The sequence below is a fragment of the Paraoerskovia marina genome, from assembly GCF_900105445.1.
GTDB classification, from domain to species: Bacteria; Actinomycetota; Actinomycetes; order Actinomycetales; family Cellulomonadaceae; genus Paraoerskovia; species Paraoerskovia marina.
In genome coordinates, this window is sequence record NZ_LT629776.1 from 113,266 (window position 1) to 226,885 (window position 113,620).

At 72.0% G+C, this 113,620-nt stretch carries 104 protein-coding genes and 1 pseudogene (2 of these 105 running past the window's edge); 55 read left to right on the top strand and 50 right to left on the bottom strand.

Annotated elements, in window-relative coordinates:
• A protein-coding gene (locus BLU20_RS00525; protein ID WP_083371169.1) for a phage holin family protein crosses the window boundary here: on the top strand, window positions 1–377 show its 3' portion. The gene continues 13 nt to the left of window position 1, outside the view; only the last 377 of its 390 coding nucleotides appear in the window; its start codon lies off the left edge, out of view; the stop codon is at window positions 375–377.
• A gap of 21 nt (window positions 378–398) precedes the next feature.
• On the opposite strand, the gene BLU20_RS00530 is transcribed toward BLU20_RS00525, so the two are convergent.
• The 3 genes and pseudogenes from BLU20_RS00530 to uvrA form a co-directional block, all read right to left on the bottom strand.
• A complete protein-coding gene (locus BLU20_RS00530; RefSeq protein WP_083371170.1) occupies window positions 399–1,727 on the bottom strand; it encodes a hypothetical protein in 1,329 nt (442 codons plus the stop codon).
• On the bottom strand, window positions 1,724–1,954 hold the full coding sequence (locus BLU20_RS00535) for a hypothetical protein (protein ID WP_083371171.1): 231 nt from the start codon (window positions 1,952–1,954) through the stop codon (window positions 1,724–1,726). Before BLU20_RS00535 ends, BLU20_RS00530 begins: the two co-directional genes overlap by 4 nt.
• 122 nt (window positions 1,955–2,076) lie before the next feature.
• A pseudogene (gene uvrA, locus BLU20_RS00540) lies at window positions 2,077–4,546 on the bottom strand (excinuclease ABC subunit UvrA).
• Between the two features lie 97 nt (window positions 4,547–4,643).
• Here uvrA and purB point away from each other — a divergent pair.
• Together purB and BLU20_RS00550 are read left to right on the top strand one after the other, a co-directional pair.
• Window positions 4,644–6,119: an adenylosuccinate lyase gene (gene purB / locus BLU20_RS00545; RefSeq protein ID WP_083371172.1), complete on the top strand. Its 1,476-nt coding sequence runs from the start codon at window positions 4,644–4,646 to the stop codon at window positions 6,117–6,119.
• Window positions 6,120–6,186: 67 nt separating this feature from the next.
• The gene (locus tag BLU20_RS00550; protein WP_083371173.1) at window positions 6,187–7,776 is read left to right on the top strand and encodes a Na+/H+ antiporter NhaC family protein; all 1,590 of its coding nucleotides are present in this window, start codon (window positions 6,187–6,189) and stop codon (window positions 7,774–7,776) included.
• Between the two features lie 23 nt (window positions 7,777–7,799).
• Here BLU20_RS00550 and BLU20_RS00555 read toward each other — a convergent pair whose 3' ends face one another.
• Together BLU20_RS00555 and BLU20_RS00560 are read right to left on the bottom strand one after the other, a co-directional pair.
• The gene (locus BLU20_RS00555) at window positions 7,800–9,176 is read right to left on the bottom strand and encodes an SH3 domain-containing protein (protein WP_083371174.1); all 1,377 of its coding nucleotides are present in this window, start codon (window positions 9,174–9,176) and stop codon (window positions 7,800–7,802) included.
• 77 nt (window positions 9,177–9,253) lie between these two features.
• Window positions 9,254–10,243 (bottom strand): Ppx/GppA phosphatase family protein, encoded by a 990-nt coding sequence (locus tag BLU20_RS00560; protein WP_083371175.1) that lies wholly within the window; start codon window positions 10,241–10,243, stop codon window positions 9,254–9,256.
• A gap of 25 nt (window positions 10,244–10,268) precedes the next feature.
• Between BLU20_RS00560 and BLU20_RS00565 the strand changes: the two genes are divergently transcribed.
• Both BLU20_RS00565 and BLU20_RS00570 read left to right on the top strand, forming a co-directional pair.
• Window positions 10,269–10,547: a FitA-like ribbon-helix-helix domain-containing protein gene (locus tag BLU20_RS00565; protein WP_052366759.1), complete on the top strand. Its 279-nt coding sequence runs from the start codon at window positions 10,269–10,271 to the stop codon at window positions 10,545–10,547.
• Window positions 10,544–10,945 (top strand): type II toxin-antitoxin system VapC family toxin, encoded by a 402-nt coding sequence (locus BLU20_RS00570; RefSeq protein ID WP_083371176.1) that lies wholly within the window; start codon window positions 10,544–10,546, stop codon window positions 10,943–10,945. The genes BLU20_RS00565 and BLU20_RS00570 overlap by 4 nt, the downstream gene beginning before the upstream one ends.
• 16 nt (window positions 10,946–10,961) lie before the next feature.
• On the opposite strand, the gene BLU20_RS00575 is transcribed toward BLU20_RS00570, so the two are convergent.
• Window positions 10,962–12,290, bottom strand: a complete 1,329-nt coding sequence (locus BLU20_RS00575; protein WP_157270205.1) for a glutamyl-tRNA reductase — start codon at window positions 12,288–12,290, stop codon at window positions 10,962–10,964.
• A gap of 84 nt (window positions 12,291–12,374) precedes the next feature.
• Here BLU20_RS00575 and hemE point away from each other — a divergent pair, with 84 nt between their 5' ends.
• The 7 genes from hemE to BLU20_RS00610 all read left to right on the top strand — a co-directional run bounded on the left by hemE (window position 12,375) and on the right by BLU20_RS00610 (window position 20,026).
• Window positions 12,375–13,409, top strand: a complete 1,035-nt coding sequence (gene hemE / locus BLU20_RS00580; RefSeq protein WP_083371178.1) for a uroporphyrinogen decarboxylase — start codon at window positions 12,375–12,377, stop codon at window positions 13,407–13,409.
• Complete coding sequence (locus BLU20_RS00585) at window positions 13,406–14,869, top strand: protoporphyrinogen/coproporphyrinogen oxidase (RefSeq protein WP_231959244.1); 1,464 nt, start codon at window positions 13,406–13,408, stop codon at window positions 14,867–14,869. Before hemE ends, BLU20_RS00585 begins: the two co-directional genes overlap by 4 nt.
• A gap of 197 nt (window positions 14,870–15,066) precedes the next feature.
• Window positions 15,067–16,029 carry a hydroxymethylbilane synthase gene (gene hemC, locus BLU20_RS00590; RefSeq protein ID WP_231959245.1) on the top strand — a complete coding sequence of 321 codons (963 nt, stop codon included), beginning with the start codon at window positions 15,067–15,069 and terminating at the stop codon, window positions 16,027–16,029.
• 87 nt (window positions 16,030–16,116) lie between these two features.
• Window positions 16,117–17,019 carry a uroporphyrinogen-III synthase gene (locus BLU20_RS00595; RefSeq protein ID WP_083371180.1) on the top strand — a complete coding sequence of 301 codons (903 nt, stop codon included), beginning with the start codon at window positions 16,117–16,119 and terminating at the stop codon, window positions 17,017–17,019.
• Window positions 17,016–18,005 (top strand): porphobilinogen synthase, encoded by a 990-nt coding sequence (gene hemB / locus BLU20_RS00600; protein WP_269457206.1) that lies wholly within the window; start codon window positions 17,016–17,018, stop codon window positions 18,003–18,005. The genes BLU20_RS00595 and hemB overlap by 4 nt, the downstream gene beginning before the upstream one ends.
• An 80-nt stretch (window positions 18,006–18,085) precedes the next feature.
• Window positions 18,086–19,468, top strand: a complete 1,383-nt coding sequence (hemL, locus tag BLU20_RS00605; protein WP_083371181.1) for a glutamate-1-semialdehyde 2,1-aminomutase — start codon at window positions 18,086–18,088, stop codon at window positions 19,466–19,468.
• Window positions 19,469–19,531: 63 nt separating this feature from the next.
• A complete protein-coding gene (locus BLU20_RS00610) occupies window positions 19,532–20,026 on the top strand; it encodes a hypothetical protein (protein WP_083371182.1) in 495 nt (164 codons plus the stop codon).
• A gap of 1 nt (window position 20,027) precedes the next feature.
• Here BLU20_RS00610 and BLU20_RS00615 read toward each other — a convergent pair whose 3' ends face one another.
• A complete protein-coding gene (locus tag BLU20_RS00615; RefSeq protein WP_172828963.1) occupies window positions 20,028–20,663 on the bottom strand; it encodes an HdeD family acid-resistance protein in 636 nt (211 codons plus the stop codon).
• A 168-nt stretch (window positions 20,664–20,831) separates the two neighbouring features.
• On the opposite strand from BLU20_RS00615, the gene BLU20_RS00620 reads away from it, so the two are divergent.
• The 4 genes from BLU20_RS00620 (at window position 20,832) to BLU20_RS00635 (ending at window position 23,670) form a co-directional block, all read left to right on the top strand.
• Window positions 20,832–21,143: a heavy-metal-associated domain-containing protein gene (locus tag BLU20_RS00620; RefSeq protein ID WP_052366756.1), complete on the top strand. Its 312-nt coding sequence runs from the start codon at window positions 20,832–20,834 to the stop codon at window positions 21,141–21,143.
• A gap of 135 nt (window positions 21,144–21,278) precedes the next feature.
• Complete coding sequence (locus BLU20_RS00625; protein ID WP_269457207.1) at window positions 21,279–21,602, top strand: metal-sensitive transcriptional regulator; 324 nt, start codon at window positions 21,279–21,281, stop codon at window positions 21,600–21,602.
• 22 nt (window positions 21,603–21,624) lie between these two features.
• Window positions 21,625–22,011 carry a heavy-metal-associated domain-containing protein gene (locus BLU20_RS00630; protein WP_083371185.1) on the top strand — a complete coding sequence of 129 codons (387 nt, stop codon included), beginning with the start codon at window positions 21,625–21,627 and terminating at the stop codon, window positions 22,009–22,011.
• A gap of 72 nt (window positions 22,012–22,083) precedes the next feature.
• On the top strand, window positions 22,084–23,670 hold the full coding sequence (locus BLU20_RS00635; protein WP_083371186.1) for a SpoIIE family protein phosphatase: 1,587 nt from the start codon (window positions 22,084–22,086) through the stop codon (window positions 23,668–23,670).
• 54 nt (window positions 23,671–23,724) lie between these two features.
• On the opposite strand, the gene BLU20_RS00640 is transcribed toward BLU20_RS00635, so the two are convergent.
• The 10 genes from BLU20_RS00640 to BLU20_RS00685 form a co-directional block, all read right to left on the bottom strand.
• Complete coding sequence (locus BLU20_RS00640; protein WP_083371187.1) at window positions 23,725–26,175, bottom strand: glycoside hydrolase family 10 protein; 2,451 nt, start codon at window positions 26,173–26,175, stop codon at window positions 23,725–23,727.
• Between the two features lie 73 nt (window positions 26,176–26,248).
• Window positions 26,249–28,816: a glycoside hydrolase family 38 N-terminal domain-containing protein gene (locus BLU20_RS00645; protein ID WP_083371188.1), complete on the bottom strand. Its 2,568-nt coding sequence runs from the start codon at window positions 28,814–28,816 to the stop codon at window positions 26,249–26,251.
• Window positions 28,813–29,547 carry an N-acetylmannosamine-6-phosphate 2-epimerase gene (locus tag BLU20_RS00650; protein ID WP_083372853.1) on the bottom strand — a complete coding sequence of 245 codons (735 nt, stop codon included), beginning with the start codon at window positions 29,545–29,547 and terminating at the stop codon, window positions 28,813–28,815. The genes BLU20_RS00645 and BLU20_RS00650 overlap by 4 nt, the downstream gene beginning before the upstream one ends.
• Entirely contained in the window at window positions 29,544–31,277 is a 1,734-nt protein-coding gene (locus tag BLU20_RS00655; protein ID WP_083371189.1) for an FAD-dependent oxidoreductase, read from the bottom strand. Before BLU20_RS00655 ends, BLU20_RS00650 begins: the two co-directional genes overlap by 4 nt.
• A complete protein-coding gene (locus tag BLU20_RS00660; protein ID WP_083371190.1) occupies window positions 31,274–32,782 on the bottom strand; it encodes a DUF4127 family protein in 1,509 nt (502 codons plus the stop codon). Before BLU20_RS00660 ends, BLU20_RS00655 begins: the two co-directional genes overlap by 4 nt.
• A complete protein-coding gene (locus tag BLU20_RS00665; RefSeq protein ID WP_083371191.1) occupies window positions 32,779–33,687 on the bottom strand; it encodes an ROK family protein in 909 nt (302 codons plus the stop codon). The genes BLU20_RS00660 and BLU20_RS00665 overlap by 4 nt, the downstream gene beginning before the upstream one ends.
• On the bottom strand, window positions 33,684–34,409 hold the full coding sequence (locus BLU20_RS00670; RefSeq protein WP_043109116.1) for a GntR family transcriptional regulator: 726 nt from the start codon (window positions 34,407–34,409) through the stop codon (window positions 33,684–33,686). The genes BLU20_RS00665 and BLU20_RS00670 overlap by 4 nt, the downstream gene beginning before the upstream one ends.
• Window positions 34,406–35,299 (bottom strand): carbohydrate ABC transporter permease, encoded by an 894-nt coding sequence (locus tag BLU20_RS00675; RefSeq protein WP_043109114.1) that lies wholly within the window; start codon window positions 35,297–35,299, stop codon window positions 34,406–34,408. Before BLU20_RS00675 ends, BLU20_RS00670 begins: the two co-directional genes overlap by 4 nt.
• Entirely contained in the window at window positions 35,296–36,171 is an 876-nt protein-coding gene (locus tag BLU20_RS00680; RefSeq protein ID WP_231959246.1) for a carbohydrate ABC transporter permease, read from the bottom strand. Before BLU20_RS00680 ends, BLU20_RS00675 begins: the two co-directional genes overlap by 4 nt.
• Window positions 36,172–36,230: 59 nt before the next feature.
• Entirely contained in the window at window positions 36,231–37,550 is a 1,320-nt protein-coding gene (locus tag BLU20_RS00685) for an ABC transporter substrate-binding protein (RefSeq protein ID WP_083371192.1), read from the bottom strand.
• 199 nt (window positions 37,551–37,749) lie between these two features.
• Between BLU20_RS00685 and BLU20_RS00690 the strand changes: the two genes are divergently transcribed.
• Together BLU20_RS00690 and BLU20_RS00695 are read left to right on the top strand one after the other, a co-directional pair.
• A complete protein-coding gene (locus BLU20_RS00690; RefSeq protein WP_157270209.1) occupies window positions 37,750–39,345 on the top strand; it encodes a SpoIIE family protein phosphatase in 1,596 nt (531 codons plus the stop codon).
• An 81-nt stretch (window positions 39,346–39,426) separates the two neighbouring features.
• Window positions 39,427–40,107: a haloacid dehalogenase type II gene (locus tag BLU20_RS00695; RefSeq protein WP_083371194.1), complete on the top strand. Its 681-nt coding sequence runs from the start codon at window positions 39,427–39,429 to the stop codon at window positions 40,105–40,107.
• 21 nt (window positions 40,108–40,128) lie between these two features.
• Here BLU20_RS00695 and BLU20_RS00700 read toward each other — a convergent pair whose 3' ends face one another.
• Window positions 40,129–40,566: a MarR family winged helix-turn-helix transcriptional regulator gene (locus BLU20_RS00700; RefSeq protein ID WP_083371195.1), complete on the bottom strand. Its 438-nt coding sequence runs from the start codon at window positions 40,564–40,566 to the stop codon at window positions 40,129–40,131.
• 52 nt (window positions 40,567–40,618) lie between these two features.
• Between BLU20_RS00700 and BLU20_RS00705 the strand changes: the two genes are divergently transcribed.
• Genes BLU20_RS00705 through BLU20_RS00720 form a run of 4 tightly spaced genes read left to right on the top strand, consistent with a single transcriptional unit; the run spans window position 40,619 to window position 43,465 of the window.
• Entirely contained in the window at window positions 40,619–41,446 is an 828-nt protein-coding gene (locus tag BLU20_RS00705) for an NmrA family NAD(P)-binding protein (protein WP_083371196.1), read from the top strand.
• A complete protein-coding gene (locus BLU20_RS00710) occupies window positions 41,443–42,081 on the top strand; it encodes an NAD(P)-dependent oxidoreductase (protein ID WP_083371197.1) in 639 nt (212 codons plus the stop codon). The genes BLU20_RS00705 and BLU20_RS00710 overlap by 4 nt, the downstream gene beginning before the upstream one ends.
• A gap of 33 nt (window positions 42,082–42,114) precedes the next feature.
• The gene (locus BLU20_RS00715; RefSeq protein ID WP_083371198.1) at window positions 42,115–42,681 is read left to right on the top strand and encodes a sugar O-acetyltransferase; all 567 of its coding nucleotides are present in this window, start codon (window positions 42,115–42,117) and stop codon (window positions 42,679–42,681) included.
• Window positions 42,674–43,465: a CPBP family intramembrane glutamic endopeptidase gene (locus BLU20_RS00720; RefSeq protein ID WP_083371199.1), complete on the top strand. Its 792-nt coding sequence runs from the start codon at window positions 42,674–42,676 to the stop codon at window positions 43,463–43,465. The genes BLU20_RS00715 and BLU20_RS00720 overlap by 8 nt, the downstream gene beginning before the upstream one ends.
• Window positions 43,466–43,490: 25 nt before the next feature.
• On the opposite strand, the gene BLU20_RS00725 is transcribed toward BLU20_RS00720, so the two are convergent.
• On the bottom strand, window positions 43,491–44,501 hold the full coding sequence (locus BLU20_RS00725; protein WP_083371200.1) for a DUF308 domain-containing protein: 1,011 nt from the start codon (window positions 44,499–44,501) through the stop codon (window positions 43,491–43,493).
• Between the two features lie 98 nt (window positions 44,502–44,599).
• Here BLU20_RS00725 and BLU20_RS00730 point away from each other — a divergent pair, with 98 nt between their 5' ends.
• Window positions 44,600–47,266, top strand: coding sequence for a lysylphosphatidylglycerol synthase transmembrane domain-containing protein (locus BLU20_RS00730; RefSeq protein ID WP_083371201.1), 2,667 nt, complete (start codon window positions 44,600–44,602; stop codon window positions 47,264–47,266).
• Between the two features lie 72 nt (window positions 47,267–47,338).
• Window positions 47,339–48,361 (top strand): NADP-dependent oxidoreductase, encoded by a 1,023-nt coding sequence (locus BLU20_RS00735; protein WP_083371202.1) that lies wholly within the window; start codon window positions 47,339–47,341, stop codon window positions 48,359–48,361.
• Between the two features lie 126 nt (window positions 48,362–48,487).
• Here the strand turns inward: BLU20_RS00735 and BLU20_RS00740 are convergent, their stop codons facing one another.
• The gene (locus BLU20_RS00740; protein ID WP_029251783.1) at window positions 48,488–48,769 is read right to left on the bottom strand and encodes an HU family DNA-binding protein; all 282 of its coding nucleotides are present in this window, start codon (window positions 48,767–48,769) and stop codon (window positions 48,488–48,490) included.
• Window positions 48,770–48,955: 186 nt separating this feature from the next.
• A complete protein-coding gene (locus tag BLU20_RS00745; RefSeq protein ID WP_083371203.1) occupies window positions 48,956–49,609 on the bottom strand; it encodes a copper resistance CopC family protein in 654 nt (217 codons plus the stop codon).
• 56 nt (window positions 49,610–49,665) lie between these two features.
• Between BLU20_RS00745 and BLU20_RS00750 the strand changes: the two genes are divergently transcribed.
• Entirely contained in the window at window positions 49,666–50,556 is an 891-nt protein-coding gene (locus BLU20_RS00750) for an NADP-dependent oxidoreductase (protein WP_083371204.1), read from the top strand.
• 201 nt (window positions 50,557–50,757) lie between these two features.
• On the opposite strand, the gene BLU20_RS00755 is transcribed toward BLU20_RS00750, so the two are convergent.
• From BLU20_RS00755 to BLU20_RS00770, 4 genes are all read right to left on the bottom strand, one after another.
• Window positions 50,758–51,597: an SGNH/GDSL hydrolase family protein gene (locus BLU20_RS00755; RefSeq protein ID WP_083371205.1), complete on the bottom strand. Its 840-nt coding sequence runs from the start codon at window positions 51,595–51,597 to the stop codon at window positions 50,758–50,760.
• 31 nt (window positions 51,598–51,628) lie between these two features.
• Complete coding sequence (locus tag BLU20_RS00760) at window positions 51,629–52,981, bottom strand: MFS transporter (protein ID WP_172828965.1); 1,353 nt, start codon at window positions 52,979–52,981, stop codon at window positions 51,629–51,631.
• Window positions 52,978–53,640 (bottom strand): ArsR/SmtB family transcription factor, encoded by a 663-nt coding sequence (locus BLU20_RS00765; RefSeq protein ID WP_083371207.1) that lies wholly within the window; start codon window positions 53,638–53,640, stop codon window positions 52,978–52,980. Before BLU20_RS00765 ends, BLU20_RS00760 begins: the two co-directional genes overlap by 4 nt.
• Before the next feature lie 283 nt (window positions 53,641–53,923).
• Complete coding sequence (locus tag BLU20_RS00770) at window positions 53,924–55,399, bottom strand: dicarboxylate/amino acid:cation symporter (RefSeq protein ID WP_083371208.1); 1,476 nt, start codon at window positions 55,397–55,399, stop codon at window positions 53,924–53,926.
• Window positions 55,400–55,819: 420 nt separating this feature from the next.
• Between BLU20_RS00770 and BLU20_RS00775 the strand changes: the two genes are divergently transcribed.
• Together BLU20_RS00775 and BLU20_RS00780 are read left to right on the top strand one after the other, a co-directional pair.
• Window positions 55,820–56,446, top strand: coding sequence for an SAM-dependent methyltransferase (locus BLU20_RS00775; protein ID WP_083371209.1), 627 nt, complete (start codon window positions 55,820–55,822; stop codon window positions 56,444–56,446).
• A gap of 47 nt (window positions 56,447–56,493) precedes the next feature.
• The gene (locus tag BLU20_RS00780; protein WP_083371210.1) at window positions 56,494–57,546 is read left to right on the top strand and encodes a magnesium and cobalt transport protein CorA; all 1,053 of its coding nucleotides are present in this window, start codon (window positions 56,494–56,496) and stop codon (window positions 57,544–57,546) included.
• Between the two features lie 12 nt (window positions 57,547–57,558).
• Here the strand turns inward: BLU20_RS00780 and BLU20_RS00785 are convergent, their stop codons facing one another.
• Window positions 57,559–58,770, bottom strand: coding sequence for a MalY/PatB family protein (locus BLU20_RS00785; protein WP_083371211.1), 1,212 nt, complete (start codon window positions 58,768–58,770; stop codon window positions 57,559–57,561).
• 279 nt (window positions 58,771–59,049) lie between these two features.
• Between BLU20_RS00785 and BLU20_RS00790 the strand changes: the two genes are divergently transcribed.
• The 3 genes from BLU20_RS00790 to BLU20_RS00800 all read left to right on the top strand — a co-directional run bounded on the left by BLU20_RS00790 (window position 59,050) and on the right by BLU20_RS00800 (window position 62,848).
• Window positions 59,050–60,351 (top strand): TrkH family potassium uptake protein, encoded by a 1,302-nt coding sequence (locus tag BLU20_RS00790; protein WP_083371212.1) that lies wholly within the window; start codon window positions 59,050–59,052, stop codon window positions 60,349–60,351.
• Between the two features lie 31 nt (window positions 60,352–60,382).
• Window positions 60,383–61,051, top strand: a complete 669-nt coding sequence (locus BLU20_RS00795) for a potassium channel family protein (protein WP_157270211.1) — start codon at window positions 60,383–60,385, stop codon at window positions 61,049–61,051.
• 66 nt (window positions 61,052–61,117) lie between these two features.
• Window positions 61,118–62,848, top strand: a complete 1,731-nt coding sequence (locus BLU20_RS00800) for an AMP-binding protein (protein WP_083371214.1) — start codon at window positions 61,118–61,120, stop codon at window positions 62,846–62,848.
• Here the strand turns inward: BLU20_RS00800 and BLU20_RS00805 are convergent.
• Window positions 62,845–63,552: a hypothetical protein gene (locus BLU20_RS00805; protein ID WP_231959247.1), complete on the bottom strand. Its 708-nt coding sequence runs from the start codon at window positions 63,550–63,552 to the stop codon at window positions 62,845–62,847. The two genes, BLU20_RS00800 and BLU20_RS00805, sit on opposite strands and share 4 nt — an antisense overlap.
• Before the next feature lie 147 nt (window positions 63,553–63,699).
• Here BLU20_RS00805 and BLU20_RS00810 point away from each other — a divergent pair, with 147 nt between their 5' ends.
• From BLU20_RS00810 to BLU20_RS00830, 5 genes are read left to right on the top strand one after another with little or no spacing between them, the layout of a single operon-like run.
• Window positions 63,700–65,892: a SpoIIE family protein phosphatase gene (locus tag BLU20_RS00810; protein WP_172828966.1), complete on the top strand. Its 2,193-nt coding sequence runs from the start codon at window positions 63,700–63,702 to the stop codon at window positions 65,890–65,892.
• Between the two features lie 9 nt (window positions 65,893–65,901).
• Window positions 65,902–66,408 (top strand): universal stress protein, encoded by a 507-nt coding sequence (locus BLU20_RS00815; protein WP_083371216.1) that lies wholly within the window; start codon window positions 65,902–65,904, stop codon window positions 66,406–66,408.
• Window positions 66,405–66,833: a fluoride efflux transporter FluC gene (locus BLU20_RS00820; RefSeq protein ID WP_083371217.1), complete on the top strand. Its 429-nt coding sequence runs from the start codon at window positions 66,405–66,407 to the stop codon at window positions 66,831–66,833. Before BLU20_RS00815 ends, BLU20_RS00820 begins: the two co-directional genes overlap by 4 nt.
• A complete protein-coding gene (crcB, locus tag BLU20_RS00825) occupies window positions 66,830–67,198 on the top strand; it encodes a fluoride efflux transporter CrcB (RefSeq protein ID WP_083371218.1) in 369 nt (122 codons plus the stop codon). The genes BLU20_RS00820 and crcB overlap by 4 nt, the downstream gene beginning before the upstream one ends.
• Window positions 67,198–67,488: a hypothetical protein gene (locus BLU20_RS00830; protein WP_029251765.1), complete on the top strand. Its 291-nt coding sequence runs from the start codon at window positions 67,198–67,200 to the stop codon at window positions 67,486–67,488. Before crcB ends, BLU20_RS00830 begins: the two co-directional genes overlap by 1 nt.
• An 11-nt stretch (window positions 67,489–67,499) precedes the next feature.
• Here the strand turns inward: BLU20_RS00830 and BLU20_RS13975 are convergent, their stop codons facing one another.
• A complete protein-coding gene (locus tag BLU20_RS13975; RefSeq protein WP_083371219.1) occupies window positions 67,500–67,982 on the bottom strand; it encodes a WhiB family transcriptional regulator in 483 nt (160 codons plus the stop codon).
• A gap of 112 nt (window positions 67,983–68,094) precedes the next feature.
• Between BLU20_RS13975 and BLU20_RS00840 the strand changes: the two genes are divergently transcribed.
• The 7 genes from BLU20_RS00840 (at window position 68,095) to BLU20_RS00870 (ending at window position 73,784) form a co-directional block, all read left to right on the top strand.
• Window positions 68,095–68,844, top strand: a complete 750-nt coding sequence (locus BLU20_RS00840) for an ABC transporter ATP-binding protein (protein WP_172828967.1) — start codon at window positions 68,095–68,097, stop codon at window positions 68,842–68,844.
• Window positions 68,841–70,082, top strand: coding sequence for a hypothetical protein (locus BLU20_RS00845; protein ID WP_083371221.1), 1,242 nt, complete (start codon window positions 68,841–68,843; stop codon window positions 70,080–70,082). Before BLU20_RS00840 ends, BLU20_RS00845 begins: the two co-directional genes overlap by 4 nt.
• The gene (locus BLU20_RS00850; protein ID WP_083371222.1) at window positions 70,079–70,639 is read left to right on the top strand and encodes a hypothetical protein; all 561 of its coding nucleotides are present in this window, start codon (window positions 70,079–70,081) and stop codon (window positions 70,637–70,639) included. The genes BLU20_RS00845 and BLU20_RS00850 overlap by 4 nt, the downstream gene beginning before the upstream one ends.
• Before the next feature lie 257 nt (window positions 70,640–70,896).
• On the top strand, window positions 70,897–71,874 hold the full coding sequence (locus BLU20_RS00855) for a 5'-3' exonuclease (RefSeq protein WP_083371223.1): 978 nt from the start codon (window positions 70,897–70,899) through the stop codon (window positions 71,872–71,874).
• A complete protein-coding gene (locus BLU20_RS00860) occupies window positions 71,871–72,893 on the top strand; it encodes a S66 family peptidase (protein WP_083371224.1) in 1,023 nt (340 codons plus the stop codon). Before BLU20_RS00855 ends, BLU20_RS00860 begins: the two co-directional genes overlap by 4 nt.
• 50 nt (window positions 72,894–72,943) lie before the next feature.
• A complete protein-coding gene (locus BLU20_RS00865; protein WP_083371225.1) occupies window positions 72,944–73,303 on the top strand; it encodes a VOC family protein in 360 nt (119 codons plus the stop codon).
• Window positions 73,304–73,316: 13 nt separating this feature from the next.
• The gene (locus BLU20_RS00870) at window positions 73,317–73,784 is read left to right on the top strand and encodes a VOC family protein (protein ID WP_083371226.1); all 468 of its coding nucleotides are present in this window, start codon (window positions 73,317–73,319) and stop codon (window positions 73,782–73,784) included.
• A gap of 27 nt (window positions 73,785–73,811) precedes the next feature.
• Here BLU20_RS00870 and BLU20_RS00875 read toward each other — a convergent pair whose 3' ends face one another.
• The 4 genes from BLU20_RS00875 to BLU20_RS00890 form a co-directional block, all read right to left on the bottom strand.
• Window positions 73,812–76,232, bottom strand: a complete 2,421-nt coding sequence (locus BLU20_RS00875; RefSeq protein ID WP_083371227.1) for an immune inhibitor A domain-containing protein — start codon at window positions 76,230–76,232, stop codon at window positions 73,812–73,814.
• A 317-nt stretch (window positions 76,233–76,549) separates the two neighbouring features.
• Window positions 76,550–77,653 (bottom strand): ferredoxin reductase domain-containing protein, encoded by a 1,104-nt coding sequence (locus BLU20_RS00880; protein ID WP_083371228.1) that lies wholly within the window; start codon window positions 77,651–77,653, stop codon window positions 76,550–76,552.
• Window positions 77,650–79,056: an MATE family efflux transporter gene (locus BLU20_RS00885; RefSeq protein WP_083371229.1), complete on the bottom strand. Its 1,407-nt coding sequence runs from the start codon at window positions 79,054–79,056 to the stop codon at window positions 77,650–77,652. The genes BLU20_RS00880 and BLU20_RS00885 overlap by 4 nt, the downstream gene beginning before the upstream one ends.
• Window positions 79,057–79,113: 57 nt before the next feature.
• Window positions 79,114–80,583, bottom strand: coding sequence for an NAD-dependent succinate-semialdehyde dehydrogenase (locus tag BLU20_RS00890; RefSeq protein ID WP_083371230.1), 1,470 nt, complete (start codon window positions 80,581–80,583; stop codon window positions 79,114–79,116).
• Window positions 80,584–80,691: 108 nt separating this feature from the next.
• On the opposite strand from BLU20_RS00890, the gene BLU20_RS00895 reads away from it, so the two are divergent.
• On the top strand, window positions 80,692–81,474 hold the full coding sequence (locus BLU20_RS00895; protein WP_083371231.1) for a VOC family protein: 783 nt from the start codon (window positions 80,692–80,694) through the stop codon (window positions 81,472–81,474).
• Between the two features lie 88 nt (window positions 81,475–81,562).
• Here the strand turns inward: BLU20_RS00895 and BLU20_RS00900 are convergent, their stop codons facing one another.
• Window positions 81,563–84,259 (bottom strand): phosphoenolpyruvate carboxylase, encoded by a 2,697-nt coding sequence (locus BLU20_RS00900; RefSeq protein WP_083371232.1) that lies wholly within the window; start codon window positions 84,257–84,259, stop codon window positions 81,563–81,565.
• 205 nt (window positions 84,260–84,464) lie between these two features.
• On the opposite strand from BLU20_RS00900, the gene BLU20_RS00905 reads away from it, so the two are divergent.
• Window positions 84,465–85,250 carry a deoxyribonuclease IV gene (locus BLU20_RS00905; RefSeq protein ID WP_083371233.1) on the top strand — a complete coding sequence of 262 codons (786 nt, stop codon included), beginning with the start codon at window positions 84,465–84,467 and terminating at the stop codon, window positions 85,248–85,250.
• Here the strand turns inward: BLU20_RS00905 and BLU20_RS00910 are convergent.
• Both BLU20_RS00910 and BLU20_RS00915 read right to left on the bottom strand, forming a co-directional pair.
• Window positions 85,247–85,759 carry an SRPBCC family protein gene (locus BLU20_RS00910; protein WP_081829536.1) on the bottom strand — a complete coding sequence of 171 codons (513 nt, stop codon included), beginning with the start codon at window positions 85,757–85,759 and terminating at the stop codon, window positions 85,247–85,249. The two genes, BLU20_RS00905 and BLU20_RS00910, sit on opposite strands and share 4 nt — an antisense overlap.
• A gap of 52 nt (window positions 85,760–85,811) precedes the next feature.
• A complete protein-coding gene (locus BLU20_RS00915) occupies window positions 85,812–87,173 on the bottom strand; it encodes an MFS transporter (RefSeq protein ID WP_083371234.1) in 1,362 nt (453 codons plus the stop codon).
• Between the two features lie 46 nt (window positions 87,174–87,219).
• Between BLU20_RS00915 and BLU20_RS00920 the strand changes: the two genes are divergently transcribed.
• From BLU20_RS00920 to BLU20_RS00940, 5 genes are all read left to right on the top strand, one after another.
• Complete coding sequence (locus tag BLU20_RS00920) at window positions 87,220–87,885, top strand: TetR/AcrR family transcriptional regulator (RefSeq protein ID WP_157270213.1); 666 nt, start codon at window positions 87,220–87,222, stop codon at window positions 87,883–87,885.
• A 37-nt stretch (window positions 87,886–87,922) separates the two neighbouring features.
• Window positions 87,923–89,317 (top strand): flavin-containing monooxygenase, encoded by a 1,395-nt coding sequence (locus tag BLU20_RS00925; RefSeq protein WP_083371236.1) that lies wholly within the window; start codon window positions 87,923–87,925, stop codon window positions 89,315–89,317.
• Window positions 89,317–90,156: an SDR family NAD(P)-dependent oxidoreductase gene (locus tag BLU20_RS00930; protein ID WP_197675400.1), complete on the top strand. Its 840-nt coding sequence runs from the start codon at window positions 89,317–89,319 to the stop codon at window positions 90,154–90,156. The genes BLU20_RS00925 and BLU20_RS00930 overlap by 1 nt, the downstream gene beginning before the upstream one ends.
• A gap of 122 nt (window positions 90,157–90,278) precedes the next feature.
• Entirely contained in the window at window positions 90,279–90,722 is a 444-nt protein-coding gene (locus BLU20_RS00935; protein ID WP_052366738.1) for an ATP-binding protein, read from the top strand.
• 141 nt (window positions 90,723–90,863) lie between these two features.
• Window positions 90,864–91,949, top strand: a complete 1,086-nt coding sequence (locus tag BLU20_RS00940; protein ID WP_083371237.1) for a fatty acid desaturase family protein — start codon at window positions 90,864–90,866, stop codon at window positions 91,947–91,949.
• Window positions 91,950–92,186: 237 nt separating this feature from the next.
• Here BLU20_RS00940 and manD read toward each other — a convergent pair whose 3' ends face one another.
• From manD to uidB (BLU20_RS00965), 4 genes are all read right to left on the bottom strand, one after another.
• The gene (gene manD, locus BLU20_RS00950; protein ID WP_029251742.1) at window positions 92,187–93,413 is read right to left on the bottom strand and encodes a D-mannonate dehydratase ManD; all 1,227 of its coding nucleotides are present in this window, start codon (window positions 93,411–93,413) and stop codon (window positions 92,187–92,189) included.
• 61 nt (window positions 93,414–93,474) lie between these two features.
• The gene (gene uidB, locus BLU20_RS00955) at window positions 93,475–94,884 is read right to left on the bottom strand and encodes a glucuronide transporter (RefSeq protein ID WP_083371239.1); all 1,410 of its coding nucleotides are present in this window, start codon (window positions 94,882–94,884) and stop codon (window positions 93,475–93,477) included.
• A gap of 126 nt (window positions 94,885–95,010) precedes the next feature.
• The gene (gene uidA / locus BLU20_RS00960) at window positions 95,011–96,831 is read right to left on the bottom strand and encodes a beta-glucuronidase (protein WP_083371240.1); all 1,821 of its coding nucleotides are present in this window, start codon (window positions 96,829–96,831) and stop codon (window positions 95,011–95,013) included.
• 232 nt (window positions 96,832–97,063) lie between these two features.
• Window positions 97,064–98,506, bottom strand: coding sequence for a glucuronide transporter (gene uidB / locus BLU20_RS00965; RefSeq protein ID WP_083371241.1), 1,443 nt, complete (start codon window positions 98,504–98,506; stop codon window positions 97,064–97,066).
• 210 nt (window positions 98,507–98,716) lie between these two features.
• Between uidB (BLU20_RS00965) and BLU20_RS00970 the strand changes: the two genes are divergently transcribed.
• The gene (locus BLU20_RS00970) at window positions 98,717–99,760 is read left to right on the top strand and encodes a LacI family DNA-binding transcriptional regulator (protein ID WP_083371242.1); all 1,044 of its coding nucleotides are present in this window, start codon (window positions 98,717–98,719) and stop codon (window positions 99,758–99,760) included.
• Here BLU20_RS00970 and BLU20_RS00975 read toward each other — a convergent pair.
• The 3 genes from BLU20_RS00975 to BLU20_RS00985 form a co-directional block, all read right to left on the bottom strand.
• A complete protein-coding gene (locus BLU20_RS00975; RefSeq protein ID WP_083371243.1) occupies window positions 99,720–101,087 on the bottom strand; it encodes a mannitol dehydrogenase family protein in 1,368 nt (455 codons plus the stop codon). The genes BLU20_RS00970 and BLU20_RS00975 overlap by 41 nt on opposite strands.
• A complete protein-coding gene (uxaC, locus tag BLU20_RS00980) occupies window positions 101,084–102,505 on the bottom strand; it encodes a glucuronate isomerase (RefSeq protein ID WP_083372855.1) in 1,422 nt (473 codons plus the stop codon). Before uxaC ends, BLU20_RS00975 begins: the two co-directional genes overlap by 4 nt.
• 159 nt (window positions 102,506–102,664) lie before the next feature.
• Window positions 102,665–103,087, bottom strand: a complete 423-nt coding sequence (locus BLU20_RS00985; protein WP_083371244.1) for an organic hydroperoxide resistance protein — start codon at window positions 103,085–103,087, stop codon at window positions 102,665–102,667.
• A 97-nt stretch (window positions 103,088–103,184) separates the two neighbouring features.
• Between BLU20_RS00985 and BLU20_RS00990 the strand changes: the two genes are divergently transcribed.
• Window positions 103,185–103,808, top strand: coding sequence for a TetR/AcrR family transcriptional regulator (locus BLU20_RS00990; RefSeq protein ID WP_083371245.1), 624 nt, complete (start codon window positions 103,185–103,187; stop codon window positions 103,806–103,808).
• Window positions 103,809–103,893: 85 nt separating this feature from the next.
• Window positions 103,894–104,517 (top strand): CDP-alcohol phosphatidyltransferase family protein, encoded by a 624-nt coding sequence (locus BLU20_RS00995; RefSeq protein ID WP_157270217.1) that lies wholly within the window; start codon window positions 103,894–103,896, stop codon window positions 104,515–104,517.
• Here the strand turns inward: BLU20_RS00995 and BLU20_RS01000 are convergent, their stop codons facing one another.
• Window positions 104,518–105,588: a TIGR00341 family protein gene (locus BLU20_RS01000; RefSeq protein ID WP_083371247.1), complete on the bottom strand. Its 1,071-nt coding sequence runs from the start codon at window positions 105,586–105,588 to the stop codon at window positions 104,518–104,520. It lies immediately after the preceding gene.
• A 136-nt stretch (window positions 105,589–105,724) separates the two neighbouring features.
• Between BLU20_RS01000 and BLU20_RS01005 the strand changes: the two genes are divergently transcribed.
• Window positions 105,725–107,005, top strand: coding sequence for a hemolysin family protein (locus BLU20_RS01005; protein WP_083371248.1), 1,281 nt, complete (start codon window positions 105,725–105,727; stop codon window positions 107,003–107,005).
• A gap of 33 nt (window positions 107,006–107,038) precedes the next feature.
• Here the strand turns inward: BLU20_RS01005 and BLU20_RS01010 are convergent, their stop codons facing one another.
• From BLU20_RS01010 to BLU20_RS01030, 5 genes are all read right to left on the bottom strand, one after another.
• The gene (locus BLU20_RS01010) at window positions 107,039–108,274 is read right to left on the bottom strand and encodes a bifunctional alpha/beta hydrolase/OsmC family protein (RefSeq protein ID WP_083371249.1); all 1,236 of its coding nucleotides are present in this window, start codon (window positions 108,272–108,274) and stop codon (window positions 107,039–107,041) included.
• A 74-nt stretch (window positions 108,275–108,348) separates the two neighbouring features.
• Complete coding sequence (locus BLU20_RS01015; protein WP_083371250.1) at window positions 108,349–109,374, bottom strand: NAD-dependent epimerase/dehydratase family protein; 1,026 nt, start codon at window positions 109,372–109,374, stop codon at window positions 108,349–108,351.
• 59 nt (window positions 109,375–109,433) lie between these two features.
• Window positions 109,434–110,360: a cation diffusion facilitator family transporter gene (locus tag BLU20_RS01020; RefSeq protein WP_083371251.1), complete on the bottom strand. Its 927-nt coding sequence runs from the start codon at window positions 110,358–110,360 to the stop codon at window positions 109,434–109,436.
• Window positions 110,357–110,716 (bottom strand): ArsR/SmtB family transcription factor, encoded by a 360-nt coding sequence (locus BLU20_RS01025; RefSeq protein WP_083371252.1) that lies wholly within the window; start codon window positions 110,714–110,716, stop codon window positions 110,357–110,359. Before BLU20_RS01025 ends, BLU20_RS01020 begins: the two co-directional genes overlap by 4 nt.
• Window positions 110,717–110,756: 40 nt before the next feature.
• The gene (locus tag BLU20_RS01030; RefSeq protein ID WP_083371253.1) at window positions 110,757–111,146 is read right to left on the bottom strand and encodes a hypothetical protein; all 390 of its coding nucleotides are present in this window, start codon (window positions 111,144–111,146) and stop codon (window positions 110,757–110,759) included.
• A 132-nt stretch (window positions 111,147–111,278) separates the two neighbouring features.
• Between BLU20_RS01030 and BLU20_RS01035 the strand changes: the two genes are divergently transcribed.
• Together BLU20_RS01035 and BLU20_RS01040 are read left to right on the top strand one after the other, a co-directional pair.
• Window positions 111,279–111,623, top strand: coding sequence for an ArsR/SmtB family transcription factor (locus BLU20_RS01035; RefSeq protein ID WP_043109362.1), 345 nt, complete (start codon window positions 111,279–111,281; stop codon window positions 111,621–111,623).
• A complete protein-coding gene (locus BLU20_RS01040) occupies window positions 111,620–112,102 on the top strand; it encodes an SRPBCC family protein (RefSeq protein WP_029251723.1) in 483 nt (160 codons plus the stop codon). Before BLU20_RS01035 ends, BLU20_RS01040 begins: the two co-directional genes overlap by 4 nt.
• Before the next feature lie 104 nt (window positions 112,103–112,206).
• Here BLU20_RS01040 and BLU20_RS01045 read toward each other — a convergent pair whose 3' ends face one another.
• Window positions 112,207–112,932: a sulfite exporter TauE/SafE family protein gene (locus BLU20_RS01045; RefSeq protein WP_172828968.1), complete on the bottom strand. Its 726-nt coding sequence runs from the start codon at window positions 112,930–112,932 to the stop codon at window positions 112,207–112,209.
• 8 nt (window positions 112,933–112,940) lie between these two features.
• Window positions 112,941–113,620: the 3' portion of an SDR family NAD(P)-dependent oxidoreductase gene (locus BLU20_RS01050; protein ID WP_331713060.1), read on the bottom strand. 121 nt of this gene lie beyond the right edge of the window; 680 of the gene's 801 nt are visible here — the last part of the coding sequence; its start codon lies beyond the right edge, outside the window; the stop codon is at window positions 112,941–112,943.

Below are 113,620 nucleotides of genomic sequence, written 5' to 3' on the forward strand. Positions count from 1 at the left end.
TCCGCGTCCTCGTCACGGCGCTCGCGCTGTGGCTGACGAGCCTGGTCCTCGACGACCACCTCTTCATCGTCGGCGGCGACTCGGCAGGCGCCACCATCGTGATCCTGCTCGCCGTCTCCCTGCTGTTCACCCTGGTCAACTCGATCGTCAAGCCGCTCCTGCAGTTCATCTCGATCCCGCTGTACATCCTCACGCTCGGGCTCTTCCACCTCGTGATCAACGCCCTGATGCTGATGCTGACGGCCTGGATCACCGAGGCGACGCAGTGGGGAATCCGGCTCGAGGGCGGGTTCTGGTGGGCCGTGTGGATCGCGCTGATCCTCGCCGTCGTCAACGCGGTCATCAACGCCGTGGTCCCGGGCGACCAGAGCCGCTGACCCCGTTCCTCCCGCGACCCGTCACGGAGCCGTCCCCGGCTCCCGTGGCGGGTCGCGTGGTTCGTCCGTGGGCTCGACGGGATGCTGCTCCGGGACAAGTCGGCTCTCGATCACGGCCTGGCCCACGAGTTCGGCGTCGAGGAAGTCCTCGATCTCGGCGTCGACCGTCCTGAGCGCGGCGCTCGTCTCGTCGTCCCGCCGCCTGTCGGCCAGGGCCGCCTCGAGCGCTGCCGCGTGATACCCGACGCCGTGGGGAATGACGTCCGACGCCGCACCCACCGTCAGGTCGGCGGCGCCACCCACCGTCACCCGCCCCGGGGTCGCCGGGTTCCGTCTCCCGTCCAGCGCGGTGACGATCTCGCCCGGCACCTCGACGTGGAGGGACCGCACCCGCTCCGGGAGCCGGTGCCCGGCCACCGGCGACCCCGCGGTCACCAGCCGCGTCACGCGCGGGTCGGACGCCGCGACGACGGCGGCCGCGAGCCCTCCCTGGGAGTGCCCGACGAGCATCACGTCGTCCTGCGGGCCGACCCCGGCACGATCCATCGCCTCACGGATCACGACCACACTGTCGGCTGACTCTCGCTCCGCCGCGTCGGCCGACATGAGCTCGAAGTTCTGGTGCCACCCGAAGGTGGACGCGGAGTACGTGTTGGTGCCGGGCACCGAGACGAGCCACCGCGACGACCCGCCGGCCGCGCGCAGCTCCTGGACCGCGACCAGCGACGCACCGTGCTGCTCCTCCGAGACCCGCTGGACACCGTGCAGCGCCTCCACGGCCGTGCGGGGCGCCGGCAGCACGTCACGCTCGACGACCTCGACCCGAGGGTCGTCCGCGTAGGCGCGGCGGCGGAGCCCGGTCAGGCGTGCGAGCGAGTCCGCGACCGAACCGACGGCGCCACCGACCGAGCCGCCCGCGCCGAAGAGCGCGGCGAGCCCGCCCGGCAGCCCCGGGACGTGCGGACCGGCGACGGTGAGCGCCAGGCTGCCGACGAACGGCTCGTGCACGGGCGCCGTCCAGACCATCACCGAGCGCAGGTCGACCGCGAGCCCGGCGTCGGCGGCCTCGAACTCGCCGGCAGCCGCGTCGGCGTCACCCGCCAACGCGGCGAGGTCACCCGCGAGGAGTCGCACCAGGCCCGTCGCGGCCTCGACCTCACCGGCAACCTGGGCGGCGCGGACGGCGAGGAAGGGTTCGTCCCAGGCGCCCAGCCCGCCCCACGGCGTCGACCGGAGGCTCACGGCGGCGGTGACGAGCGGCGCGACCATGCCGTCGACCGTCGCCGCCAGGTCTCGCACACGGTCGGCGTCGGAACGGATGCGGCACGTGTCGACGAGCAGGTCGCTCACCCGACCTCCAGGCCCCGTGCCCGGGCGGCCAGCGCGTCGACGGCGGCGGCGAGCGCTCGCGCCCGGGCCGCGAGCGCCGTCGTCTCGTCACGGCACGCCGTGCCCGACCGCCCCTCCCAGCCGCCGGCGCCACCGACGCCGTCGAGACTCGATGCGACGTCGGCGAGGCCGAGCGCGACGGCGGCCAGTGCCGCGGAGGGGGCCGCGGCCCCCGAGAAGTCGTCCATGCCCGCCGACGCTAGGACCTCCGTCGCCCGCCCGACGCCCCCGGGTCACGGGTCGGTGGACACGTCCCGCGGCGGGGTGGCTGTGGACGGAGGGAGCGCCCGAGGATCCCGACGAGCGCCGGTCAGGTGCGCGTCGGTCGGCGCGCGGCGAGGTACGGCCCGGTGACGCTGCGGGGATCGGCGGCGACCTGCGCAGGCGTCCCCGTCGCGACCACCGAGCCCCCGTGGTCGCCGCCCCCGGGACCGAGGTCGATCACGCGGTCGGCCGAGGCGATCGCGTCGAGGTCGTGCTCGACCACCACGACGGTGTTGCCGGCGTCGACGAGCGCGTGGAGCTGGCGCATCAGGAGGTCGACGTCGGCCGGGTGCAACCCGGAGGTCGGCTCGTCGAGGAGGTAGAGCGTGTGGCCGCGCCGGGCGCGCTGCAGCTCGGTGGCTATCTTGATGCGCTGTGCCTCCCCCGCCGCTGAGCTCCGTGGCGGGCTGTCCCAGACGCAGGTATCCGAGACCCACGTCCCGGAGGGTCTGGAGGCTGCGCGCGGCTCCGGGAACGCCGGCGAAGAACTCCGCGGCGTCGTCCACCGAGAGGGCGAGGACCTCGGCGACGTTCTTGCCGTTCCACGACACCTCCAGCGTCTGGGCGTTGTAGCGGGCGCCGTCGCAGGTGGGGCACGGGCCGTAGGTGCCGGGCAGGAAGAGCAGCTCGACCTCGACGAACCCCTCGCCCTGGCACGTGGGGCACCGCCCGGCCTCGACGTTGAAGGAGAACCGGCCGGGCGCCCAGCCGCGCGCCCTCGCCTCGTCGGTGTCCGCGAAGAGGCGGCGGACGACGTCGAACATCCCCGTGTACGTGGCGAGGGTCGAGCGCGGGGTACGCCCGATGGGACGCTGGTCGACACGGACCAGGCGGCTGAACGCCTCCAGCCCGCCGACGTCCGCGACCTGCACCTCGAGCGAGTCCTCGTCGTCCTGCAGGCTCGCACCGAGGGCACGACGCACGACCTCGGCGAGCACCTGGCTGACCAGCGTCGACTTCCCGGAGCCGGAGACGCCCGTGACCGCGGTCAGGACGCCAAGCGGTACGTCGACCGACAGGTCGTGCAGGTTGTGCCGCGAGACACCGGTGAGCCGGAGCCAGTCGTCGGGCCTCCGCGGCTCACGCGCGGGTGCCTCCGCACGCCCGAACAGGTGCCGGCCGGTGAGCGACTCCTCGACCTGCTCCAGACCCGCCACCGGGCCGCTGTAGAGGACGCGCCCGCCACCGGCCCCCGCGCCCGGGCCGATGTCGACGACCCAGTCGGCCCGGCGCACCACGTCCATGTCGTGCTCGACGACGAAGAGGGAGTTGCCGGACGCCTTGAGCCGGTCCAGGACGTCGAGGAGCGGCGCGGCGTCGGCGGGGTGCAGGCCGGCGGACGGCTCGTCGAGGACGTAGACGACGCCGAAGAGACCGGACCTCAGCTGCGTGGCGATCCTGAGTCGCTGCGCCTCCCCCGGCGAGAGGGTGGTCGAGCGCCGACCGAGGCTCAGGTACCCGAGCCCGAGGCCGAGCAGCACGTCGATCCGCGCGAGCAGGTCGGCCGAGATCCGGACGGCCACCTCGGTCGTCTCGCCGGACGACGCCGCGGAGACACCCGAGGTGACGGCGGTCTGCTCGGCAAGCGGGCGCAGGACGTCGGCGACCTCGGAGAGGGCCATCGCGTTGACGGCGGCGATCGTCCGACCCGCGACCGTCACGTCCAGCGCGTCGGCCCGCAGACCGCTCCCGCCACAGGCGGTGCACGCCGCGCTCTCGGTGAACCGGAGCGCCTTGTCGCGCATCGTCTGGCTCTTCGAGTCCGTCAGCACGTGCATGACGTGCCTGCGAGCGCTCGTGAACCTCCCCTTGTACCCGCGGTCGAGCCGGTCGTTCTTCGACTCGACGAAGACCGTCGGCTGCTCCTCGGTGAACAGGATCCACTCACGGTCCTCGGGGCTCAGGGTGTGCCACGGCACGTCGACGTCGACGCCCAGGCCCGTCAGGACGCGTCGCAGGTTCGACCCCTGCCAGGCTCCGGGCCACGCCGCGACGGCCCCCTCACGGATGCTCAGGGTCGGGTCCGGGACCATCAGGTCGACCGTGACGTCGTGCACCGTGCCCAGCCCGTCGCACCGGGGACAGGCCCCGACGGCGGTGTTGGGCGAGAACGCCTCGGCGCCCAGACGTACCGCCCCCGCGGGGTACGTGCCGGCACGGGAGTAGAGCATCCGCACGAGGTTCGAGAGCGTCGTGATGGTGCCGACGGTCGAGCGCGAGCTCGGCGCCCCGCGCCGCTGCTGGAGAGCGACCGCGGGCGGCAGCCCCGTGATCTCGGTGACGTGCGGGGCACCGACCTGCTGCAGCAGACGGCGGGCGTACGGCGCGACCGACTCGAAGTACCGACGCTGCGCCTCCGCGTACAGCGTGCCGAACGCCAGCGACGACTTGCCGGAGCCCGAGACCCCCGTGAACGCGACGAGCGCGTCACGCGGGACGTCCACGTCCACGCCGCGCAGGTTGTTCTCCGTCGCGCCTCGTACCTGAACGAACCCTGGTCTTCCGGCGTCTACCACCGCTCCAACGTAACCGACGCCGTCCGCGGCCCACCCCGGCACCACGTCCGGCAGACGGACTGCCGAAGGACCGCGCCGTCGTGGGAGAATCGGCGCCGTGGCCGACAACACTGCGCAGACACCGACCGCCCGCACGTCCCTCGCCGACGTCTCCCCCGCGATCGCCCTGGGGCCGCTCGACGGCCGCTATCGCGGCGCCGTCGCGCCTCTCGTGGACCACCTCAGCGAGGCCGCGCTCAACCGCGAGCGCCTGCACGTCGAGGTCGAGTGGCTGATCACGCTGTGCGACGGCGTCGAGGGCGTCACGGACGGGCCCGTCGTCCCCGGCGCTCCCGGGCTGAGCGACGCCGAGCGCGCTTACCTGCGTGCGATCGTCACGGACTTCGACGCCGACGGGATCGCCGAGCTCAAGGAGATCGAGCGCACGACGGTGCACGACGTCAAGGCCGTCGAGTACTTCATCAAGCGCCGCCTGGTCGCCGCGCCCGACGCCCTCGGCGAGACGGTGCTGCCCGGGGTGGGCGAGCTCGTCCACTTCGCCTGCACGAGCGAGGACGTCAACAACCTCAGCTATGCGCTGATGGTCCGGGGCGCCGTCGTGAACGTCTGGCTGCCCGCCGCCACGGCGCTCGCCGACCAGGTCGCGGACATGGGGCGCGAGCACGCCGCCGTCCCGCTGCTCAGCCGCACGCACGGCCAGCCCGCGACGCCGTCGACCATCGGCAAGGAGCTGGCCGTCCTCGCGCACCGCCTGCGCCGCCAGCTGCGCCGGATCGCCGGCGCCGAGTACCTGGGCAAGCTCAACGGCGCGACCGGGACCTACGGCGCCCACGTCGTCGCCGTCCCGGGCGTGGACTGGCCCGCGGTCTCGCGGGCGTTCGTCGAGGGCCTCGGCCTGACGTGGAACCCGCTGACCACCCAGATCGAGTCCCACGACTGGCAGGCAGAGGTCTACTCCGACGTCGCGCGCTTCAACCGGATCCTGCACAACCTCGCCACCGACGTGTGGACCTACATCTCCCTCGGGTTCTTCACGCAGATCCCCGTCGCGGGCGCCACCGGTTCGTCGACCATGCCGCACAAGGTCAACCCGATCCGGTTCGAGAACGCCGAGGCCAACCTCGAGATCAGCTGCTCGCTGCTCGACACCCTCGCCGCGACGCTCGTCACCAGCCGCCTGCAGCGCGACCTCACCGACTCGACCACGCAGCGCAACATCGGCCCCGCGTTCGGGCACTCCCAGCTCGCGATCGACAACGTCTCGCGCGGCCTGACGGCGCTCGCGGTCAACGAGGCCCTGCTCGCCGAGGACCTCGACGCCAACTGGGAGGTGCTCGGCGAGCCGATCCAGTCGGCGATGCGCGCGGCCTCCGTCGCGGGCGTCCCGGGCATGGAGAACCCGTACGAGCGCCTCAAGGACCTCACCCGCGGGCACCGTCTGACCGGCGCCGAGATGCGGGAGTTCGTCGGGGGCCTCGGGCTGCCCGACGACGTCACCGCGCGCCTGCAGGCACTCACCCCCGGTGCGTACACCGGGATCGCGGCCCGGCTCGTCGAGGAGTACCTCGACTGACCTGCTTCGTGATGCCGGGTGTGCCAGCGCCCTCTAGCGTCGTCCTCACCCCAGCCGAAGGTGCGCCATGATCGAGTCCTACCCCGTCCTGACGCTGCTGCCCCCCGTGGTGGCGATCGTCCTGGTCGTGCTCACCAAGAAGGTCCTCGTCAGCCTCGGCGCAGGCGTGGTCACGGCGGCGTTCCTCGTCGCCGACGGGAACGTCCTGGAGACGCTGCGGCTGATCTGGGAGTCGTTCGCCGCGATCTTCTGGGCCGACGGCGCCGTCAACACCTGGTACGTGTACATCCTCGCGTTCGTCCTGATGCTCGGCGTCATCGCCGCGTTCATCATGATGTCGGGCGGCACGACGGCGTTCGCGGACTGGGCCGTCAAGCGCATCCACACCCGGCGCGGGGCACAGTTCCTGCCCGCGATCATGGGCATCGTCATCTTCATCGACGACTACTTCAACGCGCTCGCCGTCGGACAGGTGTCCAAGCCGGTGACGGACCGGCACAACGTCTCGCGGGCCAAGCTCGCCTACATCATCGACTCGACGTCGGCCCCGGTCGCCGTGCTCGCACCGTTCTCCAGCTGGGGTGCGTACATCATGGGGCTCCTCGCCCCGATCATCGCCGCCTCGACCCTGACCATGTCGAGCGTCCAGGCGTTCCTCGGCGCCGCGGCGTCGAACTACTACGCGATCGCGGCGGCCCTGACGGTCTGGATCGTCATCGTGTTCCGCATCGACCTGCCGCCCATGCGGCGCGAGGAGGAGCGGGCCGTCACCGAGGGACGGCCGTTCGCCGAGTCCGCCGAGATCCCCGGCGAGCTCTCCGAGGACCTGCCGGTCCACCGGCCCGGGGCCAAGCGCGCGCTCGTCGTGCCGTTCCTGCTGCTGGTGGTCGGCGTGATCGGCGGCATCGTCTGGACGGGCCACACGGCCTCTGGCTCCTGGTCGGCGGTCGACATCCTGGCCGAGACCGACACCACCGCCGCCCTGATGGTCGGCGGGATCCTCGGGCTCGGAGCCTCGATCTTCTACTTCGTGCGGTACACCCGACCCAACCCGTCGTTCTCCGGCGGAGAGTTCGGGCGGGGCTGGGCCGAGGGCATCCGGTCCATGGCCCCCGCCGTCGGCATCCTCGTCTCCGCCTGGATGCTCACCGGCCTGATCGAACAGCTCGGCACCGGCGAGTACCTCGGCGGGCTCGTCGAGGACTCCTCGGTCGGCGCCGGCTGGCTCGTCCCCCTCACGTTCGTGATCGCCGCCGTGATGGCCTTCGCCACCGGGACGTCCTGGGGCTCGTTCGCCCTGCTCCTGCCCCTGGTCGGCGGGATCATGAACACCGTCGGCGAGCCCGACCTGCTCATCCCGGCCCTCGGCGCCGTCCTCGCCGGCGCGGTGCTCGGCGACCACGCCTCCCCGATCTCGGACACCACGATCCTGTCGTCCACCGGGGCGAGCTGTCACGTGATCACGCACGTCCTGACGCAGATCCCCTACGCCGTCGGGGCGGCGCTCGCGGCGCTGTCCGGATACGTCGCGATCGCGCTCGGGGCGAACGTCGGCGTCGGGCTCGTCGTGGTGCTCGTCGTCCTGGCGGCGCTCGCGGTGGTCGCCCGGCTCGTCAGCCCGCCGATCGACGAGGCGGTCGGCGCGGCAGCCGAATGACCTGGCGTTCGCGCACGACGTCGCTACGGCCGTGACGACGACAGGTACTTGGTGTAGAGATACCCCGACTTCCCCGAGGCCTCGGCCCTGATCCAGCCGTTCGACGCCGTGCCGATCGGCCGCACCGCCTTCGCGTACGGCAGGGTGATCACCGGTGAGTACCGGGTCGACGGGCCCGAGCGCATCGGCATCTGGTCGAGGGTGACGTACGCGTACTCAGGGCTTCGTCGGAGGTAGTTCCGGTAGAGGTAGCCGGTCTTCCCACCGGCGGTCACCTTGACCCACGAGCCGCTCCCCGGCGCCTCGACGAGCCGGACGGTCGTGTTCTCGGCGAGCCGCGCGAGCACCGCCGTCGACGTGGACGGACCCGCCCGGAAGTTGAGGTTGTCGACGGCGACGAAGCGGTACGGCGACCCCGTGATCGACGTCGACGTCGACAGGTAGGTGGCATACACGTAGCCGGTCTTTCCTGCGGCTCGTACCTTGACCCAGCCGTCGCTCACCGTGCCGAGCAGGGCGACCGACGTGTTCTTGCTCAACGACCCGATGATCGCCGAGGACGTGCTCGGCCCCGCCCGAAAGTTCAACGACGAGATCCGCACGTACCGCGTCCCGATCGGCGTCTCGGAGGGAGACACGTAGTCCTTGTGGATCCACCCGGTCCGACCGTTCGCCGTGACCTTGCGCCAGGACCCGGATCCGTCGCCCGGCTTCGCGGTCAGCCGGGTGTTCGTCCCCAGCGTCGCGATGACGGCGTACGCGGTGCTCGGTCCGGTCCGGAAGTTCACCTTCGTCGTCGTGTAGTACGTGCACGACGACGGAACCGTCCGCGCGTAGTTGCGCGACGACAGGGTCGTCAGGTCGATCCCGCGCGCCTTGAGGAACGGCAGCGGGTCGGTGACCGTACCGCCGCTCCCATACCGCCCCTTCCAGATCTCGAGGTGCAGGTGCGGTGCGGTCGACGTCCCCGAGCTACCGACGTCCGCGATGTGCTGGCCCTTGGAGACCTTCTGGCCCACGCGGACCCGGGAGTCGCCGTCGATCACGTGACCGTAGACCGAGGAGAACTTCACGCCGTCGACCGTGTGGTCGATCACCACCCACTGCCCGAACCCGGCGATCGCGCCTGCGCGTGTCACCGTCCCTGCGGCCACCGCCCGCACGTCCGTCCCCGACGCAGCACCCATGTCCTGGCCGGCGTGGGACGTCGAGGCACCCTTGACCGGCATGCACCGCGGCCCGTAGTAGGACGAGAGCACGTAGGTCTTGTTCGGGAGGGGAGCCGCGACGGTGGTTGCCGCCGCGGCGGGGCCTGCCAGCGCCACGCCCACCACGTTGGGGACGAGCGCCAGGGCCACAGCCAGCAAAAGAGCGACGAGTCGGCGACGGGGAACACTCATGACGGAAACCTCAAGACGTGGATGCGGAGCGACACTGCTCCCTCGGCAGGCTAAGCCGCGACCGCGTCCGTCGCGCGTCAGAGCCGGTCGATGCGGCGCAGGATCGCGCCCTCCCGGAGCGCCCACGGGCAGATCTCGACCTCGTCGACGCCGAGCGCCTTCATCGTCTCGACCGCGACGACGGCGCCCCCGACGATCTGATACGTGCGCTCGGGGGTGATCCCGGGGAGCATCGCGCGGCCGTCCGGGTCGAGCCGTGCCAGCCGCGGCACCCAGTCGGCGAGCTGCGAGCGCCGCATCCGCCACCTCTCGTCGGGCCCGACCGCGTCGACGAGCATGCCCGAGAGCCGCGCGAGGGAGCGGAACGTCTTTGACGTCGCCACGACGTGGTCCGGGGGCGGGCAGGCCGCGAACTCCGCGACGACCGGGGCCAGCACGTCGCGGACGTGCTGCTTGAGGCCTTTGAGCTGGTCGCCCGTCGGTGGGTCGTCGTGCAGGAAGTCCATCGTCGTCCGGCCGGCGCCCAGCTGGACGGAGTGCACAAGGTCTGGCTCCTCGTCGACGCCGCAGGCGATCTCCAGCGACCCGCCGCCGATGTCGAGCACGAGGATGCGTCCCGCGCCCCAGCCGTGCCACCGGCGCGCGGCCAGGAACGTCAGGCGCGCCTCCTCGGTGCCGGCCAGCACCTGGACGGGCACCCCGGTGAGGTTCCCGACGGCGGCCAGCACCTCGGGGCCGTTCGCCGCCTCGCGCAGCGCCGAGGTCGCCATCGGCATCAGCTCGTCGACGCCTGCGGCCCGGGCCTGTGCGACCGAGTGCTCGACCGCGGAGAGCAGCGCGTCCACCCCCTCGTCGGAGATCGACCCGTCGGGCTGGAGATAGCGCATCAGGCGCACGACGGCGCGCTCCCCGCCGAACGGCACGGGGCGGGCACCCGGCGCGACGTCCATGACCGCCAGGTGCACGGTGTTGGAGCCGATGTCGAGGACGCCGAGGCGGAGGTGGTCTGCACTGATCACGCCGTCACCGTACGCGACGCGCAGTGCCGCCGCGGTAGCGTCGTGCATGTGCTGAGCATGCTACTTTCATGAGATGAGCATGCTCCAGGTGCGGAACCTCCCTCCGGACCTCCACGAGGCCCTGGCCGAACGGGCGCGCGCCGAGGGCGTCTCGATGTCCGAGTACGTGACACGCCTGCTGCGGCGGGACCTCGCGCGCCCGACGATGCGCGAGTGGGCCGCGCGCGTGGCAGCGGCTCCCGCGACGGTGCCGGCGTTCGACCTGCACCGCACGCTGGACGACGTCCGGGTCGAGTACAGCCCGGCCGCGGCACCGGACCAGGCACCGGCCGACACGGCTCCGTCGGCATGAGGCGTGCCGTCGTCGACGCAAGCGTCGCCGTGGACGCGCTCCTCCCCTCACCGCACCAGGCCGGGGCTCTGGCGCACCTCACGGAGACGGACCCGCTCGCCCCGGCGCTGATCGACACCGAGGTGCTCTCCGCGGTCGCCCGGCTCGAACGCGCGGGGATGCTGCACGGCTCACAGGCGGATGCCGCGGTCGCGGCCTGGACCGACGCGCCCGTCGAGCGGGTCCCGACGGAACAGCTCACCGGGCGAATCTGGGCGCTGCGTCACGCCGTCCGGGTCGCCGACGCCCACTACGTGGCGCTCGCACTCGCACTCGACGTCCCGCTCCTCACCAGCGACGGCCGGCTCGCGCGGGCCCCTGTCCCGGGACTGGCGGTGCTGTACGTGCCGCGGGCCTGACCTCCGCACCCTACGGTCAGCGCGCGAGGTCCTCGAGCACCCGCTCGACGGTGATCTGCTCGGGCGGCACGCCGTCGCGGACCGACGTCCGCACGCGGACGATCGCCCGGTGCAGGAGAGTCGCGGCGAACCGCCGCAGGGAGCGCTCGTGCGCGGCGCGGTCGGCGTCCGAGCTGAAGGTCGCGGCGCTGCGCCGGATCTCCGCCTCGAGGTCGGCGTCGATCCGCTCACGCAGGCGGACGATCACGCCATCGGCACCGCGGACGGCCTCCCGCGCGGCGAAGTCCTCCACGGCGGCACCGACGATCCGGTGCGCGGACCGCACCCGCGCGCTCGCCTCGCTCGGCGCGTGCGCGCGGACCGCGGCGAGGTCGAGCAGGAGCACGTCGGCCTCGTCGGCGATGGCCGGGTCGACGTCGCGGTGCAGCGCCAGGTCGAGGACCACGAGCCCGCGGGCGTCGGCGTCGTCACCGGCGACGGCTGCCGCCCGGGTCCGGGCCTGCACGACGGCGGCCGCGTGGACGAGGTAGCTGACCGACGCGCCGGCGTCGCCCGGGCCGGGGCCGCGGCGCGAGGTCCCGGAGCAGGAGATCACCACGTCGGCGTCCGCGAGCGCCGAGACGAGGTCGGTGGCGGCCTCGACACCGCGTGCGGCCGCGAACTCGGGGGCACGTCCGGAGGCCGACCAGACCCGCACGTCCGCGCACCCGCGTGCTCGGAGCGCCGCGACGGACGCCCCGGCATACGCACCGGTGCCGACGATCACGGCACGGGCCACGCGCCACGGCGGCACGGACGGCTCGGCGAGATCGAGCGCGACGGACACGACGGAGCGCCCGTCGGCGCCGAGGTGGGTCTGGGCGGCGACGTCCTTCGACGCGCGGCTGGCCGACTGGAAGAGGCGTTCGAGCGGGCCCGAGGTGGTTCCGGCGTCGTGCGCGACGGCGAGGGCCCGGCGCACCTGGCCGGCGATCTCCCGCTCCCCCAGGACCATCGAGTCGAGGCCAGAGGCCACGTCGAAGAGGTGGGTGACGACGTCGCGTCCGGTCCGCACGGTGAACGCGCCGACGGTCTCGTCGAGCGTGACGCCGGACGCCTCGGCCACGAGCTGCGCGACCTCGCGGGCAGCATGTTCTGCGGCGAGGTCGGTGATCCGCCCGCCACCGGCCAGGTGCTGGCCGGTCAGGTCCAGGTACACCTCGAACCGGTTGCAGGTCGAGATCACGACCGCACCGGAGATCGCTTCGCACGAGCGGACCGCCGACCCTGCCACGCGATGCCCTCCGGACGAGAGGAGTTCGAGGGCGTCGAGATCGAGGTCGTGGTGGCTCGCCGTCATCGACATCAGCACCACAGTGCTTCGATTACACCATTCGCCACGATCAACGGCAGAATCGCTTGTGTGAGTCTTCCCGAGCGCCACCCCCTGATGTCCGGCACGACGACGCGTTCCCCACTGGTCCGTGCGATCCACGGCGACAGGCCTGGAACGACGCCGATCTGGTTCATGCGACAGGCCGGACGGTCCCTGCCCGAGTACCGCGAGCTGCGCTCCGGGACCAAGATGCTCGACGCCTGCCTGGACCCGGAGATGGCGTCGGAGATCACACTGCAGCCGGTCCGCCGGCACGGTGTGGACGCGGGCATCTTCTTCTCGGACATCGTCGTGCCGCTGCGACTGGCCGGGGTCGAGGTCGAGATCGAGCCGGGCGTCGGCCCGGTCATGGGCCAGGCGTGGCGCACGGCCGACGACGTCGCGCGCCTCGTGGACCGCGAGCTCACCCCGGAGTCCCTCGCCCCGATCACGGAAGCCGTCGAGCGGACGGTCGACGCGCTCGGCGAGACTCCCCTGATCGGCTTCGCCGGTGCGCCGTTCACGCTGGCCGCCTATCTCGTCGAGGGACGCCCGTCGCGCGACCACCTCGCGGCACGCGCGCTGATGCACGCCGACCCCGAGACCTGGGAGCGGCTGACGACGTGGGCTGCCGACGTCACCGGCGCCTTCCTGCGCGCCCAGGTGCGGGCCGGGGCCAGCGCCGCGCAGCTCTTCGACTCCTGGGCCGGCTCCCTCTCGCGCGCCGACTACGAGGCGGGCGCAGCGCCGTCGTCGGCCCGTGCGCTCGAGCACGTGCACGACCAGGGCGTGCAGGTCATCCACTTCGGCACCGGCACCGAGCACCTGCTGCGGTCGATGCACGCGGTCGGCGCCGACGTCATCGGAGTCGACCACCGCACGCCGCTCGACGAGGCCGAGGAGATCCTCGGCGGCGACGTCCCGCTGCAGGGGAACATCAACCCCGCGCTGCTGACCGCCCCGTGGCCCGTGCTCGAGGCCCACGTCCGCGACGTCGTCGAACGCGGCCGGGCCGCGCCCGCACACGTGGTGAACCTCGGGCACGGCGTCCCCCCGACGACCGACCCGACCGTCCTGACGCGCGTCGTCGAGCTCGTCCACTCGCTGTGAACCACGTCCCCTCGCCGCGCCCGCCCGCCGAGACCGTGTGGGACGCCGTCGTGGTGGGCGCGGGGGTCGCGGGGCTCACGACCGCGTTGCGACTGACGCAGCGCGGGCTGCGGGTGCTCGTCGTCGAGGCGGAGAGCCGGTGCGGCGGCCCGGTGGCGGGTGGGACGCTGACGAGGCCGGCCGCACGACGGCGCCCGGAGGCCGGCACCGAGATCGACGTGGGCGCGGAGTCGTTCGCCGTGCGGGGACGGGCGATCGGCGCACTGGTGTCCGAGCTCGGGCTAGAGGTCGTCGAACCCGCCGGCGGGACGGCCTGGATCCACACGCCCGAGACCGACTTCCCCCTCCCGGCCGCCGGGATCCTCGGTATCCCCGCCAACCCGGGGGCCGACGACGTACGGCGCGCCATCGGCTGGCGGGGCACCGTCCGGGCGGCTCGCGACCGCACCATGCCGGCCGAGGTCGTCGACACCCGGAGTCTCGACGCGTTCGTCCGCTCGCGCTACGGCGACCGCGTGACCGACCGGCTCGTGGCCCCGGTCGCCACCGGCGTGCACTCCGCACCGTTGTCCGCTCTCGACGTCGACGCGGTCGCACCAGGGTTGCTCGAGGCCTACTGGCGCGAGGAGTCGCTCGGCAAGGCCGTGGCGTCGCTGCGGGCCGCCGCCCCGGCAGGGTCCGCAGTCCGCGGCGTCGTCGGTGGGATGCACCTGCTCGTCAGGGCGCTCGTCGACGCGATCACCGCCGCCGGGGGCACCATCCAGACCGACGCCGACGTCATCGACGTCTCCCGGGACCACCACGAGCGGTGGGTGCTGAGCCTCGCCGGTGCGGGAAGGATCCGCACCCCGCGGCTCGTCGTGACGACCCCGGGTGTCGCCGAGCGTGTGCTCGGAGCGGGCCCGCAACGGCCGAAGGGCACCGACATCCGGCTGGTCAGCCTGCTCGTCAACGCTCCGGCTCTCGACGACGCACCGCGCGGCACCGGCGTGCTCGTCGCCCCACCCGCAGGAGGCCTGCCGGAGACGGCCAGCACCGCGGCACTCGGCTCCGGCGAGCCCCGTGCGAAGGCGCTCACGCACGCGACCGCGAAGTGGCCGTGGCTCGCCGAGCGGGTCCGCGAGACGTTCGGCGAAGGCCGCCACGTCGTCCGACTCTCCTACGGCCGGCTGGGCACCCGCACGCCCAAGGTGACCGTCGAGGAGGCAGCCTCCGACGCCTCGATCCTGCTCGGCACCGACCTGACCAAGCACGACGTCGTCGAGGGACGGCTCAAGACCCGGTGGAAGGGCACCCTGCCGCCGCCCACCCCGGGATACCGGGAGGCTGTCTCGGCGTACGCGGGTCGCGTCGACGCGATCAGCGGGCTCGTCGTGACCGGGTCGTGGCTCGCTGGCACCGGGCTGGCGAACGTCGTGGCGCACGCGGACGAGGCGGCGGACCGGCTGCTCGCCGAGTGACGGCCCGGGGGCTGCGCGGTCGGTACGCAGATCGGCACGTCCTGGCCCTCGCGGCGCCCCGAGTGGCACGTCCTGGTCGTGAACCGGAGCCCATGAGGACCACAACGTGCCGCTCGGCAGCGGGACCGCGACAGAACGTGACGCTCGGCACCGGCCAGCGGGTCGACGCGCCCCGGACCGCGCGAGATACTGACACCGTGACTCTGCGCGTCGGAACCCGAGGCTCGACCCTCGCCATCACCCAGTCCGGGCACGTCGCCGAGCGACTCCGCGAGCTCACCGGCCGCGAGGTCGCGCTGGAGCGGATCCGCACCGACGGTGACGTGCTGACCGGCCCCCTGGCGCAGATGGGCGGCACCGGCGTGTTCGTCACGGCGATCCGTGCCGCGCTGCTCGACGGCCGGGTCGAGGTCGCCGTGCACTCCCTGAAGGACCTGCCCACCCAGGGCGTCGACGGGCTGCACGTCGTCACTCCGCCGCGCGAGGACCATCGCGATGCCCTCTGCGCCCGGGACGGGCTCGACCTCGCCACGCTCCCTGACGGCGCCCGGGTCGGCACCGGCTCACCCCGCCGCGCCGCGCAGCTGCTCGCGCTGCGGCCCGACCTCACGATCGTCGACATCCGCGGCAACATCGAGACGCGGCTCGCCCGCGCGCAGGGGCCGGACGCCGACCTCGACGCCGTGGTGCTCGCCGCCGCGGGTCTGCGCCGCACGGGACGCGCGGACGTCGTCACCGAGTTCCTCGACGCCCCGGACGTCCTGCCCGCCCCGGGCCAGGGGGCGCTCGCGGTCGAGGTCCGCACCGACGTGCTGGCCGACGCCGGACTCGCCACCGCGCTCGAGGCTCTCGACGACCGCGCCACGAAGCTCGCGGTGACCGCCGAGCGTGCCCTGCTCGGCACGCTGGAGGCAGGCTGCGCCGCGCCGGTCGGCGCGCTCGGCACCCTCGACGGCGACACCCTGCACCTCGCCTCGGCCGTGGTGCGCACGGACGGCACGCAGCGCCTCGCGCGCTCGGCCTCCGTGACCCTGCCGACGGACACCACGGCGCATCGCACCGCCGCGCACGACGCCGCGGCCCGCCTCGGCGCCGACCTCGCCCGGGAGCTCCTCGCCGCGGGAGCGGCGGAGCTCGCCGAGCTCGGTCCCCGAGGCTGACGTGCACGCCTCCGGACGTCGCGAGACGACGCGCCCACGGTGTGAGCGCCCGCGACGTCGGCACCGGGCGCACGGAAGAGTGGCCGCGTGACCGAGCTGAGCCCCGACCGTCTCGACGGCGTGACCGTACTGATCCCGCGCTCGCCGTCCCGGGCCGCGGCGCTCACGGACCGGCTGCAGGCCCGCGGGGCCCGCGTGATCGTCAGTGCCGTGATCTCCCGGGCTCCGATCGAGGACACCGCGCCGGTCGACGACGCCGTCACGCGTCTCCGCGAGGGCGGGTTCCGGTGGGTGGCGGTGACGTCGGTCAACGCGATCGACGAGCTCGTGGCGGCCGCCGCCCGGCAGGCGACGACCCTGGCGGAGATACCCGTCCGGTGGGCGGCGGTGGGCCGCGCGACCGCCCGCGCGCTGGAGGCGACCGGGGTCGAGGTGGCGTTCCGGCCGACGGAGGCGTCGGGAGCGGCGCTCGCGGCCGAACTGCCCGGCGAGCCGGGCGACCACGCGGACCAGGCAGACGCGACGGTGGCGCCGAGCGTCCTTCTCCCGCTCGGAGACCTCGCGACGCCGACGGCCGCCGTCGGGCTGCGCGAGCGAGGCTTCGACCCGCACGTCGTCACGGTCTACCGCACCGTCGCGCACCCGGTCTCGCGGGAGGCCGCCGAGGCCTGGCAAGCCGGGGACGTCGACGTCGTGGTGCTGACGTCGGGCTCGGTCGCCCGCGAGGTGGCCTCCCAGCTGGGACCCCACGCCTGCGTGGCCGGGGTGACAATAGGAGAGCCGACGGCACGCGCCGCCCGCGACGTCCACGTGCGTGTGGACGAGGTGGCGGCGAGCGCCGACGACGACGGACTGGAGGCCGCCGTGCTCGACGTGATCGCGGCACGGCTCGCGGCCGACACCCCGGAGCACGGCGACACCGCCCTCGCGCCGGAGGACGAGGTCCTTCCGGTCCGCACGCCGCACCTGACACCGCAGGAGGAACTGTGATCGATCGCCCGCGCCGTCTGCGCACCACCCCCGCGATGCGCCGGATGGTGGCCGAGACCCGGCTGCACCCGGCCGACCTCGTGCTCCCGCTCTTCGTCCGCGAGGACCTCGACGCGCCGCAGCCGATCACGTCGATGCCCGGCCAGGTGCAGCACACCGAGGCGACGCTGGCCGACGCCGTCCGCGCCGCGTGCGCCGCGGGAATCGCGGGGGTCATGCTCTTCGGCATCCCGGCCCACAAGGACGCGACGGGCAGCGCGGGCGACGACCCGGACGGCATCCTCAACCGCGGTGTCCGCATCGCGCGCCGCGTCTCCGACGAGGCCGTCGCCGCCGGCGGGACGGGCGTCGTCGTCATGGCCGACACCTGCCTGGACGAGTTCACCGACCACGGCCACTGCGGCGTGCTCGACGACGCGGGCCGGGTCGACAACGACGCCACCCTCGACCGGTACGCCGCACTGGCCGTCGCCCAGACGCGAGCCGGTGCCGACGTCGTCGCGCCGTCGGGAATGATGGACGGTCAGGTCGCCGTGATCCGCGAGGCGCTCGACGCCGCCGGGTTCACGGACGTCAGCATCCTCGCCTACTCCGCGAAGTACGCCAGCGCCTTCTACGGCCCGTTCCGCGAGGCGGTCGACTCGTCGCTGACGGGTGACCGGCGCACCTACCAGATGGACGCGGGCAACGGCCGTGAAGGGCTGCGCGAGGCGGATCTCGACCTGGCCGAGGGCGCGGACCTCGTCATGGTCAAACCCGCGGGCTCGTACCTGGACGTGCTCGCCGACGTCGCGGCACGCTCGGACGTCCCCGTCGCCGCGTATCAGGTCTCGGGCGAGTACGCGATGATCGAGGCGGCGGCGGCGCACGGGTGGATCGACCGTCGGAGCGCCGTCCTGGAGTCGCTGGTGGGCATTCGACGCGCCGGCGCGTCGATCGTGCTGACCTACTGGGCTCTCGAGGCCGCGGACTGGATCCGCGCGTAGGCGACGGCTGCGGGTCGACGCCGGACCGGCCCGGAGTCACCGCTTCGACAACGACGCCCCACCGGACGGACAATGGCCCCATGACCGAACCCACCGCTGCACTGGCTGCCGCGACCGCGGCGGCGATGTCCTCCTCCGACAACCACTCGGCGTTCACGCGCGCGCAGGCGGTGCTCCCGGGCGGGGTGAACTCCCCGGTCCGCGCCTACGGCTCCGTCGGCGGCGACCCCCGGTTCCTCGTCTCGGCGAGCGGTCCCTGGGTGACGGACGTGGAGGGGCGCGACTACGCGGACCTGGTGTGCTCGTGGGGCCCCGCGCTGCTGGGGCACGCGCACCCCGAGGTCGTCGCTGCCGTCCAGGAGGCGGCGGCGCGCGGGCTCTCGTTCGGTGCACCGACGGTGGCCGAGGCCGAGCTCGGGGAGGAGATCCGTCGCCGGGTCCCCGCCGCCGAGCGCGTGCGCCTCGTCTCGACGGGCACCGAGGCGACCATGACGGCGGTGCGTCTCGCCCGCGGGTACACGGGCCGCTCGCTGATCATCAAGTTCGCCGGCTGCTACCACGGGCACGTGGACTCGCTGCTCGCCGAGGCCGGTTCGGGCGTCGCGACCCTCGCGCTCCCCGGGTCGGCGGGCGTCACCGCGGCCAGCGCTGCCGAGACGCTCGTGCTGCCGTACAACGACCTGGCCGCCGTCGAGGAGGCCTTCGCCACGCGTGGTCACGAGATCGCCGCGGTCATCACCGAGGCGAGCCCCGCGAACATGGGGGTCGTCCCACCCGAGCCGGGCTTCAACGAGGGGCTCCGCCGGATCACGGCCGAGCACGGCGCCCTGATGATCATGGACGAGGTGCTCACGGGGTTCCGCGTGGGGCCGTCGGGCTGGTGGGGCTACGAGAACTCGATCTCCCCGTCACCGGCGGGCGGCCCGGCGTACACCCCGGACATCTTCACGTTCGGCAAGGTCGTCGGCGGCGGTATGCCGATCGCCGCCCTGGGCGGCTCCGCCGCGGTGATGGACCACCTGGCCCCCACGGGGCCGGTGTACCAGGCGGGCACGCTCTCCGGGAACCCGGTGGCCGTCGCCGCGGGCCTGGCGACCCTCCGGCTCGCCGACGACGCCGTCTACGCCCGCGTCGAGGAGGTCTCCTCGATCCTCGCCCGCGCGCTCGGCGAGGCGTTGGCCGCCGAGGGCGTCCCGCACGTGATCCAGCGGGCGGGATCGCTCTTCTCCGCGTTCTACGGCCCGACCGTCGTCGACGGTGTCCGCGACTACGCAACCGCCCAGTCGCAGGAGACGTTCCGCTACCGCGCCCTGTTCCACGCGATGCTGGACGCCGGGGTGAACCTCCCGCCGTCGGTCTTCGAGGCGTGGTTCGTCAGCGCGGCGCACGACGACGCGGCGATCGACCGGATCCTGGCGGCCCTGCCGGGTGCCGCCCGGGCCGCCGCGGAGGCCAAAGCCTGAAGTTGTCTCACAGTGCTGACAGGGGGCTGACACGCACCCTGCCTGCGTGGCATTCTGATCGGCGTGACAGCGCCGACGCCGCACGACCTCGCCAGGACGATCCTCGCCCAGCCGCCCTACGGCCGCCCCACGTACCGGGCGCTGACGGCCGAGGACGGGCCTCCTGCGCCCGGGTTCATGATCACGGCCGCGACGCCGACGACGTCGGACCCCCAGCTGGTCGCGGCCGTTCCGGGCATCCGATGGCTCGTCGCGTTCATGAACTACACGGCACGTGACATCTCCGGGCTGACGGGGGACCTCACCGGCTCGGAGGTCGCGGTGCTTCCGGGTGCGGTGTTCGGCGCCGTGGGCTCGTTCCGCCCCGAAGGCGCGCCGTTCGACGTCCTCGTCGCCGCCGAGATGGTGCGCGAGCCGATGCCCGACCCCGTCTGGCCCGCGGACAACGCCGGGATGGAGCGGATGGTGCTCGAGGCGCTATTCGCGCCGAGCCTTCCCAGCACGGAGGACCCGGCCAAGTACACCGGGCCCTTCGCGTGGGAGACACCGCAGGGCTGACTCAGCCCTCGATGATCTCGCCCTCGATCACTTCACCCGGGCCGGACTTCGCCGCAGGCCCCTGAGGGCCGTCGTCCCCGAGCTTCCGCATCCGGAAGCCGAGCGCGATCATCGCGATGCCGACCGCGACGGCGAACGCGCCGATGATCAGCGTCATCACGGCCAGCGTCGTCTCGGGGTTCACCACGCACACGATCGCGAGCGCGATGAGCAGGATGCCGCTGATCGTCCCCCAGACCCACGACGCCCCGGCGCGGCGGCGCATCCCCAGGCTGGCGATCAGCTGGAAGACGCCGATGATGAAGGCCCAGAGGGCGATGAGGATCAGGACGATGCCGAGCGTGATCTCGGGGAGGAACAGCAATACGAGGCCGAACCCGATCGCGACGACCCCCATCCCCGTGTTGAGGCTCCCGACGCCGGTCCCGCGGCGCCGGATCCCGTCGATCAGGCTCGCGATCCCGTCGACGATCACGAAGATCCCGAAGACCTGGACAAGCGCGGGCGGTGTTTCGAGCGGCGCGAAGAGCGCGACGAGACCGAAGAGCACCATGATGACGCCACGAATGACCGGCCAGTACCAGATCTGCCGTGCGAGGCCCGCGAAGTTGGTCCCGCCTGCCGCCATGTACGTCATGCCTTCTCCTTCAGCTCCGAGCGGCCGACCCGGCCGCCGTCCCATCATGGCGGATCGTGCCGGTCCCGCGCCTGCGCGGCGCGCGCCGAGCGTCGGACGGGGTGGAGTAATACGGTGGTTCGGTGCGGCAGGTCCCGCCGCACGGCACTGAGGAAGGGTGTGGGGTCGATGTCCACCGTGACGGAGCTGCGGGTCGAGGGAATCACCGGTGTCGACGAGGTGGCGCGCGTCCAGGCGGCACTGCGCGAGCACCCCGAGGTGAGAGACGTCATGGTCGAGCTCGTCCCTGACGCTCCCGCCCGGGTCAGCGTCGTCACCCTGGAGATGCTCAACGTGGCCAAGCTGCGGCACGCCGCGCGCGACGCCGGGTTCACCGTGGTCGAGGCGTCCGTGACGCGGGACGCCGAGGCCGCCGCCTTCGCCGCACAGGCCCACGCCCGGCAGACCGCGCACTCCCGGGCGGCGCACGTCGCCGACTAGCGGCGCGCCTGGTTCCCGGATTCCGCACGTTCTCAACAGAACGCCACCACGGGAGAATACCCCTCATGGGTATCTTTTCCCGATCGCGAGCGGTATCGTGGGAGGCGCACAGCACCCCTGCCCACGAAGGACATCGTGACCACGCCCGAGACCTCTCAGCCGACCGCTCCCGAGCCGCCGCACGGGTACACGTCCGACAAGGACGCGTACCTGCGTCGCATGCGCCGCATCGAGGGCCAGGTGCGCGGCATCGCCCGGATGATCGAGGACGACACCTACTGCATCGACATCCTCACCCAGGTCTCGGCGGTGACCAAGGCGCTTCAGGCGGTGAGCATCGGTCTCGTCGGCGACCACCTCGGCCACTGCGTCGTCGAGGCCGCCCGGTCCTCCGACGACGAGGGCGCCGCCAAGGTCGCCGAGGCCTCCGAGGCCATCGCGCGCCTCGTCCGCAGCTGACACACCCACCGAAGGAGCCCTCATGACCACTGTCACCACGCTCGGTATCAACGGCATGACCTGCGGATCCTGCGTCGAAGGCATCACCTCCGACATCACCCAGGTCCGCGGCGTCGAGAACGTCCTCGTCCAGCTCCGCTCCGGGGCGACGTCGAGCGTGACCGTGACCTCGGACGACCCGCTCGACGAGGCCGAGCTGCGCGGCGCGATCGACGAGTCGGGGTACCAGCTTGCGTCGTTCGCCGTCCAGGAGAACGCCGAGGCCGCCCAGTCGGCGGAGCACGCGGCGAGCCGCGAGGCCCAGCGCCTCTTCGGCGGCGGCGCCGCCACCGCCACCCTCCCGCTCGTCGCGGCCGCCGCCGCAGCGAACGCCGACGGCGGTTGCTGCGGCGGCGGATGCTGCAGCTGAAGACTCCCTCACAGCGTTGCGATTCCAGGCATCCTGGCGCCTGCACGCCCTCGGGGAACCTATTCTGAGCACATGACATCTTGGTTCGACGCCGTCGCCGCAGGCAGCGACACGGGTGACCTCGCCTGCGCGACCGACTGGGCCGCCACTCCGCTCGGCCCGCCGGACACCTGGCCGGCCGGGCTGCGCGCCGCCGTCGAGATCTGCTTCACCACCCGCTTCGCGGTCCTCGTCACGTGGGGCCCCGAGCTGACGATGATCTACAACGACGGCTATCGGCCCATGCTCGGCTCGGACCTGCACCCGCGCGCGATGGGCGCTCCTGCCGCCGAGCTCTGGGGCGGGGTCTGGAACGAGATCGGGCCGCTCTTCGAGACGGTGATGCGCTCCGGGCAGCCCACCTGGGACGAGGACTTCCCCCTGCTGATGAACCGGTCCGGGTACCCGGAGGAGACAACCTTCACGTTCTCCTACAGCCCGCTCCGTGACGAGACGGGCACCGTCCGCGGGGTGCTGGACATTGCGACCGAGACGACGGAGCACGTCGTCGACAGTCGGCGGCTCCAGACGCTGCACGCCCTGTCGACGACGATGCACCAGCACGGGACGGAGGCGCTCGAGTCGCTCGCCAAGGCCGCCGTCGACGTCCTCGCCGGGTCGGCCGACGTCGGGGGTGTCAGCATCCACGTCGGCGAGGTACTGATCGCCGGGATCCCCGGGCACGACGAGGAGGCGACGTCCGCCGCACGCGACTTCGTCCGCCGCTTCGCCGCCCCGCAGCGCGTGGGCTACACGGCCGTCCACCCGCTCTCGACGACCGGTGACAACCGCCTGGTCGGCAGCGTGACGATCACCGGGAACGAGCGACGGCCGTTCGACGCCGGGCAGTGGGAGTTCCTCGCGCTCCTCGCCCGCACCACGGGCACGGCGCTCGTCCGCGCCGACGCCCTGCAGCGCGAGCTGACCCGCGCGCTCTCCGTCGGCAACGCCCTCCAGGATGCGATGGCCCCGACCCCGCTGGCGTCGCCGCGCTGGCAGACCCGCTACCGTCCGGCCGACCGCCGGCTGTCGGTCGGCGGCGACTGGTTCGACGTCGTCGAGCGTGAGGACGGCACCTCGGCGCTCGTCGTGGGCGACTGCGTGGGGCAGGGCCTGGACGCCGCCACCCGGATGGGCCGGCTCTCCAGCGCCGGGAGCGCCGCGCTCCACAACGCCACGGCCCCTGCCCGGACGCTCACGATCCTCGACCGCTACGCCGCGTCGCTCGCCGGCGCCGAGTACGCCACGGTGTTCTGCGGCGTTGTGGACCCGGCGGCGCGCACGCTCGTCTACTCGAGCGCGGGCCACCCGCCCGCGCTTCTCGTCCGTCCCGACGGCACCTTCCGCTGGCTCGACGAGGCCCGCGGCATGCCGCTGACGCTCGGCGGCGAGCGCACGGAGGCCCAGGTCGGGCTGGGCCCGGGCGACACGGTGATCCTCTACACGGACGGACTCGTCGAACGCCGGGACGAGTCGCTGGTCGCGGGACTCGAACGCCTCGCAGCCGCCGCGGTGCCAATCTGCTCGGGACCCGTCGAGACGATTCCCGACCGGCTCCTGGCGGCCCTGCTGCCCGACGGCGCGCACGACGACGTCGCGATCGTCGCCTACCGCGCATAGCCGGCCGCGCCGGGGGTCCCGGTGCGGCCGGCCGTGTCGAACGCGTCGGTCGGGTCAGCCGACCTGGTCGAGCCAGCGACCGTACATCGCGAGGTCACGCTCGACGTCGTCGACGAAGACCGCCGCGCCTGGCTCTGACACGTCGGCCCGGCCGATCCGGTCAGCCGCCTTGTCGAGCGCTCGCTGCGCGTGCGAGACCTTGCCCGAGTCGAGGAACTTCGCCGCGTTCTTGAGCTGGGCGTCGACCGACGACGACGTGCCCTTGTCGACGCAGGCGTCCCGCGCCCCCGCGACTCGCTCCCGCAGCGCGTCGAGGCCGACGACCGTGGCACCGACCCGGTCGGCGTGCGGCACGACGGCATCGGTGCGGAACGGCCCGTCGGCCAGCGCCGCCGCCTGCTCGTCGGTGAGCTGGTTGTAGGCGAACAGCGCCGCCCCGTCCGAGCCCGCGTCGACCACCGACGCGACCTGGTCCAGCATCGTCTGCGGCGTCGAGCCCCGGAACGGGCCGTACGTCGCGGTGTAGAGCAGGTTCTCGTTGGTGACCCGCTCCCGCATGGCGAGGGTGTCCGCGCCGACGGAGTCCGCCGACGTCCCGAACGTCATCCCGGTGAGGAAGTCGACGAGCCCCTCGTCGGCCCACGCGCCCCAGTTCTGGAACTTCTTCTCCAGCCCGTCCGAGGGGTTCGCGAAGACGGCGGCCGAGAGCTGGACGTCCGGAGCCTCGGACTGCTGCAGCTCACGCACGCCGCGCACGAACGACGTGACGTTCTCCTCGCGCCAGGCGTTCCAGTCTGCCCACGCGTCGTCGTCGGGCGAGAGCTCGTACGGGTCGACGCCGAACTCGGCCTCGAACGCCGAGCGCGAGTAGTCGCTGTACGAGAATCCGGCCGTCTCCCACGGGAGGGAGACCGGGTAGCGGATGTAGTCGAGGTGCACACCGTCGACGTCGTAGATCCCCATCAGCTCGGCCAGGAGGTCCGTGACGTACTGCCGGGCCTCGGGGATCGCGGCGTCGAGGAAGTAGTAGCCCGGCTCCCGCGACGACGGCATCGGGCTCGTGGCACCCACGTCCTCACGTTCGACCGCGGCCCACTCGGGGTGGACGCTGAGCACCGGTCCGGGCCCGTCGGTGGCCGCGTCGGACCCGACGTAGAAGCTGTGGACCCACGGGTGCAGCTCGATCCCGCGGGCGTGCGCCTCCTCGATCCACACCTGCAGCGGGTCGAACCCGACCATCGAGGGCCGCTGCGCAGCGACCCCCGCCTCGGCGGCGACGGCGGACGGGTAGATCGTGGTCCCCTGGAAGATCGACTCGAGGAACACGATGTTGAAGCCCGAGGCGTCGATCCGGTCGAGCGTCGTCCGGATCTGCGCGGGCGTCGTCTCCTCCGGTCGCACCCAGACCCCGCGCCCCTCGGCCGCGCGGGACTCCGCGGTGCGGTACCGCGCGGTCGCGGCGCTCGACGACGCACGGTCGGCGAGCTCGGTGGCGGCTGCGGCGTCCGATGCTGCCGCGGCCTCCCGGGCGTCCGCGAGCAGCGTCTCGGCGTCGGCGAGATCCGCTGCGGCCTCCGCCTCGGAGAACATGACGCAGGACGCGTTCGCGTCGTCGATCGCCGTGCCTGCGGCGAGAACCGCCTGCTCGGCACCGTAGATCGCGGCACGCTCGTCCACGGTGACCGTCAGCTCGTCCCCGTCGAGGACGACCGCCGCGCCGACCGGAGCGTTCGCCTGGAGCCAGGTGCCGCGTGACCCGTGGCCGGAGAGGACCGTCCCGTCGGCCGGGATCTCGCTGTCGTTGCCCCCGGCACCGACGACGATCCCGTCGACGACGCGCACCTCGAAGCCGTAGTCGTTGGTCCCGGTCTGCGTCCGACCCGAGCCGCCCGTGTAGACGACGAGCTGCTCGGCACCGCGGCAGCCCGGGTAGCACTCACCGCTGGCCGGGTCGACCCCGGGTGGGTTGTTCTCCGCGCTGGGGTCGACGACGTCGACCGTCGTCGTGGCGCTGCGGCTGACCACCTCCTCGAAGCGGACGACGTCGCCCGCGCTCACCTCGTCGCGCAGGATCGCCCGGACGTCGGGCGAGCCACCCGGCGAGACGGACAGGACGAGACCGTCGGCCGGGATCTCGTTGCCCCCCGCACGCCAGGACGGGTCCGCGCAGGTCGAGAGCGCCGTGCACACGCTGCTCACCTCCCACGCCCCGACCTCGTCCGTGGGCACGAGGACGGCCTCTGCGCCCCACGGGTTCGTGTTGGTCGCGGTCCCGAACGCCGGGGTGTACACCGCGACGGCGCCCGAGGTCCTGCTCGGCGGGTCGACGGCGCTCACGGCGAGCTCGGTCCCGCCGGCCGTGACGGCGACGTCGCCGACCTCCGGCGTGCCGTCAGAGGTCACCGCGCCCGCAGGGAGCGCCACCACGCCCGCGGCGAGGAGGCTGCCCAGGAGGGCAGAGACCACCCCCGTGCGGGCGCGCCACAGTCGTCGACTCTCGGTCATCGTTGATCCTCTCGTCATCGAGGGCCTCTCCCCCGGAAGGTGACCGCGACGGACACCGTCGTCCGCCGCGGCGTCAGTGCCCGAGGTGCCAGGAGCGGACCTCGGAGGGACGCAGGACGACCGCGATGCGGCCGTCCTCGACCTGGACCGGATCGGCGAGCGCCGACTCGTCCAGGCGGACGTCGCGGGTCGTGCGGACCCAGGACGGAAGGTCGATCCGCACGTCGGCGTCGACGTCGAGCGGGTTGGCGACACGCAGGACCGCGCCGTCGCCGGACTCCGCGCGCTTGAAGGCGGAGACGAGCGCCCCGGCGACCCGCGGCATCGTTCGCTCCGGGGTGCGCCGCCAGGCGACCGCCGTCCGCACCTGCTCGGCGCGGAACGGGACGTGGTGCCGGGCGGCGTGGACGGCGAGGTCCACCGCCGCGTCGTCGCCCAGGCGGAGGGCGAGTCGGACCTCGCGCGGCCCGTGGCTCTGCGCCTCGGCGACCTCGAACGCGGGGCCGGCCCCGGTCGTGCGGGACCGGAGGTCGAACCGGGAGAGCCAGCCGACCGACCGCAGCAGGGTCACCGCGAGCGAGGACCCACCCTCGACGACCCCTTGGACCTCGGGCAGCGCGTCGAGGAGCACGGCGACGCGTCCGGGGCCGTCCCCTGCTGTGGCGAACGTGTGCGCGGGCGAGGTCCCGCACGCCGCCTCCAGACCGGGCTCCGACGGGAGCTCGCCGAGGACCGGCGTGAAGGGACGGGTCTGGACCGACCAGTGCGTGTCCGCGGACCAGGACGTCGGGCTCCCGGCCACCGGGACGTGCCACCGCAGCCGGTGGTCGTCCGCCCGGTTGTCCAGGCGGACCGTCCACCGCAGGGTCTGCTCGTGCGCCCACGCCTCGATCCGGACGCGCAGGGGGGTCTCGACGACGGTCGCCGAGCGGGCGTCCCGGTCCGGCGTGAGGCCCTGGGGCGTCGCCAGGGCGGCGTCGATCTCCAGGACGGTGCGCACGGCCGACTCGTGGACCCGGACGTCGATGACGCGCGGCACGACCTCAAGGTCTTCGAGCGGCGGGTCGTAGTTGTACGAGTCGCCGCGGTCGCCGCCGTCCCGCAGGAGGCCGAGCCCGGACACGGTATGCCCGTCGGCGTCGGTCAGCGTCAGGGACGCGTCGTCCGCGACGGTGAGCACACGCCCACCGACCGTGGCCGTCCGCCCCGACGACGTCGACGGCGCGCACGTGGCGCGGTCGCCGAGGACGACGGTGTACACGGCCGACCCGAGGGCCGGCACCGCCTGCGCGACGAAGGCGAGGCGGTGGCGGGCACCGCGCAACGTGTCGGGCATCAGGTCGAGGTCCGCCTCGAACCACTGGTCGGGACCGAGCTCGACGGCCTCGACGGCGACCGGTCGGCCGTCGGGGTCCAGCAGGCCGGTCACGACCCGTTCCGGGGCGGTCGTGACGTCGACCTCCACGATCCCGTCGGCGTCGTCGCCGTCGCCCGACGTGACAAGGACGTCCACGGTGTCGTGCGCGAGCTTTCCTCGGCCACGGAGGTCGGCGCCGTCGTGCAGCCCGACCCTCCGCACCAGCTGGTCGCCGATCTCCAGCACCCGCTCGGCGCGCACCGTCGTCTCCCTGTGCACCTCGTCCACGGAGCAGCCGCAGATGGAGTCGTGCGGTGCGTTCTTCACCAGGAGGTCCCACGCGTGGGCGAGCAGGTCGTGGTGCGCAGCCTCCGAGGACCGCACCAGGGCGGGTTCGACGAAGCGCTCGAGCAGCACCTGCGCGCGGTCGTTGAGCGCCTTGACGTAGCCACGCGCGGACAGGGTGCCCGGCAGCAGGAACGTCAGGCGGTCGCCGAGGTGCCGCAGCTCCCCGTCGACCACCGGCAGATCGGCGACGGCCCGGCGCGCCTCGCTGAAGAAGTCGGACAGGGTCGACTCCACCACGGCGGTTCCTGTCGCCGACTCGGCGGCCGCGAGCGCGTCGGACCGACGGCTCGGGGGCACCGGCGCAAGGTGGTCCCCGCCGTTGAGCAGCAGCCACGGCCCGTCGGGCAGTCGGCGTCGCTCGTTCTCGACGAACGTGCCCACCGCCTGCGCCGCGGTCTCGGCGTCCCAGAGCACCTCGGCCTGGTGGTACGCCTGGTTGACGGTGAAGACCTCGGCGCCGTCCGGGCCGGTCCATCGGAACCGTGCGTGCTCCGGCGGGGCGCCGCGCCACACGAGGGCGGTGTCGATGCCAAAGCCGTTGAGGATCCGCGGCAGGTCGGCGGGGTGGCCGAACGCGTCCGGCGAGTAGCCGATCGAGCTCGTGCGGCCGCACGCCCGGCGCGCGAGAAGCAGGTTGCGGACGAGGTTCTCCGCCGAGACCAGCTGGTTGTCCGCCAGCACGTGCCACGGACCGATCGTCACGCGGCCGTCCTCGACCAGGCAGCGGAGCCGGTCCGCCACGTCCGGTCGGACGGCGGCGACGTCGTCGAGCGTCACGGTCTGCCCGTCGAGGTGGAACGACGCGAGCGTCCCCGACCCGACGTCGTCGCAGATGCGCTCGGCAAGCTCGACGAGCCTGGACCGGTAGCCCTCGAAGGGTCGGTACCACTCCCGGTCCCAGTGCACGTGGGTCACGACGTGGGTGCGGGGGGTCATCGGGCTACCTCCGAGGTGTCGGTCGTGGCGGGACGGGCGTCGAGCGCGGCGACGAACCGTTCGGTGATGGCAGCAGGGCGGGTGATGGCACCCCCGACGACGACGGTCGTCGCACCGAGCGCGAGCGCCTCCCGGGCGTGCTCCGGCGTGGAGATCCGCCCCTCGGCGACCACGGGGACCGAGAGCGCGGACGCCAGCGCGCCCACGAGCGGGAGGTCCGGGCCGACCGGGGGTGCGTCGTCGCCGACGTACCCGGAGAGCGTCGACCCGACGAGGTCGGCCCCGGCCTCCTGGGCCGCGACACCCTGGTCGACCGAGGCGACGTCTGCCATCACGAGGACCCCGATCTGGTGCATCTCGCGGACGACGTCCGCGAGGGTGCTGCCGTCGGGCCGGGCACGGCCGGTCCCGTCCACCGCGACCACGTCGGCCCCGGCCGAGGCGACGGCGCGTACGGACTCCATCGTGGGGGTGATGTACGCCCCTTCGCTGCCGATCTTCCACAGTCCGATCACGGGCACCGTGGTCACGGCACGGACGGCGGCGACGTCGTCCGGCCCCTCGAGCCGCAGGCCGGACGCGCCGCCGGCCAGCGCCGAGAGCGCCATCGCGCGCATGTGCAGCGGGCCGTGCAGCGGCTCGCCGTCCCGTGCCTGGCAGGAGACGACGAGGCGGCCCCGGAGCGCGTCGAGCACGCGCAGGCGCCGCTCGTCGAGGGCTGGGCGGTTCATCGGGTCTCCTGAAGCATGGTCGGGACCGCTGCGTCGGCAGCGAGGACGGACTCGGCCCACGTGCGGCCGAGGGGAAGGTCGTCGAGCCCGAACGCGAGCGCGATCGCAGCGCGCTCCTCGTCGTCGACGGGTTCGTCGGGGCGGACGGCGAGCGTCGACGCCCGGTCGCCGCGCAGGGCACCGCCGAGGATCGCACGCTGGCCCGCCCGGAACGCCGGGTGGTCGACGGGCAGGTCCTCGGCCCACGCCAGGGCCGTCCCCCGGTCGAGCAGGGTCGACTGGACCGTACGAATCCCGGCGCTCCTCCCCAGAAGGGCGCCGGGACTCGTCCCGGTCCGCACCGCGTGCGCAGCGATCACGCCGGCCGCCTCTCCGACGGACCACTCCCCGGGGTGGACCCGGTACGCGGCAGCGGCGACCTGGGTCGCCGCCAGGTTCTTGGCGCCCGCCAGGAGGTTCACCGGCCCGCGCCCTGGTTCGGGCACGAGCGCGCGTGCGGGCACCTGGAAGGGTGCGGTCGGCGCGTAGACGGGCTCCGGGTGGCCGACGCGCGGGTGGAGGTCGGCGTGGTACCAGGCCGTGCCGACCGAGTCCTCGTACCGCGTCGAGCGCGCGGCGCCGTCCCGCGGTGCGATGTCGTTCTCCGTCACCGGGCGGCTCGAGGCGAGCCGTCGGGACTCGCGCACGTACGGCGCCGTCGCCAGACCGTCGTCGGTCCCCGTGACGTCGGGCGCGAGGACGAGCTCGGGATAGCCGTGCCCCCCGCCGTCCCGCGGCGCGGCGGTCTGCAGCCAGTGCACGAACGCCAGGGTCAGCTCGCGCGCCTCGCGGGCGGCCGTCTCGGGGTCAGCGACGACGCCCGCCCCGGCGTAGTCGTTGGAGGCCCAGTTCAGGACGATCGCGTCGTCGCCACCGAGCACCGACGCGTCGTGGACGCGGCGGTAGGTCCAGAACGGCGGGTTCCCCGTCGGGCCGTCCTCGAACATGCGGTAGCGGTGCGTGGTCCCGTCCCACCCGGGGATGTCGAGCCCGAACGCACCGCGCGCCTCCAGCTCGGCGTACGACGCCGGCGCCGCCACGGGTTCCGCCGGCGTGTCCGTCAGCCGCAGACCGGCCACCCACGTGACCGACTGCTCCGCGCGCGGGTCACCCGCCCCGGGCAGGGCGTGCGGCTCGCCGAAGGCGTCCTGCCCCTCCGACCCGACGACGACGTCGGCCCCGGCGAGGGCGAGCACGTCGCCCAGCTCGGTCGCGTCGACCACCACGTCCGCCCGGACCTCCAGGTCCTCGCCGGCGACGTCGAGGCAGACGGCGACGACCTGCTCCGCGCCGTCGTCCCCCGTCCGGGTGCGCACGGCGACGGGCCGCGCGCCGAGGTGGATCCGGATCCGCCCGGCGTCGACGTGCGGCGCGAGCATCCCCTCGAGGACCTCGCGGCCGACCTGCGGCGGGAAGCAGAGCCGAGAGACCCAGCCTCCGCCCGGGTTCGCGCGGCCGTCGTACCGTGCCCGGACACGACGTCGGAACTCCAGGTACGCACCCGGCGCACCCGTGGTCTCGATCAGCGGGTGCTCGTCGAGCGGGCTCGTGGCCTGCGCGGTCACCTGGCCGCCGACGACGGGTTCTTCTGCCGTCAGGACGACGGTCGCGCCGGTCTCGGCGGCGGCGAGCGCGGCGGCGACGCCACCCAGCCCGCCGCCGACGACCGCCACGTCAGCGGTGTGGATCATGCCGGGTCTCCGTCCGGTCGGTCGCGGGTCGTGAGGTCGATCTCGAACGTCCTGCCCCACGGCAGGTGCAGGCTCCCCGGGACGATCTCGACGTCGTCGAGCCCCCCGCAGGCCTGCACGGCGGCGGTCAGGCGCCCCTCCCACCGGGCGCGTGTCGCGTCGTCGAGATCGACGGCGTCGTGCCGGGTGGGGTCGGACCCGAGCTCGGCCCGGACCTGGGCACGCACCACGCTCATCCAGCCGAGGTCCTCGACGACGCGACGGGTGATCGCCCGACGGTGGGCCCGTGCGTCGAACGCACCGACCGAGCGCGCCGCGGCCGTGACCACGACCTGCGCGGCGACGGTCCCCAGGGTGTTGCCCGCGGTGTTCCATGCGGCGTAGCCGTCGAGGCGGGCCCAGTCGTCAGCCGTCCCGATCGCGGCCGCGAGCGCCGGGTCGGCGCCGTTCGGCTGTGCGACGTCCGCGAGGGCCACGCGTCGGCCGTCGGCGAGATGCCGTCGGACGAGTCCGGCGGTCGCCGAGGCGGCGGCGTGGTCCAGGCGCGCGGGCGGGGCGACCGCCCAGTCGCCGCGGAACGCGGTGTCGCCGGGCGGGTGCACCACGACGACGACGTCGGCGACGGCGGGGTCCGGGACGACGCGCGCGCCGGCCGCCTCGAGCTGGCGTCGTGCGGTCAGGTGCACCGGGCCCGTCTCGTAGGCGGCCGTGCGCTCGAGACCGTCCGGGACGGCACAGTCGATCGCGACGCGCGGCGCCGGGGCCCCGAGGGCGTCTACCGCGCACCGCGCGACGAGAACCGCGCCGGTCTCGTCGGCGCCAGGGTGCACGAGCACGTCGTCACGCAGGCCGACGACGTCGACCCAACGGTCGAGGTCCGCCTGGGCCCGCGCGGAGAGCGACGTCCCGGTCGCGTCGTCCACGCCGATCACGAGACCGGTCAGGAGGTCGCGGCGGCGCAGGTCGAGCGCGGCGAGGGCGAGGGCGTGCTGACGCAGCCGTCGACCGGCCCAGTCCGCCGCGACGCCCCGCGGGACCTGCGGGGCGACGCGCTCGCGCGCGCCGTCGAGGTCGTCGACGCCCTCGGCGAGCGCGCCCGAGAGCCGGTGCAAGGAGGGCCCGGCGGTGCTCCAGTACTCGGGCTCCTCCATCGCGTCGTCGCTGTCCGGCGTCCGGGGCACGACGATCGCCGCGTAGGCGGGCGGCCCCGGACGCTCCAGGGGTACCCATGCCTCGAGCGCCTCGCGGACGGTCTGCGACCCGATACGGGAGCGGATGAGCGAGCCGAACGAGAGCGCGTCGAGCGAGAGGACCGAGGCGTCGGTGCGGGGCCGGACGTCGGCGTACCAGCGCGCGACGGCCGTGGCGTCGGGGATCTCCCGGACCGACGGTGTCGCGTCCGCGGGCGGTACGGCCACCGCGATGCCGGCGATCGCCGCGATCTCGCCGGGCAGCGCGCGGCTGACGGGTCGGTCGTCGAGCGGGACCAGCGCGATCCGGGTCATGCGGGCACGCCCAGGAGAGCGGCACCGACGGCCGCGGAGGCGTCGAGCTCGGCACGGCGCAGCGGCACGGTGGCCAGCGACGGCATCGCGGTCTCGCGCAGGGACTCCTCGGCCGCCTCGCGCAGGCCCGGGATGGCGGCGGCACCGCCCCCCAGGACGACGACCTCGGGGTCGAGCACGTTGACGAGCGAGCCCAGGGCGGTGCCCAGGGCGCGACCCGCGCGACGGACCGCGTCCGCGGCACGCCGGTCACCGGTGACGAGGGCGCGTGCGACGCCGCGGGCGTCGTCCGCGACCCCGCCCAGCGCCCGGTAGGTCTGGAGGATCCCAGGCCCCGAGGCCACGGCCTCGAGGTGTCCGAGCCGTCCGCACGGGCACGGGACGCCGTCGGCCCCCGGCACGGTCATGTGCCCGAGATGGCCGGCGACGTCGTGCGCGCCGTGGACGAGCCGCCCGTCGACGACGACGGCTCCGCCCACGCCCGTCCCGACGGTCACGGCGAGATAGTTCCGGGCGGAGCGCGCGGCCCCGGCACGCCCCTCGCCGAGGGCGAAGGCGTGCACGTCGTTCACGACGGCGACGTCGGCGTCGTCCAGAAGAGCGGAAAGCCCCCCGACGACGTCCGTGCCCGCCCATCCCGGCAGTGCGTCGGTCGCCGACAGGATGCGACCGGTGAGGTGGTCGACGACCCCGGCCGTCCCGACGCCGACCCGCTCGACCGGACGAGACCCGCACGCGGCGCGCACGAGGTCGGCCGCCCGGGCGAGGATCGCGTCAGGTCCCTGGGTGGCGGGGGTCGGCGACTGCCAGGACTCGACGACACGACCGTCGGCGGTCACCGTCGCGACGCAGGTCTTGGTACCCCCGATGTCGATCCCGAGGTACGTGGTGCCTGAGGGGCTCACGGGCGGCGCCTCCGTTGGACCGACAGGCGGAAGTCGTAGCGGTCCGCCCGGTAGATGCTTCGCCCGCGCTCGATCGCACGGGCGTCCGCGGTGTAGGTCACGCGGGACACGACGAAGGCAGGCGAGTGCGGGGGGACGTCGAGCAGCGCCGCCTGGGCGGCGTCGACGACGGTCGCACGGATGGTCTGCTCGGCGACGTCGGGCTCGATGCCGAGCGCCTCGAAGGTCTGGTAGATCGAGGTGACGCTCTGCGTCCCGAAGTCGGCGGGGACGAGCTCGGCCGGCAGCCAGACGTTCTCGATGCACATCGGCGAGCCGTCGGCGGTCCGCACGCGCTCGACGTGGATCACCTCGACTCCTGGCGAGATGCCGAGGTCCTGGGCGACCTCCGCCTCGGCCTCGACCCGCTCGATCTGCTGCGAGCTCGAGCCCGGCTCCATCCCGCGGGCACGGATGTCCTCGCTGAAGGACGTCAGCGAGAGCGACTTGCTGATCATCGTCGGGTCGGCGACGAAGGTGCCCGACCCCTGCACCCGGTAGACGAGGCCGTCCTCGGCGAGCAGTCCGATCGCCTGCCGGACGGTCATCCGCGAGACCCCGTACGTCGACATGAGCCGACGCTCCGAGGGCAGCGGGTCGTGCGGGGCGAGCCCGGCACGGATGTCGCTCTCGAGCTGGGCGCGGAGCGCCGCGTACTTGGGTTCCTGAACGTCGGTGGTCATCCCTTGACCCCTCCTTCTCCGACACCCATGAAGAACCATCGTTGGAGGGAGAAGAACAGGGCGAGCAACGGGATGACCGCGATCATCGTGCCGGCCGCGATCACCCGTTGGTTGGCGCTGAACGTTCCCGACAGGTACTGGATGCCGACCGTGAGCGTGTAATTATCAGGATTCTTCAGGATAACGAGCGGCCAGAGGAAGTCGTCCCACGCGAAGACGAACGCGAAGATCGCGACGACGGAGATCGAGCCCTTCACCGACGGCAGGGCGATGGTGCGGAAACGTTGCCAGGAGTTCGCGCCGTCGAGCATCGCGGCCTCCTCGATCTCCCGCGGCAGCCCGAGGAACGCGGTCCGCATCAGGATGATCGAGAGCCCGGTGGCGGCGGTCGGCAGGATCACCCCGGCCAGCGAGTCGACGAGTCCGATCGAGCGCATGGTGAGGAAGACGGAGACCATGATGACCTCGAACGGGATGATGATCGTCGCCAGGAACATGACGTCGGCGACGGTGCGGCCGCGGAACCTCAACCGGGCGAGGGCGTAGCCCGCCATCGAGCCGAAGATCACGTTCAGCAGGGCCGACGACGTCGCGACGATCAGCGAGTTCCCGATGTATCGGAACACGGGGATCGTCTCCGCGACGGTGCGGTAGTTCTCCATCGTCGGGTTCTGCGGGATCGGGTTCGGCGTGTAGATCGACTCCGAGCTGTCCTTGAGCGAGGTCAGGAACTGCCACAGGAACGGGCCGACGAGGAGCGCGAAGACGAGCGCGAGCAGCGTGTACCGCAGGACGAGCCCGCCGCGGGTGTGCCGGGCGCGGTCGGGCCGGAGCTGCTGCGGCTCCTGGGGGGCGACGTGCGCGGCGGGCGCGCTGAGCGAGGTGGTCATGGGGTCTCCGCCTTCTGTGCTCGCAGGTATCCGACCGAGAACCCGATCGTGAGGACGAAGAGCGCGAGGCTCATCGCGGAGGCGTACCCGACCTCGCCGCCGAGCCCGAGCCCGACCTCGCGGATCGTGTAGACGAGGGTCCGCGCCTGTCCGCCGGGGCCGGCGGTGCCGTAGCTCATGACGAAGACCTCGGCGAAGACCTTCATCGCGGCGATCGCGCCCAGGAGGCCGACCAGGAACATCGTCGGGCGGACACCGGGGACGGTGACGGACCAGAAGCGACGGACAGGCCCCGCGCCGTCGACCTGGGCGGCCTCGTGGCAGTCCTTCGAGACGTTCCCCAGGGCGGCCAGGTACACCACCATGTAGTAGCCGAGACCCTTCCAGACGGTCACGAGCATGCAGCAGAACAGCAGGAGCGAGGCGTCCGTGAGGAACGGCAGCGGCTCCTGGACGATGCGCAGCGCCTTCAGGAGCTGGTTGACCATCCCGTCGCTGGCGAGCAGCCACGTCCAGATCAGGCCGACGACCACCATCGAGGCGACGACCGGCGAGTAGTAGACGGAACGGAAGAACCCGATCGCGGGGAGCTTCGGCTGCACCAGCACCGCGAGCAGGAGCGGGAGGACCACCAGGAGCGGCACGACGACCACCATGTAGAGCACGGTGTTGCGCGTGGCGAGCCAGAAGTTCGGGTCCTCCAGCAGACGCCCGTAGTTCTCGAGGCCGACGAACGACCCGCCCCCGAGCGCACGTGCGTCGGTGAACGACAGGACGAGGGTGTTGATGAATGGCCACAGGTGGAAGAGCACCGCGATGATGAGCGCGGGTGCGAGGAACATCCACGGCGAAAGGCGTTGCGGAAGTCTCACGGGAGGTCCGTCCGTCGGGGCGGGGGCAGGCCGGGGCCCGCCCCCGCCGGGGGGTGTGACTAGTTGCCGCTGACCGCGTTGGCCTCCTCGACCGCCTGGTCGAGCGCCTCCTGCGCGGAGAGGTCACCGGTCATCGCGAGCTGGACCTTGCCGACCACGATCGCCTTGACCCGGTCGTCGTACTGCACGGGCAGCAGGTTCTGCGCCCCGTCGAGCTGCTCGGCCGAGACGCGCCGAGCCTTGGACTCGACGGTTCCGTCCGAGTCGTCCGTGAAGTACGGGTCGGCCAGGGCGTCCTTGACGGACGGGAAGATGGTCACGATCTTCGAGAACGCCAGCTGGTTCTCGGCGTTGGTCATGAACTCGGCGAACTTCAGCGCGGTCGCCTGGTTCTCGCTCGACGTCGGCACCATCAGGCCCATGACGGACATGTTGGCCGCGTCGGACGCACCCGTGATCTGCGGGCCGACGCCCGTCGCCTCGGCGATCTCCGGCGCGTTCTCCTCGATGATGGTGAGGAAGTTCGGGCCCGAGGGGAAGAGTGCGACCTGACCGGCCTGGTACGCCTCGGTCTCCTTGGCGTGGTCCTCGGTCAGCGAGTCGGGCGGGAACACGCCGTCCTGGTAGAGCTCGGCGAGCTTCTCGACGTGCTCGACGGCCTCGGGCGTGTTGAACGTCCAGGTCGTCCCGTCGTCGGCGAGGACGGGCACGCCCTCCTTCGCGAGGTCGAGCATGAAGCGGTTCTCGAGCGCGGGGTGCATGCCGTACACCTCGCCGTCGGAGGTCTCGCTGATCGTCGTCGCCGAGGCGTAGAGCTCGTCGAACGTCGCCGGAGGTGTCTCGGGGTCGAGGCCCGCGGCCTCGAACTCGTCCGTGTTGTACATCGTGACCTCGGAGGTGAGGTACCAGGGGAAGCCGAACGACCCCTCCTGGCTAGGCACCTGGAACGCGTCCCACGCACCGGCGACGTAGTCCTCGCGGAGCTCGGGGACGGCGGTGTCGAGGTCGACGAACAGGCCCTCGGACTCGAGAGGCTGGGCGAAGTTCGGGTTGAGGTTGATGACGTCGGGGAGGGTCCCGGCCGAGGCGTCGGTGGCGATCTTCTCCTGCGCACCCTGGAACGGGATGTCGATCCACTCGACCTCGGTCCCCGGGTACTCGGCCTCGAAGTCGTCGATGACTCCGTCGATGTACTCCGTGAACGTCGGCTTGAGCTGCAGGGTCGAGAACGTGATCTTCCCCGTGATCTCCTCCGCGGCGGCGGACTCCGCGGGTTCCGCAGTGTCGTCCGACTCCCCCGAGTCGAGACCGCAGGCGGTCAGTGTGAGCGTGGTGACGGCAAGCAGGGCGAGCCCGCTGCGCCAGGAACGAGTAGTCATGTCACTCCATCGTTGACGTGGCGCCTCAACTTCGAGGCGAAAGTGGTCCGTACCAGTGATGAGGACACTAGGGAAAGCCGCGGTTGAGGTCAACAGGTCGGAGAATATTGGTCCGTACCAGTTTGGTAACGACTCCAGAGTCCCGTGCGCGACGACCCGCGCCCGGGAAGAATTCGGCCCCGCGGCTAGACTCACCAAGGTGGCAGACTGGTTCGAACGCGCTATCGCCGAGAGCGAGTCGAACGAGGCCGCGCGCGATCTCGACTGGGCCCGCACGCCGATCGGCGATCCCTCGACCTGGCCGCCCGCCCTGCGCAGCGCGGTGCAGATGTGCTTCGGCACGCAGTTCCCCGTCCTCGTGGCCTGGGGCGACGAGCTCACGATGATCTACAACGACGCGTTCCGGATGATGCTCGGGCGTGACCTGCACCCCCGGGCGATGGGTGCCCGGCTCGCCGACATCTGGGGCGGCATCTGGCCGACGATGGGCCCGCGGGTCCGCGACGTCCTCAAGACGGGACGCGCGAGCTGGGACGTCGACCTGCCCCTGCGCATCCGCCGGTCCGGATTCGTCGAGGAGACGCGCTTCACCTTCTCGCTCAGCCCGCTGCGCGACGCAGACGGCTCGGTCAGCGGGATCATCGACATCGCGTGGGAGACGACCGACGTCGTGGTGGACCGGCGCCGGCTGCGGACGCTGCGCACCCTGTCGACGGCGCTCGGCAGCATCGGGGACGACACGCGGTCGATCCCGGCCGTGACCAGCGAGGTCCTGACGGCCAGCAGCGACCTCGAGGGCGCACAGGTCTACCTGCGCGAGCCCGACGGGACGTTCCCCGCCGCGCACCCGCGCTACACGGGCCTCGTCGCCGACGCCGTCCGCGAGGTCGCCGAGGTGGCCCTGCCACGCTGGGTCGGCACCACCCTGGTCGCACCGCTGTCCGCCACCCCCGTCCCGGCGGGCGTGATCGTGCTCGACGGGAGCTCGAGCTATCCGTTCAACGACACCCAGCGGTCGTTCCTGGCGCTGATCGCCCACTCCGTCGACTCCGCGTTGAGCCACGGCCTCACGCACCAGCGCGAGGTGGCGACCGTCCAGGGCGTCTCGGACGCCCTCCAGGAGGCGATCGCGCCGGGGACCCCGGACTCGCCCCGGTGGGCCGTGCGCTACCGACCGGCCGACCACCACCTGTCGATCGGGGGCGACTGGTACGACGTCGTCACGCTCGACAACGCGACCTACGGCGTCGTGGTCGGCGACTGCGTCGGGCACGGGCTCGAGGCTGCGGTGCTGATGGGCCAGCTCCGCAGCGCCGGGCGCGCCCTGTTCCTCGCCGACCTCGGACCCGCGCACACCCTCACGGACCTCGACGCGTTCGCGAGCACGGTCCCCGGCGCCGAGTGCACGAGCGTGTTCTGCGGGATCGTGGACACGGACGCGGGCACGGTGACGTATTCGTCAGCCGGCCACCCTCCGGGCCTCGTGGTCGGCGCCGACGGCACGGCACGCTGGCTCGAGGACGCGCGCGGGGCACCGCTGACGATCGCCACCCGCCGGCGCACAGAGGCCGTCGCCGCACTGTCCCCCGGCGACACCGTCATCCTCTACAGCGACGGCCTGGTCGAACGCCGGGGTGAGTCGCTGCGGGAGGGGTTCGCGCGGCTCGAGCGGTACGCGCTCGAGCTCGTGCCGCAGCACGACCTCGCGTCGCTGCCGGACGCGCTCCTGGCCGCCCTGGTCCCGGGGGTGGCCAAGGACGACGTCGCGATCGTCGTGTACCGCGCCGGGTCCTGATTCGGCCGGCCGCCCGCCGCGTCGGTCGCGCGAGGTCGGCGGGCCGGGTCTACGGTCGAGTCCCGACGAACGGAGGCCCTCATGGCGCAGTCTGCCCCACGCTTGATCGTGCTCGACGTGAACGAGACGCTGAGCGACCTCTCCAGGATGCCGGACCGCTTCGAGGAGGTCGGCGCCCCGCGACACCTCGCCCCGCTGTGGTTCGCCTCCGTCCTGCGCGACGGTTTCGCGCTCGCCACGGCCGAGACGCATGCGACGTTCGCCGAGCTGGCCGAGCAGAACCTCCGCGGCCTGCTCGCACCTCTTGGCCTGGAGGATCCCGCCGAGGCCGTCGACACGGTCATGGCTGGTTTCGGCGAGATGGACGTCCACCCGGACGTCGGCCCGGGGCTGGAGGCCCTGCGCGCGCTGCGGATCCAGCTGGTGACGCTGAGCAACGGGTCGGCCGCCGTCGCCCACGGCCTGCTGGACCGCGCGGGCCTCGCGGACGCGGTCGACGACGTCCTGAGCGTCGAGGGTCAGAGCTGGTGGAAGCCCGCCCGCGAGGCCTACTCCCAGCCTCTCGCGGTGCGCGACGTCGCGGCCGAGGACGCCATGCTCGTGGCGGTCCACCCGTGGGACGTCGACGGGGCGGCACGCGCCGGGCTGCGCACGGCGTGGATCGACCGCGCCGGGGGCACGCCGTGGCCCGACGCGTTCACGCCGCCGGAGATCACGGCGTCGTCGCTGATGGACCTGGCCGAGCAGCTCGAGTCGCCCTGACCCCGAGCGGCCTGTGACCCGCTACCGCCAGGTCGCCCGGTCCGCGAACCGCTCCGTCGAGCCGGCGAACGCCGCGACCTCCTCGGGCGTCCAGCCGTCGAGGATCCCTTCGAGGCGGGCGAGACGGAACTCGACGGCGCGCTGCAGCATCGCGAGTCCGCGGGCGGTCGGCTCGACGAGCATCGTGCGCCGGTCGGCCTGCGAGGGTGCCCGCACGACGGCGCCGGCGTCCACGGCGGTGCTGACGAGCCGGCTCGCGGTCGAGTGCGTGACGACGAGGGCCTCGGCGACGTCCTTGACGCTCGCGGGCGCGGCGCGGACGGCCGCGTCGACCACGAGGAGGGTCGAGAGCTCGACCCGGTCGTTACCGTCGGGCAGCACCGGGGGCGCGGTGAGGAACCGTCGGAGCCGCAGGAGGGCCCGGTCGAGGCGCTCGACGTCCTTCTCAGAACTGCTCATAGATGTATACTACATACAAGTTTCCACCCCGAGGAAGAAGGCGGACCACGCCATGACCATTCTTGTGACCGGTGCCAGCGGCAACGTGGGCGGAGCGGTGACGCGCGCGCTCGACGCCGCGGGTGTCACCTACGCCGTCGCCGAGCGGCCCGGCTTCGACTTCACGGACTCCTCCACGTGGGCCTCCACGTTCGACGGCGTCGAGTCGATGTTCCTGGTCCGCCCGCCCGCGATCGGCAACGTCAAGCGCGACCTGCTGCCCTCGCTCGCCGCCGCCCGCGACGCCGGCGTGAAGCACGTCGTGTTCCTCTCGCTCCAGGGCGCGGAGAAGAACAAGGTGGTCCCGCACGCCGCGGTGGAGGCCTGGCTCCGCGAGTCGGGGCTCTCGTGGACGTTCGTCCGCGCCTCCTTCTTCCACCAGAACCTCACGACGACGCACGTCACCGACGTCCGTGACCGTGACGACATCTTCGTCCCCGCCGGCAAGGGCGCGACGGCGTTCGTCGATGCCGAGGACGTCGGCGCGGTCGCGGCCGCGGCCCTGATCGACCCGGCGGCGCACCGCGACAAGGCGTGGACGGTCACCGGCCCCCGCGCGCTGACGTACACCGAGATCGCCGAGATCCTGACGCAGGAGCTCGGCCGCCCGATCACGTACGACCGCCCCGGCATCTGGCGGTACGTCCGGCACGCGCGCAAGGTCCTCGGCATGCCGCGCGGCATGGTCGCCGTGACCACCGCGATCTACACGACGGCGCGCCTCGGCATGGCCGCGGGGCTCACCACCGAGGTCCGCGAGGTCCTCGGCCGCGAGCCGATCGACTTCGTCGAGTTCGCGCACCGGGAGCGCGACGCCTGGATCCCGGAGGGTGACCGATGAGGATCGCACTGATCGGCGCCACCGGCCGGACCGGGCGGCTCGTCCTCGAGGACGCGCTGCGTCGCGGGCACGACGTCAGCGTGCTGGTCCGCGACAGTGCACGCCTGGCCCCGACCTCGCGGGAGGTCCGGGTCGTCGATGGTTCCGTCACCGACGCGGAGTCCGTCGCGCGCCTCCTCGAGGGCTCCGACGCCGTCGTCTCCGCCCTGGGACCGACCGCCAAGGAGAGCGACCTGCACGCCGTGGCCGCACGGAACCTGGTCGCGGCGATGTCCGAGCACGGACCGCGCCGGTTCGTCGGCGTCTCCGGGGCGGGGATCGACGTCCCGGGCGACCAGAAGTCGGCGTCCGCCACGGCGATCAGCTGGCTGATCCAGCGTCTCGGTGGCGACGTCGTCAAGGACAAGCCCGCCGAGTACGCCGTGTGGGCGGCCAGCGGCCTGGACTGGACGCTCGTGCGACCACCGCGGCTCGTGAACGGGACCGCCGGGACCGGAGAGCTGGAGCACGACGCGCACCGGTCCACCCGGTCCACCAAGGTGGTGCGGGCCGACCTCGCGCGGTTCGTCCTCGACGTCGTCGAGCAGGGCCTCTACGTCGGCACCGCACCGTTCGTCGCCACGCCGAAGGGCTGAGCCGTCCTGCGCGAGCCGGTCTAGGCTCGACGCATGAGTGACGACCGAACGATGAAGGAGCGGATGCTCGCCGGCGACCTCTACCGGGTCGACGAGGAGCTCGCCGAAGAGCTCGCGCACGGCGCGCGCACCGTCCAGGCCTACAACGCGACGGACCCGACCGACGCCGTCGCGCGGCGCGAGATCCTCGTGGGGTTCCTGGGCGCCGTCGGGGAGGACACGGAGCTCCGGTCCCCCTTCTACTGCGAGTACGGCTACAACACGACGGTCGGGGCGCGCACGTTCTCGAACTTCGGCCTGATGTGTCTCGACGTCGCGCCCGTCAAGATCGGCGACGACGTCAACATCGGCCCGAACGTCCAGCTCCTGACACCGACGCACCCGACCGAGCCCGGGCCACGCCGGGACAAGTGGGAGGGCGGCCGGCCCATCACGATCGGCGACAACGTGTGGCTCGGGGGCGGCGTCGTCGTCTGCCCCGGCGTGACGATCGGCGAGAACACCGTCGTCGGTGCGGGCGCCGTCGTCGTGAACGACCTCCCGGCCGACGTCGTGGCCGTCGGCAACCCGGCACGGATCGTCCGCCACCTCGGTGAGTAGCGACCCCACCCCCGCAGTGCCGCAGTCCCGGCGGCGCGTGACGGCCGAGATCTGGATCGTCCTGGGGCTGAGCCTCGGCCAGTCGGCGGTCTACGCCGTCGTGAACATCGTCGCGCGGCTGACCGCCGACACGGCTCTCGCCGACCAGACGACCCAGCTCAACCCGACACGCTCCGTGCGGCCGTACCTCGACCTGACGTACCAGCTGCTCGGGATCGCGTTCGCCCTCGTTCCCGTCGCGCTGGCGCTCTACCTGCTCTCGGCGCGGGGCCGCTCGGTGCGAGACGCGCTCGGGATCGACGGCAGCCGTCCCGGCCGCGACGTCGGCTGGGGGTTCGCCCTCGCCGCGGCCGTCGGCATCCCCGGGCTCGCGTTCTACGTCCTCGGACGTGCGATCGGCATCACCGTGGAGGTGCAGGCCTCTGGGCTCGACGCCTACTGGTGGACGGTGCCGGTGCTGATCCTCGCGGCGCTCAAGAACGCGATCCTCGAGGAGGTGATCGTCGTCGGATACCTGCGCGAGCGGCTCACCGACCTCGGGTGGGGCCGCTGGCAGTTCATCGCCACCAGCTCGCTGCTGCGCGGCAGCTATCACCTGTACCAGGGCATCGGCCCGGCGATCGGAAACGTCGCGATGGGAGTCCTGTTCTCCTGGTTCTACACCTCACGGTGGGGACGGCACCGCGTCGGCCCGCTGATCGTCGCCCACGCCCTGCTCGACGTCGTCGCGTTCGTCGGGTACGCGGCGTTGCCCGCGGAGTGGCGGGACGCGCTCGGGATCTGACCGCACACGGCGGGCCCGCCGTCGGTCAGACGTCTCGCCGCGGCTCCTCCGGGGGATCCTCGAGCGTCGAGTGCTCGTCGTCGTGGCGGTGGATCCGCGCGCTGTCCGGGTCGGGCCGGGTCGAGGCCGGGTCCTGTCCGGTCGCGGCCGGGTCGGGCCGGGTCGCGGACGGGTCGTCTCCGGTCGAGGCCGGGTCGCCGGAGAGCTCGCCCTCGGGGAGCGTCGCCGGAGCCTGCGTGCTGGCCTCCCGCGCGTCGATTCCGACGGGCCGCGTGTCGGGCCGGTCGTCCACCACCGCGACCGGCTCGTCCTCCTCGACGACGACGGCGTCGACCTCGGGCCGCAGCTCGGCCTGCGAGACGGTGGAGACCGCACCCGACGCGCCGAGGACAAATCCTCCGGTCAGCTCGATACCGAGATTTTCTGCCTGTTTGCGAAGATTGTCGATCTCCCGCGCGACGGCGCGCGTCGCAAAACCGGAGACCATCAGGATCGCGCCGGAGACGAACGCGAAGAGCCCGAGCACCACGCACGTAAACGAGACGACCTGGAGATCGCCCAGGTCCTGCGTGATCAGCGTGATTCCGAAAAGCGCCGAGACGATACCGAAGACCGCCATCCACGAGCTGCCGAGATCACGGTTTCGCGACAGATACATCGCACCCACGATCGACGCGATGCCGAGCACCAGCACCCAGACGACGAGCAGCCAGTACTGGCCGACGGCAGTGATGTCCCAGAACTGCCCCCAGAGCAGGATCGCCGCACCGAAGGCCACGTTGACCACGGCCTGGACCAGCCACCACTGGGCCCCGAGCTGCCGACGGTGCGAGAACCACTGCAGGATCAGCACCACACCGTCCACGGCGAGAAAGACGCCGAACAGCCACGGCGTGACGGAGATGTCCTGCAGCGGCGGGACGAGGAGAAGGACACCGAGGACGATGTACAGCAGCCCCCGGAGCACGGGTATCCACCAGACGCGTCGAAATTGCCGTGGCTTCTTCTCGGAGGTGGTTTCTTTCGAGCGTGCCATTCGATGCCTCGATACGTCGATGGAATTCTTGTTCGCATCGTCCCAGAACGGCCGCGTCGTCGCGCGGTGGCACGCGCCCCGCGTCTAGAATCGCCCGTATGCCCACGCATGACTACGCCTCCGGGGCACCCGGGTCACAGGTCGTCGGGGCAGCAAAATCCTCCGCAGAGGACGAGACGGTCCGGATCGTCGACACCACCACGCACCGGGTCAGGAACCCGCGCGACCTGCTGTCGATGATCGTCTCGGCCGTCGCCGTCGTCCTCGTCCTCTTCATGGCGGTCTACGCGCACGGCACGACCTCGGGCGTCACCGAGGACGTGCGCGGGTTCAGCGACCTGCTCGCCACGCTCCTCGACATCCCCGTCGCCGTCCTCGAGCTGATCGTGACCCTGCTCGCCCCCGCCGCCGTGCTCGTCGAGCTCGCGGTCCGGCGCCTCGGACGTCAGGTGGTCGAGTCGATCGTCGCCGCGTTGTCCGGGTACGTCCTCGGCGCGCTCCTCATCGCCGGCCTGTCCGCGTGGGCGACGCCGTCGCTGCTGCAGGGGCTCTCGGTCGGGTACGTCGTCTCCGACACCCCCGCCATCCCCATCTACGCCGTCTCCCTCGGCGCGATGCTCACCGTCGCGGGCCCCCGGACCCGGCGCCGCACCGTCGCGTGGGCGTGGAACCTGCTCTTCTTCACGCTCGCCATCCTCGTGATCACCAACCTGGTGTCCCTGCCGGGCGTGCTCGTCGCCCTGGCGCTCGGCCGTCTCGTCGGCTTCGCGGTCCGGTACGCCTCGGGGGTGCGCAGCGAGCGGGCGTACGACGGCGAGCTCGCAACCGCCGTACGCCGCGCCGGGTTCACGCCCGCCGCACTCGTCCGCGTGCACGACGTGACGACGCCCGCGGGCCGGCTCGAGGCGTCGACCGACCCGATGACGACCGTCACGGACGACGGCGAGAACCAGGAGCCCGTCCACATCGGGCCCGTCGTGCGTCCCGACGTCGAGCACCCGGTCACGCTGACCGAGGACGCTACGCTCGCCCCGGACCTGCTGCCCGGCGACCAGACCGTCGACCCCGCGTCGTCGGACCCCGCCGCCATCGCCCTGAGCCGGATCGGCGACCACCGCGTCTACGCCCTGTTCACCCCGCTCGGGTCCCGCCGCGACGTCGTCGTCCTCGACGGCGACCGACAGGTCGTCGGGTTCCTCACCCGCCTGTGGCGGATGCTGCGCCTGCGCGGGGTCGAGGGGCGCGCCGCGATCTCCCTGCGCGCCGTCGCCGAGCGCTATGCCCTGCTCAGCTATGCCGCGACCGCCGCCGGGGTGCGGACACCCAGGCTCGTCGGGATCGGAGAGGCCGCCGACTCGATCGTCCTCGTGCAGCAGCACCCCGCGGGCGCCGTCTCGCTGCGGGACGTCAACGACGCCCAGCTCACCGACGACGTCCTGACGGAGACGTGGCGCCAGCTGCGGACCGCGCACTCCGCCGGGCTCGCCCACCGCGCCCTCAACGCCGACGGCATCCTGCTCGGTCACGGGACGGACGCCCGGCCCGAGGTCTGGCTGACGGGCTGGGAACAGGGAGACGTCGCCTCCACCGAGCTCGCCCGCCGGATGGACCTGACGCAGATGATCGCGCTCCTCGCGCTCCGCGTCGGCGCCGAGCGCGCCGTCGCGTCCGCGGCCCGCGTGCTGCCCGAGGACGACATCACCGCGATCGGGCCGCTGCTGCAGCCCGTCGCGCTCCCCCGCTCCACCCGTGAGGACCTGCGCCGCAACAAGGACCTGCTCAAGCAGCTGCGCGCCGCACTGGTGGAGCGACTGCCGAAGACCGACGTCGAGCCGATCCAGCTGACCCGGTTCGGCACGCGCACGATCGTCACGCTGACCCTGACGATCGTGGTGGCGACCGTCGTCATCACCCAGATCAACATCGAGCAGATCTCGAGCGCCGTCGCGGACGCCAACCCCTGGTGGGCCGTCGCGTCGTTCCTGCTCGGCCTGCTGACGTGGATCGGCTCCGCCCTCGCGTTCGTCGCCTTCTCCCCCGTCAAGCTCTCGATGCTGCGGGCGACGGCGGTGCAGGCCGCGGGCTCGTTCGTCGCACTCGCGGCCCCCGCGGGCGTCGGCGCCGCAGCGCTGAACCTGCGCATGATCACGCGGCGCGGGGTCGAGACCCCGTTGGCCGTGGCGACCGTCGCCGTCGTGCAGGTCTCCCAGTTCGTGGTCACGATCGCGCTGCTGCTCGTCCTGAGCGTCTTCACCGGCGAGGGTGGCCTGGTCCAGACCCCGTCGACGACGGTGCTGATCGCGATCGGCGGGGTGGCCGTCGCGATCATCGCCGTGCTCCTGGTCCCTGCCGTGCGCACCTGGCTGTGGAAGAAGATCCGGCCCACCCTGCAGCAGGTCTGGCCCCGGCTCAGCGACATCCTCGGTCAGCCCTGGCGCCTGACGATGGGCATCATCGGCAACCTGACGCTGACCATGAGCTACGTGCTCGCGTTCGACGCCGCGCTGGCCGCCTTTGGCCAGGACCTCAGCCTGATCGACGCCGCGATCATCTACCTCGTCGGCAACGCGGCCGGGGCGGCCGTCCCGACGCCCGGCGGCCTGGGGACCATCGAGCTCGCCCTGACCGCCGGCCTCACGGCGGCCGGCATCCCGCCGGCCATCGCGGCCTCCGTGACCGTGCTGTTCCGGCTCGCGACGTACTGGGCCCGGATCCCCTTCGGCTGGGTCGCGATGCGGGTGCTGCAGCGGACCGGTGACCTGTAAGCGTTCTCGGCCCTGCGCGAAATCACTCCCCCTCCGCACCCGGAAGAGGCCCCCGGGTGCGACGGTGGAAGCATGAGCACACCCACGAGCACCCAGATCACCCTCGCGTCCCGCCCGACCGGCTGGCCGACGCACGAGAACTTCGCGGTCGCCACCATCGAGCTGCCCGAGCTCGTCGCGGGCGAGGTCCGCGTCGCCAACGAGTTCCTCTCCGTCGACCCGTACATGCGCGGGCGGATGAACGACGTGAAGTCCTACGTCCCACCCTTCGCGATCGGAGCGCCGCTCGAGGGCGGAGCGGTCGGCCGCGTCGTCGAGTCCGCCTCCGACGACCTCGCCGTCGGCGACGTCGTCCTGCACCAGCGCGGCTGGCGCGACGTCGCCCAGGGCGACGCGTCCGAGTTCCGGCGCGTCGACGAGATCCCCGGCGTCCCGCTCTCCGCCTACCTCGGCGTCCTCGGCCTGACCGGCCTGACCGCCTACGTCGGCCTGACGGTGATCGCGCCGGTCCAGGAGGGTGACACGGTCTTCATCTCCGGCGCCGCCGGAGCCGTCGGGAGCGCCGCGGGGCAGATCGCCCGCCTCAAGGGCGCGAGCCGCGTCGTCGGGAGCGCGGGCTCGGCCGAGAAGGTCGACCTCCTGACGAGCCGCTACGGGTTCGACGCCGCGCTGAACTACAAGGACGCACCGGTGCGCGAGCAGCTCCCCGCGCTCGTCCCCGACGGTGTCGACGTCTACTTCGACAACGTCGGCGGCGATCACCTCGAGGCCGCGCTCGACGTGATGAGCACCAACGGCCGCGTCGCGCTGTGCGGGGCGATCTCGCAGTACAACTCCACGGAGCGGGCCGCCGGCCCCGACAACATGTCCAACGTCGTCACACGGAGCCTGAGGCTGCAGGGATTCACCCTGGCCGCCTACTTCCACCACATGCCCGAGTTCGTGGCGGAGATGGGCCCGTGGCTGGCCAACGGCGACGTCGTCTTCGACGAGACCGTCGTGGACGCCCGCGACGACGTGTCGGGCACCATCGACGCGTTCCTCGGTCTCCTGCGCGGCGAGAACACCGGCAAGATGGTCGTTCGCACCGCCTGAGGGCGCCGGCGCGGTCACACGCCGCCCGAGACGGCACAGGGCTCGGCTCCCCGGTGGGGAGCCGAGCCCTGACGCGTGTACCGGGGTGTCCCCGGTGGTGCGGCGCGCCTCAGCGCGCCGCGGACGTCACTTCTGGACGGCCTTCTTCAGCACGGAGCCCGCGCTGACCTTCACGCCGTAACCGGCCGGGATCGAGATCTCCTCGCCCGTGCGGGGGTTGCGGCCGGTGCGAGCGGCACGCTCGACACGCTCGACCGACAGCAGGCCGGTGACCTTGACCGCCTCGCCGGCTTCGAGCGACTCGACCAGGACAGCCTGGAGGGCGTCGACGGCCGCGCCGGCGTCGGCCTTCGTCAGGTTGGCCTTCTCGGCAATGGCAGAAACCAGATCAGACTTGTTGAGCGCCATGGGGTTCCTCTCTCGGATGACTCTGGGCTGACACGATCCCGGGTGATCCCGTGATGCGTCGCGCCCTACTGTGCCACCGATTCCGCCGACTTTCCGCACGGAACCGCGAATTTCCGCGTGTCGGAGGGCGATAAACGTCACGTATCGCCCCGCAGCGCCGTCGCGGAGGCGTCGTATCGGTGCAGGTCAGTGCTGTCCGGCAGGCCCGTTGGGGTCGCGCGCCCGACGCACGGCGAGCACCACGACGGCGACGATCAGCGCCACGAGCCCCGCCGCACCGGCAATCAGGCCCCACGGCGTGCCGTCGTCCGAGCCGTCCTCGCCGTCGACGGCCGTGATCGACGCGCTCGCCGTGTCGGTCTCCGTGGCCTCGGCGTCCGACGTCGCGGCGTCGTCGGCCTCCGTCGTCGCCTCGGCAGACTCGTCCGTCGTCCCCTCGACCTCCGGGACGTCGAGGTCGAACGAGAAGGACCCGTCGATCGGGTGGCCGTCGCTCGAGACGACCCGCCACGCGACGTCGTACGTCCCGCTCGTCAGGTCCTCCGGCAGCGGCTGCAGCACGTCGAACCCGTCGACCGTCGGGGTCGTGTCGGTCACGACCGCTCCCGACTCGTCCGTCACGACGACCTCCGGAGAGACCTCGAGAGGCTCTGAGCTGAACGTCAGGGCGATCTCGCTCGGCACCTCGGTCAGCGTGGCGCCGTCCTCGGGGCTCGTCCCGGTGATCGTGTCGTGCGCGGCGGCCGGTGCTGCGAGCAGCACCGCGGCGGCGAGCGCCGTGGCGATCGCGGCGAAGGGGCGGAGGGCGCGACGAGAACGCGCGGAACGTGAAGCAGACATGCGCCCAGACTAGCGTTCGGCTGTCGCCGCCCGGCCCACGGTGCAAGAGTGGCCGGATGAGCACCGTGATCACGTTCGACACCTTCGGCGGACCCGAGGTCCTGCAGGTGTCCGAGACCGAGATCCCCGAGCCGGGCCCGGGGCAGCTGGTCGTCGCGAACCGCGTGGTGGGGATCAACCCCGCCGACGCAAAGATGCTCGCCGGGCTCTTCGGCCCGCAACGATTTCCCGCGACTCCGGGATTCGAGGCCGCGGGCACGGTGCACGCCGTCGGTCCCGACGTCACGGGCTTCTCGGTCGGCGACGAGGTTCTCTGGCACGGCAGCGGCGCACAGCGCGAGCACGCGCTCGTGCAGGCCGCCCACGCGCTCGTGCTCCCCGAGTCCGTGAGCCACGAGCAGGGGGCCGTCCTCCCGGTCGCCGCGGCCACGGCGTTCTCCGCCCTCGCCCAGGTCGACCTCCGGCCCGAGCAGACGGTGCTGATCCACGGAGCCTCGGGCGGGGTCGGCACTGCGGCCGTCCAGATCGCGCTCGCCCTCGGGGCACGCGTCGTCGGTACCGCCTCACCCCGCAACCACGACTACCTCCGCGAGCTCGGGGCCGAGCCTGTCACGTACGGGGACGGGCTCGTGGACGCGGTCCGCGACCTCGGTGGCGTCGACGCCGTCGTCGACCTCGCCGGGACCCCTGACGCCGTGGCCGCCACGGTCGAGCTCCTCGACGACCTCCAGCGTTCCGTGACGACCGTGGGCGGACCGAAGGCCGACGCCGCCGGGATCCCGATGAAGGTCGATGCCAAGGGGGCGCTCGCCGAGGTGCTGGCGCTCGCCGAGAGCGGTCGTCTGCGGACCGAGATCGAGGCGCGCTACCCGCTGACCGCCGCCGCCGAGGCGCTGCGCGCGGTGATGGACGGACACGTGCGCGGCAAGGTTGTGCTCACCGCCTGACCGCGCGGCGGCGAGACGCGGTTTCGACAAGCTCAACCCCCGTCGATCGAGCCTGTCGAGACCCCGTTCCGACGAGCTCAACAACCGCCGGTCGAGCCTGTCGAGACCCCGTTCCGACGAGCCCAACCCCCGCCGGTCGAGCCAGTCGAGACCCCTCCGTCTCGACAGGCTCGACGAGCGACAGGCTCGACGAGAGCCCGGTCAGCCGAACATCCCCTGGGCGGCCGCGGCGTCGTACACCGTCTGCGCGATCAGGGCCTGCCCGCTCACCGACGGGTGGAACCCGTCGAGGGTGGAGAGGTTCCCGAGCGAGAACGACGTCGCATGGACGGCGCCGCGATCGCTCCAGACCTGCGGGTCCGCGGCAGCGATGGCCTCGAGCTCTGCGTTGAGCCCGTCGATGCTCTCGCCGACGGCCGCGAGACGGTCCTGCGTGGCCGCCGAGCTGCTGCGCGGGTCGCCGAGGACGATCGAGCAGTGGTCCCACGCGGCCCAGCGGACGCGCGTGCGCCAGTCGCCCTTGCCCACGTCGCGCAGTCGCTCGAGGTCGGGGACGGAGACGAGGAGGACGTCGACGTCGGGAGCGGTGGACCGTACGACGTCGATCGCGTCCTGGACGTCGGCCGCGTACGCCGCGGGGTCCGGGAGGTCGTCGACCCCGGAGGCCCCGCAGACGTCGTTGGCACCGATCATGACGGTCGCGACGTCGGGGCGGACCCACCGGGCGAGGGCCGCCTGGTCGTGGAGGTCGCCGGCGGTCGCGCCGAGCTCCGCGAACGTCAGCGCGTAGACGTCACCGCCGTCCGGCCGCAGGCGCTCGGCGAGCGGGTTCACCGACGCACTGGTCCCGGTGGCCCACGAGTACGTGGACCGCAGGCGGAGCGAACCGTCGGCGCCGAACCCACGAGAGATCGAGTCACCGAGGGAGACGACGACGTCGGGCGGGTCGGACGCCTCGGCGGCGTTTGCCGGAACGGCGGCGACGGTGAGCGTCGCCGCGGCGGCGGCGATCAGCGCGATGGTTCGACGGACGGGGTTCATGGCACTCCTCGACGGTGAGTTGTGACGCGGGTCACTTCGAGGATGGCACCGGTGCCGACTCGTCGCCCGTCCGGCGCGGCACACGGATCCCGACGAGGGCAAGCGCGCCCAGGCACAGCGCGGCGGCTGTGACCGCGAACCCCCAGGCGAGCGACGTCGCACCGGCCAGCGCACCGATCGCGAGGCTCGCCACCACTCCCCCGCTCTGCAGCGCCATCGAGCTGACCGACAGGATCGTCGCCCGCTCCGCGGAGCTCACCGACCGGTGCGTCAGGTTCTCGACGAGGGGACCACCGATGCCGAGGAAGACGTAGAAGACGACGAACGCCGTCGCCGCCACCCCGAGCACCGGAACGGCCACGGCCGCGAGCGCCACCGAGCCGAGCACCGCCGCGACCACCACGCCGCGCGAGTCGGACCGCGTCACCCGGCGCACGGCGGGCGCGAGCGCGGACCCGAGGGCCGACCCGCCGAACCCGAGCGTCACCAGCACCGCGTACGGCGCCGCGGCCGCCGCCTCGCCGCCGAGGAGCTCGGCGAACGCGTTCGGTGCGAGCAGCTCGATGCCGGCCAAGGCGACCCCGAGGCCCACCGTGAACGTCATGATGCGCCGCAACGTCCGGTGGTGCACCGCCAGCCGCAGACCCCGCGCGACCGTCGCCGGGACGTCAGCGACGATGTCCCGCAACGTCGCACGCCGCTCCCGGGGCACGTCCCGGACCCAGACCGCCACCATCACCAGATGCACGAGGCCCAGGGCCGCAGCCAGCAGGAAGGGGGTCGAGAGCGCGATCAGCACGGCATCGTCGGTCGGGAACGGGGAGACGGCGACGACGCCACCACCCACGAGCGCACCGACACCCAGGCCGAGGGACTCCGCCACCCCGGCGCGGGAGAGTCCCGGCGTCAGATCTGCGTCCCGGTCGACGGCGTGAACGGAATCGACGTACCAGGCCTGCAGCGGGCCCGAGTCGAGCGCCCGCGCCGCACCGAAGACGGCGTAGGCGATACCGAGGGCCAGGGCGGAGGTCCCGGTCGCGAGCAGGAGCAGCGCGACGAACGTCATCGCGGACGAGATCACCAGCACCGGTCGGCGTCCGACCACGTCTGCGAGACCACCCGTCGGGAGCTCGAGGGCGAGGGTCACGACGCTGTACACCGCACCGAGCAGCCCGATGGTCGCCAGGTCCAGTCCGCGCTCGCGCATCAGGAGCACGAGCACCGGGATGACGACGCCGGTCGGGAACCACCGCAGTGCGGTGAGCACGACGAAGCGCCGCCGGGCCCGCAGGAGCCCGCCGCCGGTTGAGCCTGTCGCCCCGCCGGTTGAGCCTGTCGAAACCGGGATCTCGCCCGGCTCCCCACGCCCCTCGGCCCGACTCACTCGCCACGCTCCTCGGCCCGACGTCCGGCGAACCCCGCATAGGCGTAGGCGAAGAACCGGACGAGTCGCGCGGCGTCGGGACGCGCGGTCGCGTCGTCCTCGCGGTGCTCGTACTCCCCGAAGATGTCGTAGATCCGCTGCGTGACGTCGCGGAGCTCGTCCGGGGTGAGCCACGCGAGCATGTCCGTCGAGAGGGCGGCGTCGCGCCACTCGGCGGGCTCGGCGGCGTCGTTGTCGCGGTAGCGGCGCCAGGAGTCGAAGCGGAACTCGTCGACGGTCTGCGCCAGCAGTCGCCCGGCCGAGCGCCCGGCGGCCGTCGACTCGTCCCACCGGATGCCGCCGTCACGGGACTTCCACGGGCGCTCGCGGCCGTGGCCGCCGCCCGCGGGCTCGACGTGCCCGTACCGGGCGAGCTGGCGCAGGTGGTACGAGCAGGACGCCGGGGACTCGCCCAGCTTCTCGGCGCACTGGCTCGCGGTCAGCGGCCCCTCGGCAAGCAGGTCGATGAGGGCGAACCGCAGCGGGTGCGCGAGGGCGCGGAGCTCGCGGGGGTCGGTGATGTCGCGGACGGGCCACGCCGGCGTCGGCCGTGCCGCTTCCCCGCCGGGGGTCGGCTCGCCGTCCTGCGGGACGTCGTCGGGAGTCTGTGGTGCAGTCATGCATTGAAAGTACTCTTTCGAAAGAACTCTGTCAATACCGGTGAGAGAACTGCCGACCACGTGGTTGCGGCCACCAACAGAGTCAGATGGGGTCGACAACCACGTGGTCGGCAGAGTTGAGGTAGGGCTGGCGTCTCGACAGGCTCGACGGACGGAACGACAGGCCCGCGTCTCGACAGGCTCGACGGACGGAACGACAGGCCCGCGTCTCGACAGGCTCGACGAACGAACCGACAGACCCGCGTCTCGACAGGCTCGACGGACGGGCCTGTCGAGACCGAGGTCAGCGCGCCGGCTCGAGCTCCCGGTCCTCGGACGTCCCGGCGATGCCGTCCGTACCGTCCGCACCGTCCGACGCGCCCTCGACCTCGGGCTCGTCGTCGGCGAACAGGTCCTCGGTGTTGACCGAGTCGTACTGCTCGAGGTCGAGGATGCCCTCGCGCTTGGCGACGACGGTCGGCACGAGCGCCTGGCCCGCGACGTTGACCGCGGTGCGGCCCATGTCGAGGATCGGGTCGATCGCGATCAGGAGGCCGACGCCCGCGAGGGGCAGGCCCAGGGTGGAGAGCGTCAGCGTGAGCATCACGAGCGCGCCGGTGAGCCCCGCGGTCGCCGCGGACCCGACGACGGAGACGAACGCGATGAGGATGTAGTCCGTGATCGAGAGGTCGATCCCGAAGATCTGCGCGACGAAGATCGCCGAGATCGCCGGGTAGATCGAGGCGCAACCGTCCATCTTGGTGGTCGCGGCGAGCGGCACGGCGAACGACGCGTACTCACGCGGCACACCGAGGTTCCGCTCGACGACGCGCTCGGTGACGGGCAGCGTGCCGATCGAGGAGCGTGAGACGAACGCGAGCTGGATCGCGGGCCACGCACCCTTGAAGTACGACGAGATCTTCAGGCCGTTGGACCGCAGCACGATCGGGTAGACGACGAACAGGACGATCGCCAGGCCGACGTAGATCGCGACGGCGAACGTGGCGAGCGGCTGCAGCAGGTCCCAGCCGTAGGTCGCGATGGCACGGCCGATCAGGCCGAGCGTGCCGAGCGGCGCGAGGCGGATGACCCACCACAGCACCTTCTGGATCACGGCGAGCGCCGAGCGGTTGAACTCGACGAACGGCTCGGCCGCCTTGCCGGACTTCAGTGCGGCGATCCCGACGACGAGCGCGATCACGACGATCTGGAGGACGTTGAAGGAGATCGACGTCTCGGCACCGGTGACGACGCCGTCGGCGCCGGTCTCGAGCGAGGTCCCGGCGTCGAGTCCGAGGTAGTTGCCCGGGATCAGGCCGTTGAGGAAGTCGAGCCACGACCCCTGGCTGCTGGGCTCGGCGGCCGCGTCGGTGGACAGCGAGGAGTCGTTGCCCGGCTGGAACAGCAGGCCGAGGCCGATGCCGACGGCGACGGAGATCAGCGCGGTGATCGCGAACCAGAGCAGCGTCTGACCGGCGAGGCGTGCGGCGTTGGTGACCTTCCGCAGGTTGGCGATCGAGGCGACGATCGCGGTGAAGACCAGCGGCGGGACGATCGCCTTCAGCAGCGTGATGAACGAGCCGCCGATGGTGGAGAGCGTCACGGTCAGCCAGTTCTCCTCGCCGTCCGCGGCGGGGCCCATGGAGAGCGCGAGCCACCCGAGGAGCACGCCGAAGACCAGCCCGAGCACGATCTGGGTGGAGAACGAGGGGAGCCTCAGCCGGCGTCGAGGCTTCTCGACGGCGGACTCGGCCGGTGGTGCGGTGGTGGATGAAGACACAGAGGTACCTCTCGACGGACACGCAGCGGACGGCGGCCGCAGGGGTGAGCGGCAGCCACGGGTGCGTGGGGATACGGGGGGAAGTGCCGTGGTGGACGGCGGCCGGTCGCGGTCTCGGAGGGCCGCGACGGCGGGCGCTGGCTCGGGAGGCCCCGGAGCGTCAGGCGCGAGGGGTCAGCAACAGAGCGCGCTGGCGACCCGGCGAAGGTCGACGGCGCGTCGTTCGATCAAGTTCCACGTGGTCACGTGGTGTGCTCCCTCAGTCTGTCGACGACCGGAGTGGCCCGGTCGACGGACACAACATCTACACGCTGCCGATCTATTCCACCAACTCACGAACCGGTGCTGAGACTTTGTGACAACGTCGTCAGAGAGCGCTTCCAGCCGGTGCCAAGACCTCACGTGGTGCAGTCTGGTGCCATGGAGAACCCGCCGCACGACGCCGAATTCTGGGACGAGCGCTATCGTTCCGCGCCCGCCGTCTGGAGCGGGCGTCCCAACCCGCGCCTCGTCGAGCACGCGGGCGACCTGGCCCCGGGCCGCGCCCTCGACGTCGGATGCGGGGAGGGCGCGGACGTGCTCTGGCTCGCCGAGCGAGGCTGGCAGGTCACCGGCGTCGATCTCTCGCAGGTCGCGCTGGACCGGGCCGCAGGGCACGTCGCCCAGGCGGGTCCCGACGTCGCGGCTCGTGCGACGTGGGAGCGGGTGGACCTGCTGGAGTGGTCGCCGTCCGAGACCTACGACCTCGTCAACGTCCAGTTCATGCACCTGCCGACTCCGACGCTCCGGTCCGTGCACCGTCGACTCGCTGCGGCCGTGCGACCGGGCGGGACATTGCTGATCGTGGGCCACCACCCCTCCGACCGCGAGGTCGGGTTCGAGCGGCCACGGATCGCGGAGATGCTCTTCATGCCCGCGGCGGTCGCGGAGTCCCTGGGCACCGGGTGGGAGATCATGACGGCGGCCGCCGCGCCGCGAGAGGCGACCAACCCCGACGGCGAGGTCGTCACCATCCACGACACCGTGGTCCGCGCCGTCCGACGGTAGCGTCACACCCCGCCACCGTCCCCGCACCCCTGCAGACAGGAGTACCGATGTCGCCCCGCTTCGGCCCCCACCGTTTCGGCTCCGGCCGGGTCCGCACGTCACGTGCGATCCCGCCCCGTCCGACGTCGGAGGGCATGGTCACGCTGTACCGGCGCGGCGTCGCGGATGAGCCGAGCGACGACATCCCGGCCGCGGTCACGCGCGCCCGTGCCGACGAGCAGGGCGACCTGATCGCGACGATCACCTACGACCGTCCGACACCCGCCGACGTCGCGCGGGTCGCCTCGCTCCTGGACCTGCCGCCGCTGCTCGCGGAGGACCTGGAGCACGCCCGCCAGCGCCCCAAGGTCGAGCGCCACGGCGACGCGCTGTTCGTGGTGATGAAGGCCGCCGACTACGTCGAGTCCGCGGAGGACGTCGTCCTGACCGAGCTGCACGTCGTCGTGCTCGGGAACGTGGTGCTCGTCGCCCGGCACGGCGGTGTCCACAGCCCCATGAAGCTGGACCGGGAGATCCCTCAGGAGGTTCTGGCGCTCGGCCCCGAAGCCACGCTCTACGCGGTGCTCGACCAGATCGTCGACGGGTACTTTCCGGTGCTGCAGGAGATCGAGACCGACGTCGACGAGATCGAGCGGCAGGTGTTCACCGGCGACGACGCCGCCCCCGAGCGCATCTACCGGCTCAGCGGCGAGGTGATCGACCTCAAGCACGCCGTCATCCCGCTGCGCGAGGTCGTCGCCCGTCTGCGCCGCGGCGCCCCCGACCACGACGTGCCGCCCGCCCTGGAGGCGTATCTGCAGGACGTCGAGGACCACCTGCGCCGCGCGACGGACCGCGTCGTCGAGATCAGCAGCAGCCTCGACCGCATCATGACGGTCAACGCGACGCTCGTCGGGCAGCGGCAGAACGAGGACATGAAGCGGATCTCGTCCTGGGCCGCCATCCTGTTCACCCCGACGCTCGTCGCCGCGATCTACGGCATGAACTTCGCGTTCATGCCCGAGCTCCAGTGGCGGTGGGGGTACCCGGCGTCGATGGTCCTGATGCTCGGGCTCGGGCTCGGGCTCTACTGGGCGTTCAAGCGCCGCGGCTGGCTCTGACGCCCCTGACCCTCAGAGGGCTCGGACCGCGCGTCCCATCCGCTCGACCGCCTCGGTGAGGACGGCGGGTGACGTCGCGAGGTTGACGCGCACGTGCCCGGCCCCGCCGGTCGCAAAGCTGGGGCCAGGGTTCACGGCCACACGGGCGTGGTCGAGGAAGAATCGCGACGGGTCCGTCCCGGCCTGCCCCGGCAGCGTGCGTGCGTCGAGCCACGCGAAGTACGTCGCCTCCGTGGGTGTGTACCCGAGCTCGGGGAGGTGCTCGCCGAGCAGGTCGCCGAACAGGCGCTTGTTGCGGTCGATGCCGGCGAGCACGGAGTCGAGCCAGTCCACACCGTCGGTCAGCGCCGCGGAGTGCGCGATCACCGCGAGGTGCGAGACGGCGTGGTTGGCAACCTCGGGGATGCGCCGCAGGTCGTCGGCCGCAGCCGGCCCGCCGACGGCGATCGCGGCCTTGAGACCGGCCAGGTTCCAGGCCTTCGACGCCGAGAGCACGGCGACGGCGTCGTCGGAGCCCGGGACGGACAGCAGCGGGGTGTACGTCGGACCGGACGCACCGACGGGCCGGGTGATCGGCGCGTGGATCTCGTCCGCGACGACGCGCACGCCGTGCTCGGCCGCGAGCGCCAGCAGCGCCTCCAGCTCGGCCGGGGTGTGGGCGACCCCCGTGGGGTTGTGCGGGTTGCACAGCAGATAGACGGCGCGCTGACCGCTGCCCGGGCCGGTGCCGAACGCCGCACGACCCGTCGCCTCCGCGAACGCCGCGTCGAGTGCGGCGAGGTCGAGGCGGTCGTCCGCACCGAGCGGCGCCTCGACGATCCGGCGTCCCTCGGCGCGCGGGAACGTGTAGAACGGCGGATAGACGGGCGGGCTGACGACGACGGCGTCCCCCGGCCCCGTGAGGACCTTGATCACCTCGGTCAGCCCGACCATGACGTCGGCCAGGGTGCGCGTGCGCGCGACGTCGAGGTCCCACCCCCAGCGGTCGTGCGCGAACGCGGCGAACGCCTCGGCGTAGACGGGACCGAAGTCGTACCCCGTGTCGCCGGTCTGCAGGGCACGGCCCACGGCGTCCGACACCGCCGGAGCGATGCTGACGTCCATCTCCGCCACCCAGAGCGGGAGGACGTCGGGCGCGTACGCCCTCCACTTCACGGAGGTCCGACGGCGCAGCTCGTCGAGGGTGTAGGTGTCCAGCGGGGTGGTGGGGTCGTCGGCAGTCACACGGGGAACGCTACCCGGCGAGGTGGTCCGGGTCTCGACAGGCTCGACCCACGGCGGTTGAGCCCGGCGGTCGACCCACGGTGGTTGAGCCCGGCACTCGGCCCACGGTGGTTGAGCCCGTCGAAACCCGGCGAGGTGGTCCGGGTCTCGACAGGCTCGACCCACGGTGGTTGAGCCCGTCGAAACCCGGCGAGCCGCCGAACGACGACAGGTCTACGATCGTGCGTCGTGGCCCTGACTCGGGTAGGACGCCGGTTCCGCCGGTTGCACCCTGCACAGATGATCGTGCTCGGATTCTTCAGCGCGCTCGTGCTCGGGACGCTCGCCCTGATGCTGCCCGTCGCGACGGCGGGCGACGAGCCGGCCGACTTCATGGTCTCCCTGTTCACCGCGGCCTCCGCGGTCTGCGTGACGGGCCTGACCGTCGTCGACACCCCGACGCACTGGAGCGGGTTCGGGCAGGTGGTGATCCTGCTGCTGATCCAGGTCGGCGGGCTCGGGATCATGACGTTCGCGACCACGCTGGGGCTGCTCGTGACGCGGCGGATGCGGATGCGCTCGCGCCTCTCGGCGGCCGCCGAGACCAAGACCGGCTCGATCGGCGGAGTGCGGGGGCTCCTGATCGGCGTGGTGCGGACGGCCCTGCTGATCGAGCTCGCGGTGGCGTTCGTGCTCTGGCTGCGGTGGTGGATCGGGTACGGCGAGCACCCGCTGCAGGCTGCGTGGCTGGCCGTCTTCCACTCGGTCTCGGCGTTCAACAACGCCGGGTTCGCGCTGTGGTCGGACAGTCTGAGCCGGTACGTCGCGGATCCGTGGATCTGCCTGCCGATCATCGGCGCCGTGGTGCTCGGCGGGCTCGGGTTCCCCGTACTGCACCAGCTTCGGCGGTACCACGGTCGCGTGCTGCACTGGTCGATGAACACCCGGATCGTCCTGCTGATGACGGGCGTGCTGCTCGCGCTCGGCAGCGTGCTGTTCCTCGCGACGGAGTGGGCGAACCCGGCGACGCTGGGTCGCCTCGACCTCGGCGGCAAGGTGCTGGCGGCGTTCACGCACTCGGCGATGACGCGGACCGCGGGGTTCAACACGATCGACACGTCGGCGATGACGTCGACGAGCTGGTTCGGCACGGACATCCTCATGTTCATCGGCGCCGGCCCGGCCGGGACGGCCGGAGGCATCAAGGTCACGACGTTCGCGGTGCTGTTCTTCATCATCCTGACCGAGGTGCGTGGCGAGGCGGCGGTCAACGTCCTCGGCAAGCGCCTGCCCCGCACCACCCACCGCCAGGCGATCAGCGTCGCGCTCCTGGCGATGGCCGCCGTCGTGGGGTCGACGATGATCCTGCTGGCGATGGAGGACTTCGGGCTCGACCGCACGCTGTTCGAGGTCATCTCCGCGTTCGCGACCGTCGGGCTGTCGACGGGCATCACGCCCGACCTCCCGACGGCGGCCCAGCTCATCCTCGTCGCCCTGATGTTCATGGGACGGCTCGGGCCCATCACGCTCGCCACCGCCCTGGTGCTGCGCCGCCGGCGCCGCATGTACGAGCTCCCCAAGGAAAGGCCGATCATTGGCTAGGTCATCGAAGTCGTCATGGCTCCCGCAGCGCGTGCCGCAGAGCCTCGCGGACGCCGACTCGGTCGTCGTCATCGGGCTCGGCCGGTTCGGCCGCTCCCTCGCGCTCGAGCTGATGAAGTCCGGCATCGAGGTGCTGGGGATCGACGCCCGCGAGGACGTGGTCCAGGCGCTCGACGGGCACCTGACCCACGTCGTGCGCGCCGACTCGACCAAGGACGAGGCGCTGCGTCAGCTCGGCGTGCCCGAGTACGACCGCGCGGTGGTCGGCATCGGGTCGCACCTGGAGTCGTCGATCCTGACCACGTCGCTCCTGCTGCGCTACGGCGGGATCGAGGTGTGGGCCAAGGCGATCAGCGACGAGCACGGCCAGATCCTCGACCAGCTGGGCGTGCCGCACGTGGTCTACCCGGAGCACGACATGGGCAAGCGGGTCGCACACCTGGTGCGCGGATCGGTGCAGGACTACGTCGAGTTCGAGGACGGGTTCGCGATGGTCAAGACGACGCCGCCCGCACGGTACGTCGGGACGCCGATCGCGCAGACCGACATCCGTTCCCGGCACCGCGTGACCGTGGTCGCGCGGCGCCCGCAGGGCAGGTCGTGGAGCTACGCCAGCAACGACACGTGCCTCGAGGCCGACGACACGATTATCGTCGCCGGACAGGTCAAGGACGCGGAGGCGTTCAGCCGGATGCGGTGACGGCCCCGGGCCCGCCCGCGGGCGGGCCTGCACCGAACCTACGCAACCGTAGGTTACGGTAGCGTAGTGACCACTTCACCGGACCGCCCCTGGCTCGCGCACTACCCCGCCGGAGTCCCCGCGGAGGTCGAGGTGCCGGACGAGGACGTCCACGCGGGCCTGCGCGACGCCGCGGCTCGCTGGCCCGAGCACGTCGCCCTCGACTTCTTCGGGAAGGCGACGACCTACGCCGAGCTCGACGCCGCCGTCGACCGCGCCGCGAGCGCCCTCCTGGAGCTCGGCGTGCGGCCCGGGGACCGTGTCTCCCTCGTCCTGCCGAACTGCACGGCGCACGTCGTCGCGTTCTACGCCACGCTTCGCGTCGGAGCGGTCGCGGTCGAGCACAACCCGACGCACACGGCCGAGCAGCTCGGCGACCAGATGGTCACGACCGGTTCCACCGTGGCGCTCGTGTGGACCGTCGCGCTCGACGCGGTCCTGGGGGTCCGGCACCGGACGGACGTCGCCCACGTCGTGGCCGTCGACATGGCCCAGGACCTTCCGCTCGCCAAGCGCCTCGCGCTACGCCTGCCCGTCGCCCGTGCGCGCAGGCTCCGTGCCGCGATGCAGGCCACCGTGCCGGCCGGGACGCCGCGGTGGGAGACGCTGACCCGCGCGGCCGCCCCGCTCCCGGCCGACCACCCCCGGCCCGCGGCGTCGGACACCGCCCTCCTGCTCTTCACGGGTGGCACCACCGGCACCCCGAAGGCCGCCGAGCTGACGCACCGCAACCTGGTCGCCAACTCGACGCAGGGCATCGCCTGGGCGGGCTTCGCCCCGGGGGCCGAGGTCGTCTACGGCGCGCTCCCGTTCTTCCACGCGTTCGGCCTGACCCTGTGCCTGACGCTCACGGCCCGGATCGGTGCGACGCTCGTCATCTTCCCGACCTTCGACGTCGACGCGGTCGTCGACGCGCAGCGACGCCGTCCCGCGACGTTCGTCCCCGGCGTCGCGACGATGTTCGACCGCCTCGCGACGGCCGCCGAGCAGCAGCCGCCCCGCGCCGACGGGACGCCGTTCTTCTCCACCGCCCGCATCTCGATCGGTGGCGCGATGCCGATCTCCCCCACGACGGCGGCCCGCTGGGAGTCGGCCACCGGCGGCCTGCTGATCGAGGGGTACGGGATGACGGAGACCTCCCCGATCAGCATCGGCAACCCCTGCTCCGCCGAGCGCCGGCCCGGCACGCTCGGGCTGCCCTTCCCGTCGACCGAGATCCGGATCGTCCCGCAGGGTGCCGCCGGCACGGACGACGAGGTCGCACCGGACGAGACCGGCGTCCGACGCGGCGAGCTCCTCGTCCGCGGCCCCCAGGTCTTCGCGGGCTACTGGGAGAACCCGGAGGAGACCGCGCAGGTGCTGACCTCCGACGGCTGGATCCGCACGGGCGACGTGGTGACCATGAGCCCCGAGGGGGTCGTGACGCTCGTCGACCGGGTCAAGGAGATGATCGTGACCAACGGCTTCAAGGTCTTCCCGTCCCAGGTCGAGGACGTGCTCCGTGCGTTCCCGGGCGTGCGGGAGGCCGCCGTCGTCGGCCTGCCCGACCAACGGTCCGGCGAGCACGTCGCCGCAGCGCTCGTCGTCGACGGCGGCACGCTGCCGACGCTCGAGGCCATCCGGGCACACTGCGAGGCGGTGCTCGCCCGCTACGCCCTGCCGCGGGAGATCGTGATCGTGCCCGAGCTGCCTCGCTCGCAGATCGGCAAGGTGCTGCGCCGCGTGCTGCGGGACGACCTGATGGCCCGCGCGAACTAGGCCGCGCTGGTCGGGCCTGCCGGACGGACGCGCTCGACCCAGTCCTCGGGGACCAGGCTCGGCACGGGCAGATCTGCCGACCCGTCCCACACCCGGCACTCGTCGATCGTGTCGGAGAGCAGGTCGTGCATCACCTGGTCGGCGTCGAAGGTCGCCGACTCGGCGATCGCCTGGACGGAGACCGCCACGATGCTGGGGGCGGCGTCACGCAGGAACCGCGCCCTGCGGATCCGCGCGTCGCCGGCGAACTCTCGGGCCCACGCCGCCGTGCGGGGCGCGGCGTCGAGCGCCTCGACGGACCGCGGGGTGAGCGTCCCGGCCGGGCGCCCCTCCAGGTCGTCGAGCATCCGCTCTGCGCCGACGATGGCCACGGCCAGGGTCTGCTGACGGTCGTCGGCGGCGATGGGCATCGCCGTCGTCGCCGCGCGGAGCGCGATCCGGACGGTCCACGACGGGTCGGTGCTGTTGAGACCGATCACCGACGGCACCAGGACGGCGAGTCGGGGCCGGGCGGCGTTGGTGGTCAGGTCGTTGATCGCGCGGGCCATCAGCGCGAGCGTCGGGTGCGTGCAGGCGGGGTGGTCGGACCACTTCTCCCCCGCCAGGTAGGACGCGAGCTCCATGAAGCACGCGCCCCGGCGCGGGTTTCGATGGCGCCCGCGGCCGAGCAGGGGAAGCGAGTCGTAGGTTCCAGCAGTGTTCACAGGGAACACCCCCTCGATGGGCAGTCAGGTCCCTCTCAGTGTGCGACTGTGACCTACGCCACGCAACGGGGGGTGAAATTACAACGCGCCATATCCCGATCGGCGGGATTACCGGCATTCGTGCCGGATCGTGGCGATACTGGGTCGATGGGCACGACGGAATCGGTGCGCGAGCTCGTCGAGGCAGGACTCGGCGACGCCATACCCGACCCGTCGTTCGACCGGCTCGCGTCGCTCGTCCGCCGCGAGCTCGACGTCACGGGTGCCGCGGTCAGCATCCTCCTGCCGGACCACCAGGTGCTGCCCGGTGCCGACGGTCTGCCCGAGCCCGCCCAGACCGCGCGCAGGATCCCGCTGGACAGGTCCATGTGCCACGTCGTCGTCGAGACGGACACCCCGTACGTCGTCGCGGACCTGGGTGCGGCGATGCCAGCCGGGGACGCCGAGGTGCTCGCCGAGTACGGCATCGTCGCCTTCGCGGGGTTCCCGGTCCGCGACATGCGCGACCGTGCGGTCGGCGCGCTCTGCGCGTACTCGTCGGTCCCGCGGGAATGGTCCGAGACGGATCTCGCCGTCCTGGCCGACGTCGCCGCGGCCTGCTCCGCGGAGGTTCGGCTTCGCGCCGAGCGGGAGCGCGCCCGTCGGATCCAGCACGTCGCGGTCCGCGCCAACCGGCACAGCCGGGCTCTGCTGATGCTGAGCGAGGCGTTCTCGGACGCCCAGTCCGTCGCCGACGTCGAGGAGACCCTGGCGCGGGTCGCGAGCGCCGGACTCGGTGCCCGGTGGACCCGCCTCGCGCTGGCGGACCACGACGGGCGCAGTCTCACGCGGGTCTCGAACCGGTTCGTGCCGCCCGACGAGGCCGGCGCCGGCACCGTCACACCGCTCGACAGCGACACCCCCTGCGCCGCGGTCTGCCGCACCCGCATCCGCAGGTTCTTCGCGAGCCCGGCCGAGGTGATGGCCGAGTTCCCCGACGAGGCCGTCGACCTGGCGACGGGAGCTCGGGTGCTGATCCCGCTCGTCACCCGGCGCCGGCTCGCGGGGGTGATCACGCTCGTGTGGGACGGGCCGCACGCGCCGGACCACCACGAGGAGGAGATCACCGAGGCGCTCGGTCGGTACACCTCCCAGGCGCTCGAGCGCGTGCGGATCGTCGAGGACCGGCGGGAGGTCGCCAAGACCCTCCAGAGCGCGATGCTCACGGACCTGCCGGCGGTGCGCGGGCTCGAGCTGGCGTCGACGTACGCCCCGGCCAAGCAGTTCGACCAGGTCGGGGGCGACTGGTACGACGCCGTCGTGCTCGACGAGAACACCGTCGTGCTGATGATCGGCGACGTCACCGGCCACGACATGCACGCCGCCGCGCTGATGGGTCAGCTGCGCTCGATGCTCCGGACGTTCGCGTGGAGCCAGGACGAGTCGCCCGCGATCCTTCTCGGTCTCCTGGACCGGGCGAACGCCGGCCTCGGCCTCGGCGCGACGGGCACCGCGATCGTCGCCCGGCTCGAGCGGCGCCCGGGGCAGGAGGGGTACGAGCTCACGTGGTCGAGCGCCGGCCACCTCCCGCCGCTCGTGCGCCGCGGGGAGGATGCCGCGGAGCTCCTGTCCGGGCAGTCGGACATGATGCTGGGCATCCGGCCGGAGTCGCGGCGGGTCGACCACACGGCGCACCTCGACCCGGGCGACACCCTCCTGCTCTACACCGACGGACTCGTCGAGCAGCGGACCGCGACCACCGGCATGGACTTCGGTTCGGTGCTCGACGCGCTCCACGCCTACGGCGACGGGCCGACCGGCGGGCTGCCGTCGTCGCTCGTGCGCCAGGTCCTGTCCCACCAGCAGGACGACGTCGCGGTCCTCGCCGTGCGCGTGCGGCACGGCATCGCCTCGCCCTCGGCGACGGACGCACGCCCCCTCCGCGCCGAGCGGGACCTGCCCGACCGTCTCGACTCCGCCGGGCGTGCGCGCCGATGGGTGGACGACCTGCTCGACAGCTGCGAGGTCCCGCACAGCCGACGCCGCGACGTCATGCTCCTGACCAGCGAGGTCGTGACCAACGCCCTGCAGCACGGGTCGCCCCCCGTGCACCTGCGCATCCGGATCGACGACCACATGATCCGCCTCGAGGTCGAGGACAGCTCGACCGACAACCCCGTGATCCGCGAACCCGGGCTGTACGACGCCGGGGGGCGCGGCATGCAGCTCGTCGACCGGTTCGCGACGTCGTGGGGCGTGGACCTCCACGAGAACGGCAAGCAGGTGTGGTTCGAGATCCCCCGCGAGGCCGAGCGCCGCGGGCGGCTGTCCAGCAACGCGCAGGTCGGTACGCGGCGATAGCGTGACGTCATGACGACCACCCCCGCACCCGGCAGTCCTGGCGACGGCCCCGTCGTCGTGGGCGTGCATCCTGGGCTGAGCGAGGACGTCGCCCGCCGGGCCGGGCAGCTCGCCGCACGGCTGGGCGTCGACCTGGTGGCCGTCTGGGTGGACCCGGCACAGGCGCTGGTCCACGAGGGCGGCAGGACCGAGGTCGTGCCGATCGACCCCGACGGTGCCGCCGACACGGCGAGCGCGGTCGCGTCCCTGCGACAGGAGCTGTCCGACGAGCTCACCCCTCTCGCCGTGCCGTGGACGCTGGAGACGACGGCCGGGGACGTCGCGGACCGTCTTGCGGCCGTCGCGGAGCGGCTCGACGCCACGCTGATCGTCGTCGGCACGCACCGGGCCGGACTCGGCCGCTGGGCCGAGACCGTCGTCGGGCACGCCCTGGGCGGGCGGCTGTCGCACTCGCAGCACCGCCCCGTCGTCGTGCTCCCGAACCTCCACCACGACAAGCGCGCCGAGAGCCCGTGAGCACGGCGTCCTCCCCCCGCCCCCCGTACGCCACCGGCTCGTTGATCGCGCTCGTCGCGCTCGGCGGTGCCGTCGGGACCGCCGGCCGGTACGGCCTGGCGCTCGCCCTCCCCGTGGTGGGTGGCTGGCCGATCGCGACCCTGACGGCGAACCTCCTCGGCGCGTTCCTTCTCGGACTGCTGACCGAGGCGCTCGTGCGCCGCGGTCCGGAGACGACCGGGCTGCGGCGGCTGCGGCTCGGGCTCGGCACGGGCGTGCTCGGTGGGTTCACCACGTTCTCGAGCCTCGCGTTCGAGATCGAGCGCCTCGTCTCCGGCGGCACGGCCGGCGTCGCGACGGCGTACGCCGCGGTCACGCTCCTCGGCGGGTTCCTCGCCTGCTTCGCCGGGATCTGGTGGGCGGCACGACGGCAGGCCGCGGCATGAACTTCGTCCTCGTCTGCCTCGCGGGCGGCCTCGGCGCGGCGGCCCGGTTCGTCACCGACGGTGTGATCCGTGCCCGGCGGCGCACCGCCTTCCCCTGGGCGACGTTCGCCGTCAACGTCGCCGGCTCCTTCCTGATCGGGATCTTCATGGGGATCGTGCTCTTCCACGACGGCGCCGATGCCTGGCACCTGTACGCCGCCACCGGATTCTGCGGCGGCTTCACCACCTTCTCGACGGCGATGGTCGAGACGGTGCGACTCGTCCAGTCCGACCGCGCCCCGCTGGCCGTCGCCAACGCCGTCGGGACGCTCGTCGCCGCAGTGGCGGCCGCCGCCGTCGGGCTCGCGATCGTCGGAGCACTCTGATGCCCTCCTACCGCGTGGTGCTCGCCGTCGGCGTCCTGGAGCGCGGCGTCGACCCGGCGCGCGTGCTCCCCACGGCGGCCGACGCCGTCGCCGAGCTCGCGACCGTCGAGGCGAACGAGATCGGCGTCGTCCGCGGCCAGGCACGCATCACGGTCCGCTTCATGGCCGACACCGACGTCGACGCCGCCCGTGTCGGCCAGCACGTCTACCACCGCATCGACGGCCTGGCCGAGACCTCCCCGCCGCGCATCACGCGCCGCTGGGGAAACCGGTGGCATCCGCTTCGCTGACCGCGTCGGCCTCAGCCGGAGTCCCTCCCCCCGTCAACCCGTGTTGACGACGCCCAACGCTTGTGGGCGGCCTGCCGGCTCAGGCCGAACGCACGTCCGACGACCTCCCAGGAATGCCCCGCGGCCCGCGCCGTCGCGACCGCCTGGGCGACGACGGACTCCGAGAGCGCAGCGGCTCGCACCGCGTCATCGAGCGCCGAGAGAGAGGCGTCCCGCGTCGAGACCTCGCTGCTCCAACGGCGACGGACGGCGCGGCGCTCGGCGTCGACGCGCGCCCGTTCGTGCGGCAGGAGACCGCCCCAGATGCCGTGCACCTCACTCATCCCGACCGTCCGGCACTCCTCGATGACCGGACAGACGACGCAGATCGCCAGCGCCTGAACACGGCTCGCCTGCGCGTCGCGGAAGAACAGCCCGACGTCGACTCCGGCGCATGCCGCCCGGCCCCACCATTCGCGCGCGCCGAGCGCGGATCCAGCCTCTATCGCCCCCATGCCGCCAGTATCGACCCGGGTGCGGGTCCGTGACCTGCTGTTTTGCTCCAAGGTTCCGTGCGGATGGGCTGCGACTCGGCACAAACGCTCCCGGTGGACCCTCGGAGGACCCATGCTCGTCGCAGAACAGGTGCACCGTGCCTATGGCGCGCGATCGGTGTTGAACGACATCTCGATCACGATCAACACCGGCGTGACCGCGCTCCTCGGCGTGAACGGCGCCGGCAAGACGACTCTTCTGTCGATTCTTGCCGGCGCCCTGCGCCCCGACAGCGGGTCCGTCCGCATTGACGACGAGGAGGTCTTCGGGAGTTCCGCGAGCAGGCGTCGGGCGCTGGGGAAGGTGGCGCTCATGCCGCAGAGCGCCACCTTCCCTCCGCACATGACTGCGCTCGAGGTCGTGGAGTACCTGACGTGGATGCGCGGTGCGAGCGCGCGCCACGCCCGGATCGTCGCGAAGGACGCCCTGCGACGGGTCCTGCTCGACGATCGTGCGTCGTCCAAGATCAAGACACTCTCGGGCGGAATGGTCCGACGGGTGTGTCTCGCACAGGCGATCGCCTCGGGGGCCGAGCATCTCTGCCTCGACGAACCCAGCACAGGGCTGGATCCTCAACAACGACGCGCGATGGTGGGCCTTCTCGCGGAGCTGGAAGGGACGGTGCTGCTCAGCAGCCACGTCATGGAGGACGTCGCCGACCTTGCTCAGAACGTCCTCGTGCTCGACGCCGGTGCGATCATCTTCGCCGGCGGACTTGCCGACCTGGCGGATCTCGCACCCGACGGCGTCGACGAGCGCCGGGCCGAGGCGGGCTTCCTGTCGGTCCTGACATCCTCCGTCGACACGACTCCCCGACAGTGACCGCGATCCGCGCCTGGGCGCTGAGGTCTTCGGCGGGATGGCTGTTCGGCGGCCTCTGCGTCATCGTCGCCGCGGTGATCGTCTCCCGGAGCGGTTGGCAGTGGCAGGGCCAGTGGGCCGTCAGCTGGGGAGCCGGGACGTCGATCGTCCTCTCGCCGCTCCTGGCGGGTGTGGTCGCGTTCGACGTCCATCGCTTCCTGACGCCCGGTCTTCGGCTCCTCACCGCCAGCGCGCAACGCGGTGCCCGAAGTGTCGTCGCGCTCGTCGTCGTCCTCACCGTGGCCGCGGCGGTCCCGTGGTTCGCGGGAATGTCGACGACCTCCGTTCGCGCGGCAGCGACGGGTGCTCCACCGCTCATGACGACATGGCTCGTCTACGTGGCACTGGGTGTCGCGGTCCTCGGGGCGGCGGCATCCGTCGGTCTCCTCGTCGGCACCCTCGTTCCTCATCTGCTGGCGGGGCCCGCTGCTGCGGCACTCGTGTACGTCGGGCCGATTCTCGTGCTCCCGCTCGGGCTCCAGGGGATCCTGAGCGTCGGGGGCGCGACCGGCCCGACCTATGGCATGGTCCCCAACCCGACCGTCGTCGCTGCCACAATCGCCGTCAACCTCTCGCTCATGGTGCTCTGCAGCGTTGCGGCGCTGGGTCGGCTCGGACTTCGACCGAGCTCCGGCAAGGCGCTGCCGATCGCGCTGGTCATCGTGCTGGCCGTGTCGCTCGTGGCGCTCGTCGGTTCCGACCCGCGCACACATTCCCTGACGGGGACGACGGACGTCGTGTGCACCGGCACGTCCCCCGAGACCTGCGGGCCGACGGACGCCTCGGCCGTCCTGGAGGTCGCGTCGCGAGACCTCGAGGACGCGAGCTCGAGGCTGACCGCGGCCGGGTTCACGTTTCCCGATGAATACGCGCTGGACGCTCCGACGATGCCGGCTGACGAGACCCGTGGGCTCCTCTTCGTCGACCCGACGACCCTGCAGGGCGACCACATGAGTGAGTGGGATCGTGGGCTCACTCTCGCGACGCCCGCTGCATGTCCCGAGTTCTACGGCGACGCCGTGCCTGTCGAGCTGCTGGATGCTCAGGCAGCCCTGAGCCTGTGGTTCGTGGCGGCTCTCTCGACGTCGGAAGACATCGCACCGACAGACCCCGACACCGTGGCCGCGGTCTCGACCCTCGACGCGTTGCGTGCATGCGACTCGAGCGCGCTGCCGGACTGGGACTACGCGACTCGATGATCGCACTACGCCCGGGACGATGGCTGACGACGTCGGCCGTTCTTGCGCTGCTCGCGGTCACCGGATGGCTGAGCCGCACGACGTTCGTCACTGTCCCGCTCCTCCAGGAGCGACTACCCGCTCCGCTGCTGATCGCGATCGCCGTGGCGGCGGTCGCGACGACCCCGCTCCACGAGACGTTCCCCGATCTCGTCCGCACGCTCCCCCGCGCGCGGACGGTGCACGCCCTCGGCGTCGGCGCGGTGCTCGTTCTCGCGTGCGCCAGCATGTATCCGGCCCTGGCCACGTCGACGCGAGGCACGGTGGACCAACAGGTCGCACTCCCACTGTTCCTGCTCCTCCTCGGCATGGCTCTCGTCGGCGTCGCGCACTTCGGGCGAGCCACACCCTTGATCGTGCTTGCCCTCGGGCTGACGACACTTCCCGTGATGACCGCCCCGGGAAACCCGGTCACTGCGACGCTCGCTGCGCTGCCCGACGTCGTCGCGGCGACCATGACGCTCGGCGCGGCGGCCCTCCTCCTCGTCCGTGGACCACGTCGCGAGCACGCCCGGTAGGTACACCTGAAGGCTCACGACGCCCCGATTACCACACTGCTATCAGCACCTCTGGTGAGGTGATCCCCGTGCACCACTGTCCTGGATCTATCGCGCCGTCGGACGGGCGAGGCGAGCCGGTCCGAGCCAATACCCCTCACGCGTGCGGTCGAGCCGCACTCCGGGGGCGTACGACTGGAACGCATTGACGGTCACCGCGTGCAGGACCAGCACTTCGTGCCTGGGATCGTCGAGCCGCCACCCGCTACCGTGGGCAGATGAGCCGCCTGCTGCTTCTGGACACCGCAAGCCTGTACTTCCGCGCGTTCTACGGCGTGCCCGATTCCCTGCGATCGCCGCAGGGCGAGCCGGTGAACGCGGTGCGCGGGCTGCTGGACATGATCGCGACGCTCGTCACGGACCACGAGCCGACGCGCCTCGTGGCGTGCTGGGACGACGAGTGGCGGCCGGCGTTCCGGGTCGCCGCCATCGGCTCGTACAAGGAGCACCGCGTGGCCGAGGGCGGCGTCGGCGCGCGGGCGGACGGCGGCGACGTCGAGGAGGTCCCCGACGCCCTGACGCCGCAGATCCCCGTGATCGCCGAGGTGCTTGCCGCCCTCGGAATTCCGCGGGTCGGCAGCCCGGGCTTCGAGGCCGACGACATCATCGGCACGCTCGTCGCCCGGGAGGTCGCCGCAGGCTCCGACCGCACGACGGCGGAGCGGACTTCGGTCGACGTCGTCACCGGGGACCGGGACCTGTTCCAGCTGGTCGACGACGACGCGGCCGTCCGCATCCTGTACCCGGCGCGTGGCGTCAAGAACCTCGAGGTGGTCGACCAGGCCCGGTTGGCCGAGAAGTACGGCGTGCCGACCGGCCAGGCGTACGCGGAGATGGCGACCCTGCGGGGGGACCCGTCGGACGGCCTGCCCGGCGTGCGCGGCATCGGCGAGAAGACGGCGGCGACGCTGCTCGACCGGTTCGGTGACCTCGACGGGATCCTGCGCGCCCGGGACGACGCCGAGGAGCGGGGCCTGACGGCCACGCAGCGCACCCGTCTCACGGAGACCGCCGACTACCTCGACGCGGCACCGACGGTCGTCCAGGTCGTCCGGGACGTTCCCGTCGGCGACCTCGACGACGCTCTGCCGGCCGCACCCGCCGACCCCGCGGCGCTGGAGCGCCTGAGCGACCGCTGGGGGCTCGGCACGAGCGTCCGCCGGGTGCTCGCAGCGCTGGAGTCCGCTGACCGATGATCCGCTACCCGCGCCCGCTCGCACCGGGTGACACCGTCGGCGTCACCTCACCGTCGGCGGGCGTGCCGGACGAGCTCTCAGCCCGGCTCGCGGTGGCCGTCACCGCCGTGGAGGACCGAGGCTTCACGGTCCGCGTCGGCGACCTGATGGACGGGTCGGGCCTGACGAGCGGCACTGCGGACGCGCGCGGCGAGGAGCTCACCGCGCTCATGACGAACGGTGACGTCCGTGCCGTCGTCCCGCCGTGGGGCGGCGCGACGGCCATCGACCTCCTGCCCCGACTCGACTGGGACGCGCTCGCCGCCGACCCGACGTGGCTGGTCGGGTACTCCGACGTCTCGACGATCCTCCTCCCGCTCACGCTGCGCACCGGGGTGGCGACGCTCTACGGCCAGAACCTCATGGACACCCCCTACCGGGTGCCGAGCCCGCTCCTCTCGTGGCTCGACGTCGCGACCGCCCCGGCCGGCTCGGTGCTGACTCAGGGGTCGGCACCGTTCCACCGCCTCTCCGGGTTCGACGACTACGCGACCCACCCGGCCGTCGCCGAGTACACGCTCGAGACACCGGGTGGCTGGCGGCGGCTGGACGGGTCGGGCGAGGTCGACGTCGAAGGTCGCCTGGTCGGCGGATGCCTGGAGACCGTCTCGCCCCTCACGGGAACGCCGTTCGGGGACGTCTCTGCCTTTGCCGAGCAGCATGCGCCGGAGGGACTCGTCGTCTACCTCGAGTCGTCCCGGTCGGACGCGTCCGACGTCTCCCGGATGCTCCTCGGCCTGCGGTACGCCGGGTGGTTCGACCACGCGAACGCCGTGCTCCTGGGCACGACGCGGGGCGAGGAGCTCCCTGACCTCACGCACGACGACGCAGCACGGCACGCGCTCGGAGACCTCGGCATCCCGCTGATCGGCGGGGTCGACTGCGGCCACGTCCCGCCGCACCTGGCCCTGGTCAACGGTAGTCTCGCCCGCGTCGTGCACTCGTCAGAGCGCTCGACGATCGAGCAGCGCCTGGTCTGACGCGCCGCGTTCGGCGCGCGGTCGTCCGGGGCCGGTGCGATCCTGACGAGATGGAGCACGTCCTCGGCCTCGGCGGGTACTTCCTTCGTGCTGCGGACCCCGATGCGCTGATCGCCTGGTACCGCGACGTGCTCGGGGTCGACGTCGACGGCCACGGGCTCTGGCAGCAGGAGTCCGGGCCCACCGTGCTCGCGACGTTCGCGGCCGACACCGACTACTTCGGCGACCCCGCGCAGCAGACGATGGTCAACTTCCGGGTCCGCGACCTGGACGCGATGCTCGCCCAGCTCCGTCGCCACGGCGCCGCGGTGGACGAGGACGTGCAGGATCTCGACGGGGTGGGGCGGTTCGGCTGGGTGTCCGACCCCGAGGGCAATCGGATCGAGCTCTGGCAGCCCCCGGCCGGCTGAGACGAGGACGACGATGCAGACCATCACCCCCAGCCTGTGGTTCGATGACGACTTCGAGGAGGCGGCGGCCTTCTACGCCTCGATCTTCCCCGACAGCGAGCTGGGCCCCGTCGTCCGCAACCCCGACGGTTCGGTGCTCGCCGGGGACTTCACGCTCATGGGGCGCCCGTTCAACGGCATCAACGGTGGTTCGCACTTCCGGTTCACCGAGGCGGTGTCGTTCCTCCTTCCGTGCGACTCGCAGGAGGAGGCCGACCACTACTGGGAGGTCCTCACCGCCGACGGCGGCCAGGAGAGTCAGTGTGGGTGGCTCAAGGACCGGTTCGGACTGTCCTGGCAGGTGGTCCCGACGGAGCTCTACTCGCTGATGTCGGGCCCCGACCCCGCCGCGAACGCGCGGGTCACCGAGGCGATGATGCAGATGAACCGCATTGACCTCACCGTCCTGCGCGCCGCACGCGACGGCGGCGACACCCCCTGAGGGATGCCGCCGCCGACGTGACGAGGATCAGCTGATCTTGATCTTCATCGTCGATCCGTTCTCGTTCTGCACCTTGATCTTGACCCCGACGCCGGGCAGCTTGACGCCGTGGTTCGGCAGCTCCTCGTAGAAGTACTTGTCGGTGTCGTCGAAGACCGGGTTGCCGGCCTGACCGCGGATGTAGTTCGCCTCACCGTTCTGGTGCAGGGTGAACGAGTCCGCCTTCGTCTTGCTGAACGGAGCGTCGTAGACCTGCACGCGGGCCCGCCACGGCTGACCCGTGGTGAGCTGGTAGATCGGGCGCGGGTGCGCGTCGATGATGAGGTTTCGGCCCTGGCCCGGGTGGGCGAAGGTGTCGTTGTCGGCGAACGACGTGTCCCAGTAGGAGATCAGCAGACCCTCCTGGTACGCGTAGTGGTCGACGAAGTCGGGCTTGTCGGTCCCGGTGTAGCCGAAGTAGTACGGCCCGGTCTCGAGGTACTGGTCGTACGAGGTGTACGACCGCTGCCCGGCGATGTAGTAGTGCGAGAAGTCCTCGGTCGACTCGGCCCCGACGGCGAGGAAGCCGTCGGAGTCCCAGCCGGCGAGGCCGTCCTCCGCACCGTCGCTGAGGTCGCCCAGCGTGATGTCGTCGACGAACAGGCCGGACGGCACGTCGCCGCCGTTGCCCGCGACGGCACCGTCGGTCACGTACCGGAAGCGGAGCGTGACCGTCTGGCCGGCGTACTCGGAGAGGTCGGCCGTCGCGTCGGTCCACGCCTGGCTCGTCCCGTCGATGCCGTTGGTGGTGGCGTCGGTGGAGATGCTGGTGTCGACCGCCGCGAAGCCGGAGCCGTCGTTCACCTCGACGAACGCGTAGTCGTACCCGACCTCGATGTCGTAGCGCGCCTTGAACGACAGGGTGGCGTCGTCGGCGGGCACGGTGACCTCGCGACTCATCGAGTTGTCGAGGTCGTCGCCAGTGTCGCTGTAGAACTGCTGCTCACCGGAGGCCGGGGCACCGAGTTCGGCGGTGATCTCCTTCTTCGGAAGGACGACGACGGCCGCCTGTGCGTCCTTCGAGTTGTACTCCTGCGGCCCGAGGACGAGGTTGCGCTTCTGCCCGGCCGGGACGACCTCGTAGTCGAGCCATCCGAGCTGGAGCTTGTTCCAGGCCCCGAGGTCGCCGCCACGCTCGCCGAGGGCCTCACCCTCGTCGTTGAGGCGGCTCTGAGCCATCAGGGTCCAGTGCTCGTTGTTGTTGTCGCCGCCGGAGAGGACGTTGTAGTCGTCCGGCAGGCCGAGGTCGTGCCCGTACTCGTGGTAGAACACGGACCGTCCGCCGTTCTCCGGCTGGATCGTGTAGTCACCGATGTAGATCCCGGTCTTGCCGACCTGGAACCCGCCGAGCGGGTTCGTCTCCGGGCCGACCGTCCCGTTGAACACCTGGTTGGCGTACCAGCGGTGGCTCCAGATCGCGTCCTCACCCTGCTGCGGGTCGCCGTCGGCCTGGTCGCCGCCGGCGTGCACGATCTGGAAGTGGTCGATGTAGCCGTCCGGCTCGTTGAAGTCGCCGTCGCCGTCAAAGTCGTAGCGGTCCCACTGGTCGAAGGACTGCATCTCCTTCTTGATCTGCCGGTTGGTCATCCCGGCCGCCTTCTGGTCGGCCACCCACTGCTGCGCGGCGTCGTCGACCAGGGCCCAGACGTTGGAGCACGTGGTGGAGGCGCACGGGAAGCCGTTCGAGCGCCCGTAGCGCGCCTCGTTGTACTTGACCTTCACCCAGTCCGTCACGGTGCCCTCGACGCTGTAGCGCCCGGAGGACTGGGTCTCGTAGTAGGTCCGCAGCGACTCGTCGTCGCCGAAGTACAGGTCGTCGAAGTGCTCCTGGCTGAAGTCCTCCTGCCAGATCGTCGAGTTGTCCTTCGAGCGGTCCGGCTCGGGGATCTGGTTGACCTGGGGGCCGTCGAAGACCAGGGGTCCGGGCGTCGTCGGGTCCGTGTCCTGGTCGGGGTAGTCGGGGTGACGCTCGTCGCCGAACTCGGCCAGGATCACGAAGATCCGGTCGGTCGCCTCGCGCTCGAGCTCGACGTACTGCGACTGCTTCTTCTGCTTGTCGGAGGCCTTGGCCTCGCCCTTGGCGGAGCCGGCGGCCTGCGGGCTGATCTTTGGCCCGTCCTTGCCGAGCGAGTCGTCTCCCTCGACGGACTCACCGACCTTGACCACCTTGCTGCCGTTGACCACCTCGGGAGTGAGCTCGCCGTCGAGCACCCCCGTGATGGCGGTCTCCCGCAGCTCGTTCCGCTTCTCCGCCAACGGGTTGGGCAGGTCGTCCGACGGCGGTGCGGTGTCCGGCGAGGAGACGCCGGGCTGTTCGGCGGCCGGAGCGCCGAACGCGGCACCTGCGGCTAGCGCAGACGTGCCCACGAGGGAGAGCCCGATCAGGCCTCCGATGAATCTTCTCTGCACAGCAGTACCTCCATGTTGAGGAATCCGGCAGCCCTCCTGGTAGGGAGCAGCCGGCCTGGCAGCCCCGTGCGGGGCACCTCACGGTAGGCACGTGCGACCTGGATCACATAGCGATCTACACAGGTTTTACACATTTTTTACTGATAGCAATAGTTTGGGCGATATGTCGGATCACACCAAGGATCCGACGGGCCCCCTGCTCACGTCGGCCGAGGCATCGACCGATGCCCCTCAGAGAGGATGCCGACCGTTCGCGGTCCTCGCCACTCGAGATTCACCCGCTCGGCCGGACGCCACGCCGCGCGGCGGGTCGCGATCTACGCCGACTCGACGTAGTGGAGCCGTGCGGCTCCCGCATCGACCGCGGCGTCCCCGGCGACCCGCCGCACCAGGGCGTCGACCGACGCCGCCATCTCGCGGTGCCCGCTCACGTAGACCCAGCCGTCCGTGACGCACGCGCGGACCTCGTCGGCACATGTTCCGAGGACGTCCGTCACGCGTCGGCGGTCTGCCCCCCTGCCGCCGACGACGTCGAGACGTCCGAGCACCCCGGTGTCGACATACCCGCGCAGCTCGTCCAGCAGCCATTGCGCCGGAGCCGCCCGGGAGCCCCAGACGAGCCGGCCGACCGCCGGCTCGGCGCACGGACCGAGGAGCGCGTGCTCGCGCAGGGTGGCGAGGACACCCGCCAGGCCCGAGCCGGTCGCCACCGCGAGTCCCGGCCCGGTCGCACCGCGCAGCACCGGCGTGCGGTGCGGATGCGGCAGTGCCCACGCGCGGACGACGTCGCCGGTGCCGAGGCCCGTCAGGTGCGCGGCCGACCGCGCCGGCCAGTGAGCACGGCGGGTGACGAGCAGCCGGACCTCGCGTTCGCCGTCCTCCAGGTCACGGACCCCGGCGACGGTGTAGAGCCGGGGCTCGATCCGGGGCCGCACGGCCAGCAGGCCGGCCGCGCCACCGTGCACGGCGTCGTCGTCGGCCCGTGTCCCGGCAAGGTCCACCACCGAGGTGAGGACGTGCTCGGCACTCGCGCGACGTCGTCGTGCCGGCCGACCGGGCACGGGTGTGGACCAGTACGCGACGTCGGCCGCCGGGCCTGCGTGGCACCCACGGACGGCGTCGGCCGAGTTGGACCACCACGCGTAGAGCATGTCCCCCGTCCGGGCGTCCGACGGGCCGCGCAACGCGATCTCCACGATGGAACCGACGGCGTCCTCGGCGACGACCCGGCGTCCGACGACGCGCAGACTCGTGGGTGCTGACGCCGTCCGACGACGCACCTCGCGCGCATAGGCGTGGAAGGCACGGTCACGGGGCGGACCACCGCGGGGAGCGACCAGCAGCGCCCGCCGCGCCGCGTGGCGCAGGTGCGAGGCGACGGCGGCTCCGAGACCGACGGCCCCGGCCGGGACGTCGCTCACGCCTCCGCCAGCCGGATCTCACGCGGCCGGTCCGCCCACTGCCCGCGCATCCACCGCAGGCCCAGAGCACCGGCCTTGCAGGCCTCCGCGGCGATCAGCGCCCACCAGGCCCCCGCGAGGCCGAGACCGAGGCCGTCGATCAGCAGCCACGACACGGGAAGGAGGACGACGAACGTCGCGCCGAGCGAGTACGCCATCGGCGCCACGACGTCCCCGGTCGACCGCAGTGCCGAGAACAGCACGATGGACGTCGCGGAGAGGGGCAGCAGCACGATGCTCAGGGCCAGCAGGCCCGTCGCCTCGGTCACCACGACGTCGTTCGCACCGAAGATCGAGAGGACCGGGCCGGCCACGGACCACAGCGCGGCGGCGAGCAGTGCGGCCACGAGCGCGGCGGTGACCACCGATCGCAGGGTCGTCCGCCGCGCGTGCTCGATCGACCGGTCGCCCTTGTCCCAGCCGACGATCGTCTCGTTGCCCTGGGCGAGCGCACCGACCACGCCGGTGACCAGTGCGGTCAGGGTCAGCACGTACGAGCGGGCGTTGATCGCGTCGGAGCCCAGGGTGTTGATCAGGGCGACGATGCCGAGCACGGCGACGTTGAAGAGCCCGTTCTCGAGGACCGTCGGGACCGACAGCCGCAGCATCCGGAGCACGCCGCCGGTGGTGCTGTCCCGCGGGACCGAGCTCGCCAGGTGGATCCCGGTCCGACGGCGCACGAGCCAGGCGATGACGAGCACGCCGACGCCGCGGACGAGAAGGGTCGACAGCGCAGCCCCGGCGGCGCCCATGTCGAGGACGAGGACGAACAGCACCTGCAGCGCGAGATACGCGACGTTGACGAGCAGCCCCAGCACGAGGATCGAGACCGTCCGGCCGTACGCCCGCAGCACCGCGGTGGCGACGACGATGAACGCGTTGAACGCGAGCGCCCCGGCGACCGTCCACAGGTAGGCGAGGGTCTCGTCCACGAGCTCGGGCGGGGTGTTGATCGCCGAGACCACGACGGGCCCGAGGAGCGCGACGGCAGCCGCGATCGCGATGCCGAGAACCGTCGTCGCGCGGAGAGCGACGACGGTGGCGCGCCGGGCGGCACCGTACCGTCCGGCACCGAGCATCTGTGAGATCACGACGAGCGCACCGATGCTGAAGAGAACGGTGAGGTCGTACGGGATCCCCAGGATCTGGTTCGCGGTGGCCACCGCGGCGTTGAGCTCAGGGGAGGCCAGGCTGAGGATCACCGTGTCGGCGACCCCGCTGAGAAGCGTCAGAAGACTGACGAGCAGCAGGGGCCAGCTCAGTCGGAACAGCCCGCTGCGACGGAACTGCTCGCCATCTGCCGGTGCTGCCGGTTCCTCCTGAGCGACGTCGACGCCGGAGACGGGGTGGGAGAGGTCGCTCAACGAAGACTCCAGACGAGAGGTTAGGTTCGCCCAACCTTACCTTCCGCGGAACCGTGGCTACGCACCCGTAGCGAGCGCCACGTACTTCGTCTCGAGGTACTCCTCGATCCCCTCCGCGCCGCCCTCGCGGCCGAACCCGCTCGCCTTGATCCCCCCGAAGGGCGCGGCCGGGTTGGAGACGATGCCCTGGTTCAGGCCGACCATGCCCGTCTCCAGGCGTTCCGCGACACGGATCGCGCGGTCCAGGTCGCGGGTGAAGACGTAGGCGGTGAGCCCGAGCTCGGTGTCGTTGGCGGCACGCACAGCCTCGTCGTCCTCGTCGAACGTCACGATCGGCGCGACCGGGCCGAACACCTCCTCCCGGAGGATCCGTGCGTCGTCGGGCACGTCGGCGATCACGGTCGGGCGGTAGAAGTACCCCGGCCCGTCGACCGGCTCGCCGCCCGTCCGGACGACTCCCCCGCGCTCGGCGGCGTCCCCGACCAGGTCGGCCACCTTGTCCCGGGTGGAGGCGTCGACCAGCGGCCCGACGTCGGCCCCGGACGTCCCGTGGCCCAGCTGCAGCTCGTCGAAGCGCTCGGTGAGCCGCGCCGTGAACTCCTCCACGACGTCGCGGTGCACGTAGAAGCGGTTCGCGGCCGTGCACGCCTCCCCGACGTTGCGCATCTTGGCGAGCATGGCGCCGTCGACGGCCTTCTCGACGTCCGCGTCCGCGAAGACGAGGAACGGGGCGTTGCCGCCCAGCTCCATCGAGACGCGCAGCAAATTGGCCGCCGACTGCTCGACGAGCGAGCGCCCGACCTCGGTCGAACCCGTGAAGGAGAGCTTCCGCAGGCGCGAGTCCTGGAGCAGGGTGCCGACGACCTCGCCCGTCGACCGCGTCGTGACGACGTTCAGCACGCCGTCGGGCAGTCCGGCCTCGGCCAGGATCTCGGCGAGCAGGAGCATGCTCAGCGGTGTCGCCGACGCGGGCTTGACCACCATCGTGCACCCGGCCGCGATCGCCGGGCCGATCTTGCGCGTGCCCATCGCGAGCGGAAAGTTCCACGGGGTGACGAACAGGCACGGCCCCACCGGCTGCTTCATGGTGAGCATCCGACCCGCACCGTTCGGCGTCACGCCGTACGAGCCGGTGACGCGGACAGCCTCCTCGGAGAACCAGCGGAAGAACTCTGCGGCATACGTGATCTCGGCACGCGACTCGTCGAGCGACTTGCCCATCTCGAGCGTCATCACGGTCGCGAGGTCGTCGATCCGGTCGGTGATGAGCTCGAAGCCGCGTCGCAGGATCTCGCCGCGGTCGCGGGGCGGGGTCGCGGCCCACGCCGCCTGCGCGTCCACGGCGGCGTCCAGTGCGGCGACGGCGTCCTCCGACGTCGCGTCGGCCACGCGGGCGAGCTCGCTCCCGTTGGCCGGGTCGTCGACGCCGAACGTGCCGCCGCCGGACGCCGTGCGCCATGCGCCGCCGATCCACAGGCGGTCAGGTACGGGGGGAAGGGGACGGTGCGAGATCCTGTCGAAGCTCATGCCCCCACTCTGGAACGAGATCGCCCGACTCGCAGGCGGTGCCCACGATTCCGCGCGACGAGATTCACCCGGCGGAGTAGCGTCAGAATCCCGGCACGAGGAGAAGCCATGCCCGCCACACCAGACCTGCCCGTCGGTGCGCCCTGCTGGAACGACCTGGGAACGCCCGACCTCGACACGACCGTCGCCTTCTACACCGACCTGTTCGGCTGGGGGCACCTCGACTACGGCGAGGAGTACGGCCACTACGGAGCCTTCACGCTCGACGACGTCCCGATCGCGGGTGTCGGACCCAACGCCGCGGACGACGCCGTCAGCGCCTGGAACGTCTACCTCAAGGTCGCCGACGTCAAGGACGCCGTCGAGCGGTCGGCCCAGGCCGGCGCGACGGTCCTCGTCCCCCCGATGGAGGTCCCGGCGTTCGGTGCCAACGCGTTCGTCACAGACCCCTCCGGCGCGGTCGTCGGGCTCTGGGAGGCCCGGGGCCACAACGGGTTCGGGCGTCTCGCCGAGGTCGGCGCCCCGGCGTGGCACGAGCTGCTCACCCGCGACTACGCCGCCGCGGTCGACTTCTATCGCGACGTCCTGGGCTGGACGATCAACGTCCAGGGCGACACCGACGAGTTCCGGTACAGCGTCTTCCAGCCCGAGGGCGGGGACCAGCACGCGGGCATCATGGACGCCTCCGGGTGGCTCGACGAGAAGGTCGGCGCGCACTGGAGCGTGTACTTCCTGATCGACGACGCCGACGAGACCTGCAACCGGGCGGTCGAGCTCGGGGGCGGCATCTCGATGGCGCCCGAGGACTCCCCCTACGGGCGGATGGCGGTGCTCACCGACCCGCTGGGTGCCCAGTTCAAGGTCATCACCGCCGCGAACCCGCCCGCCTGACCCGGCACGCGGGTGGACGACGCAGAACGGCCCCGCCGGTCCGAGGACCGGCGGGGCCGTTCGTGGGACGGGCATCGGCCCGCCGGGGTCAGCCCGTGTTCTGCAGACCGGCCGAGACGCCGTTGACGGTGAGCAGCAGCAGGTGCCGCAGCTGGTCCGTCGTCGCCTCGCTCAGGCCCTGGTCCTCGCCACCGCGCAGGGCGGAGAGCGCACGGACCTGGATCAGCGAGAGCGCGTCGACGTACGGCGACCGGAGCTGGACGGCACGGCCCAGCACCCGACGACCCGACAGGGGCCAGTCGTTGCCCGTGATCTTCAGGACCCACTCGCGGGTCAGGCGCAGCTCGTCGAGCACCATCTGTGCGAGGTCGTCGCGGTCGCCGAGCGCGAGGTACAGCGCAGCGATCCGCTCGTCCGTCTTCGCCAGGGACATCTCGATGTTGTCCAGCAGCGTGCTGAACAGCGGCCACTCCTCGTACGCCTGGCGCAGCTCGTCGAGGTTTCCGTACTCGGCCAGCGCCGTGCCCAGGCCGTACCAGCCGGCGAGGTTGATCCGCGCCTGGCTCCAGGAGAAGACCCACGGGATGGCGCGGAGGTCGTCCAGCGAGTTGACCGAGAGCCCACGCTTGGCCGGCCGCGAGCCGATCGGCAGCAGGCCGACCTCCTCGAGAGGCGTGACCTGGGCGAACCACTGGGGGAACCCCTCAGCCTTGACCAGCTCGTGGAACCGCCCGCGGGACGTCGCGTCCAGTCGGCTCGCCAGCTCGGTGAACCGCTCGGTCGCGTCGGTGTTGTGCTTCTCGACCGACGGCGCGGACTGCAGCAGCGTGGCCGCGGCCACCTGCTCGATGTGACGCTCGCCGATGACCTGGTCGCCGTAGCGGGCCAGGATCACCTCGCCCTGCTCGGTGAGCTTGAAGCGACCGTCGACCGATCCGGCCGGCTGCGCGAGGACCGCGCGGTTGGCCGGACCGCCGCCGCGCCCGAGGGCGCCGCCACGGCCGTGGAACAGCGTCAGCGTGATGTTGTTGCTCTCGGCCCACGCGGCGATGCGCGCCTGGGCGGCGTGCAGGGAGAGCGTCGCCGAGACCGGCCCGACGTCCTTGGAGGAGTCGGAGTAGCCGAGCATGACCTCCATGCGGCGGCCGTTCTCGCCGAGGCGGCGCTGCACGACGGGCAGCGTCAGCATCGACTCGAGGATCGGCACGGAGTTCTCGAGGTCGTCGAACGTCTCGAACAGCGGGACCGCGTCGATGACGGGTGCGTCCGCGGGGTCCGGGAACGCGAACTCGGCGAGCTCGTACACCGCGGCCATGTGCTCGGGGGCCTGGGTGAACGACACGATGTAGCGGCGAGCGGCGCGGATGCCGTAGCGCTGCTGGACCGAGCCGATCGCACGGAAGGTGTCGAGCACCTCACGCGTACGGTCCTCGAGCTCGCCGTGGACGCCGTTGGTGCGCAGGTCCTCGAGCGCGGCGGCGTGCACCTGCGAGTGCTGGCGGACCTCGAGCTCGGCGAGGTGGAACCCGAAGGTCTCGACCTGCCAGATCAGCTTCTGCAGGTCGCCGTAGGCCGCGCGCTGTGCACCGGCGGCGACGAGCGACGCCTGGATCACGGCGAGCTCTGCCTCGAGGTCGTCCGGGGTGGCGTACTGCAGGTCCGCGTTGCGCGCGAGGGTCGCGGCGAGGCGGTCTGCGACGAACAGCAGGGCAGCCCGGTGCGGCTCGCTGGGCGACTCGCTCGCGACGTGGTCGCTGCGCGAGCCGTCGAGGGAGCGCTGGCGCTGGCGCAGTGCGAGCAGCTCCTCGGACGGCGGGGTCCCGGCCTCCTCGAGCGTGAGCTTGCGGGCGACCTGCCGGGCCGAGCCCTCCAGCGCGCGCAGGGCGTGCTCGGAGGCGAGCGCCGCGGCGGACCGCGTGATCTCGGCGGTCACGTTCGGGTTCCCATCGCGGTCGCCGCCGATCCACGAGCCGAGGCTCACGAACGGCCGCGCCAGAGGCTCCTCGCGGCCGGCCTGCTCGCGCAGCAGCCAGTCGTCGAGCCGGCGGTAGACCGCCGGGAAGGTGTCGAACATCGTGGCGTCGAAGACACCGAGCGCGGTCTTGACCTCGTCGAGAACCGTCGGCTTGGCGGCGCGGATCGGCGACGTGCGCCAGAGCGTGTCGATCTCCGAGAGCAGGGTGCGGTCGTTCTCCGCGAGGGAGGTTCCTCCGAGGTGGAGGTTCTCCCGCTCCGCGAGAAGAACGGAGATCCGACGGATCGTCCCGGAGACCGCACGACGGCGGGCCTCGGTCGGGTGCGCCGTCAGCACCGGGCGGAACTCGAGCGCGCGGACGCGGCGCAGCGCCTCGTCGCGGCCGACCTCCTCGGCCAGCTGCTCGAACGCCGCGGAGAGCGTGTCGTCGGGGACGGACGAGTCCGCGCTCGACTCCCGCAGGCGCAGCATGCGCACGCGGTGGTACTCCTCGGCGAGGTTGGCGAGGTGGAAGTAGCACGTGAAGGCGCGGGCGACCTGCTCGCCGCGCTCCAGCGTGAACCCCTCCACGACCTTCTCTGCCTCGGCGAGCGAGTCGCTGCTGGATCCCCGCTCGTCGAACGCGTTGATCGTCAGTTCGCGGAGACGCTCGACGTCGTCGAGGAGGTCCTGACCGCCGGACTCTGCCAGCACGGTGCCGAGAAGTCCGCCGAGCAGGCGGACGTCGTCGCGCAGCGGATCCGGCACGTCGTGCCGGGCGAGCACACGCCCTGCCTCCGCCGTGTCCTGGATTGCGTTGTTGTCAGTCACGGTCAAGAGGGTAAATCAATCCTTGACCGGCAGGTGACCTCGTCCGCAGGCTGACCGACTGTCACACGGCGGACTTCCCCGGAATTGCTCGGTTTCTGACGAGACGACGTGTGAGATGACCGACCCTCGCGGCGAGGGCGACGAACCAGACGGCGAAAACCTGCCCGCGCGGTGGCCGTGGCCCCGGACGGCATAGTCTCGACCCATGCGCATCGGAGCCCATGTCGAACAGCAGCACGCGATCACCCAGGCCGCCGACCTCGGGGCCGACGTCGCCCAGGTCTTCCTCAGCGACCCCCAGTCCTGGACGGGCCCGGAGTGGACCTACGACGGCGGACCGGAGGCGCTCGCCGAGGCGGCCCGCGCCGCGGACCTCACGCTCGTCGTCCACGCCCCGTACGTGATCAACGTCGCGTCCCCCAACAACCGGATCCGGATCCCGAGCCGCAAGCTGCTGCAGAAGATCATGGACGGGGCGGCGCAGATCGGGGCCGCGGGCGTCGTCGTGCACGGCGGGCACGTCACGGCCAAGGACGACCCGGCCAAGGGCTTCGACAACTGGCGCAAGGCGATCGAGTCGCTGACGACCGACGTGCCCGTGCTGATCGAGAACACCGCCGGGGGCGAGCACTCGATGGCCCGTCGTCTGGACCGGATCGAGCAGCTGTGGGCGGCCGTGCAGTCCGCGGGCAACGACGTCGAGGTCGGCTTCACGCTCGACACCTGCCACGCGCACGCCGGCGGACTCGCCCTGCCGGACGCGGTGCAGCAGGTCCGGGCGATCACGGGCCGGATCGACCTCGTGCACGCCAACGGCAGCCACGGTGCGTTCGACTCGGGCCAGGACCGGCACACCTCGCTCGTGGAGGGCACGATCCCGCCCGCTGATCTCGCCGCAGCGGTCGAGGCAGCCGGGGCACCGGTGATCTGCGAGACCGCGACCGCCGCCGACGACATCGCGTGGCTGCGGTCGCAGGTGGGCTCGAACTAGGCCGTACGGCCCGAGGCGGTGCCGTCCGTGATCGCCATCTCGTTGGCGGTCCCGGACGCGACCTTCTCGATGTCGGCGAGGTCCGACCGCAGCATCGACCGGGTCATCCGCTCGCCGAGTCGGCCGAAGACCGCCGTCGTGGCGCGCTGGACGGCACTCGGGCTCACCGGCCCCGCACTGCTGAACCGCACGACGATGCGCGTCTTGTCTCCGATGGGGGTGAGGTCGAACCGGGTGGAGTAGTGCACTCCCCCGTTGTCGGCGTCGACGCGCGTGGAGCTCTGGGGGTCGACGCTCGCGACCCACATCTCCTCCGTCGCGCGCATGCCGAACACCTTGCGGGTCTCGCGCCACCGGAGCCCGACCTCGTACTCGTCTCCGTCGACGAGCTCGATGTTCTCGACGCCCCGGAGCGTCGTCGCCGCGTTGCGGATGTCGGTCAGCACGTCCCACACGGCCTCGTGCGGGGCGTCGACCACTCGTGTCTCGATGATCTCCTGAAGGGCCATACCTGACCGTAGCGCCGCCTCCCCGGGGCGCGCCAGAGGTGGAAGCCCGTACCTACGCGAGCCGGGCGGCGGCGTCGAGACGGTAGGTGCGCTGCACGAGGACGACGAGGATCATCACGACCGCGGGGACCAGCCCCATCCCGAGGCGGACCGCGTCGACCGCGGCCCCGGGCTGGATCACGGCCTCACCGCCCGTCGTCGCGACGAACCCGCCGAGCGCGAGGCAGGTCGCGAAGAGGTACGGCCCGAGCGCCGCACCGAACGCCTCGGTGGCCGTCCAGACGCCGGTGTACGTCCCGGCCTTGCGCGCGCCGAGCTCCCCGTGCGACCGGACGACGTCCGGCACCATCGAGAACGGGAAGAGCTGCATGGCGGCGAAGCAGGTACCGAGCACCGCGACGGTCGCCACCAGCACGGGGACGCCGGCGTCGGCGCCGATCGTCAGGACGAGCGACCCGACGACGAAGGTGCTCTGGGCGGCCAGGAGGCACCGCTGCTTGCCCCAGCGGCGCGAGGCCGCCAGCCACACCGGCGTCGTGACGAGCGCGGGTGCGACGAAGGCGGCGACCAGGACGGTGGCCAGCCCTGCGGCGTCGAGCTCGTACTTCGCGTAGTACGGCACGGCCGCGAGGGTCAGGTGCGACGTCGTCGACATCCCCAAGTAGGCCAGGACGAGGGGGCGGAAGTGCGGGTCCGCGAGCGCCTCCCGCATCCGGGCGAGCAGCGGCCGGGTGTCGTGCCCGCCCTCGGTCTCGTCGATGTGCGGCGGGGCGGCGGCGGTGAGCATCCGGACCCCGCGGATCCCGACGACCATCGTGACGAACATGGCGACGGCGAGCACGAGCGCCATCAGGAAGTAGGTGGTGTGCGTGCCGTCGGCGCTGCGCGAGATCATCGGGGCGAGCAGGCCGGAGACGAGGATCCCGACGGTCAGGACGACCATCCGGAACGACATGAGGCGGGTGCGCTCGTGGTAGCCGACGCTGAGGTCCGAGGGCGTGGCGAGGTAGGGCACCTGGTAGGCGGCGAAGGCCAGGTTGGCGACGACGAAGGCGATCGCGACCCACACGGCGGCGGCGGCGCCCGTGACGCCCGCGGGCACGGCGAAGAGCAGCACCATCCCGACGGCGAGGAGGAGGCCGAGGCGGAGGAGCCGACGACGGTGCCCGTCGCGTCGCAGCTGCACGTCGGAGACGTGGCCCACCCAGGGGTGCAGGACGACGTCGAGAACCTTGGGCAGGAGGACCACGAGGCCCGCGAGCCAGGGGGTGACGGCGAGGACGTCCGTGAGGTAGACGAGCAGGAGGAGACCGGGGACGGTGACCCAGATCCCCATCCCGACGGAACCGCTGGCGAAGGCGGTCAGCGCGGGCGTCGGCAGACGCGTGCCGGTGGGTCGGTCGACGGTGACCATGTCTCTCCTGATTCAAACAGCTGATCGAATACGGCATGCTAGCCGCATGATCGACGAGAACGGTACCGCCGTCCCACCACGCGGCCCGGGCCGCCCCCGCCGCGCGGACCAGCGCGACACGCGCGAGATCGTGCTGGCCTGCGCGACCGAGCTCTTCGCGGCGCGCGGGTTCGACGCGGTCGGGATGCGCGACGTCGCCCGGGCGGCGGGCGTCAACGTGGCCACCGTGCACCACCACACGGGACGCAAGGTCGACCTCTACGACGCGTGCTTCGCCCGGATCTTCGACGCCGAGACCGCCGCGCTCCTCACGGCGTTCGACCCCGCCGTCGCGGCCCTCGACGAGGGCGGTCCCGCCCTGCGCCGGGCGATGCACGACATCGCCGACACGTTCACCGACTTCCTCGAGGAGCACCCCGAGACCACCTCGCTGTGGCTGCGGCGCTGGCTCGCCCCGCGCGAGCTGAGCAACCTCAGCCACGCCTACGCCCACCCGCTGTACTCGCGGGTAGAGGACCTGCTCGAACGCGCCGACGCCGCAGGCCTGCTGGTGGAGCCGACGCCGCACGTGGCGGTCCGGTCGCTCGTGTGGGCGGTCCACGGCCACGTCGTCGAGCTCGAGACCGCGGCCGACGCGGCACGGGCCCGCGGTGATCTGCGCGCCTACCTGCACCGGTGGCTGGACTCGATGTACCCGCCTGTTGCAGACTGACGCTAATTAGATCGTTCGTTCAATAAATGGAGCCCGCATGCACCCCGGCAACGATGCCGCAGCCCGCGTCGCCGTCATCGGCGCCGGCCCGTCGGGCCTGACCACGCTCAAGTCCCTGCGGGACCGCGGGATCGACGCCGTCGGCTACGACGCCGGGTCCCTGCCCGGCGGGCTCTGGAACCTCGGCGCCCCGAACTCCTCGGCGTACGAGACCCTGCACCTGAACACCTCCCGCACCCGCACCGAGTTCGCCGACCACCCGATGCCGGCCGACTGGCCGCACTTCCCGCGCCACGACGTCGTCGCTGGCTACCTGAAGGACTACGCCGACACGTACGGCATCACGGAGCTCGTCCGGTTCGAGCACGAGGTCCGGGACGTCCGCCGCGACGACACCGGCTGGCACGTCACCGTCGTCGGGCCCCGGGGCGAGACGACCGAACGCTACGACGCCGTCGTCGTCGCCAACGGGCACAACGCCCACCCCCGCCTGCCCGACCCCGGCTACCCCGGACGGTTCGACGGCGACCAGATGCACGCCCACCACTACCGGTCGCCCGCACAGCTGCGCGGGCGACGCGTCCTCGTCGTCGGCGCCGGCAACTCCGCCATGGACATCGCCGTCGACGCCTCCCACGCCGCCGAGCAGACCGTCCTCTCGATCCGGCGCGGCGTCTGGGTGGTGCCCAAGCAGATCTTCGGCAGGCCGGCCGACACCCTCAACGGGGCGCTCGCGACCAAGCTCCCGTGGCGTGCGCGCCAGCGGATCAGCGAGCGCATGATCGCGCTCGCCGCAGGCCGGCCCGAGAGCCACGGCCTGCCCGCCCCCGAGCACGGGTTCCTGCAGGACCACCCGACGCTCTCCGACGCTCTGTACCCCCGCATCGCCCACGGCGAAATCGCCGTCCGTCCCGCGATCGAACGCTTCGACGGCGACGAGGTGGTGTTCACGGACGGCCGCCGCGAGCGGATCGACCTGATCGTCTGGGCCACCGGGTACCGCGTGGACATCCCGTTCCTCGACCCGGCGCTCCTCGCCCCGGGCGCGGACCGGATGCCGCTCTACCGGCGCGTCTTCCACCTGACCGCGCCGGGCCTCTACTTCGTCGGGCTGATGCAGTCCACGGGGGCCGCGCTGCCCGTGGTCGAGGCGCAGGGTCGGCTGATCGCGGCCCACGTCGCCGGGGAGTACGCACTGCCCGACGAGGGCGTCCAGCGTGCGTCCTGCGGTGCGGACCTGCGCGCCGCCCGCGCGCGCTGGGGCGAGCGCCGCCCCGCGATGCGCGTCGACTTCGACGCGTACGTCGCCCTCATGGACCGCGAGCTCGCCGACGGCGCCCGCCGGGCCGCCACCGGCGAAGGAGTCGCGTTCACGTCCCCCGTCGCCGCCTCCGGGCCGACGCACACCACCGAGCCGATCGAGGTCCCCTGATGCCCCGCCCCGCCCACCGCGAGCTTCGCGGCATGCGTGTGATCGTCACCGGGGGTGCCGGCACGTTCGGCACCCGGCTCCGCGAGGACCTGCTCGCCGCCGGGGCACGCGTCGTCGGCCTCGACCTCCGCGGTGTCGACGCGGCCGACGCCCCCGTCCTGGCGTGCGACCTCACCGACGACGAGAGCACCGTCGCCGGCGTCGAGGCCGCCGTCGAGAGGCTGGGCGGCCTCGACCTCCTGATCAACAACGCCGGGGTGGGTGGCCCCGCCCCGGCCGAGCTCCCGCCGTCGGACGAGGTCCGCCGCCAGATCGAGGTCAACCTCCTCGCGTCGTGGCGAGCGAGCGCCGCAGCCGTCCCCCACCTCGTGGCGGCGCGCGGGCGGGTCGTCTTCGTCTCCTCCCGGATGGCCGTCATGCCTCTGCCCCTCGCGGCGGCGTACGGCGTCTCCAAGCGGGCCGTCGTCGCATACGCCGACACGCTCCGTCTCGAGATCGGCAGCCACGTCGGAGTGAGCGTCGTCTACCCGTCGATGGTCGCCTCGCCGATCCACTCCACGACGAAGGACGCGGGCCTGTCCCTGCAGGGGGTCTCGCGGTTCGAGCCGGTCGAGGGCGTCGTCGCCGCGATCCTGCGCGCCGCCACCGCACGCAGGGCGCCCCGCGACGTACCCACGACGACGCGAGGGCGCCTCGAGATCGCCCTCGCCCGCCACCTCCCGGGCCTGACCGACCGGATCGTGCGCCGCACGATCGTCCAACGGGTCCGGGCCGGCGATCTCAATTCTGCAGATCTTGCGAAGGGTCTGGTGGAACGCGTGGGTCGACCTGCGGGGTAGGTGGACGTGATGCATGATGATGAAGCCGCAACAATCAGGGGCGGCACAGCACCCCCTCTCGTCCCCACCCCGGACCCCAGGTCGTGCTGTCCGCGGAGATGACAGCTCGTGGAGGTGGCAGCGTGGGCGAAGCGATTCACACAGGGCCGGCACCCGACGGCTTCCGGACCGAACGCTCGTGGACGATCAGCCGGGTCGAGGACCTCGGTCGTCTACGACGAGGACTCCACCGCGCGCTGGCGGGCTGCTGCACCTCCGAGTCGATCGACCACCTCGTCCTCGTCGCCAACGAGCTGGCCACGAACGCGCTGCGTCACGGCTCGACCCCGGCGATCGTCCGGCTGATGTCGAACGAGAACGAATACCTGCTCGAGGTCATCGACCGCGCGGTCGACGCGCACCCCGTCGTCGCCGGACCACGGCCCGCCGGACAGGGCGGCTTCGGGCTGCTCCTCGCCCGTCGGCTCGCCGAGGACGTGGGCTTCTACACCACACCGTTCGCGAAGCACGTCTGGGCCCGATTTCCGGTGACGAGCGCCGCGCGATCGGTCGCCGCAGCCGGGTAGGTCCCGCGCACCCCACACGAATGTGGAGGTTCTGCGAGGGTGCTGACATCTAACCTACGGTCCCGTAGGGTGCATTTATCCGGATGATCGAGCACCTGCTCACCACCACGGCTGGGAAGTCGGCACCGACCAGAGGACCTCATGCCCTCGACCTCAGCCCCGGCGGCGGCGCCGTCGCACATCTCGACCTACACCGAGCTCTCCAAGAAGGTCCGTGACGCAGGGCTTCTCGCCCGCACCCCCGTGTACTACGCGGTGCTCCTCACGGTCCTCGGCATCGCCCTGGCCGGGTGCATCGCCGGATTCGTCCTCCTCGGCGCCTCGTGGTTCCAGCTGCTGATCGCGGGAGCCCTCGGCATCGTGCTGACCCAGTTCTCGTTCGTCGCCCACGAGGCCGCGCACCGCCAGGTCTACACCTCAGGGCCGCGCAACGACCTGCTCGGACGGATCCTCGCCAACGGCGTCGCCGGGATCAGCTACACGTGGTGGATGAACAAGCACAGCCGCCACCACGCCAACCCCAACAAGGTCGGCAAGGACCCGGACATCGACATGGACGCGATCGTCTTCACCACCGAGTCCGCCCAGAAGTACGAGAAGTCGTGGCTGCGCCACCTGCACCGCCGCCAGGGCTGGCTGTTCTTCCCGCTCCTGACGCTCGAGGGCATCAACCTGCACATCACGTCCATCCGCAGTGCGATCACGATGCCCAGGGGCGGGCGCAAGAACCACCGCGCCAGCGAGCTGTGGACCATCGGGCTGCGGCTGTCGATCTACGTCGCGCTCGTCGTCTGGCTCCTCCCCCTCGGGATCGCCGCCGCGTTCCTCGGCGTGCAGCTCGCCGTCTACGGCGTCTACATGGGCGCGTCCTTCGCCCCGAACCACAAGGGCATGGAGATCATCGGCCGCGAGACGACGCTCGACTTCTTCCGCCGCCAGGTCGTCACCTCCCGCAACATCCGCGGAGGCAAGGTCATGGACGTCCTGATGGGCGGTCTCAACCTCCAGATCGAGCACCACCTCTTCCCCTCGATGCCCCGCCCCCACCTCGCCGCAGCACGCCGGCTCGTCCGCCAGCACAGCCTCGAGAACGGTGTCCCCTACACCGAGACGTCGCTCGTGCAGTCCTACGTGATCGTCATCCGCTACCTCAACCGCGTCGGACTCGGTGCACGCGACCCGTTCGACTGCCCGCCCGCGCGGGCGCTGCGCGGTCCGCTCGGCTGACGCCGGTCTCGACGGACGCACCCGGTTTCGACAGGCTCAACCTCCGTCGGTCGAGCTCGTCGAGACCCGGTTCCGCCAGCCTCAGCCCCTGCCGGTCGAGCTCGTCGAGACCCGGTTCCGCCAGCCTCAACCCCCGTCGGTCGAGCTCGTCGAGACCCGATTTCGACCGGCATGCGAGAGCGGGCCGGTGGGCTGACTCCGGCCCACCGACCCGCTGGTCTCGTCACGCTCGTGCAGTCACCAGTCGTGGACGGTGCCGTCCAGGAGTCGGTTGTACGGCAGGTAGGCCCGCTCATAGGGGAACTTCGCCGCAGCCTCCTCGTCGATCTCGACGCCGAGGCCGGGCTTCTCCCCCGGGTGCAGGTAGCCGTCGGTGAAGGTGTACGACTGCTGGAAGACCTCGTCCGTCAGGGCGCCGTGCTGCATGTACTCCTGGATCCCGAAGTTGTGGATCGCGAGGTCCAGGTGCATGGCGGCGGCCATGCCGACGGGCGAGATGTCCGTGGGCCCGTGGATCCCCGACTTGATCTGGTACTGCGCGGCGAAGTCCAGGAGCTTCTTCATCGGCGTGATGCCGCCGGTGTGCGTGACGGCGGAGCGCACGTAGTCGATCAGCTGCTCGGTGATCAGCGTCTGGTAGTCCCAGACCGTGTTGAAGATCTCGCCGATCGCGAGCGGCGTGGTGGTCTGGGACCGGACGCGGCGCAGCGCCTGCTGGTTCTCGGCGGGCGTGCAGTCCTCGAGCCAGAACAGGTCGTAGGGCTCGAGCGACTTGCCGAGCTGTGCCGCCTGGTTGGGGGTCATCCGGTGGTGGCCGTCGTGCAGCAGGGTGAGCTCGGGCCCGAACTCGTTGCGCACGGCCTCGAAGACGCCGGGCAGGTGCCGCAGGTACGACGGGGTGTCCCAGTCCTCCTCGGTCGGCAGCGCCCCGCGGCGGGCCGGCTCGTAGTCGTACCGCGCGCCCTCGGTGGCCTGGGCCGCGACGCCGTAGACCGCCCGGAGCCCCGGGATCGCGGTCTGCACGCGGATGGCCGTGTACCCCTTCTCCTGGTGCTCGCGGATCGAGTCGAACAGCGACGGCAGGTCCATGCCGGAGGCGTGCCCGTAGGTGCGGATTCCGCTGCGAGAGGCTCCGCCGAGGAGCTGGTAGAGCGGCATCCCGGCAGCCTTGGCCTTGATGTCCCACAGCGCCATGTCGACGGCGGCGATCGCGGTCATGGTGATCGGTCCACGGCGCCAGTATGCGGCGCGGTAGAGGAACTGCCAGGTGTCCTCGATCGTCATCGGGTCGCGGTCGAGGAGCAGCGGCACGACATGCTCGGTGAGGTAGGCGGCGACGGCGAGCTCTCGCCCGTTCAGGGTGCCGTCGCCGAGGCCCGTGATGCCCTCGTCGGTCGTGATCTTCAGGGTGACGAAGTTGCGGTCCGGGCTGGTGACGATGACGTCGGCTGCGGTGATCTTCATGGCGTTCTCCGGGACGTTCTGCGGGATGGGGCGGGGCGCGAGGTGCTCGCGCCCCGCCAGGTCAGGATTCGGTGGTCTCGGCCGCGTCGGCAGCCTTGGCCTCGCGGCGCTCGGCGATGTCGGCCGTGATCTCGGCGAACCGCTTGTCGGTGATCGGGTACTTGATCATCACGAGCACGCCGAGCCCGACGAAGATCGCCGGGGCGAGGCCGGCGACGAGCTGGATACCGTGGACGGTCTCCGCGGTCTGCTCGACGCCGCCCGAGACGTAGCCCACCAGCGCGAGCCCGTAGGCGGCGACGGCGCCACCGACGGCCTGGCCGACCTTGCGGGTGAACGAGAAGACGGCGTAGGTGGTGCCTTCGGTGCGCACCCCGTTCTTCCACTCGCCGTACTCGACGGTGTCGGCCTCCATCGCCCACATGATGGTGTTGACGGTCATCAGGCCGGCGCCGTATACGGCGAAGCCGATGAACATGGCGGGGACGTTGGTCCCGGGCAGGAACGCGATCATCAGGCCACCGACCACGGCCAGGGTGCCGCCGGTGATGTAGGTGGCCTTCTTGCCGATCATCGAGACGATCTTGGGGACGAGCGGGGCGATGACGAACATCATGCCGACGGACATCAGCGACAGCGGGATGTAGTACGAGGCGCTGCCCATGACGTCGCGGGCGAAGTAGGCCTGCACGCCCTGCATCGCGATCATGCCGGTGAGGAAGCAGAGCGCCGAGATGCACAGCATGTACAGCGGACGGTTGCCCTTGAGGTTGCGCACGGAGTCACGGAACGGGACGTGGTCGACGTCGCGGACGACGTCCTCCTTCGACGTCCGGAAGAGGAACATGTAGAGCGCGAACCCGATGACGGCGAAGGCGAGGGTCGTCGTCGTGAGCGAGCTCTGCAGGTCATCCGAGTTCTCGATCTGCGGGGCGACGATGATCGACAGCATGAGGATCGTGATGCCGCTACCGAGGGTGCGGGCGGTCGCGAGCTTGGCCCGCTCCTTGGGCTCCTGCGTCATCGCGGAGGCGAGCGAGCCGTAGGGGATGTTGACGAACGTGTACGCCAGGCCGAGCAGGCCGTAGGAGACATAGGCGTAGACGAGCGAGCCGGTGTCGCCGAGTCCGCCGGGGACCGTGAAGGTCGCGACGCTCATCAGCAGCAGAGGCAGGGCGCCCCAGAGGAAGAAGGGCCGGAACTTGCCCCAGCGGGTCATGGTCCGGTCGACCACCGAGCCCGCCCACACGTCGGTGAAGGCGTCGAAGACCCGCATGACCAGGAACATCGTGCCGACCGCCGCCGCACTGATCCCCACGACGTCCGTGTAGTAGAGCAGCAGGAACATCGACGTCATGGAGAACGCGAGGTTGTTCGCGGCGTCTCCGGACGCGTAGCCCATCAGCTGCTTCTTGGACAACTTCTTCGAGGTCGCTGACGTGGTGTCCGAGACAGCGGCGTTGCTTGTCATCGTCGTGGTCCTTCCGCGGCGGTACGGGGGTGGTGCGAGGGGTTGGCCGCGGTACGTCCACGGCGACGGGTGGCTGGCGGGGCCGGGGCGGGTGCGCACAGTGCGTGCGCACCCGCCCCGGACGGGTCAGTCGCGGTCGGAGCCGGCCCAGCTCGGGTCGGACTTCCCGGTCCAGCGCTTGCGCAGCAAGTGCGCGGCAGCCTTGGGGCGGCGGTCACGGGTGAACGCGCCCTTCTTGTTGCCGTCGACGCGGAAGACCATCTGCGACGTCTGGAAGTCGGCAAAGTTCCAGACCTGCTCGCCGACGACGGCGTCGATGGAGTCGAACACCCGGTGGTTCATGTCCAGGTAGGCGGACTGGAACTCCTCGGTCCACGGGTCCGCCGTGGTCGAGTGCAGGCCCGCGACGGTGTCGGCGCCGTACTCGGTGATGATGATCGGCTTGTCCAGCGACGCCCAGCCCTGGAGCTCGGCCCGCCAGTGCTCCTCCGCGACCTCGAGGTCGCCGGTGTCGACGTACCAGCCGTAGTAGCGGTTGAGCATGATGACGTCGGAGAACTCGGCGAGCTTGCAGGTGCCGAACGGCGACAGCATGACGTTGACGAACCCGACGGGGCGCGTGGTGTCGAGCTCCTTGGCGAGCGCGAAGAGCGGCTCGAAGTACTCGCGGGACGCGTCGGACGCCGACTCGGGCTCGTTCGCGATCGACCACAGCACGATCGACGGGTGGTTCTTGTCGCGGGCGATCAGCTCGCGGATCGCCTGGGCGTGCACCTCGCGGCTCTCGTCGTTGATCGTCTCGGGCGAGAAGGTCTCGATCGCGGGCATGCCCATCATGCCGCTCATCACGCCCATGTTCTGCCCGACGGCGGAGGTCTCGTCGATCACGACGATGCCCTGGCGGTCGGCGTAGTCGTAGACCTCGTCGGCGTACGGGTAGTGCGACGTGCGGAAGGAGTTGGCCCCGATCCAGTCGAGCAGTTCGAAGTCGTGGACGAGCATCGCGTCGTCGTGCGCCTTGCCGCGGACCGCCTGGTCCTCGTGCTTGCCGAAGCCCGTGAAGTAGAACGGCTCGCCGTTGATGAGGAACTGGGTGCCCCGCACCTCGACGGTCCGGATGCCGACGGTCTGCAGGTACGAGTCGACGAGCGCGTCGCCGTCGACGACCTGCGCCTCGAGCTCGTAGAGGTATCCGTCGCCCGGCGCCCACAGGTGTGCGTCCTGGACAGTCAGCTCGCCGGAGGCGCCGTCGCCCGTGGCGACGACCTCGCCGTCGGCGTCGCGCAGGAGGACGCGGACGTCCTGGGAGCCGTCGCCGGAGACGACGACGTCGTAGGAGACCTTGCCGGTCCGCGCGCCCGCGGCCCCGTCGAAGTCCGTGACGACGGTGATGTCGCTGACGTATGTCGTCGGCGTCGCGTACAGGTACACCGGGCGGTGGATGCCCGCGTAGTTGAAGAAGTCGTGGAAGTAGGTCTGCTTGCGGCCGCGCGGCCCCTCCTGGACGACGCCCGGGGGCAGCGACTGGAAGTTCAGCTCGTTGTTCACCGCCGCGGTGATCCGCACCTCGTCGCCCGGCGTCACCAGCTCCGTCACGTCTGCCTCGAAGGGGGTGTACCCGCCCTCGTGGCGCATCACCTCGGTGTCGTTGATCCACACGACGGCGCGGTGCGTCGCCGAGTCGAAGCGCAGGACGATCCGCTCGCCGGCCCAACCGCGCGGAACCCGGGCGCTGGTCTGGTACCAGGCGTCACCGACGTGGTTCTTCACCTCGACGTCGGGGACGATGTCGTTGAACGACGCCGGCACGGGCATCGGGCGGGCGTCGGCGAGGGGGCCTGCGAACCAGCGGGCGTCGTGGCCTGCGCCGGTGCCGTCGAGGCGGAAGTCCCAGATCCCGGTCAGCGACCTGCGCTCGCGGGTGGCGGTGTCCTGAGGACGAAGCATCGTTGATCTCCTTCTCGTGGTGCGGTCGTCTGCGTCGACGTCCGGATCCCATTGACCCCCGCCGGGGCCCTCCACGACAAACGGTTGCCATCGGTTGCCACGTACCCGTGGGCGGGCCGTGCAGACCGCGAAGACGGGGCGTGCGCGCCGTGACCGACCTGTGCCCTGCACGCACGACGGCGGACGCACCGGGGAGGAGTGCCGGTACGTCCGCCGTCGGGTCCTGGTCGGCTCAGGCGGGTGTCGTGGCGCCACCCTCGGCCACGTCACCGCCGCCGTCCGGCAGGGCCGCGTCGGTGCGCGCGGCACGACGCTCCGCGATCTCGGCCACGATCCTCGCGTGGACCGCGTCCGTGAGCGGGTAGGCCATCATGATCAGCGCGGCGGCGAGGGCGAAGACCCCCGGGACGAGGGCCGCAGCGGCCCGGATGCCCCACTCCGCCGCCGCCGTCTGCACCTGCTCGCTGCCGACATAGCCGCCGATCGCGAGCGCGTACGCCGCCATCGCGCCGCCCACGGCCTGCCCGGCCTTCCGGGTGAAGGAGAACGCCCCGTAGGTGACGCCCTCGGTCCGCACGCCGGTCTTCCACTCGCCGTACTCGACCGTGTCGGCCTCCAGGGCCCAGATCAGCATGTTGATCAGGAGCAGGCCGGGCATCGAGACCAGCAGGGCGGCGAAGGCGACCCAGACGTTCGGTGCCACGAACGCGACGAAGCTCCCGCCGGCTGCCACGAACCCCGCGCCGATGTACGCGTTGCGCTTGCCCCAGCGGCGCACGATCTTGGGGACGAACGGGGCGATCGCGAAGATGCCGAAGAGCTGGGCTATCGAGAGCGGTGCCACGAGCTCCAGAGCGTCGAAGACGTCGCGCATCAGGTAGATCTGCGCCGTCGACTTGGCGAACATCCCCGTCAGGAGCAGGAACGAGCTCAGGCAGAGGAGTGCGAGCGCGCGGTTGCCCCGGAGCGTCTCGACGGTCTGCCGCATGGTCACGACCGTGACGTCGCGTGCGACGCGCTCCTTCGTGGTCAGGAACGTGAACATGTACAGCGCCCCGCCGACGACGACGAACGCGAGGGTCGCGTTGGTGAACACGGCCTGCATGTCGTTGTCCTTCGACAGCATCGGTGTCAGGACGGCGGCGAGCAGGGACCCGACGATCGCCGCGCCGAGGGTTCGGGCGCTCGCCAGCTTGGCGCGGTCGCTCGCGTCCTGCGTCATCGCCGAGGCGAGCGAGCCGTAGGGGATGTTGACGATCGTGTAGGCGATGCCGAGCAGCGTGTACGTGAGGTAGGCGTACAGCAGGGTGCCGGTCTCTCCCAGCTCCGGGACGTTGAACGTCGCGACGGAGAGGAGGAGCAGTGGCAGCGCCCCGAAGAGGAGGTACGGGCGGAACTTGCCGAACCGGGTGTTCGTGCGGTCGACGATCCTGCCGGCGACCACGTCGGTGAACGCGTCGAAGATCCGGACGACGAGGAAGAGCGTCCCGGCCGCCGCTGCGCCGATCCCGACGACGTCGGTGTAGTACACGAGAAGGAACGACGTGGCGAGCATGAAGGCGAGGTTGTTCGCCGCGTCCCCGGCGCCGTAGCCGAGGATGTTGACGGCGGTCAGACGAGGAAGGGCGGGAGACGTTCCTGCGGTGCGGGACGTGGCGTCGTCGACGGTGGTCACGAATGGCTCCTTTGCCAGGCGATCAGGGCGGTCACATCGGCGTGACCTGCGTCACCTTCGCCCCGGTCCTTTGGTTCGGCCAACTTGTTGCCGCCTGTTGCCACGTCACGGTTCGGCCACGGGGCGGCGCCCGTCCGCACAGGAACAACCGGTTGCCACGATGTCGTGCCCCGTACGACGGCGCGAGGGTCGGCGACGTACCCTGACCGCATGAGCGACGAGCCGCGTCAGCCGACGATCTACGACGTCGCCCGCGCCGCCGGCGTCGCCCCCTCCACGGTCTCGCGCACGTTCTCGCGCCCGGGCCGGGTCAACGCCGACACCGCCGCACGGGTCCGCGCGGCCGCCGACGAGCTCGGCTACCGCGCCAACGCGATCGCCCGCGCCCTGCACTCGGGGAAGACCCAGCTCCTCGCGATCGCCGTCGCAGACGTCACCAACCCGTTCTTCTTCGACGTGATCCGCGGTGCCGAGACCGCCGCGTCGGAGGAGGGGTACACGATGCTCGTCGCCGACGTGCAGGAGTCGCCGGTCTCCGAACGCCGGGCGCTCGACCGGATCCTCCCCCTCGTCGACGGCCTGATCCTTGCCACGTCCCGACTCTCCGACTCCGCGATCCGGGTGGCCGCCAAGCAGCGCCCGACCGTCGTCCTCAACCGGGTGATGAGCGACGTCGCGAGCGTGGCGACCGACAACTCGGGCGGGACGCGGCACGCCGTCGAGCACCTCGCGAGCCTGGGACACCGGCAGATCACGTACCTGGCGGGACCCGAGGCGTCCTGGGCGGACGGCATGCGCTGGCGGGCGCTGCGCGAGGCGTGCCACCGGCTCGAGATCACGGTGCGCCGGACCCCGCCGAGCGCACCCACCCGCGAGGAGGGCAGGCGTGTGGCGGCGCGCTTCCTCGAGAACCCGACGACGGCGGTGATCGCGTACAACGACCTGCTCGCCATCGGGTTCGGCCAGGAGCTCACGGAACGCGGGATCGACATCCCCGGGGCGGTCAGCGTCGTCGGGTTCGACGACATCTTCGGCGCCGACTTCTGCAACCCGCCGCTGACGACGGTCGCGTCCCCGCTCCGGGCCCTGGGCGCGCACGCGGTCAGGACCCTGCTGAGGCAGGTCACCACGCACACACCCCGGCTGCCGCCGCCGGCCAAGCTCCCGATGAAGCTGGTCGTGCGCGGCTCGACGACGACGGCTCCGGCGCGGCCTACAGACCCAGTTCTTCCACCCGCCGCACCACGGCCGTGACGAGCGGGGCGTCGTCGAGCAGGGTCGGATCGAGGATCGTGAGCAGGTCACGCACCGGGTTCCTGCCGGCCGCGGCGTCCCGGATCTCGTCGGCGCGGGCGTCCCGGCAGGCGACGCCTCCCCGCACGCAGCTGGCCACCCAGGCAGACAGGGCCGTGACGGCACCGTGCGGCATGTTCCCGGCCGCCCGTTCGCGGCGCAGCGTCGGCAGCACGCGCACCGGCAGCTTCTGGCTGCCGTCCGTGCCGATCTGCGCGAGCCGGTGGTCGATCGCGGTGTTGGCGAACCGCTCCACGAGCGCGGCGCAGTAGTCGTCGACCACCTCCGCGGAGACGTCCAACCCCTGGCGGGCCTCGGACCACCAGGCGTCGACGGCGTCCCGCACCTGCGGGTCCGCGATCGCCTCGGCGACGTTTCCGTGACCGCGCAGCGAGCCCACGTACGCGATGGTCGAGTGGGCCCCGTTGAGCATCCACAGCTTGCGGGTCTCGTGCGGCGCGACGTCGTCGACGAAGAGCGCGCCCGCCGCCGCCCAGTCCGGCCGCCCGGCTGGGAACTCCCCGGCCAGCACCCACTCGCTGAACGGCTCGGTCACCACGGGAGCGCGGTCCGTGACCCCGGTTCCCGCGAGCACACCGTCGACGTCCGACTCCGTGGTCTCGGGCGTGATCCGGTCGACCATCGTCGAGACGAACGAGACCTCTGCCTCGATCCACGCGGCGAGCGCCGGGTCCACCGCGTCCGCGAGCCCCAGCAGCACCCCGCGCAGGACCGGGCCGTTCTCCGGCAGGTTGTCGCAGGGCACGACGGCGATCGGGCCGGCTCCGGCGTCGCGCCGGTGGGCGAGACCTGCCACCAGGCGGCCCGGCGCGGTGGTGGGCCGTCCGTCGCCGGAGCGCAGCGCCATGAGGTCCGCGGCGACATCGTCCCGCTCGGTGTCGATGCCGCCGTCGGCGCCACGGCAGTAGCCCGCTTCGGTGACGGTCGTCGTGACGATCCCGACGCCCGGGTCCGCGAAGTACGCGAGCCAGGCCTCGACGTCGGACGCCGCGTGCGCCCTCGCGAGCGAGCCGACGACGTCGTAGGTGTTCCCCTCCGGACGCTGGGTGACCAGCGTGTAGAGGCCGTCCTGCGTGGTCAGCCGCTCGGCGAGCGCGGCCGAGCGACCGCTGAAGGCCGCGATCGGCCACTCGGCCCCGTCCGGGGCGTTGTCCGTGTACCAGGCCTGGTGCGCGCGGAAGAAGCTGCCGAGGCCCAGGTGGACGTGCCGGACTGGGCCCGCGGGCCGCTCGCGCTCCAGGGCGTGGCCCTGCGACGTCGTACTCACAGCCCGAACACCCGCCGCGGCAGGCCGGCGACCGTGTCGACGGCGATCTCGGTCGCCTCGTCGAGGTCGAGCCGGTGGTCGGCGACGAGCCCCGCGAGGTGCCCGGCGTCGAGGCGCCGGGACATGTCGTGGCGGGCCGGGATGGAGCAGAAGGCCCGGGTGTCGTCGATGAAACCCGACGTGCGGGAGAAGCCCACGGTGTCGGTGATCGCGGAGCGCCAGCGGCGGATCGCGTCCGGCGCGTCGAGGAACCACCACGGCTGGCCGACGTACACGCTCGGGTAGTACCCGGCCAGCGGCGCCAGCTCGCGCGAGAAGCTCGTCTCGTCGAGCGTGAACAGCACCAGCGTGAGGTTCGGGTGGTTGCCGTAGCGCTCGAGCAGCGGTCGCAGCGGGTCCGTGAAGTCCACGCGGACCGGGATGTCATGGCCCTGGTCGGCACCGAACCGCTCGAACGTCGGGCGGTCGTGGTTGCGGCGCGAGGCCGGGTGCACGGTCATGGTCAGCCCGTCCTCGGTGGCCATCCTGGCCATCTCCGTGAACATGTGCCGCCGCAGCGCCACGCCCTGCGCGGCGTCGACGGTGCCCGCCCGTGCCGCGGCGTAGATCCGCTCGGCGTCGGCGGGGTCGAGGACGTCGCTGCCGACGTCGATGTGCGAGTGGTCGGTCGAGACGCCACCGTGCGCGGCGAAGTGGGCGCGACGGTTCTCCATCGCGGCGACCCATCCGGCGTACGTGTCGGTCGAGCACCCTGAGGCGTCGGCGAGCGCGTCGGCCGCGGCCCGCCACCCCGGCGCGGCGACCTCAAGGTGCCGGTCGGGGCGGAACGTCGGCAGCACCCGGCCGCGGAACGACTCGTCGGCGGCAATCTTCGCGTGCGCGGCGAGGTCGTCCACCGGGTCGTCGGTCGTGGCGAGCACCTCGATGCCGAACCGGTCGAACAGTGCGCGCGGCCGGAACTGCGGCTGCGCGAGGCGGGCCGCCACCCGGTCGTAGACGTCGTCGGCGGTGTCGGCCGAGGGCTGGACGTCCACGTCGAAGATCTCCGCGAGCTCCTGCTCGAGCCAGTAGCGCACCGGGGTACCTGCGAAGACCTGCCAGTGCGAGCACAGGTGCCGCCACGCGACCCTCGCTGCGGACTCGTCCAGAGCCCCCTGCCCGACGCCCAGCTCCTCGAGCGGCACGCCCGAGGCGTGCAGCAGGCGCGTCACGTAGTGGTCGGGCGTGATCAGCAGCGCCGTCGGGTCGCCGAACGGCTCGTCGTCCAGCAGCATCCGCGGATGCACGTGGCCGTGCGGGGAGATGATCGGGAGCTCGCGGACGGCCTCGTAGATCGTGCGCGCGACGGCGCGGACCTGGGGGTCCGGCGGGAGCAGGCGATCCGGGTGCGGGGCGAGGGTTCGTGTCGGCGATGACATGTTCATGAGCATGCGCGGAGGCCCGGCAGAGATGCAATCGGTTGCCGGGAGTTGCCACTCGCCCCGCGGGTCGAGCCCGCCGAGACCGCGGGTCGAGCCCGTCGAGACCCGGTTTTGACAAGCTCAACCACCGCGGGTCGAGCCCGTCGAGACCGCGGGTCAGCCGATCGTCGCGGTGACCGCCACGTCGACGTTGCCGCGCGTGGCGTTCGAGTACGGGCAGACCTGGTGGGCTGCCGCGACGAGCGCATCGGCCTGGTCCTGGTCGACGCCGCCCATCTCGACGTCGAGGGCGACCGCGAGCTGGAAGCCGCCGCCGTCGACGGGGTGCAGGGACACGTCCGCCGTGACGGCCGAGTCCTCGACCGCGACGCCGTCGCGGCGGGCGACGAGGTTGAGCGCGGAGTGGAAGCAGGCCGCGTACCCGGCGGCGAAGAGCTGCTCGGGGTTGGTGGCGCCGCCGGCGCCACCCATCTCGGTGGGGACGGCGAGGTCGACGTCGAGGACGCCGTCGCTCGAGCGAGTTCGCCCGTCGCGGCCCTCGCCGGTGGCGGTGGCGGTGGCGGTGTAGATCGCAGGCATGATGCTCCCCTTTTGGTAGAGTTACTAGTTCGTCTACTTAAACACGCGTGGATCACCCGCGCAAGAGGACATCGACCGTGGCACGGTAGGAGGCACCATGACGACCGCGACGCCCGTGAGCAACCGCCCGGCCTCCCCCGTGCGTGAGCGCATCCTCGAGGCCGCGACCGAGCAGTTCTACCGCGAGGGCATCCGCGCCGTGAGCGCGGACAAGATCATCGCCGCGGCCGAGATCTCGAAGGTCACGTTCTACCGGCACTTCCGCACCAAGGACGATCTCGTCGTCGCCTACCTCGAGGCGAGCGCGGCCCGCGAACGCCACCTCATCACCGAGGCACGCACCGAGAACGCGGGCCGACCGCTCGACACCCTCCGGTTTCTCGCGACGGTCGCGGGCGAGGTCGCCTGCCGTCCCGGGTTCCGTGGCTGCGCGTTCGTCAACGCGGGCGCCGAGTACCCCGACGCCGACCATCCTGTGCGCGACACCATCGCCACGCACCGCCGGTGGTACCTGGCGACGTTCCGCGAGCTCGCCGAGGAGGCGGGTGCCGACGAGCCGGCAGAGGTCGCAGAGGAGCTGATGATGCTGCGCGACGGCGCGATGGTCGCCGGGCACGTCGGCGACGCGACCCTCCTCGCGGACCGCCTGACCTCCGTCGGACGCGCCGTGCTCCTCGCGCACACGCGCCCACGGCCGACGCACGCGATACTTGATCCATGACGGCCCCGGGTGCTATGCCCCATCTCCCCCCGCACGTTCGCGCGCGGGCTGCTTCTGGATCCCTCCCCCGCCAGGGGTGCCGGCGATGAGGCTGATGGGCGCCGGAGCTCCGGAGGGCGTCACCCGGACGGTCAAGGACGACATCCTGACGTGGGCCAACCTCGTCACGCTGATCCGTCTGATGGGGCTGCCGCTCTTCGCCTGGCTGGCGATCGGACCGGGCGAGACGGCGGCCGCGCTCTGGGTCCTCGTCGCGATCGCGGCGACCGACTGGGTGGACGGTTATCTCGCCCGCCGCCTGGACCAGGTGAGCGTGATCGGGACGGCGATGGACCCCGTGGCCGACCGACTGATGATCTTCACGGTCGCGCTCGTCCTGGCGATCAACGGGATCGCCCCGTGGTGGGTGCTCGTCGGGATCGTCGTCCCCGACCTGATCCTCGGCACGTTCGCGCTGGTGAAGTTCCACGGCAACCCGCGCATCGCAGCCACGCGACTCGGCAAGATCCGGACCGCCCTGCTCATGATCGGCCTGCCCGTGATGATGCTGACGCGGGCCTTCGACGCGATCGGCTCGTGGGTCGACACCGTCGCGCTCGTCATCGTCGTGGTGGGGCTGATCGGCCACTGGGTGGTCGGTGCCCACTACCTGCGCGTCATGATCCGGATGCCGGCCCCGTCTCCGTCACCCGGACCTACCGCGCGGTAACTACTCCGAAGCCCGCTCGACCCGCTCGCCGACCGTGTGCAGGACGACGACCTCGGGCGACCACGGGATCAGCTCGTCCACCGTGTCCTGGAGATCGTCGACGTCGGGCAGCGCACCCGGGCTCCGCACCTCCACCATCAGGTCGCGCGACTGCCACGACACGTTCTCGACGGTCGCACCCGGGGTGTCGGCGACCCACTCCTCCGTCGCGGTCCGCACCTGCCCGGCCCAGACAGAGGCGAGCGTGGCGGTCACCGTGTTCCCGACCATCGGGATCGCGACGATGACGAAGGCCACCGCGATGACCGTGAACGCGCGGCGACGACGCGGGCGCTCGACCTCGAGCTCGCGCCTCACCTGCACGGCCTCGCGACCGTAGCCGGCGATGAAGAACACCACGGTGGAGGCGATCACGAGCGCGACGACGTTGGAGCCGAAGAGCAGCAGGGCGCCGGCCGCCAGCGACGGCTCCCCGGCGCCGAGGCACACGCCCACGACTCCGAGCGGTGGCACGAGCGAGATCGCGATCGCGATCCCGGGGAGCACGTCCCCCAGGTCCTTGCGCGCCAGCGCGATCGACCCGGCGAAGCCCGTCGCGAAGGCGGCGATCAGGTCCATCACGCCCGGCGACGTCCGACCCGTGACCTGGGAGTTCTGCAGCACGCTCGCCGTGTTGGGGAGAATCAGCGCGGTCACGGTCCCGAGCGCGACCACCAGCAGAAGGCCGACGGCGACGTAGGACAGCGACCGCCCGACCAGCCGCGGACGCGCGGTGACGATGCCGACACCGATGCCGAGGATGGGCGTCGAGAGCGGCGCGATGATCATGGCGCCGATGACGGTGGCCGTCGAGTCCGTGACGATGCCGGCCGTCGCGATCACGCCCGACAGGATCAGCATTGCCCAGAACGCCGAGCGCTTGGCGCGGACGTCGCCTGAGTCGAGGTCGAGCCGGTCGCTCAGCTCCGCCAGGCCGCGTCGCTGCTCGGGCGGGACGAGGGACCCGAGCCGGTACCCCGGCTTCTTCTTCGGGTCGTACGGGGTGGCGGGGGCGCTGGTGGCAGCGGTCATCGTGCGGTCCTTCGGCGGGTAGTACGGGCCGCGCTCGTGGCGCAGGCTCGGCCGGGTGGCGGGAGGCGCACTGCTCGGCAGCGTAAGTATGCACGGCAGACTTGCATCGTGACGCGCGAATGCGTCGAATTGATTCATGGACCCCTGGTGGAGCTTGGCCCTCGTTCTTCTCTTCGTGCTGATCGGCGGGGTGTTCTCCGGCACGGAGATCGCCCTGGTCTCCCTGCGGGAGAGCCAGGTGCGGGCGATCGAGCAGACCGGCTCCCGCGGGCGACGCGTGGCGTCGGTCGCCCGGAACCCCAACCGGTTCCTCGCGGCCGTCCAGATCGGCGTGACGGTCGCCGGCTTCTTCTCGGCGGCCTACGGCGCCTCGGCGCTCGCCCCGACCGTCGCCCCGTGGTTCGAGTCGCTCGGGCTGTCCGCGTCCGCCGCGGACACGACGGCGCTGATCGTCCTGACCCTCGTCGTCGCCTACCTGTCCCTCGTCTTCGGCGAGCTGGTGCCCAAGCGCATCGCGCTGCAGCGCTCGGCCAAGGTCTCGCTCGTCGTCGCCCCGCCGCTCGACCGGTTCGCGACCCTCATGACGCCGGTCATCTGGCTGCTCTCCCGCTCGACCGACGCCGTCGTGAAGATCCTCGGCGGCGACCCGCAGGCCACGGAGGAGCGCATGACCTCCGAAGAGGTGCGCGACGTCGTCATGGCCCACGAGGGTCTGCCGGCCGACGAGCGACGCATCCTCGGCGACGTGTTCGAGGCCCGGGACCGCAGCGTCACCGAGGTGATGCGCCCGCGCGGTGAGGTGGAGTTCGTCTCCGGCGACCTGACCCTGACGGAGGCGGTCGAGGCCGTACGCGGGCAGTCGTTCTCGCGGTACCCGGTCACGGGCGAGGACTTCGACGACATCCTCGGGTTCCTGCACGTCCGCGACCTGCTCGAGGCCGTCGGCGAGGGCACGCTCGACGGCGGCGCCCGTGTCCGCGACATCGCCCGCGAGATCGTGTTCGTGCCCGGCACCAACGGCGTCCTGCCGTCGATGTCGGAGCTGCGCCGAGCCCGCGTGCACATCGCTGTCGTGGTCGACGAGTACGGCGGCACCGACGGCATCGTCACCCTCGAGGACCTGGTCGAGGAGCTCGTCGGCGAGATCGAGGACGAGTACGACGCCGACGACGTCGCCCCCGCCCGTGCGGGTGTCGGCGAGTTCGTGGTGGACGCCCGTCTGACGATCGAGGAGTGCGCGGAGCGCTCCGGACTCGTCCTGCCCGACGGACCCTACGAGACCGTCGCCGGGTACGTCGTCGCGCGGCTGGGCCACCTGGGCGCGGAGGGCGACTTCGTCGAGGGGCCCGAGGGCGAGCGCATCGTCGTCAGCGGCGTCAACGGACGCCGGGTCACCGAGGTCACCGTCATCCGCTGACCTGCCGCGCTCACTCCAGGGCGCCCGGTCGGGTCAGTCGTCCGCGAGCCGGGTCGGCACGTCGATCTGGTTGTGCAGCGTGCGGTGCACGGGGCAGCGGTCGGCGATCTGCAGCAGCTTGGTGCGCTGCGCGTCGTCGAGATCGCCGGTCAGGTGGACGACGCGCTCGATGCGGTCGACCTGGCCCGACTGCTCCTCGCAGGCCGCGCAGTCGTCGGCGTGGACGCGCGAGTGCTGGAGCTCCACGCGGACGGACTCGAGCGGCCAGCCCTTGCGCCGGGCGAACTCCTGGAGCGTCATCGACGTGCACGTCCCGAGGGCCGTCAGGAGGAAGTCGTACGGGTTCGGACCCGTGTCGAGCCCGACGTCGCGGGGCTCGTCGGCCACGAACCGGTGGGACCCGGCGTGGACGACCTGGCCGAACCGGCCGGCGCCGGTCTCGACGACGACCGCGCCGTCCGGGTGCTCGGGCACCTTCTCCTGCGGCGCGCCCTGCGTCTGTGCCTCGAGCTCCGGGACGTGCCGCGAGGCCCACGCCCCGATCAGGTCGGCGGCGAACTGCGAGTCCCGTCGGTTCTGCAGCAGATGGTCGGCGCCGTCGAGAGCGACGAAGGACTTGGGGTGCCGGGCCGCGTCGTAGATCGTCCGGGCGTTCTCGACCCCGACCGTCTGGTCGACGGGCGAGTGCAGGATCAGCAGCGCCGCGTCGAGCGCGGCGATCCGCTCCGTCTGCTTCTGCTCCGCCAGGTCCTCGAGGAACTCCTTGCGGACGCAGAACTCGCGCCCCACCAGCGTCACGCGGGCCGAGCCGTCCTCCTCGATCCGGGGAACGTCGTCCGCGAACAGCGCCGTCACGTGGCTCGGGTCGGCAGGAGCGCCGATCGTGGCGACCGCGTCGACGTCCGGCAGGCGGGAGGCGGCCGCGAGCACGGCTGCACCGCCGAGCGAGTGCCCGATCAGCAACGACGGCCGCGCCAACGACTCGCCGAGGTGCTCGGCTGCCGCGACGACGTCGTCGACGTTCGAGCTGAAGTCCGTGCTGGCGAAGTCCCCGTCCGACCCGCCGAGGCCCGTGAAGTCGAACCGCAGCACCGCGATCCCCTCGTCCGTCAGCGCCCGCGAGACCCGCGACGCCGCGGCGGACTCCTTGCTGCACGTGAAGCAGTGTGCGAAGAGAGCCGTCGCACGCGGCTCGCCGACCGGCATCTCGAGCCGACCGGCCAGCTCGGTGCCGTGCGCGCCAGGGAATGTCAGGGGAACCGTTGCCATCGTCCGACCCTACGTTCCGGGCAACAAGGGTGCTGCTCAGGAGCCGGATCCGCAGCGCCGGCGTCGACCCGGCGCTACGAGGTCGATCGCGGGAGCTCGGCGTCGAGGATCTGTCGCTCGCGTGCCGGGTCGAGGCCGACGCCGGACGGGATGCCCCAGCCGTCAGGTCCGGTCTGCATCATCCAGTCCCACGTCTCTGCCACCGTCGACTCGATCGGGCGCAGCGTCATGCCCTCGTCGAGGGCGGTCGAGACGTCGGAGCGGTGCAACGCGTCGTGGTCGGGGCCTGGTGGGAGCCAGATCGGCAGCTCGGTCCAGGGGGACACGCCGGCGTCCAGGATCGACTCGGGGTCGACCCAGTCGAGCCGTGCGGCCGGGTTGCCGGCCTTGTGCCGCTGCTCGGCGGTCACCGAGATCGTCGCCTGGAGGAGTCGTTCCGTCGTCACCGGCCCGGACGGCCCGACGACGTCGACCACGCCGGGCCTGTCACGCTCGGCCTGGTCGAGGGCGAACCGTGCGAGGTCCCGGGCGTCGACGTGCTGGATCGGCGAGTCGGCGGGGCCGGGCGAGAGGATCCGGCCGCCGCGCACGGCACGCGCGAGCCACCAGAGCAGGCGCCCCATGTTCTCGTCGGGACCGAGGACGAGCCCGGGCCGGAGCACGCTCGCCCGCTCGCCGAACTCGGCGGCGACGGCGAGCTCGGCACCGCGCTTGCGCTGGGCGAAGGAGACCTCCTCCCCGGCCTGCGGGTCCGCGTCGACGACGGCATGGTCCTCGCGCGCTCCTGCGGGCGGGTGGTCGTACACCGAGCGGCTGGAGATGTAGAGGTACCGGCCCGTCCGCCCGCTCAAGGCGTGCGCCGAGGCGTGCACCACGCGCGGGGCGTGCTCCCAGGTGTCGACGACGACGTCCCAGGACCCGGCGTCGTCGAGCACGCCGAGACCGTCGGCCCGGGTGCGGTCGCCCGCGAGGTGCGTGACGCCGTCGGGAAGCGGCTGGGTCCCCCGGTTGAGGACGGACACGTCCCAGCCCCGCGCGACGGCGTCCGCCGCGATCGCGCGGCCCACGTACCGGGTTCCGCCGAGCACCAACAACCTCATGGGGCCAGTCTCACCCGGCGGCGCGGTTCTGTGGGGTAGGACGTGGCCGAATGCGCGGGTCAGGCGTGCCGGCCCTCCTCGTGGTGGGCGTGGCTGGGCGGTTCGAGCTGGAACGTCGTGCGCTCGACGGCGATCGCGAACCGCGCGGACGCGCACGTCTGCAGCTGGTCGAGGATCTGCGGGGCGTGCCCGTCCCGGAAGCACCCGTCCTCGACCACCACGTGGGCGGAGAGCACGGGGAGGCCGGACGCGATCAACGAGGCATGGACGTCGTGCACCGACTCGACGTGCTCGACCTCGGTCAGCACCTCGCGGACCTGGTCGAGGTCGAGCCCGCGGGGGGTCGACTCGAGCAGCACCCCGGCGCTCTCCCCCAGGATCTTGAGTGCGCGGGGAAGGATCAGTGCCCCGATCAGCAAGCCGGCGACGGCGTCGGCCTGCTGCCAGCCGGTCGTCGAGATGATGATCGCTGCGGCGATCACGCCGACCGACCCGAGCGCGTCGTTGAGCACCTCGAGGAACGCCGCGCGCAGGTTCAGGTTGGCGTCGCGTCCGGAGGAGAGCACGAGGAGCGAGGCGATGTTGCCCACCAGGCCGACGACGCCGAAGACGAGCAGCTCGGCGGACGGCACCTCGGGCGGGGTGAAGAGCCGCTGGACGCCCTCGACGAGCACGTAGACCCCGACCACGAGCAGCAGCGCCGACTGGGCGAGCGCCGCGAGCACCTCGGCCCGACGGAAGCCCCAGGTGCGGCGATTCGACGGCGGGCGCAGCGTCAGGTTGGCGGCGACCAGCGCGAGCAGCAGCCCGCCGGCGTCGGTGAGCATGTGAGCGGTGTCGACGAGGAGCGCGAGCGACCCGGTGACGACCGCCCCGACGACCTGTGCGACGAACAGGGTCGCGGTGATGCCGAAGGCGATCGCGAGCCGGCGGCGATGGTCGGGCGTCGCGTCCGCCGCGTGGCCGTGCGAGTGTCCGGCACTCATGACGCGGCCCGCGGCTCGGGCACGGAGGGGCAGCGCGCGACGGCGGCCCCGGTCGTGGCGAGAGCATCTTCTGCTGCGGCGAGCAGCCCCCGCAGGCCCGCGGGGTCGGCGAGCCGGTAGAGCGACGACCTGCCCTCGGCCCGCACGACGACGAGCCCGCACTCGCGCAGGCAGCTCAGGTGGGCGCTCACGGTCGACTGGGCGAGACCGAGGTGGTCGGTCAGGTCGCGGACCCTGTGCTCGCCCGTGAAGAGGTGGCGCACGATCGTCAGCCGAGCGGGCTCGCCGAGCGCGCGGAACAGCGCGGCGACAGTACCGGGCTCGGCATCGGCGACGACCGCCGCATTCATCGTCATTCAACGATGATAGCGCCGACGGGCGGGCGGGGCGGCAGGTCTAGACGGGTCGGGCAGCGAGGACCTCGCCCACGCCGCGCTCGAACGCCTCGACGGACCCGTCGAGCGCCTCGAGGGCCGCCCTGTCCAGCAGGGTCTCGACCCCGCCGTCGGCACGCCGCGCCACGACGCACGGCAACCCGGCCTCGCGGACGCACGCCGCGACGTCGGACGGGATCTCGTTGCGGTGCACGAGCTCGACGGGGATTCCGAGGCGGACGACCATCGCGTCCCACGCCCGCTTGCGCCGCAGGGGCGAGTGAGTCACGTCGCAGAGCGCGCACTCCGTCCGGCCCAGCAGGTGGCCGACGACGTACCGCAGCTCACCACGGAGCCCGCCGTCGGCGTCGTAGACACCGACGAGGCAGGTCACACGTGCAGGGTTCTCCATGCGTTCGACGGTACGAGGCGCCCAGGCACATCGGGGCGCGCAGAGCCGAACGATCACCTGACAGAACCTCTTGCGCGGACCCGCGTGCCGATATATATTCAACGAACTAGTTGTTCAACAGATTGGTTGATGATGCCGAACGGCACGTCGGAGGACCGGCTCGACCAGGCGTTCCTCGCCCTGGCCGACCCGGTCCGCCGCGCGATCGTCGCCCGGCTGTCTCGCGGCCCCGCCACGGTCAACGAGCTCGCAGAGCCGTTCCCGATCACGGTGCAGGCCGTCTCCCGGCACGTGCAGGTGCTCGAGCGCGCGGGTCTGATCACCCGCACCCGCGAGGGCCAGACCCGCCCGTGCCACCTGGACCCTGCCGCGCTCGAGGCGCTGACGGGATGGATCGACGGGTACCGACTGGCCGCGGAACGCCGGTTCCGCAGCCTCGACACGGTGCTCGAGTCACTCACCACGGAGGAATCATGAGCAGCAACCCCACGCAGGTCACCGCCCCCGAGGGGCAGCCGTACATCGACATCGTGCGGGAGTTCGACGCCCCGCCCGCACTCGTCCACCGCGCGCACACCGACGCGAGCCTGGTCGAACGGTGGCTCGGGCCCGACGGGCTGGCGATCGAGTTCGACCACTACGACGCACGCACCGGCGGCTCGTACGCGTACACCAACATCGACCCCGGAGGCGGGCGGTACGGGTTCCGCGGCTCTTTCCACCTCGTCGAGGACGAGCTGATCGTCCAGACCTTCGAGTTCGACGGGTGGTCCGGGCACGTCAGCCTCGAGTCGATGCGCCTGATCGCCCTCCCCGGCGGGCGCACGCGGATCGAGAACCACGCGGTCTACCAGTCGGTCCAGGACCGGGACGGGATGGTCGACTCCGGCATGGAGTCCGGCCTCACCGAGGGGTACGCCAAGCTCGACGGCGTGCTGGCCGAGCTCTCCGACTGACGGCTCCTGCTCCCGGAACGCTCGATGCCGACCACGCGGTTGTGGCTGCTTCCGGTCGCCGGTGGTATCCACAACCGCGTGCTCGGCACCCGGCGGCGGGGGGGTCAGCCCGCGAGCGCGCTCACGATCAGGCTGACCGACGAGATCAGGCACATCGCGAGGGCGGCCGGTCGGATCGATCGCGGCGGGATCAGGCGGACGAGGAAGTGCGCGACGAGTGCCCCGAGCACGACCGCCGGCAGAAGCCACGCCGCGGCGGTGACGTCCGTCGAGTCGAGCTCGCCCGAGACGATCAGGGTGCTGAGCGAGACGACCGACGTCGCGACGAAGAACAGCGAGAGGTTGGCCCGGTAGCGCGAGACGTCGGCCGCCCGGTACACGACGACGACCGGCGGCCCGGGGGTGGCGGCGATCGTCGAGAGCGCCCCGCCGAGCACTCCGGCGACGACCAGCGCGGGCCGCGTCTGGCGGACCTTCCACCCGGCGAGCCCGGCGATCACCCCGACCGCGATCGCGACCCCGACGACGATCTCGGTGACGCGCTCGTCCATCATCCGGACGAGCCACAGCGCCCCGATTCCCGCAGGAACGGCACCCAGGGCGGCCCACCCGAGGTCGACGTTGCGCAGGCCGCGACGCTCGGTCCAGACGACGGCGAGCATCACGACGACGGTGAGCAGGAGCAACGGACCGGGGACGAGCCCCGGGTCGATCATGAGCAGCAGGGGGCCCCCGAGGATCCCGAACCCGGACCCGGTGGCGAACTGGATGAAGGTCGAGAGGGTGACGGCCGCCAGGGCGAGCGCGACGGTGCTTGCGGCGAGGTCCACGGTGCCGCTCAGGCCTGGCGGTGGACGACCTTGGCGGACGACTGGTCCCGCGCGAGCATCAGGATCTGGTCGATGTTGACGTGGGCCGGGCGGGTCGCCACCCAGCGCACGGTCTCGGCGACGTCCTCGGCCGAGAGCGGCGTGACGCCATCGTAGACCGCCGCGGCCTTCTGGGCGTCGCCCTTGAACCGGACGAGGGAGAACTCGGTCTCGACCATCCCGGGGTCGATCTCGCAGACGCGCACCGGCTGGCCAAGCAGCTCGATCCGCAGCACGCGGGACAGCGCGGCGACCCCGAACTTCGCGGCGTTGTACCCGGCGCCGCCCTCGTAGGCCTCGCGGGCGGCGACCGAGCCGATGGTGATGACCTGCCCGTCCCCGGAGCCGATCAGGAGCGGCAGCAGGGCCTGGGTGACCCGGACCGTCCCGAGCACGTTGACGTCGTACATCCACTGCCAGTCGTCCAGGTTCGCCTCGGCCACGGAGTCGGCGCCGAGCGCCCCGCCGGCGTTGTTGACGAGCACGTCGCAGCGGCCGAGATCCTCGCGGACGCGGGCGACGAAGGCGTCCACCGAGGCCTGGTCGGTCACGTCGAGCGCGACCGCCGTCCCTCCCACGGCGGAGGCGACCTCGGCCAGCTTGTCCGCCCGACGCGCGCCGAGCACCACGTGGTACCCCGCGTCCGAGA

Coding starts and splice junctions, on each gene's coding strand:
- BLU20_RS00535 (WP_083371171.1), bottom strand. CDS start 1,954: ATGGACGACTTCTCGGGGGCCGCGGCCCCCTCCGCGGCACTGGCCGCC.
- BLU20_RS00550 (WP_083371173.1), top strand. CDS start 6,187: ATGATCGAGTCCTACCCCGTCCTGACGCTGCTGCCCCCCGTGGTGGCG.
- BLU20_RS00555 (WP_083371174.1), bottom strand. CDS start 9,176: ATGAGTGTTCCCCGTCGCCGACTCGTCGCTCTTTTGCTGGCTGTGGCC.
- BLU20_RS00560 (WP_083371175.1), bottom strand. CDS start 10,243: ATGCACGACGCTACCGCGGCGGCACTGCGCGTCGCGTACGGTGACGGC.
- BLU20_RS00565 (WP_052366759.1), top strand. CDS start 10,269: ATGAGCATGCTCCAGGTGCGGAACCTCCCTCCGGACCTCCACGAGGCC.
- BLU20_RS00570 (WP_083371176.1), top strand. CDS start 10,544: ATGAGGCGTGCCGTCGTCGACGCAAGCGTCGCCGTGGACGCGCTCCTC.
- BLU20_RS00575 (WP_157270205.1), bottom strand. CDS start 12,290: ATGTCGATGACGGCGAGCCACCACGACCTCGATCTCGACGCCCTCGAA.
- hemE (WP_083371178.1), top strand. CDS start 12,375: ATGTCCGGCACGACGACGCGTTCCCCACTGGTCCGTGCGATCCACGGC.
- hemL (WP_083371181.1), top strand. CDS start 18,086: ATGACCGAACCCACCGCTGCACTGGCTGCCGCGACCGCGGCGGCGATG.
- BLU20_RS00615 (WP_172828963.1), bottom strand. CDS start 20,663: ATGACGTACATGGCGGCAGGCGGGACCAACTTCGCGGGCCTCGCACGG.
- BLU20_RS00620 (WP_052366756.1), top strand. CDS start 20,832: ATGTCCACCGTGACGGAGCTGCGGGTCGAGGGAATCACCGGTGTCGAC.
- BLU20_RS00630 (WP_083371185.1), top strand. CDS start 21,625: ATGACCACTGTCACCACGCTCGGTATCAACGGCATGACCTGCGGATCC.
- BLU20_RS00635 (WP_083371186.1), top strand. CDS start 22,084: ATGACATCTTGGTTCGACGCCGTCGCCGCAGGCAGCGACACGGGTGAC.
- BLU20_RS00640 (WP_083371187.1), bottom strand. CDS start 26,175: ATGACCGAGAGTCGACGACTGTGGCGCGCCCGCACGGGGGTGGTCTCT.
- BLU20_RS00645 (WP_083371188.1), bottom strand. CDS start 28,816: ATGACCCCCCGCACCCACGTCGTGACCCACGTGCACTGGGACCGGGAG.
- BLU20_RS00650 (WP_083372853.1), bottom strand. CDS start 29,547: ATGAACCGCCCAGCCCTCGACGAGCGGCGCCTGCGCGTGCTCGACGCG.
- BLU20_RS00655 (WP_083371189.1), bottom strand. CDS start 31,277: ATGATCCACACCGCTGACGTGGCGGTCGTCGGCGGCGGGCTGGGTGGC.
- BLU20_RS00660 (WP_083371190.1), bottom strand. CDS start 32,782: ATGACCCGGATCGCGCTGGTCCCGCTCGACGACCGACCCGTCAGCCGC.
- BLU20_RS00670 (WP_043109116.1), bottom strand. CDS start 34,409: ATGACCACCGACGTTCAGGAACCCAAGTACGCGGCGCTCCGCGCCCAG.
- BLU20_RS00675 (WP_043109114.1), bottom strand. CDS start 35,299: ATGACCACCTCGCTCAGCGCGCCCGCCGCGCACGTCGCCCCCCAGGAG.
- BLU20_RS00685 (WP_083371192.1), bottom strand. CDS start 37,550: ATGACTACTCGTTCCTGGCGCAGCGGGCTCGCCCTGCTTGCCGTCACC.
- BLU20_RS00695 (WP_083371194.1), top strand. CDS start 39,427: ATGGCGCAGTCTGCCCCACGCTTGATCGTGCTCGACGTGAACGAGACG.
- BLU20_RS00700 (WP_083371195.1), bottom strand. CDS start 40,566: ATGAGCAGTTCTGAGAAGGACGTCGAGCGCCTCGACCGGGCCCTCCTG.
- BLU20_RS00705 (WP_083371196.1), top strand. CDS start 40,619: ATGACCATTCTTGTGACCGGTGCCAGCGGCAACGTGGGCGGAGCGGTG.
- BLU20_RS00710 (WP_083371197.1), top strand. CDS start 41,443: ATGAGGATCGCACTGATCGGCGCCACCGGCCGGACCGGGCGGCTCGTC.
- BLU20_RS00715 (WP_083371198.1), top strand. CDS start 42,115: ATGAGTGACGACCGAACGATGAAGGAGCGGATGCTCGCCGGCGACCTC.
- BLU20_RS00725 (WP_083371200.1), bottom strand. CDS start 44,501: ATGGCACGCTCGAAAGAAACCACCTCCGAGAAGAAGCCACGGCAATTT.
- BLU20_RS00730 (WP_083371201.1), top strand. CDS start 44,600: ATGCCCACGCATGACTACGCCTCCGGGGCACCCGGGTCACAGGTCGTC.
- BLU20_RS00735 (WP_083371202.1), top strand. CDS start 47,339: ATGAGCACACCCACGAGCACCCAGATCACCCTCGCGTCCCGCCCGACC.
- BLU20_RS00740 (WP_029251783.1), bottom strand. CDS start 48,769: ATGGCGCTCAACAAGTCTGATCTGGTTTCTGCCATTGCCGAGAAGGCC.
- BLU20_RS00745 (WP_083371203.1), bottom strand. CDS start 49,609: ATGTCTGCTTCACGTTCCGCGCGTTCTCGTCGCGCCCTCCGCCCCTTC.
- BLU20_RS00750 (WP_083371204.1), top strand. CDS start 49,666: ATGAGCACCGTGATCACGTTCGACACCTTCGGCGGACCCGAGGTCCTG.
- BLU20_RS00755 (WP_083371205.1), bottom strand. CDS start 51,597: ATGAACCCCGTCCGTCGAACCATCGCGCTGATCGCCGCCGCCGCGGCG.
- BLU20_RS00765 (WP_083371207.1), bottom strand. CDS start 53,640: ATGACTGCACCACAGACTCCCGACGACGTCCCGCAGGACGGCGAGCCG.
- BLU20_RS00775 (WP_083371209.1), top strand. CDS start 55,820: ATGGAGAACCCGCCGCACGACGCCGAATTCTGGGACGAGCGCTATCGT.
- BLU20_RS00780 (WP_083371210.1), top strand. CDS start 56,494: ATGTCGCCCCGCTTCGGCCCCCACCGTTTCGGCTCCGGCCGGGTCCGC.
- BLU20_RS00790 (WP_083371212.1), top strand. CDS start 59,050: ATGATCGTGCTCGGATTCTTCAGCGCGCTCGTGCTCGGGACGCTCGCC.
- BLU20_RS00810 (WP_172828966.1), top strand. CDS start 63,700: ATGGGCACGACGGAATCGGTGCGCGAGCTCGTCGAGGCAGGACTCGGC.
- BLU20_RS00815 (WP_083371216.1), top strand. CDS start 65,902: ATGACGACCACCCCCGCACCCGGCAGTCCTGGCGACGGCCCCGTCGTC.
- crcB (WP_083371218.1), top strand. CDS start 66,830: ATGAACTTCGTCCTCGTCTGCCTCGCGGGCGGCCTCGGCGCGGCGGCC.
- BLU20_RS00830 (WP_029251765.1), top strand. CDS start 67,198: ATGCCCTCCTACCGCGTGGTGCTCGCCGTCGGCGTCCTGGAGCGCGGC.
- BLU20_RS13975 (WP_083371219.1), bottom strand. CDS start 67,982: ATGGGGGCGATAGAGGCTGGATCCGCGCTCGGCGCGCGCGAATGGTGG.
- BLU20_RS00840 (WP_172828967.1), top strand. CDS start 68,095: ATGCTCGTCGCAGAACAGGTGCACCGTGCCTATGGCGCGCGATCGGTG.
- BLU20_RS00850 (WP_083371222.1), top strand. CDS start 70,079: ATGATCGCACTACGCCCGGGACGATGGCTGACGACGTCGGCCGTTCTT.
- BLU20_RS00855 (WP_083371223.1), top strand. CDS start 70,897: ATGAGCCGCCTGCTGCTTCTGGACACCGCAAGCCTGTACTTCCGCGCG.
- BLU20_RS00860 (WP_083371224.1), top strand. CDS start 71,871: ATGATCCGCTACCCGCGCCCGCTCGCACCGGGTGACACCGTCGGCGTC.
- BLU20_RS00865 (WP_083371225.1), top strand. CDS start 72,944: ATGGAGCACGTCCTCGGCCTCGGCGGGTACTTCCTTCGTGCTGCGGAC.
- BLU20_RS00870 (WP_083371226.1), top strand. CDS start 73,317: ATGCAGACCATCACCCCCAGCCTGTGGTTCGATGACGACTTCGAGGAG.
- BLU20_RS00890 (WP_083371230.1), bottom strand. CDS start 80,583: ATGAGCTTCGACAGGATCTCGCACCGTCCCCTTCCCCCCGTACCTGAC.
- BLU20_RS00895 (WP_083371231.1), top strand. CDS start 80,692: ATGCCCGCCACACCAGACCTGCCCGTCGGTGCGCCCTGCTGGAACGAC.
- BLU20_RS00905 (WP_083371233.1), top strand. CDS start 84,465: ATGCGCATCGGAGCCCATGTCGAACAGCAGCACGCGATCACCCAGGCC.
- BLU20_RS00910 (WP_081829536.1), bottom strand. CDS start 85,759: ATGGCCCTTCAGGAGATCATCGAGACACGAGTGGTCGACGCCCCGCAC.
- BLU20_RS00915 (WP_083371234.1), bottom strand. CDS start 87,173: ATGGTCACCGTCGACCGACCCACCGGCACGCGTCTGCCGACGCCCGCG.
- BLU20_RS00920 (WP_157270213.1), top strand. CDS start 87,220: ATGATCGACGAGAACGGTACCGCCGTCCCACCACGCGGCCCGGGCCGC.
- BLU20_RS00925 (WP_083371236.1), top strand. CDS start 87,923: ATGCACCCCGGCAACGATGCCGCAGCCCGCGTCGCCGTCATCGGCGCC.
- BLU20_RS00930 (WP_197675400.1), top strand. CDS start 89,317: ATGCCCCGCCCCGCCCACCGCGAGCTTCGCGGCATGCGTGTGATCGTC.
- BLU20_RS00940 (WP_083371237.1), top strand. CDS start 90,864: ATGCCCTCGACCTCAGCCCCGGCGGCGGCGCCGTCGCACATCTCGACC.
- manD (WP_029251742.1), bottom strand. CDS start 93,413: ATGAAGATCACCGCAGCCGACGTCATCGTCACCAGCCCGGACCGCAAC.
- uidB (WP_083371239.1), bottom strand. CDS start 94,884: ATGACAAGCAACGCCGCTGTCTCGGACACCACGTCAGCGACCTCGAAG.
- uidA (WP_083371240.1), bottom strand. CDS start 96,831: ATGCTTCGTCCTCAGGACACCGCCACCCGCGAGCGCAGGTCGCTGACC.
- BLU20_RS00970 (WP_083371242.1), top strand. CDS start 98,717: ATGAGCGACGAGCCGCGTCAGCCGACGATCTACGACGTCGCCCGCGCC.
- uxaC (WP_083372855.1), bottom strand. CDS start 102,505: ATGTCATCGCCGACACGAACCCTCGCCCCGCACCCGGATCGCCTGCTC.
- BLU20_RS00985 (WP_083371244.1), bottom strand. CDS start 103,087: ATGCCTGCGATCTACACCGCCACCGCCACCGCCACCGGCGAGGGCCGC.
- BLU20_RS00990 (WP_083371245.1), top strand. CDS start 103,185: ATGACGACCGCGACGCCCGTGAGCAACCGCCCGGCCTCCCCCGTGCGT.
- BLU20_RS00995 (WP_157270217.1), top strand. CDS start 103,894: ATGAGGCTGATGGGCGCCGGAGCTCCGGAGGGCGTCACCCGGACGGTC.
- BLU20_RS01000 (WP_083371247.1), bottom strand. CDS start 105,588: ATGACCGCTGCCACCAGCGCCCCCGCCACCCCGTACGACCCGAAGAAG.
- BLU20_RS01005 (WP_083371248.1), top strand. CDS start 105,725: ATGGACCCCTGGTGGAGCTTGGCCCTCGTTCTTCTCTTCGTGCTGATC.
- BLU20_RS01010 (WP_083371249.1), bottom strand. CDS start 108,274: ATGGCAACGGTTCCCCTGACATTCCCTGGCGCGCACGGCACCGAGCTG.
- BLU20_RS01015 (WP_083371250.1), bottom strand. CDS start 109,374: ATGAGGTTGTTGGTGCTCGGCGGAACCCGGTACGTGGGCCGCGCGATC.
- BLU20_RS01020 (WP_083371251.1), bottom strand. CDS start 110,360: ATGAGTGCCGGACACTCGCACGGCCACGCGGCGGACGCGACGCCCGAC.
- BLU20_RS01025 (WP_083371252.1), bottom strand. CDS start 110,716: ATGACGATGAATGCGGCGGTCGTCGCCGATGCCGAGCCCGGTACTGTC.
- BLU20_RS01030 (WP_083371253.1), bottom strand. CDS start 111,146: ATGGAGAACCCTGCACGTGTGACCTGCCTCGTCGGTGTCTACGACGCC.
- BLU20_RS01035 (WP_043109362.1), top strand. CDS start 111,279: ATGCCGAACGGCACGTCGGAGGACCGGCTCGACCAGGCGTTCCTCGCC.
- BLU20_RS01040 (WP_029251723.1), top strand. CDS start 111,620: ATGAGCAGCAACCCCACGCAGGTCACCGCCCCCGAGGGGCAGCCGTAC.